General features: G+C 39.8%; 101 protein-coding genes and 1 tRNA gene (2 of these 102 only partly in view). 62 read left to right on the top strand and 40 right to left on the bottom strand.

What is annotated here, in order from left to right:
* The 4 genes in view from prmC to ACWPW6_RS10600 are tightly spaced (at most 44 nt apart) and all read left to right on the top strand, a layout consistent with a single transcriptional unit that may run on beyond the window.
* Positions 1-69, top strand: the final stretch of a protein-coding gene (gene prmC, locus ACWPW6_RS10615) for a peptide chain release factor N(5)-glutamine methyltransferase (RefSeq protein WP_249998826.1). It extends 777 nt beyond the left edge of the window; 69 of the gene's 846 nt are visible here — the last part of the coding sequence; its start codon lies beyond the left edge, outside the window; it ends in the stop codon at positions 67-69.
* A complete protein-coding gene (gene sirB1 / locus ACWPW6_RS10610; protein ID WP_154623338.1) occupies positions 69-878 on the top strand; it encodes an invasion regulator SirB1 in 810 nt (269 codons plus the stop codon). Before prmC ends, sirB1 begins: the two co-directional genes overlap by 1 nt.
* 44 nt (positions 879-922) lie before the next feature.
* Positions 923-1,777: a 3-deoxy-8-phosphooctulonate synthase gene (gene kdsA / locus ACWPW6_RS10605; RefSeq protein WP_154623337.1), complete on the top strand. Its 855-nt coding sequence runs from the start codon at positions 923-925 to the stop codon at positions 1,775-1,777.
* Positions 1,778-1,789: 12 nt separating this feature from the next.
* Positions 1,790-2,692, top strand: a complete 903-nt coding sequence (locus ACWPW6_RS10600; protein WP_154623336.1) for a TIGR01212 family radical SAM protein — start codon at positions 1,790-1,792, stop codon at positions 2,690-2,692.
* Positions 2,693-2,955: 263 nt separating this feature from the next.
* Here ACWPW6_RS10600 and dauA read toward each other — a convergent pair whose 3' ends face one another.
* From dauA to ACWPW6_RS10570, 6 genes are all read right to left on the bottom strand, one after another.
* Entirely contained in the window at positions 2,956-4,650 is a 1,695-nt protein-coding gene (gene dauA / locus ACWPW6_RS10595) for a C4-dicarboxylic acid transporter DauA (protein ID WP_154623335.1), read from the bottom strand.
* Between the two features lie 238 nt (positions 4,651-4,888).
* Complete coding sequence (locus ACWPW6_RS10590) at positions 4,889-5,296, bottom strand: hypothetical protein (protein WP_154623334.1); 408 nt, start codon at positions 5,294-5,296, stop codon at positions 4,889-4,891.
* The gene (locus ACWPW6_RS10585) at positions 5,293-6,633 is read right to left on the bottom strand and encodes a phosphatase PAP2/dual specificity phosphatase family protein (protein WP_249998824.1); all 1,341 of its coding nucleotides are present in this window, start codon (positions 6,631-6,633) and stop codon (positions 5,293-5,295) included. The genes ACWPW6_RS10590 and ACWPW6_RS10585 overlap by 4 nt, the downstream gene beginning before the upstream one ends.
* A 187-nt stretch (positions 6,634-6,820) precedes the next feature.
* Complete coding sequence (locus tag ACWPW6_RS10580) at positions 6,821-8,587, bottom strand: bifunctional alpha/beta hydrolase/class I SAM-dependent methyltransferase (RefSeq protein ID WP_163861902.1); 1,767 nt, start codon at positions 8,585-8,587, stop codon at positions 6,821-6,823.
* Positions 8,584-9,219: a CDP-alcohol phosphatidyltransferase family protein gene (locus ACWPW6_RS10575; RefSeq protein ID WP_154623331.1), complete on the bottom strand. Its 636-nt coding sequence runs from the start codon at positions 9,217-9,219 to the stop codon at positions 8,584-8,586. Before ACWPW6_RS10575 ends, ACWPW6_RS10580 begins: the two co-directional genes overlap by 4 nt.
* Before the next feature lie 547 nt (positions 9,220-9,766).
* The gene (locus ACWPW6_RS10570; RefSeq protein WP_272682964.1) at positions 9,767-10,582 is read right to left on the bottom strand and encodes a helix-turn-helix domain-containing protein; all 816 of its coding nucleotides are present in this window, start codon (positions 10,580-10,582) and stop codon (positions 9,767-9,769) included.
* A gap of 151 nt (positions 10,583-10,733) precedes the next feature.
* On the opposite strand from ACWPW6_RS10570, the gene ACWPW6_RS10565 reads away from it, so the two are divergent.
* The 5 genes from ACWPW6_RS10565 to ACWPW6_RS10545 all read left to right on the top strand — a co-directional run bounded on the left by ACWPW6_RS10565 (position 10,734) and on the right by ACWPW6_RS10545 (position 16,930).
* Positions 10,734-11,684, top strand: coding sequence for a 4-hydroxyproline epimerase (locus tag ACWPW6_RS10565; RefSeq protein WP_249998821.1), 951 nt, complete (start codon positions 10,734-10,736; stop codon positions 11,682-11,684).
* Positions 11,685-11,693: 9 nt separating this feature from the next.
* Positions 11,694-12,941 carry an NAD(P)/FAD-dependent oxidoreductase gene (locus ACWPW6_RS10560; protein ID WP_154622276.1) on the top strand — a complete coding sequence of 416 codons (1,248 nt, stop codon included), beginning with the start codon at positions 11,694-11,696 and terminating at the stop codon, positions 12,939-12,941.
* A gap of 19 nt (positions 12,942-12,960) precedes the next feature.
* Positions 12,961-13,824 carry a 4-hydroxy-tetrahydrodipicolinate synthase gene (gene dapA, locus ACWPW6_RS10555; RefSeq protein ID WP_154622277.1) on the top strand — a complete coding sequence of 288 codons (864 nt, stop codon included), beginning with the start codon at positions 12,961-12,963 and terminating at the stop codon, positions 13,822-13,824.
* A 10-nt stretch (positions 13,825-13,834) separates the two neighbouring features.
* Positions 13,835-15,319 (top strand): aldehyde dehydrogenase, encoded by a 1,485-nt coding sequence (locus ACWPW6_RS10550; RefSeq protein WP_154622278.1) that lies wholly within the window; start codon positions 13,835-13,837, stop codon positions 15,317-15,319.
* An 81-nt stretch (positions 15,320-15,400) separates the two neighbouring features.
* Positions 15,401-16,930, top strand: coding sequence for an alanine/glycine:cation symporter family protein (locus tag ACWPW6_RS10545; RefSeq protein WP_249998820.1), 1,530 nt, complete (start codon positions 15,401-15,403; stop codon positions 16,928-16,930).
* Between the two features lie 6 nt (positions 16,931-16,936).
* On the opposite strand, the gene ACWPW6_RS10540 is transcribed toward ACWPW6_RS10545, so the two are convergent.
* Positions 16,937-17,024: transfer RNA gene (locus tag ACWPW6_RS10540), tRNA-Ser, on the bottom strand.
* A 319-nt stretch (positions 17,025-17,343) separates the two neighbouring features.
* Here ACWPW6_RS10540 and ghrA point away from each other — a divergent pair.
* Both ghrA and ACWPW6_RS10530 read left to right on the top strand, forming a co-directional pair.
* A complete protein-coding gene (gene ghrA, locus ACWPW6_RS10535; protein WP_154622280.1) occupies positions 17,344-18,285 on the top strand; it encodes a glyoxylate/hydroxypyruvate reductase GhrA in 942 nt (313 codons plus the stop codon).
* A 183-nt stretch (positions 18,286-18,468) separates the two neighbouring features.
* Entirely contained in the window at positions 18,469-19,014 is a 546-nt protein-coding gene (locus tag ACWPW6_RS10530) for a TorD/DmsD family molecular chaperone (protein ID WP_249998818.1), read from the top strand.
* Positions 19,015-19,244: 230 nt separating this feature from the next.
* On the opposite strand, the gene ACWPW6_RS10525 is transcribed toward ACWPW6_RS10530, so the two are convergent.
* Positions 19,245-19,805 (bottom strand): lipoprotein, encoded by a 561-nt coding sequence (locus tag ACWPW6_RS10525; protein ID WP_154622282.1) that lies wholly within the window; start codon positions 19,803-19,805, stop codon positions 19,245-19,247.
* A 126-nt stretch (positions 19,806-19,931) separates the two neighbouring features.
* Positions 19,932-21,134 (bottom strand): multidrug efflux MFS transporter MdtH, encoded by a 1,203-nt coding sequence (mdtH, locus tag ACWPW6_RS10520; protein ID WP_154622283.1) that lies wholly within the window; start codon positions 21,132-21,134, stop codon positions 19,932-19,934.
* A 177-nt stretch (positions 21,135-21,311) separates the two neighbouring features.
* Here mdtH and rimJ point away from each other — a divergent pair, with 177 nt between their 5' ends.
* Both rimJ and murJ read left to right on the top strand, forming a co-directional pair.
* Complete coding sequence (rimJ, locus tag ACWPW6_RS10515; RefSeq protein ID WP_154622284.1) at positions 21,312-21,899, top strand: ribosomal protein S5-alanine N-acetyltransferase; 588 nt, start codon at positions 21,312-21,314, stop codon at positions 21,897-21,899.
* 172 nt (positions 21,900-22,071) lie between these two features.
* Positions 22,072-23,607, top strand: a complete 1,536-nt coding sequence (murJ, locus tag ACWPW6_RS10510) for a murein biosynthesis integral membrane protein MurJ (protein WP_154622285.1) — start codon at positions 22,072-22,074, stop codon at positions 23,605-23,607.
* Positions 23,608-23,721: 114 nt separating this feature from the next.
* On the opposite strand, the gene argS is transcribed toward murJ, so the two are convergent.
* Positions 23,722-25,452, bottom strand: a complete 1,731-nt coding sequence (gene argS / locus ACWPW6_RS10505; protein ID WP_249998817.1) for an arginine--tRNA ligase — start codon at positions 25,450-25,452, stop codon at positions 23,722-23,724.
* 228 nt (positions 25,453-25,680) lie between these two features.
* Between argS and ACWPW6_RS10500 the strand changes: the two genes are divergently transcribed.
* Entirely contained in the window at positions 25,681-26,235 is a 555-nt protein-coding gene (locus ACWPW6_RS10500) for a VOC family protein (protein ID WP_249998815.1), read from the top strand.
* A 179-nt stretch (positions 26,236-26,414) separates the two neighbouring features.
* Positions 26,415-27,176, top strand: coding sequence for a copper homeostasis protein CutC (cutC, locus tag ACWPW6_RS10495; protein ID WP_154622287.1), 762 nt, complete (start codon positions 26,415-26,417; stop codon positions 27,174-27,176).
* 349 nt (positions 27,177-27,525) lie between these two features.
* Here cutC and ACWPW6_RS10490 read toward each other — a convergent pair whose 3' ends face one another.
* From ACWPW6_RS10490 to ACWPW6_RS10465, 6 genes are all read right to left on the bottom strand, one after another.
* Positions 27,526-28,332, bottom strand: a complete 807-nt coding sequence (locus ACWPW6_RS10490; RefSeq protein ID WP_154622288.1) for a hypothetical protein — start codon at positions 28,330-28,332, stop codon at positions 27,526-27,528.
* Positions 28,333-28,557: 225 nt separating this feature from the next.
* On the bottom strand, positions 28,558-29,529 hold the full coding sequence (gene cmoB / locus ACWPW6_RS10485; protein ID WP_196713062.1) for a tRNA 5-methoxyuridine(34)/uridine 5-oxyacetic acid(34) synthase CmoB: 972 nt from the start codon (positions 29,527-29,529) through the stop codon (positions 28,558-28,560).
* A complete protein-coding gene (cmoA, locus tag ACWPW6_RS10480; RefSeq protein ID WP_163861880.1) occupies positions 29,526-30,281 on the bottom strand; it encodes a carboxy-S-adenosyl-L-methionine synthase CmoA in 756 nt (251 codons plus the stop codon). Before cmoA ends, cmoB begins: the two co-directional genes overlap by 4 nt.
* A gap of 133 nt (positions 30,282-30,414) precedes the next feature.
* Positions 30,415-30,813 (bottom strand): MAPEG family protein, encoded by a 399-nt coding sequence (locus tag ACWPW6_RS10475; RefSeq protein WP_154622884.1) that lies wholly within the window; start codon positions 30,811-30,813, stop codon positions 30,415-30,417.
* A gap of 155 nt (positions 30,814-30,968) precedes the next feature.
* Positions 30,969-31,373, bottom strand: coding sequence for an NUDIX hydrolase (locus tag ACWPW6_RS10470; protein ID WP_163861877.1), 405 nt, complete (start codon positions 31,371-31,373; stop codon positions 30,969-30,971).
* Positions 31,374-31,558: 185 nt separating this feature from the next.
* Positions 31,559-31,882 carry a DUF4377 domain-containing protein gene (locus ACWPW6_RS10465; RefSeq protein ID WP_154622885.1) on the bottom strand — a complete coding sequence of 108 codons (324 nt, stop codon included), beginning with the start codon at positions 31,880-31,882 and terminating at the stop codon, positions 31,559-31,561.
* A gap of 582 nt (positions 31,883-32,464) precedes the next feature.
* On the opposite strand from ACWPW6_RS10465, the gene aspS reads away from it, so the two are divergent.
* From aspS to ruvB, 6 genes are all read left to right on the top strand, one after another.
* Positions 32,465-34,237 carry an aspartate--tRNA ligase gene (aspS, locus tag ACWPW6_RS10460; RefSeq protein ID WP_154622886.1) on the top strand — a complete coding sequence of 591 codons (1,773 nt, stop codon included), beginning with the start codon at positions 32,465-32,467 and terminating at the stop codon, positions 34,235-34,237.
* Between the two features lie 10 nt (positions 34,238-34,247).
* On the top strand, positions 34,248-34,679 hold the full coding sequence (gene nudB / locus ACWPW6_RS10455) for a dihydroneopterin triphosphate diphosphatase (RefSeq protein ID WP_249998814.1): 432 nt from the start codon (positions 34,248-34,250) through the stop codon (positions 34,677-34,679).
* Positions 34,680-34,709: 30 nt separating this feature from the next.
* Positions 34,710-35,453 (top strand): YebC/PmpR family DNA-binding transcriptional regulator, encoded by a 744-nt coding sequence (locus tag ACWPW6_RS10450; protein ID WP_154622888.1) that lies wholly within the window; start codon positions 34,710-34,712, stop codon positions 35,451-35,453.
* Between the two features lie 322 nt (positions 35,454-35,775).
* Entirely contained in the window at positions 35,776-36,297 is a 522-nt protein-coding gene (gene ruvC / locus ACWPW6_RS10445) for a crossover junction endodeoxyribonuclease RuvC (protein WP_154622889.1), read from the top strand.
* A gap of 72 nt (positions 36,298-36,369) precedes the next feature.
* Entirely contained in the window at positions 36,370-36,987 is a 618-nt protein-coding gene (gene ruvA, locus ACWPW6_RS10440; protein ID WP_249998812.1) for a Holliday junction branch migration protein RuvA, read from the top strand.
* A 16-nt stretch (positions 36,988-37,003) separates the two neighbouring features.
* Positions 37,004-38,014, top strand: a complete 1,011-nt coding sequence (ruvB, locus tag ACWPW6_RS10435) for a Holliday junction branch migration DNA helicase RuvB (protein WP_154622890.1) — start codon at positions 37,004-37,006, stop codon at positions 38,012-38,014.
* A 110-nt stretch (positions 38,015-38,124) separates the two neighbouring features.
* Here ruvB and znuB read toward each other — a convergent pair whose 3' ends face one another.
* Positions 38,125-38,910, bottom strand: coding sequence for a zinc ABC transporter permease subunit ZnuB (gene znuB, locus ACWPW6_RS10430; protein WP_154622891.1), 786 nt, complete (start codon positions 38,908-38,910; stop codon positions 38,125-38,127).
* The gene (gene znuC / locus ACWPW6_RS10425; protein WP_154622892.1) at positions 38,903-39,670 is read right to left on the bottom strand and encodes a zinc ABC transporter ATP-binding protein ZnuC; all 768 of its coding nucleotides are present in this window, start codon (positions 39,668-39,670) and stop codon (positions 38,903-38,905) included. Before znuC ends, znuB begins: the two co-directional genes overlap by 8 nt.
* A gap of 76 nt (positions 39,671-39,746) precedes the next feature.
* Here znuC and znuA point away from each other — a divergent pair, with 76 nt between their 5' ends.
* The 9 genes from znuA (at position 39,747) to ACWPW6_RS10380 (ending at position 50,906) form a co-directional block, all read left to right on the top strand.
* Positions 39,747-40,706 carry a zinc ABC transporter substrate-binding protein ZnuA gene (gene znuA / locus ACWPW6_RS10420; RefSeq protein WP_249998810.1) on the top strand — a complete coding sequence of 320 codons (960 nt, stop codon included), beginning with the start codon at positions 39,747-39,749 and terminating at the stop codon, positions 40,704-40,706.
* Between the two features lie 18 nt (positions 40,707-40,724).
* On the top strand, positions 40,725-42,062 hold the full coding sequence (mepM, locus tag ACWPW6_RS10415) for a murein DD-endopeptidase MepM (RefSeq protein ID WP_163861866.1): 1,338 nt from the start codon (positions 40,725-40,727) through the stop codon (positions 42,060-42,062).
* Positions 42,063-42,171: 109 nt separating this feature from the next.
* Positions 42,172-43,146: a lauroyl-Kdo(2)-lipid IV(A) myristoyltransferase gene (lpxM, locus tag ACWPW6_RS10410; RefSeq protein ID WP_196713063.1), complete on the top strand. Its 975-nt coding sequence runs from the start codon at positions 42,172-42,174 to the stop codon at positions 43,144-43,146.
* A gap of 1,253 nt (positions 43,147-44,399) precedes the next feature.
* The gene (locus ACWPW6_RS10405) at positions 44,400-45,284 is read left to right on the top strand and encodes a LysR family transcriptional regulator (protein WP_249998809.1); all 885 of its coding nucleotides are present in this window, start codon (positions 44,400-44,402) and stop codon (positions 45,282-45,284) included.
* 167 nt (positions 45,285-45,451) lie between these two features.
* Positions 45,452-45,982 (top strand): fimbrial protein, encoded by a 531-nt coding sequence (locus tag ACWPW6_RS10400; RefSeq protein ID WP_154623643.1) that lies wholly within the window; start codon positions 45,452-45,454, stop codon positions 45,980-45,982.
* 179 nt (positions 45,983-46,161) lie between these two features.
* Positions 46,162-46,824 carry a fimbrial biogenesis chaperone gene (locus ACWPW6_RS10395; RefSeq protein ID WP_249998807.1) on the top strand — a complete coding sequence of 221 codons (663 nt, stop codon included), beginning with the start codon at positions 46,162-46,164 and terminating at the stop codon, positions 46,822-46,824.
* A gap of 11 nt (positions 46,825-46,835) precedes the next feature.
* Positions 46,836-49,325: a fimbria/pilus outer membrane usher protein gene (locus ACWPW6_RS10390; RefSeq protein WP_249998805.1), complete on the top strand. Its 2,490-nt coding sequence runs from the start codon at positions 46,836-46,838 to the stop codon at positions 49,323-49,325.
* Positions 49,326-49,333: 8 nt separating this feature from the next.
* Positions 49,334-50,353, top strand: a complete 1,020-nt coding sequence (locus tag ACWPW6_RS10385) for a fimbrial protein (protein WP_196713066.1) — start codon at positions 49,334-49,336, stop codon at positions 50,351-50,353.
* 118 nt (positions 50,354-50,471) lie between these two features.
* On the top strand, positions 50,472-50,906 hold the full coding sequence (locus ACWPW6_RS10380) for a DUF7832 domain-containing protein (RefSeq protein WP_154623150.1): 435 nt from the start codon (positions 50,472-50,474) through the stop codon (positions 50,904-50,906).
* 179 nt (positions 50,907-51,085) lie between these two features.
* Here the strand turns inward: ACWPW6_RS10380 and pyk are convergent, their stop codons facing one another.
* Positions 51,086-52,528 (bottom strand): pyruvate kinase, encoded by a 1,443-nt coding sequence (gene pyk, locus ACWPW6_RS10375; RefSeq protein WP_154623149.1) that lies wholly within the window; start codon positions 52,526-52,528, stop codon positions 51,086-51,088.
* 412 nt (positions 52,529-52,940) lie between these two features.
* The gene (locus tag ACWPW6_RS10370) at positions 52,941-53,786 is read right to left on the bottom strand and encodes a MurR/RpiR family transcriptional regulator (protein WP_154623147.1); all 846 of its coding nucleotides are present in this window, start codon (positions 53,784-53,786) and stop codon (positions 52,941-52,943) included.
* 406 nt (positions 53,787-54,192) lie between these two features.
* Here ACWPW6_RS10370 and zwf point away from each other — a divergent pair, with 406 nt between their 5' ends.
* A complete protein-coding gene (gene zwf, locus ACWPW6_RS10365) occupies positions 54,193-55,668 on the top strand; it encodes a glucose-6-phosphate dehydrogenase (RefSeq protein ID WP_163861864.1) in 1,476 nt (491 codons plus the stop codon).
* Between the two features lie 109 nt (positions 55,669-55,777).
* Here zwf and pdxK read toward each other — a convergent pair whose 3' ends face one another.
* On the bottom strand, positions 55,778-56,626 hold the full coding sequence (gene pdxK, locus ACWPW6_RS10360) for a pyridoxine/pyridoxal/pyridoxamine kinase (protein WP_249998803.1): 849 nt from the start codon (positions 56,624-56,626) through the stop codon (positions 55,778-55,780).
* Between the two features lie 639 nt (positions 56,627-57,265).
* Here pdxK and mdtJ point away from each other — a divergent pair.
* Positions 57,266-57,673, top strand: a complete 408-nt coding sequence (gene mdtJ / locus ACWPW6_RS10355) for a multidrug/spermidine efflux SMR transporter subunit MdtJ (RefSeq protein ID WP_154623143.1) — start codon at positions 57,266-57,268, stop codon at positions 57,671-57,673.
* A 2-nt stretch (positions 57,674-57,675) separates the two neighbouring features.
* Positions 57,676-58,008 (top strand): multidrug/spermidine efflux SMR transporter subunit MdtI, encoded by a 333-nt coding sequence (gene mdtI, locus ACWPW6_RS10350; RefSeq protein WP_154623142.1) that lies wholly within the window; start codon positions 57,676-57,678, stop codon positions 58,006-58,008.
* A 72-nt stretch (positions 58,009-58,080) separates the two neighbouring features.
* Here mdtI and ACWPW6_RS10345 read toward each other — a convergent pair whose 3' ends face one another.
* Positions 58,081-58,428, bottom strand: coding sequence for a RidA family protein (locus ACWPW6_RS10345; protein ID WP_154623141.1), 348 nt, complete (start codon positions 58,426-58,428; stop codon positions 58,081-58,083).
* Positions 58,429-58,587: 159 nt separating this feature from the next.
* On the opposite strand from ACWPW6_RS10345, the gene ACWPW6_RS10340 reads away from it, so the two are divergent.
* The 5 genes from ACWPW6_RS10340 (at position 58,588) to rnd (ending at position 65,459) form a co-directional block, all read left to right on the top strand.
* Complete coding sequence (locus ACWPW6_RS10340; RefSeq protein ID WP_163863593.1) at positions 58,588-60,513, top strand: ATP-dependent DNA helicase; 1,926 nt, start codon at positions 58,588-58,590, stop codon at positions 60,511-60,513.
* 122 nt (positions 60,514-60,635) lie between these two features.
* Positions 60,636-61,331 (top strand): tRNA (adenosine(37)-N6)-threonylcarbamoyltransferase complex dimerization subunit type 1 TsaB, encoded by a 696-nt coding sequence (gene tsaB / locus ACWPW6_RS10335; protein WP_249998801.1) that lies wholly within the window; start codon positions 60,636-60,638, stop codon positions 61,329-61,331.
* A gap of 274 nt (positions 61,332-61,605) precedes the next feature.
* A complete protein-coding gene (locus ACWPW6_RS10330; protein ID WP_154623135.1) occupies positions 61,606-62,208 on the top strand; it encodes a Slp family lipoprotein in 603 nt (200 codons plus the stop codon).
* A gap of 351 nt (positions 62,209-62,559) precedes the next feature.
* Entirely contained in the window at positions 62,560-64,248 is a 1,689-nt protein-coding gene (fadD, locus tag ACWPW6_RS10325) for a long-chain-fatty-acid--CoA ligase FadD (RefSeq protein WP_154623133.1), read from the top strand.
* Positions 64,249-64,334: 86 nt separating this feature from the next.
* Positions 64,335-65,459 carry a ribonuclease D gene (rnd, locus tag ACWPW6_RS10320; RefSeq protein WP_249998799.1) on the top strand — a complete coding sequence of 375 codons (1,125 nt, stop codon included), beginning with the start codon at positions 64,335-64,337 and terminating at the stop codon, positions 65,457-65,459.
* 609 nt (positions 65,460-66,068) lie between these two features.
* Here the strand turns inward: rnd and minE are convergent.
* From minE to minC, 3 genes are read right to left on the bottom strand one after another with little or no spacing between them, the layout of a single operon-like run.
* Complete coding sequence (gene minE, locus ACWPW6_RS10315; RefSeq protein WP_154623129.1) at positions 66,069-66,347, bottom strand: cell division topological specificity factor MinE; 279 nt, start codon at positions 66,345-66,347, stop codon at positions 66,069-66,071.
* Positions 66,348-66,350: 3 nt separating this feature from the next.
* The gene (minD, locus tag ACWPW6_RS10310) at positions 66,351-67,166 is read right to left on the bottom strand and encodes a septum site-determining protein MinD (protein WP_154623128.1); all 816 of its coding nucleotides are present in this window, start codon (positions 67,164-67,166) and stop codon (positions 66,351-66,353) included.
* 23 nt (positions 67,167-67,189) lie between these two features.
* Positions 67,190-67,909 carry a septum site-determining protein MinC gene (gene minC / locus ACWPW6_RS10305; protein ID WP_163861855.1) on the bottom strand — a complete coding sequence of 240 codons (720 nt, stop codon included), beginning with the start codon at positions 67,907-67,909 and terminating at the stop codon, positions 67,190-67,192.
* Between the two features lie 129 nt (positions 67,910-68,038).
* Here minC and ACWPW6_RS10300 point away from each other — a divergent pair, with 129 nt between their 5' ends.
* From ACWPW6_RS10300 to ACWPW6_RS10285, 4 genes are read left to right on the top strand one after another with little or no spacing between them, the layout of a single operon-like run.
* A complete protein-coding gene (locus ACWPW6_RS10300; protein ID WP_154623156.1) occupies positions 68,039-68,311 on the top strand; it encodes a YcgL domain-containing protein in 273 nt (90 codons plus the stop codon).
* A gap of 46 nt (positions 68,312-68,357) precedes the next feature.
* Entirely contained in the window at positions 68,358-69,446 is a 1,089-nt protein-coding gene (locus ACWPW6_RS10295) for a lytic murein transglycosylase (RefSeq protein ID WP_249998797.1), read from the top strand.
* Between the two features lie 20 nt (positions 69,447-69,466).
* Complete coding sequence (locus ACWPW6_RS10290; RefSeq protein ID WP_154623123.1) at positions 69,467-70,123, top strand: fumarylacetoacetate hydrolase family protein; 657 nt, start codon at positions 69,467-69,469, stop codon at positions 70,121-70,123.
* A 17-nt stretch (positions 70,124-70,140) separates the two neighbouring features.
* Entirely contained in the window at positions 70,141-70,587 is a 447-nt protein-coding gene (locus ACWPW6_RS10285) for a YcgN family cysteine cluster protein (RefSeq protein ID WP_208852771.1), read from the top strand.
* A 248-nt stretch (positions 70,588-70,835) separates the two neighbouring features.
* Here the strand turns inward: ACWPW6_RS10285 and ACWPW6_RS10280 are convergent, their stop codons facing one another.
* Together ACWPW6_RS10280 and ACWPW6_RS10275 are read right to left on the bottom strand one after the other, a co-directional pair.
* Entirely contained in the window at positions 70,836-71,669 is an 834-nt protein-coding gene (locus tag ACWPW6_RS10280; protein WP_163861852.1) for an aldo/keto reductase, read from the bottom strand.
* Between the two features lie 53 nt (positions 71,670-71,722).
* Entirely contained in the window at positions 71,723-72,670 is a 948-nt protein-coding gene (locus tag ACWPW6_RS10275; protein WP_249998796.1) for an FUSC family protein, read from the bottom strand.
* A 305-nt stretch (positions 72,671-72,975) separates the two neighbouring features.
* Between ACWPW6_RS10275 and ACWPW6_RS10270 the strand changes: the two genes are divergently transcribed.
* From ACWPW6_RS10270 to ACWPW6_RS10245, 6 genes are all read left to right on the top strand, one after another.
* Complete coding sequence (locus tag ACWPW6_RS10270; RefSeq protein WP_154623116.1) at positions 72,976-73,143, top strand: MbeCy; 168 nt, start codon at positions 72,976-72,978, stop codon at positions 73,141-73,143.
* 1,572 nt (positions 73,144-74,715) lie between these two features.
* On the top strand, positions 74,716-75,300 hold the full coding sequence (locus ACWPW6_RS10265) for a fimbrial protein (RefSeq protein WP_154623209.1): 585 nt from the start codon (positions 74,716-74,718) through the stop codon (positions 75,298-75,300).
* A 70-nt stretch (positions 75,301-75,370) separates the two neighbouring features.
* Positions 75,371-76,072 (top strand): fimbrial biogenesis chaperone, encoded by a 702-nt coding sequence (locus tag ACWPW6_RS10260; RefSeq protein ID WP_154623210.1) that lies wholly within the window; start codon positions 75,371-75,373, stop codon positions 76,070-76,072.
* 9 nt (positions 76,073-76,081) lie between these two features.
* Positions 76,082-78,571 carry a fimbria/pilus outer membrane usher protein gene (locus tag ACWPW6_RS10255; RefSeq protein ID WP_163861846.1) on the top strand — a complete coding sequence of 830 codons (2,490 nt, stop codon included), beginning with the start codon at positions 76,082-76,084 and terminating at the stop codon, positions 78,569-78,571.
* The gene (locus tag ACWPW6_RS10250; protein WP_163861843.1) at positions 78,562-79,569 is read left to right on the top strand and encodes a fimbrial protein; all 1,008 of its coding nucleotides are present in this window, start codon (positions 78,562-78,564) and stop codon (positions 79,567-79,569) included. Before ACWPW6_RS10255 ends, ACWPW6_RS10250 begins: the two co-directional genes overlap by 10 nt.
* 12 nt (positions 79,570-79,581) lie before the next feature.
* Positions 79,582-80,199 (top strand): fimbrial protein, encoded by a 618-nt coding sequence (locus tag ACWPW6_RS10245; RefSeq protein WP_154635556.1) that lies wholly within the window; start codon positions 79,582-79,584, stop codon positions 80,197-80,199.
* A gap of 151 nt (positions 80,200-80,350) precedes the next feature.
* Here ACWPW6_RS10245 and ACWPW6_RS10240 read toward each other — a convergent pair whose 3' ends face one another.
* Entirely contained in the window at positions 80,351-80,665 is a 315-nt protein-coding gene (locus ACWPW6_RS10240) for a helix-turn-helix domain-containing protein (protein ID WP_154635557.1), read from the bottom strand.
* A 1,232-nt stretch (positions 80,666-81,897) separates the two neighbouring features.
* Between ACWPW6_RS10240 and grxB the strand changes: the two genes are divergently transcribed.
* Positions 81,898-82,536 carry a glutaredoxin 2 gene (gene grxB, locus ACWPW6_RS10235; RefSeq protein WP_163861841.1) on the top strand — a complete coding sequence of 213 codons (639 nt, stop codon included), beginning with the start codon at positions 81,898-81,900 and terminating at the stop codon, positions 82,534-82,536.
* A 102-nt stretch (positions 82,537-82,638) separates the two neighbouring features.
* Here the strand turns inward: grxB and ACWPW6_RS10230 are convergent, their stop codons facing one another.
* Together ACWPW6_RS10230 and ACWPW6_RS10225 are read right to left on the bottom strand one after the other, a co-directional pair.
* On the bottom strand, positions 82,639-83,076 hold the full coding sequence (locus ACWPW6_RS10230) for an META domain-containing protein (RefSeq protein ID WP_154624111.1): 438 nt from the start codon (positions 83,074-83,076) through the stop codon (positions 82,639-82,641).
* A 15-nt stretch (positions 83,077-83,091) separates the two neighbouring features.
* The gene (locus ACWPW6_RS10225; RefSeq protein ID WP_154624110.1) at positions 83,092-84,090 is read right to left on the bottom strand and encodes a 2-hydroxyacid dehydrogenase; all 999 of its coding nucleotides are present in this window, start codon (positions 84,088-84,090) and stop codon (positions 83,092-83,094) included.
* A gap of 232 nt (positions 84,091-84,322) precedes the next feature.
* Here ACWPW6_RS10225 and ACWPW6_RS10220 point away from each other — a divergent pair, with 232 nt between their 5' ends.
* The 3 genes from ACWPW6_RS10220 to ACWPW6_RS10210 are packed head-to-tail and all read left to right on the top strand — an operon-like array spanning position 84,323 to position 87,461.
* Positions 84,323-86,914: a YdbH family protein gene (locus ACWPW6_RS10220; protein WP_249998794.1), complete on the top strand. Its 2,592-nt coding sequence runs from the start codon at positions 84,323-84,325 to the stop codon at positions 86,912-86,914.
* 50 nt (positions 86,915-86,964) lie between these two features.
* Positions 86,965-87,138 (top strand): YnbE family lipoprotein, encoded by a 174-nt coding sequence (locus tag ACWPW6_RS10215; RefSeq protein WP_154624114.1) that lies wholly within the window; start codon positions 86,965-86,967, stop codon positions 87,136-87,138.
* Positions 87,135-87,461: a YdbL family protein gene (locus tag ACWPW6_RS10210; RefSeq protein WP_154624108.1), complete on the top strand. Its 327-nt coding sequence runs from the start codon at positions 87,135-87,137 to the stop codon at positions 87,459-87,461. The genes ACWPW6_RS10215 and ACWPW6_RS10210 overlap by 4 nt, the downstream gene beginning before the upstream one ends.
* A gap of 58 nt (positions 87,462-87,519) precedes the next feature.
* On the opposite strand, the gene ACWPW6_RS10205 is transcribed toward ACWPW6_RS10210, so the two are convergent.
* Complete coding sequence (locus ACWPW6_RS10205; protein ID WP_249998792.1) at positions 87,520-88,119, bottom strand: FMN-dependent NADH-azoreductase; 600 nt, start codon at positions 88,117-88,119, stop codon at positions 87,520-87,522.
* Between the two features lie 224 nt (positions 88,120-88,343).
* Between ACWPW6_RS10205 and hrpA the strand changes: the two genes are divergently transcribed.
* Positions 88,344-92,234, top strand: coding sequence for an ATP-dependent RNA helicase HrpA (gene hrpA, locus ACWPW6_RS10200; protein WP_249998790.1), 3,891 nt, complete (start codon positions 88,344-88,346; stop codon positions 92,232-92,234).
* Positions 92,235-92,309: 75 nt separating this feature from the next.
* Here hrpA and ACWPW6_RS10195 read toward each other — a convergent pair whose 3' ends face one another.
* The 6 genes from ACWPW6_RS10195 to ydgH form a co-directional block, all read right to left on the bottom strand.
* On the bottom strand, positions 92,310-93,281 hold the full coding sequence (locus ACWPW6_RS10195) for a fimbrial protein (protein ID WP_257759852.1): 972 nt from the start codon (positions 93,279-93,281) through the stop codon (positions 92,310-92,312).
* Positions 93,278-95,713, bottom strand: coding sequence for a fimbria/pilus outer membrane usher protein (locus ACWPW6_RS10190; RefSeq protein WP_257759853.1), 2,436 nt, complete (start codon positions 95,711-95,713; stop codon positions 93,278-93,280). Before ACWPW6_RS10190 ends, ACWPW6_RS10195 begins: the two co-directional genes overlap by 4 nt.
* Before the next feature lie 25 nt (positions 95,714-95,738).
* Positions 95,739-96,410 (bottom strand): fimbrial biogenesis chaperone, encoded by a 672-nt coding sequence (locus ACWPW6_RS10185; protein ID WP_249998786.1) that lies wholly within the window; start codon positions 96,408-96,410, stop codon positions 95,739-95,741.
* A 45-nt stretch (positions 96,411-96,455) separates the two neighbouring features.
* The gene (locus tag ACWPW6_RS10180; RefSeq protein ID WP_154635546.1) at positions 96,456-96,983 is read right to left on the bottom strand and encodes a fimbrial protein; all 528 of its coding nucleotides are present in this window, start codon (positions 96,981-96,983) and stop codon (positions 96,456-96,458) included.
* 501 nt (positions 96,984-97,484) lie between these two features.
* Positions 97,485-98,873 (bottom strand): amino acid permease, encoded by a 1,389-nt coding sequence (locus ACWPW6_RS10175; protein ID WP_154622341.1) that lies wholly within the window; start codon positions 98,871-98,873, stop codon positions 97,485-97,487.
* Positions 98,874-99,154: 281 nt separating this feature from the next.
* Positions 99,155-100,105 carry a DUF1471 family protein YdgH gene (gene ydgH, locus ACWPW6_RS10170; RefSeq protein ID WP_154622340.1) on the bottom strand — a complete coding sequence of 317 codons (951 nt, stop codon included), beginning with the start codon at positions 100,103-100,105 and terminating at the stop codon, positions 99,155-99,157.
* Positions 100,106-100,489: 384 nt separating this feature from the next.
* On the opposite strand from ydgH, the gene pntA reads away from it, so the two are divergent.
* Both pntA and pntB read left to right on the top strand, forming a co-directional pair.
* Positions 100,490-102,022 carry a Re/Si-specific NAD(P)(+) transhydrogenase subunit alpha gene (gene pntA / locus ACWPW6_RS10165; RefSeq protein WP_154622339.1) on the top strand — a complete coding sequence of 511 codons (1,533 nt, stop codon included), beginning with the start codon at positions 100,490-100,492 and terminating at the stop codon, positions 102,020-102,022.
* Positions 102,023-102,035: 13 nt separating this feature from the next.
* The gene (gene pntB / locus ACWPW6_RS10160) at positions 102,036-103,424 is read left to right on the top strand and encodes a Re/Si-specific NAD(P)(+) transhydrogenase subunit beta (RefSeq protein WP_154622342.1); all 1,389 of its coding nucleotides are present in this window, start codon (positions 102,036-102,038) and stop codon (positions 103,422-103,424) included.
* 74 nt (positions 103,425-103,498) lie between these two features.
* Here the strand turns inward: pntB and uspE are convergent, their stop codons facing one another.
* Together uspE and ACWPW6_RS10150 are read right to left on the bottom strand one after the other, a co-directional pair.
* On the bottom strand, positions 103,499-104,443 hold the full coding sequence (gene uspE, locus ACWPW6_RS10155; RefSeq protein WP_154622338.1) for a universal stress protein UspE: 945 nt from the start codon (positions 104,441-104,443) through the stop codon (positions 103,499-103,501).
* Between the two features lie 128 nt (positions 104,444-104,571).
* The gene (locus tag ACWPW6_RS10150; RefSeq protein WP_154622337.1) at positions 104,572-105,330 is read right to left on the bottom strand and encodes an FNR family transcription factor; all 759 of its coding nucleotides are present in this window, start codon (positions 105,328-105,330) and stop codon (positions 104,572-104,574) included.
* A 341-nt stretch (positions 105,331-105,671) separates the two neighbouring features.
* On the opposite strand from ACWPW6_RS10150, the gene ACWPW6_RS10145 reads away from it, so the two are divergent.
* From ACWPW6_RS10145 to ACWPW6_RS10125, 5 genes are all read left to right on the top strand, one after another.
* On the top strand, positions 105,672-106,682 hold the full coding sequence (locus tag ACWPW6_RS10145; protein WP_249998784.1) for an NAD(P)H-quinone oxidoreductase: 1,011 nt from the start codon (positions 105,672-105,674) through the stop codon (positions 106,680-106,682).
* Between the two features lie 403 nt (positions 106,683-107,085).
* Positions 107,086-109,026 carry a pyridoxal phosphate-dependent decarboxylase family protein gene (locus tag ACWPW6_RS10140; RefSeq protein WP_154622329.1) on the top strand — a complete coding sequence of 647 codons (1,941 nt, stop codon included), beginning with the start codon at positions 107,086-107,088 and terminating at the stop codon, positions 109,024-109,026.
* 82 nt (positions 109,027-109,108) lie between these two features.
* Positions 109,109-110,257 carry a tyrosine transporter TyrP gene (tyrP, locus tag ACWPW6_RS10135; RefSeq protein WP_249998782.1) on the top strand — a complete coding sequence of 383 codons (1,149 nt, stop codon included), beginning with the start codon at positions 109,109-109,111 and terminating at the stop codon, positions 110,255-110,257.
* A 295-nt stretch (positions 110,258-110,552) separates the two neighbouring features.
* Positions 110,553-111,104: a PadR family transcriptional regulator gene (locus ACWPW6_RS10130; RefSeq protein ID WP_154622331.1), complete on the top strand. Its 552-nt coding sequence runs from the start codon at positions 110,553-110,555 to the stop codon at positions 111,102-111,104.
* Positions 111,097-111,294: a DEAD/DEAH box helicase gene (locus ACWPW6_RS10125; RefSeq protein WP_154622332.1), complete on the top strand. Its 198-nt coding sequence runs from the start codon at positions 111,097-111,099 to the stop codon at positions 111,292-111,294. Before ACWPW6_RS10130 ends, ACWPW6_RS10125 begins: the two co-directional genes overlap by 8 nt.
* A 219-nt stretch (positions 111,295-111,513) precedes the next feature.
* Here ACWPW6_RS10125 and ACWPW6_RS10120 read toward each other — a convergent pair whose 3' ends face one another.
* The gene (locus ACWPW6_RS10120) at positions 111,514-113,259 is read right to left on the bottom strand and encodes an ABC-F family ATP-binding cassette domain-containing protein (RefSeq protein WP_249998781.1); all 1,746 of its coding nucleotides are present in this window, start codon (positions 113,257-113,259) and stop codon (positions 111,514-111,516) included.
* Positions 113,260-113,651: 392 nt separating this feature from the next.
* On the opposite strand from ACWPW6_RS10120, the gene ACWPW6_RS10115 reads away from it, so the two are divergent.
* Together ACWPW6_RS10115 and ACWPW6_RS10110 are read left to right on the top strand one after the other, a co-directional pair.
* Positions 113,652-114,128 carry a GNAT family N-acetyltransferase gene (locus ACWPW6_RS10115; protein ID WP_154635603.1) on the top strand — a complete coding sequence of 159 codons (477 nt, stop codon included), beginning with the start codon at positions 113,652-113,654 and terminating at the stop codon, positions 114,126-114,128.
* A 375-nt stretch (positions 114,129-114,503) separates the two neighbouring features.
* A protein-coding gene (locus ACWPW6_RS10110; RefSeq protein WP_154635604.1) for an HlyD family secretion protein crosses the window boundary here: on the top strand, positions 114,504-115,343 show its 5' portion. It continues 231 nt past the right edge of the window; the window shows 840 of its 1,071 coding nt (coding positions 1-840); its start codon is at positions 114,504-114,506; the stop codon falls past the right edge of the window.

The raw sequence follows: 115,343 nt of genomic DNA, 5'->3' as shown, positions 1-115,343 counted from the left end.
ACCTGCCAAGATTATGGCGGTAGAGATAGAATTACGCTTGGGCAGTGGAATAAAGCAGTGGAAAGGTAATGAAAACCATAGCAAATATTGAATTTAACAAAATACCTTTGAGCGAAGGTATTATGATTGTCTCCCAAAGCATTCGTGTCGATTTTCCTCTTATGCAAGTACAGGCTCAGTTGGATAGTCTCGTGGAGGCCGCTAAGACTGCTATTGATGTGAAAGCGGATAATGAAAGTAAAATTAACCAATTATTGATGCTTTTTTATCGTCAATGGCAATTCGGTGGGGCAGATGGCATTTATGCACTATCTGATATGCTGTGGTTAGATAAAGTTTTATCTTCCAAACGAGGCACACCAGTTTCATTAGGCTCGATTTTCCTTTATATCGCTGAAAAACTAGAAATCGATATTGAACCAGCGGTATTTCCAACACAGCTGTTATTATCAGCTCAAAAAAATGATGGCTCACAATGGTTTATTAATCCAGTTAATGGTGAAACGCTAACTTGGCATACACTAAATTTATGGATGAAAGGAACGGTTGATCCCTATTCTGAACTAGAAGATGACCAGCTCGATGTGGCTGAAAATAGTGTGATCATCCGTAAATTATTTGACACGCTAAAAGCCTCTTTAATGGAAGAGAAGAAAATGGAATTAGCGTTAAAAGTGTGTGAAACATTATTAACGTTAGACCCTGAAGATCCTTATGAAATTCGTGACCGTGGATTAATTCTCGCACATCTAGATTGTAATCATGTAGCACTGAATGATTTAAACTATTTTATTGAGCACTGCCCAGAAGATCCTATTTCTGAAATGATTAAAATTCAGATATATTCATTAGATAATCTTCCAGTAGTGTTACATTAATTTATGCACAGACAGCAAACTGTCTCGATATGAAAGGTAACAGCATGCAACAAAAAATGGTCAGCATTGGCGATATCAAAGTCGCAAACGATCTTCCGTTTGTTCTTTTTGGTGGAATGAATGTCCTCGAGTCCCGCGATATGGCAATGCAAGTGTGCGAACATTATGTGACGGTGACACAAAAATTAGGCATTCCTTATGTCTTTAAGGCATCGTTCGATAAAGCTAACCGTTCATCAATTCATTCATATCGTGGCCCAGGCCTTGAAGAGGGAATGAAAATCTTTCAAGAATTGAAAGAAACCTTTGGTGTGAAAATCATTACTGACGTGCATGAACCATCACAAGCGCAACCAGTTGCAGAAGTTGTTGATGTGATTCAACTGCCTGCTTTTTTAGCCCGTCAAACAGACCTTGTTGCGGCAATGGCAAAAACTGACGCGGTGATCAACATTAAAAAACCACAATTCATTAGCCCTGGTCAGATGGGCAATATTGTTGAAAAGTTCATTGAAGGTGGTAATGACAAAATTATTTTATGTGACCGAGGTTCTAACTTTGGGTACGATAATTTAGTTGTTGATATGCTTGGCTTTAACGTTATGATGCAAGCATCAAATGGTTGCCCTGTCATTTTTGATGTCACGCACTCCTTACAATGCAGAGACCCGTTTGGAGCCGCGTCAGGTGGTCGCCGTGCTCAAGTTGCTGAACTCGCTAGAGCGGGTATGGCGGTTGGTCTTGCTGGGTTATTCCTTGAAGCGCATCCAGATCCAGATAATGCACGTTGTGATGGCCCATCAGCATTACCTTTGGCTAAATTAGAGCCATTCTTACAGCAAGTTCAAGCGATCGATTCGTTAGTGAAAAGTTTTCCAGAGCTAGATACTAGCCGTTAATCCTAATCTATTATGCAGCTTAACCAAGTTGTGACCATGTTCGGCGCTGATCTTCAGCGCCGTTACGGTGAAAAAATTCATAAAATAACGCTTCATGGTGGTTTTAATTGCCCGAATCGCGATGGAACGCTAGGACGCGGTGGCTGTACTTTTTGTCATGTTGCCTCTTTTTCTGATGAAAGCCAGTCAACTCAATCTATTTGCGAACAAATTCGCCATCAAGTCTCCAAGATCACCCGAGCCAATCGCTACCTTGCCTATTTTCAAGCTTATACCAGTACTTATGCTGAAGTTTGTATCTTAAAACAGTTATATGAAGAAGCGCTGAAGCAGGTTGACATCGTTGGCTTGTGCGTAGGTACACGCCCTGACTGTGTGCCTGATGAGGTTTTAGCTTTACTCAACAGTTATCGTGAGCAAGGTTATGAAATTTGGTTAGAACTAGGATTACAAACCGCGCATGATAAAACATTGCATCGTATTAACCGAGGGCATGGTTTTTCTGAATATCAACAAACAGCGGTGAAGGCACGGAAGCTGGGGCTCAAAGTCTGTACCCACCTTATTTGTGGTTTACCCAATGAAACTGCGCAAATGAATATGCAAACCTTAGAAAAGGTACTGGATTGCGGTACTGATGGTATTAAATTACACCCGTTGCATATTGTCGATGGTAGTATTATGGCAAAAAGCTGGCTTGCAGGACGTATAGAGCCGATTGCATTAGATGATTACACACACATTGCGGGAGAAATGATCCGGCATACGCCAGTCGATATTATTTATCATCGTATCTGTGCGAGTGCGCGACGACCCACGTTATTGGCTCCTCAATGGTGTGAAAACCGCTGGTTGGGAATGAATCACCTATATCAATACTTGTTGACGAATGGCGGTCAAGGTTCTGCGCTATAAGCGTCATTTTGGTATCGTCTAAGATTAAGTATGTTAATTATTGAGACTGATCATTGTGTTATCCATGATACATCGTGTGATGGGCGATTAAGGATGGCAAGTTGTTTCAAATTATATGTAGCTTATTAATAAATAAGCAAAAATGTATAGTTAATATAAATTCAGTTTAAAATTGCAGTGTCACAATGAAAGTGACTGCATGTCGTCTTAATCATGAGCAAATGACATACTCGCCATTGACCTGCAATGGCGAGTTATTAAGCCTAGTGTTGTGGATTATTTAACTCTTCTAGCGCTTTATCAATAGAGTTATGGAAACTCAGTACGCCTTCAATCGGCGTTACACGTGCACGGGCCAAAGTTTTTAATGGCTGGAATGGAATATCACAAATAACAATGTGAGTATCTTTTTTTACTAGGTCGATAAACTTCTGGAATGCTTCTAAACCACCGGCATCAAGTACAGGAACGGCATCCCATTGCATAACGATCGTTTCATAACCTTCACTTTTGACTCTTAATTCATCAAAAATACGTTCTGCCGCAGCAAAAAATAAGGGGCCATTGACGCGTACGACTAAACGACTTTTTGTTTCATCGGTTTCCGGTAGCTCACTAATTCGGGTCATATTCGCGATACGGCGCATAAACAATAAAGAGGCAAGAACAATCCCTACCGTAATAGCAATAACCATATCAAATAGAACCGTTAAAGACATACACAGAAGTAAAACGATGATGTCATCTTTAGGTGCTCTACGAATAAGGTCGATGACTTTTCGCGCCGAGCTCATATTCCAAGCGACCATCAATAATAAGGATGACATTGCAGCCAAAGGCAGGTAAGAAAGCATTGGTGCCAGTACTAATAAAGTCATTAATACTAATAGCGAATGAATGACTGAAGAGATTGGTGAAGTGGCGCCCGCGCGGACGTTGGCTGCTGAACGCGCAATCGCGGCGGTTGCTGTGATCCCACCAAAGAATGGGGCGGCAATATTACCAAAACCTTGTCCAATAAGTTCACTGTTTGAATGGTGTTTTTTACCGGTCATATTATCCAGAACCACGGCACAAAGTAGTGACTCAATCGCACCTAGCACAGCCATGGAAAAAGCGGCAGGCATCAAGGCGGTAATCATTGACCAGCTAATAGGGGCACTTCCGGGAAGCTCCCAAGGTAAAATAAATTGAGGCAAAATAGGTGGAATACCATTACCTTCAGTCCCATCAGGTAATAAGTAACTAAATTGGGAACCAATGGTCGCGACTTGTTTATCAAACAGCGATAAACCCCACATAACCAGTGTTCCAGCCACTAAAGCTGGTAAGTGACCCGGTAACTTTAAACCCAGCTTTGGCCAGTAAATCAGTACCAGTAGTGTGATTATGCCGATCAAGGTATCACTGTATTGCAATGTTGGTAAGGCATTGACCAGTGCAACTACTTTATCAACATAGTTTTCTGGTACATGGGCCATCTGCAAGCCAAAAAAATCTTTAACTTGCATAGTCGCAATAGTGATGGCGATACCAGAGGTAAAGCCTAATGTTACAGAAACAGGAATATATTCGATAAATTTACCGAAACGAGCAAATCCCATTGCCAGCAAAATAATTCCTGACATTAAAGTGGCAACCAGTAGCCCACTTAAACCGAATTGTTGGGAAACAGGATATAAGATCACCACGAAAGCAGCGGTAGGCCCAGAAACGCTATAACGTGAGCCACCAGTAATGGCGATAATAATACCTGCTATGGCCGCAGTATATAGGCCATACTGTGGTGGAACACCACTGGCAATAGCAAGCGCCATTGCTAAGGGAATAGCAATGATTCCAACCGTAATCCCTGCAATTAAATCTTTAATAAAACGAGCAAAAGTGTATTTTTCTTTCCAACATGAATCTATAAGAGCGCTAAAAGGGCGCAAACGATTAATTTTTTTTGTACTCATTGTACCCCACCAAAATAACAGGGTTAAATAACGGAAAATAGAGACCAAAGGATACGCCGAACTCACACAAAAAAGTCTGTTATGTGTCAATGAATTCGCAATTATCATAACGTTTACAGTGACAAAAGTAAAAAAACCTACGAATATTCGGCATTGAACTATCTAAAAAGGGATCCTTAAGATTTTATATTATTGTGATAACCGTTTTTAAATAACACGGCTGATGAATTAAATTTAATTATTGATTAGTCATCAATATTGAAATTAATAGCCAACCCCACGCACTAATGACAAAGACAAGGGCGTAGTTGAAGAGTTTTTTTGTTCCAATCCAACGCTGTTCCATAGACAAAGCATGTTGATTTTTCTTGAAAAGAAACTGTAGAGCTAGGTCAAAATGATGAGCATCGGGGGTTTGGTATAATACTTTAAAGAGATGGTTATCTAAACTGAGTCTAAAAATATAATAATGACTAATAATAAAAAAGACAGTTCCTAAAAAGAAATAAAGATGCTGTGTAAATGAATCGATAAATAAGATTAGTTGGCAAATAAAAGCGAGTAATGATGCGCAACATAAATAACGCCAACTTGCTGTAAAAATAATCATTACATCGCCACATTGCTTATTGGATAAATGACTCATAATTGCACCCGTTTTGAATAATATTGTTGGTACCAATAATGTAATTGCTCAAGAGTTGCAGCATTGAGGATCACTTGTGGCCTAGCCTGCATGACTTGTTCAATGGCATCTTCAATGCTAACAGCACTACGGCGATGGACTAGCCATGCAACGGCGACTGTCGCACTACGTGAGTAACCGAGTTTACAATGGACATAAACCACGCCATTTTGGGCTAGCGCATCCATTGTCGACATGGCTCGTTCAATATCAGCGGCACTCAGTGGTAACAAATCTATTTGCGGTTGGCTACAGTAAGTTAAGCCGCGACTATAAGAATTACGAGGCCATTCGCAAGTCATGTCGAAAACGGACTGAGCTGACAAATGATACAGTGGGCGTCCTCCCAAAATAAGTTGTTCATTGACTTGGCTGGGTTGCCGACATGCTTTTGCATAGTAATGATAGGTAGCAATAGCAATTAATCGGTAAGGGAGAAGCAATACCCAAGCGGAAGGGGAGATTTGGCCTTCGGGAGTCTTTTGAAATACGGAGGCACCGCACCCGAGATAACCTAATGAAACCATAAATAAGGCAATAGCAGGCCATAAAAATAGCCATGCAGCCCCTTGAATAATAAAAGCCAATAGTAGGCAGGTGACAGCACCTAAGCCATAGTTAATGGTCATCTTTAAGCTGCGGCGGCTTACTGTGTAGTTCCAATGCCACTTGCTGTCGATTGGCAAAAAATAACTGATCAGGATTCCAACAGCAAAGCCAGTGATGACATCAATAAAATGGTGCTGCCATGTTGTGAGGACAGAAACTAATATGAATAGTGACCAGCCATGCAGTAACCACCGCCATTTTGTTGGGGTATGAGCACGAAAGCGTAACCATAATAGCCATAATAAAATAATGTGTAATGAGGGCGCTTGGTTATAGGGAAGATCAAATAATTCAAGGCTCTCAAACATCCAACCGGCTATTCCACTCGTGTCCGGTCGAGAAAAGCTAAATTTTAAGGGGAATAATAGAAAACCAATACAAGCAGTTAATGATGCGACTATTAAACGGATTCCATGGATCTTTTGTTCTCTTAATGAAGTACAAATAAAAAGAGATAGGCCATAAAAAAGGTCAATACTCCAATAAGGAATAATAGTCCAAGATAAAAAAGGAATGTGCTGTTCCCAAGAATATACGTAAGAAGGGACGTTTGTTAATGTGGCAGTATAAGTATTAACTTGTCCATAGGTAAGGAAGAAAAAAGGGGCTAAAAAGAGCAACCAAATAAAAGCGTATAACCCAATTTTTCGTCGTGAAGTAGGAGGTAAAGGCTGATGTGAGGTTGTCATTAGTCTGTCCATCTATGTCCATTTTTGTCCATTTTGTTGTGTATTCTTATGGGAAATACAGGATTTATGCGTTGTGGCGGTACATAAGGCGTTATTATAGCGCCAGAAGTCTAGGACTCTTTAATTAATCAAGACATAAGGTGAACGAAGTCACCTTATTTATCAAAGAGAATCGCTGAAATAGGGATTATCGGCGTCGTGCAATAGAAACGCTAAATATTCCCCAGTTATCAATTAGCTGATTAAGTTTTTCGAAACCGGCATCCGCAACAAGTGAATCCATTTCACCTTGGCTACGGCAACGCATGACCCAAGCTTGACCACCTTGATGGCTTGGTAATACACGAGCAATCATTTCAACTTGTGGATGCCATGGTTGGCAAGTGTAGATAAGCAATCCACCGGAAGGAATGGCGCGGGATAAACCATTTAAAGAGGCACGAATTAAATGATTATCAGGGAAAAGTTCATATAAACCACTGACAATACCTAGTGTTGGGGCAGGGGTAATGGCGGCTAAGTTATCGGCATCGAAAGCATTACCTTCTTCAAAAGACGCTTTATCTTCAAGATAGCGCTCTTTGATATGTAGTCGTCCTTGTTCAACGTTAACAGGGCTGTAATCACGTAGGAGGACCGATTCTACCTTGCTATAGTCATTGATGGCATCGAAGATATAGCGCCCTTGTCCTGCTGCAATATCTAAAATACGTACGGGCTGGTGGTTATCATTGAGGTCACGGATAGCTTGTCTGATCATGTTCTCTATATTGATTTTGCGTTGGCGGATCCCTTGCCAGCCGATGCTATCAAGATATTGTCTATCGATGATGCGACCAAATAAGCCGTTACCTTGAGCCTTATCGCGATAAATGTAGTCAAGGGTAGAGCCTGAATCGAAACCTTTATCATAACCTATACGTATGCCTTCTGAAGCTTTACCTAGCGTACTCATAGACTTGCTAAGTAGTTTATAACCTAGATGTTTAGGGTTCCAGAGGGGGAGTGGTTGAGTAAGTTCGCGATAAGCGTCAGCACTCACGCTCCAAGTATCTTCATATTGATAATTATGTCGGTAATGAGGTAATGAAAAGAGTTTATCTATAAATTCACGGATTTTAGCGATAGGTATATGACGTTCTTTTTCCCCGAGCGTGTCGTGGTAAAAGTTTGCTAATACATGTTTTTCTTTGATCGGGGTGTTTAAACGTTCATAGAATTGATGCTGGGGTTTATGGTGTACAACGTGATCGCTACCGGAAATGAACAATTGTGTCGGTAGCGTAATTGCACCGGCATCGGCAACGACTCTATCAGCCGTTTTATATAATTCGAGCAAAATGTTGACAGCAATAGGGCGTGTAATTAATGGATCTCGATTAAAAGAATCAATACGTTTTTGATCATGAGTTAAAAATTTTGCTTTAACATAGGAGTTGACATAAAACAGGCCACGCATTTTTTGCATTAAAGCAAGCCCAGTACGAGCAAAAGGAACGTATAGCTTAACCTTGAACGCGGGAGATGCAAGGATCATTCCCCGAATGGGTGGCGCATAGTCATGCACCCAAGTAGACACTAATACAGCTCCAACACTTTGGCCGATAACAATAATATTTTCTAATGGAATTTGATATTGAGTGGAAATATAGCGAATAAACTCATCAACATCATGAATTGATGTACCTAAAGAGGGACTGTAACCGCGAGGGCCATCATTACGGCCGTGTCCCCGAGCATCCCAGGCAAACATGGCATAGTCGGGTAAATTTAATTCATCGACAAGATGAGCGACTCGCCCAGAGTGTTCATGCCCTCGGTGAAATAAAATAATCGCTTTATCTGTTGATTGTTCTGTTGGCCAATAGCGATAAAACAAAGAAGTGCGGTCACTGGTGATAAATTGTGATTCAACGACAGGGCGTTGAGTCGCATAGTCTTCCTGAATATTCATGGAGTTTCCTTATTATGCGCCACTTTTGTGCTGAGTTCATTCAGAGCTTTGCGGGTACGGTTATAGCAGGTATAAAGCAACAATAAAGAAAGGAGAGCAAATACCATGGTAAACCAGTTTGTGGTCATCAGTTGTGGGAATAACGCGATAACGAGTCCAAATGTCCCAAAAATAAAAGCACGGTCACTTTTACCTATAGGGCCATCATAACGTCGTGAAGCTCCTATAGCTTGAGCCACGACACCAATAAATTCAGTTAAGATAGAAAGAAAGAGGAGCAGTAATATCCACCCAAAACTATGAGGAAATAGTAGGACAAAGGGAAAATACAATGCGATATCGGAAACAACATCACCGATTTCATTTAACATTGCGCCAAGATGGCTTTTTTGATGATATTCACGAGCAAGCATACCATCAATGGCATTTAAGGCCATTCGAATGAATAATACAAAGGGTAATAGAATAAATAAGTGTGGATTTGGAAAAATAAACAGTAGTGCGCCGACTAAAATCGATAACAGCATTGCAGCAAGCGTTACCTGATTTGCTGTTACACCAGCGTCATAAAGTTTTTTAACGATAGGGCGTAGCAGGTTCTGAAATTTGGGTTTCAGATCGTAAATTGTCATCCATTCATCCTTGCTAATCACAACCATTATGTTGCAAATATACACTATATCAATACGCTATTATCTTTCTACCGCAATAAGATCTATCCTAAGTTAGTGCCTTGATGGGGGACTCAACAAGATTAAATTTCAGTGTGAGCGTTATTAATAATTTGATATTAAATGATATTTTATATCCGTTAAACAAAAGAGTTGTTTTCAAATTTGTCAAATATAATCATGTCGCTGCTTGTGAGCAAGATCATCATTCAATCTTAAATGTTATCAGAGTGTAGAATAGATTGATGCTATTTTGACAGGTAGACATAATGAAATAATAAGGTGAAGGGGGTGTTTAATTAATAATAAGTTGAAGAACACCGATAAAATCAAAATCCTCCAGCCTGTTTAATCATATTCATTATTGTGCCGATGAAGGATAGATAGGTAAGGTAGCTATTCTGCTATCTGGCATGAATAAAATGTAAGACATAAAAAAACATCTTAATAGAAGATGTTTTTTCGAAAAGATGGAAGAATAAGTTAATTTTAACCGTGACTTTATTGTTTAAATTAGCGGTTCATCAATCACATATTTATTCGCAATATTTAATCTCATTCGTTTAAATTGGCTCGGTGTCATGGTCGTCATTTCTTTAAATTTTCGACAAAAAGCACTGTGGTCTGCGTATGCACATTTGATGGATATTTCAGTAATTGAATGGTCTTCTTCAAGTAATTCTATAGCATGTTCTAGGCGTTTTTTTTGAATATATTGTTGAGGGGTAATGTTAAACACCGCTTTAAATTGACGATTAAGCTGTGATAATGATAAACCTGATATGTCGGCAAGCGTTGTTATTTTGATCGGGGTATCAAAATGGTGACTAATAAATTTTTCAACTTGATCTAACTGTTTATTTAATTTTTGGCTTACTGACTTTTCGTCTTGTAAATCAACAGAAATCCCTGCTACACCAATAACGTGGTTATGGGTATTGAAAATAGGGACTTTCGTCGTAACACACCAACCTAGCATTCCAGCTTTATAAAGATGTAACTCCAGTTTATTAATAACACTAATTTTTTTCTGCATCACAAGATAATCTTGTGAACTGTAACTGCGGCCTAATTCAGAATGAAAGATGTCTTCGGTACGTTTTCCAATGACGTCATCAACACTATTCATTTTACAACGCTTAGCGAGATTTTCATTCGCAAGAAGATATTTTGCATTTTCATCTTTAACAAAAAAAGTGACATTCGGTAATGTATTAATTAACGGCATGACGAGACCGAGGTGATTTAATAATATTTCAATATTATCAACGGGAAACAGCATATTTTCCTGACTAATTAACAGCAATTTATTTAAATTAATCATGCGGCCTCCGGCAGGTTCAACAAATGTGATTAGTTCTCTGAAATATTTTTATATTGTGCTGAATTGCGCATCAGTGTGCACGAAAGATATCAAGAATCTTTAACAATAATCAAGCATTCTGTTAACAATTAATGTGAACAGAGGATGTGATATGCACAAGCGTTATACACAAATTGAGGTAATTGACTCCCATACGGCAGGTGAACCAACGCGATTAGTCATTGACGGTTTTCCTGATCTTGGTAACGACAGTATGGCATCGCGTTTACAACGATTAAAAAACGAATATGACCCATGGCGTACGGCCACCATACTTGAGCCGCGTGGCAATGATATTTTAGTTGGCGCACTACTTTGTCAGCCGCAAAACCCACAAGCCGCTGCGGGCGTTATATTTTTTAATAACGAAGGTTATTTAGGCATGTGTGGACATGGAACGATTGGCCTTGTGGCTTCTTTAGCTTACCTCGGAAAAATAACAGTGGGTGAGCACAGGATTGAAACACCGGTTGGTGATGTGCAGGCAACATTACATGCTGACGGAAGTGTGAGTATTCAAAACGTTTACTCCTATCGCTATCGCAAAGCTGTCAGCGTGAATGTTCCGGAAGTCGGCATTGTGACAGGGGATATTGCATGGGGAGGAAATTGGTTTTTTCTTGTTGAGCAATCGCCATTAGCAATTCATCACCGTAATAGCAAAGCATTGACGGAAATTTGCCTGAAAATCAAATCAGCGTTAGCCGAGCAAAATATCTATGGAAAAGATGGTCAAGAGATTGATCACATTGAACTTTTCGCTCCTCATTCACAAGCAGATAGCCAAAGTTTTGTATTGTGCCCTGGTGGTGCGTATGACCGTTCCCCTTGCGGTACTGGTACCAGCGCTAAACTCGCTTGTTTAGCCGCAGATGGAAAACTCAATGAAGGGGCACTTTGGCATCAGGCAAGTGTGATTGGGAGCCAATTTGAAGCCAGTTATCTCTGGGCCGATGGTAATGGCATCATCCCAACGATTCGAGGGACGGCATATATTAGCGGTCGTAATACCTTGCTCATTGATGAAGAAGACCCGTTTCGCTGGGGGATCACGGCTTCGTGAGAGGTGCCTATGGACAAAAAATATTCCGTTATTGTGGTTGGTGGCGGCATTATTGGATTAAGTATCGCGCTTACGCTACAGGCCGATGATATCGATGTTTTGCTTGTGGAAAAAGATCATATTGGTGCTGGTGCTTCATTTGGTAATGCGGGGCATATCGCGACTGAACAAGTATTTCCTGTCGCCGACCCAGCGATTTTAAAAGCGATTCCGGCAATGCTATTTGATCCTCTTGGTCCTTTGCGTTTGGATTGGCGCTACCTATTGCCCTTAACACCGTGGTTATTGCGTTTGTTAGGTAATATGCGCCATAAGCCTTTCATGCATATTCATCATGCACTTTCTACGATTAATGGTGTAGCACTTGCCGCATGGCAAGAATTCAGCGCCCAATGGCAATTAACCGAGTTAGTCAAAATTCAGGGGTCTTTATTAGTCGTTGAAAAAGAAGCCTCCGGTGAAAAGTTACAAAAGCAAGGTGAATATCTCAATTCAATAGGGGTTAGTAATCAATGGTTGAGCCAAGCGCAATTGTTAGCACGTGAGCCAGGGCTTGCGAACAACCAATTGGGCGGGCTCTACTATCCGGATACTGGCCATGTTGTCGACTTAAAAGCGTTACACACTAAATTAACCGAGCATTTTGTGAGATTAGGTGGTGAAGTGCTCTCTCAATGTGAAGTGACTGCCATTCACTCTCCCTCAAGTGAGCGCGTCATTTTAACGACAACCAAAGGGCAGTTAGTTGCTAAACAGGTCGTTATTTCAGGTGGTGCCTTTTCTAAATCATTAGTGAACATGGTCAGTCGTATTCGCGTGCCACTTGAAACTGAACGTGGGTATCACTTAATGCTACCGAATGAAACGGATCGCTTGAGCATACCTGTCTCAAGTTTAGATAGACGTTTTATCATGACGCCAATGAAGGGGGGGTTACGTCTTGCTGGCACCGTTGAGTACGCAGGATTAAAACGTCCTGCCAATATGCAACGTGCCCGCCATTTTATTCCTCTTGCTAACCCCATGCTTAAAACTCCACTTAATGAAAACCAACGTACTGAGTGGATGGGGTTTCGCCCCACGCTATCCGATTCTTTACCAGTTATTGATAAAAAAGGACCTTACATTTTTGCTTTTGGCCATCAACATTTAGGGCTAACTCAATCGGCAATCACCGCCAAAATCGTGCATTGCTTGTTTAAAAAACAACCGACACCAATCGATTGTTCCCCTTATTCAATTGAGCGTTTTATTTAATATTTTAAGGAGATTTAATATGAATTTTCATGGCATCGTCGTTCCAATTGTGACACCTTTTCATGATGATTATTCTTTAAATATCAGTGGATTGGCTAAGTTAACCGAAACGTTAATCGAAAAGGGGGTATCTGGCCTAGTCGTCTGTGGTACGACTGGAGAATACTACGCATTAAGTGAAGAGGAACGTGAAACAGTTCTTAAGACAGTAAGTAAAATCGCCAAAGGACGAGTCACTCTAATTGCGGGTATTAATGACTTATCTACCGAAGGAGCGATTAAACGAGCGCATCAAGCGGAATCCTTAGGTTACGAAGGATTGATGCTGTCGCCTCCTCCCTATAGCTTGCCTGATCAACAGGGTGTGATCGCGCATTATGAAAAAGTCGCTTTAGCAACGCCATTGCCGATCATCATGTATAACTTCCCTGCTCGAATTGGTATTGAAATTGAATATGACACCGTAGTGCATTTATCTAAAGTTCAAAATATTGTCGCCATTAAAGAAAGTAGTGGGGATTTCAGTCGAGCGCTACGCTTATTGCAAACCCCGTTTGACAATTTTGAAGTGATTTGTGGGTGTGATGACCAACCCGTTGATTTTTTCTTTTGGGGAGCGAAAAGCTGGATTGCAGGTGCTGGAAATGTCTTTCCAGCAGAGCAAGTCGCTATTTATAACGCGGCACAGCAAGGTGATTGGTCAACAGCAAAACGCATCATGTCCGAGATTTATCCTGCCATTTATTCAATGGAGTCGGGAGATTATAACCAGAAAGCCAAAGCCGGTTGTATCAAGGGCACTGTTGATGTTGGCCCAGTAAGAATGCCGCTATCAAATATCTCACCACAGCAACAACGTGATTTTCTCGCTCTGATTAAATAAGGAGAACCCCATGAAAACCACTAAAGAAGAGGTGTTTAAACGTGCACGTGCAGGTCAATTATGGGCAGGGAACTTAATCGATAACTATCGTGATAGTGGCGCAAAACTGGAAAACCGCACGCCTATCGACGATAGCCTAATCGGTTTTATTGCAGATGGTAATGCTCAAGATGTTGAAGCCGCGGTATTGACCGCAAGGCGTACTTTTGTTGAGGGTTGTTGGCAAAATTTATCACCCCAAGAGCGCAAACAGGTAATGCTGCGCTGGGCTGAATTGATTGAATATCATAGTGAGGAACTGGCGGCGCTCGATTGTATCGATGCAGGTAAACCAATTACTGAATGTTTGAATACGGACATGCCAGCAACGGTGGAAACCTTTTATTGGTATGCAGAAGCGCTGGATAAAATGTTCGGCAAAGTAGCCCCAACGGGTCAGCAAGAGTTGGGATTGATTGTTCAAGAACCTATCGGGGTTGTTGGTGCTGTTTTACCGTGGAATTTTCCAGCGCAAATGTTTGCTTGGAAAGTGGCGCCAGCGTTGGCAGCCGGTAATTCGGTAATCGTCAAGCCCGCAGAATTAACCTCACTTAGCGCTTATCGAATGGTGGAACTGGCTTATGAAGCCGGTGTACCAAAGGGCGCTTTGAGTTTAGTGTGTGGGCTAGGTGAAAAAGTAGGAGAGGCGATTGGTCGGCATAACGATATTGATATTGTTTCTTTTACGGGGTCGACTGACGTGGGCCGATTATTCCTTAAATACTCCGCTGAAAGTAATTTAAAAGAGATAGTCTTAGAATGTGGGGGTAAAAGCCCACAAATCGTTTTTGCCGATGCGGATCTCGATGCCGCAGTACCACATATTATGGCCTCCGCTTTTTGGAATATGAGTGAAAATTGCAGTTGTGGTTCGCGCTTAATTGTTCATGAAAGCATTCATCGTAAACTGTTAGATAAGCTTGTTACTGCAATTGCGGATTGGAAAGTTGGCAATCCGATGGATGAATCTGTTTCAATTGGGCCAATGATCGAAAAAGCCCATTTTGAAAAAGTAAAATCCTTTATTGAATTGTCGTTACAACAGGGCGCAAAAAGGGTGGCTGGGGGCAAAATTCACAGTGAACTCGGGAGTGGTTGGTACATTGAACCGACGATATTCGACAATGTTACTCCGGAGATGTCACTGTTTCAAAATGAAGTGTTTGGTCCCTTACTTGCCGTCTCCACGTTTTCTAGCGATGAAGAGGCTATCACTCTCGCCAATAAGACTCACTATGGATTAGCGGCTTCATTTTACAGTCAGAATGTGCACCGAGTCATGAAAGTGGCCCGCCAAATTAATGCTGGCACGGTATCCATTAACGGATTTAGCGAGGGCAACATTACCACGCCGTTTGGTGGATTTAAACAATCCGGTTTTGGCGGGAAAGATAATGGACTGGAAGCTTTCGAGCAATACACACAAACAAAAGTGATTTGGATGATCCACCATTAATTCCTTGATAGACCTGAGCTTATTAAGTTCAGGTTTTTTTTTACCTTGCAAACATCATGACAATAACGAAGGAGTACTCATATGGAAGCCATCGTTAACACGCTCGTTGGATACATTTGGGGTAATGCTTTAGTGATTTTATCACTTGGCGTTGGTCTCTATTTTACATTAGCTACACGCGGTGTGCAGTTTCGCTATTTGATTAAAATGATCTGTTTACTCAAAGAAAATAAAGCATCAAAAGAGGGGATTTCGTCATTCCAAGCATTTTGTTTAGCCTTATCAGGTCGTGTTGGTGTCGGTAATATTGCTGGTGTTGCAACGGCTATTGCCGCAGGTGGGCCAGGGGCGATATTTTGGATGGTTGTCATGGGGCTCTTAGGGGGGGCGAGTGCGTTTATTGAGTCAACTCTTGCACAAATTTATAAGCAACGCTCTGATGGGCAATATCGCGGCGGTTCACCTTACTATATCGAAAAAGGGTTAAAGCTAACGCCGTTTGCTATTTTTGTTGCGGCAGTAATTTGTCTGTCTTACGGCGTATTGGTTCCGGGTATTCAAGCCAATACGATAGCTGATTCATTCCAAACATCGTTTAATATTCCGCCTGTGGTGACGGGATTAATCGTGACATTACTCATGGCATGGCTAATTTTTGGTGGTGTTAAACGTATTGCTAGCGCAGCGGACAAAATTGTTCCATTAATGGCACTCGCTTATATTGTGATGATGGTGATTATTTTATCTAGCCATTATGACAAAGTGCCCGCTATGTTTAGTTTGATTTTCCGTAGTGCGTTAGGGATGGATGCGGTATTCGGGGGGATCGTTGGGACTGCTGTCTCCTGGGGGGTTCGTCGAGCGGTATTTTCGAATGTCGCTGGAGCAGGGGAAGCCACTTTTAGTTCCGCAGCCGCAGAAGTGAGTCACCCTGCAAAGCAAGGATTGATTCAAGCTTTTTCCATCTACATTGATACGGTGTTAGTGTGCACAGCCTCAGGGCTGATGATTTTGGTCACTAATATGTATAACGTCTTTCCTGATGGGAGTTCGACTGCACTCATTGAACATATACCGGGCGTCGCGGCGGGAACGGCATGGACACAAATGGCGGTTTCAACAGTCTTTGAGTCAACGGGCTCTGGGTTTGTTTCAGTAGCGGTCTTTTTATTCGCTTTTACCACGTTGATGGCTTATTACTATATTGCGGAAACGACGATTGTTTATTTGGATCGCAAACTCAAATACCCTATTTTAAAGCTGCTGCTAAAAATTGTCTTTTTGGTCATTATATTTATCGGCAGTATTCAATCCGTTAGCATGATGTGGAGCTTGGGTGATATTGGTTTTGGCAGTATGAGCTATCTAAACTTAATTGCGATTGTGTTTTTATCTAAGCCAGCTCTTCGTGCGTTACGTGACTATGAGAGACAAGAGAAATTAGGTATCGACCCTGTATTTGACCCCAAAGTAGCCGGTATCGAAAATGCGGAAGTATGGGAAGAAATTAGTCGCGAATATCAATCACATTATCAAGACAATAAGCAGGAAGAAACAGAGAAACGACTTACAACAGAACAGGATAAATACTCAGAGGACAGGCAGTTATAAATAAAATGGCGGTGAGGGAGGGATTCGAACCCTCGATACGTTGCCGTATACACACTTTCCAGGCGTGCTCCTTCAGCCTCTCGGACACCTCACCGTATTTTAAATACCTTGTTGCAGTGCTAGATAATAACTCGTACTGCAACGGGGCGCTACTATAGGGAAAAGTGGGCCTTGCGTCAACTCCCTATTGATGCTTTTTAGCAGTTTGATGGTCTGTTTAGTTAAATAAAAAACAATTTGGTTACTATCTAATCTTTCGACGAGGATCTTTAATAATTATAAACTTCAAGTCTTAATTATTAAATTCGTTATCCGCTTAACAAAACCTCAATCACAGCGCTTATCATTCGTTGCATTCGCTTGAAAATAAAACATTTTCGACACACTCTGTGGTAAACACAAGAGGAGTTGTCATGAATATTCTATTTTATCATCCATTTTTTGATGCCAATGAGTGGATAGACGGCATGAAAGCAAGACTTCCACAAGCCAATATTCGTCAGTGGGTTAGAGGCGATAAGCAAAGTGCCGATTATGCTATGGTTTGGCTACCTCCTTATGAGTGCCTAGCAGGCCGAAAAGATCTTAAAGGCATATTTGCCCTTGGTGCGGGGGTTGATGCTATTTTAAAACAAGAGCATGAGAACCCTGGCACTTTACCCGCCGGCGTTCCATTAATGCGCTTAGAAGACACAGGTATGGCACAACAAATGGAAGAATACGCAATGGCGAAAGTGCTGTATTACTTCCGCCGCATGGATGAATACCGTCAATTTCAATCACAGCGCCAATGGAAACCTCTTCCTGCCAATCGACACGAAGAGTTTGTGGTGGGAGTCATGGGAGCAGGGGCCTTAGGGCAAGCCGTCGCCAAAAGACTGGTAGAGTTTGGTTTTCATGTGAGAACTTGGAGCCGAAGCGAAAAACAAATTCATAAAGTGAAAAGTTATTATGGGCAGGATCAATTAAGTCGCTTCTTGCAGGGCACTCGGGTAATAATCAATTTACTGCCGAGTACAGCACAAACCGTCGGTATTTTAAATCAAAGCTTATTTAGTCAGTTACAAAAAAATGCCTATATTATTAACTTGGCTCGAGGCTCTCACCTAGTTGAGCAAGATCTGCTGGCAGCACTTGACTCAGGTCAGGTTGCGGGTGCTTCTTTAGATGTATTTGCCAGTGAACCATTACCTCAGATGCACCCTTTTTGGACCCACCCACGTGTGGCGATAACCCCTCATATTGCTGCTATTACTTTACCGAAAGAAGCGATGGATATGATCAGTAGCAATATTCAACGAATTGAAAATGGACAAGAACCTGTTGGTGTTGTTGATATGCAGCGGGGGTATTAAGGTATACTTGAGAGACTTCAAACGGTAGGCGAGTGCGAGAGAACATTTTCCTGCGTTTAGGTGTGCTAGCCATAGAGTGATTGGTATGGCTAGCCGCTGATTCGTTTTTTGTCTCACTACGTTTGGAGTGATATAGAGTATACTTATGATAAGTTATCGCGTAATGCAACACAGGAAACTTAAATGAACGAATTTTCGATCGTTTGTCGTATTCTAGGAACGCTTTTTCAACGTGCTCCTGATGATAGCGTGGTTAAGCCACTACTGGATATGATCGCTCAAGATAAACTGAAAGCATCATGGCCATTAGAGCAGGATGAGTTGTGGGCACGTATGGCCAAATCGGTTGATATGAAAGCTATCGTTGCTGACTATCAAGCTTTATTTACTGGTGAAACACCGGCAGTTTCAGTATTCGCTCATGATTATGATGAAGAAATAGCAGAAGCCGAAATTCGTGAATTTCTTGTTGAAAGAGGAATGACACTCACTGCTGGCCGAGTCGATGCGTTTGGTGCGTTGCTATTGGCGGCATCGTGGTTGGAAGATCAAGCGGCAGAAGATGAAATAGCAGCCCAAATTGAGTTATTTGATAGCTTTATCTTGAGCTGGTATGGGGCATTTTTGGGAAAAATGGAAGCACATGCAACAACCGCGTTTTATCGTACATTAGCTCAAATTGCTCGTGATGCAGTTATTGCACTGCGTGACGCATTAGAATCAGAGTGACGCTGTCACTTTTGCGATTCACTTATTCAGAGGGAGCTCCATCCTATAGGTGAGCCGTTTCTCTTTATGAGGGACTATTCTGACGATAAGTTTTGTGTTTTTGAACCTGTTATAGGTTGCTCATGTGCAACATTAGCGGTGAAGTTCTTCCTAAGAAGACGAAATAGCAAAAAGGCAACGTATTATTCGTTGCCTTTTGTGCTGTTTTCAATCGAAAAAATTTATGGATGTCACTCGACTAAAGGAATAATTAACTTCCCAGGTTTAATTTCTAACCCTTTAGCGAGTTTTTTCGCGGTTGCTTCAGCTGCACCATTGTCAGGATTTAACACATAAACGGGTTGTGTTTCAAAAAAAGTTTCCAGTGAACTATTTAAATAAGGGATGACAGCGGCGATAGCGGTATCCATATTTTCTGGGGTCACTTGATATTGGCTAATATTGAGTTCTTTTAAGTAAATTGACCCTGTTTTTACATCAAAATAGGGACGGGCTGTCAATGTTAATGCAATTTTAGCCTCTGTTTTACCTAATAAAGTGTCTAAGTTGACGGTTGCATCACCTGTTAATGCTACTTTTCCGGGCTCACTACGACCAATTTCTGATTTCAAGTTAGCTAATTGAATATCTGCATCAGCCACACCGGAAATACCGACTTTATGGTTATATTTAACTTTTGTCGCAAGATATTGGTTAAGTGTGTTTTCACTGATAGAAAATTCAGTGATTTGACTACAGCCAGTCAGTATCGTCAAACAGCCAATCATTGCCGCCAAGATAAATTGTTTCATAAACACTCCTTTTACAGTAACCCCATTATCTTATCCTATAATTGGGGTTAGTTGGTCTTCTGTTCTGATTTTTATTGGTGAGCGTTACAATTTATGATTGCTTGAGTCACTTAAACATACGTTGAATTAGCCACTTAGCATGGTGGATTCAATTTTTTTGCGGTTAAACTGTTTATGCAGTGCCCACAGGGTAATAAATCCAATCGTTCCTAATAAGAACCAAGGTAGTTGTGGTACATTCCATTGATGACCGATATCGTACATCCAGCCGCCACCAGTGTAACCAACTGCGCCACCTAAGGCCAATCCCAAGCGACTAAACCCCATATAGCTGCCGCGGGCACGGGGATCAGCCAGTGAAGCACTTAGCGTTTCCCTTGCAGGATCTGCGGTCACCGTGCCTAAATAGAATAAACAAATTAACCCAAAAAGAACCTGTAATGAGCTTGTCATGCCAATCGGGAACATGCTTAAACTCATTAAAAAGAGTCCTGCCATCAAACGTTGCTCGAGTCGAAAATGCTTTTCACTCCAACGAGCGATAGGATAAAGCAACGTTAATGAAATCATCGCTTCAATCGCATACATCCATTTTACTGCGGTTGGGGTACCTGCCAGCTCATTAACAACGATGGGAAACATCAACATCACTTGTACGGATAACATAAAATAACCGGCGAGGGTAACAACATAGGTGACAAAGCGTTTATCTTTAAGAACACGCCCCATGCCTTCTTTGATTGGTGTTCGAACCGTTGAAATACGATAAGCCGGTAATAACCAAGCATTGCAGATTGCGGCAACCACGAAGACGAAGGCACCCGCCCAACAGACATAATGGAAGTCATATTGGAGTAGCCAGCTGCCAATCAGTGCGCCGATCACTGCACCAGCACTATCTTGCATCAAAAGTAGCGAATAAAAACGGCCACGCTCATAGGGACGGGTTAATTTGATAACTAATGCCGTTCTGGGAGGGTCAAATAAGGTGCCACCTAAAGCGGATAGTATGCAGGATAGCCACAGTACCCATGGGTCATGAGCGATTGCCATTAATGCAAAACCACAAGCTCTCAGTAACATGCCTATGACAATCATTGGTTTGGCACCAAAACGGTCTGCAATAGCGCCACCAAAAATGCCTAAACCCTGTTGCACAAATTGCCTAAGACCGAGTGCAAAGCCGACAATGACTGCCGCCCAACCTAATTGGTCAACAAAACGGATGGAAATTAATGGAAACACGACAAAAAAACCTAGAACAACCAACATATTGTCTAGGAGTAAAAAATATTTACCCAGACTTCTCGCCTGTGATACCTGCGCCATGACACACCATCGTAAAAAATAACAAAGAAGGAAGGATTCTTAATGTCTCCCATCAATAATATCAGTAGAATAGGCTAGGGAAGATGATATTTTTTTATCGTTAGAACGATGAGTTATTAATGTTTTATTTTTTAGCATTACGCCGTTTCTGGTGATTCAATTTTAAAAGGGTTAACGATGTTTGGTTATCGAACAAATGAGCCAAAAGTACGTCTTGTGACAGAAAGAATGGTTGTACGTTTAGCGTATGAGCGTGATAGCTATCGGTTAGCGGATTATTACAGCGAAAATAAAGAGTTTTTAAAACCATGGGAGCCGACTCGCGATAGCTCACATTTCAATCCATCAAGTTGGAACAATCGTTTACACCTAATGACCGAATTGCATCGTCAGGGTAATGCCTATCATTTTTTATTATTAGATAATCAAGAAAATGAAGTGATCGGTGTTGCTAACTTTAGTAATGTGCTGCGTGGCGCTTTTCATGCATGCTATTTAGGCTACTCGTTAGGTGAAAAATGGCAAGGGAAGGGATTGATGTATGAGGCTCTTGCTCACACTATCCGTTATATGCAAACACATCAAGGAATGCACCGGATTATGGCGAACTATATGCCACATAACCTGCGTAGTGGCAATCTATTAGCACGTCTTGGTTTTGAACGAGAAGGTTATGCAAAACAATATTTGCAAATTGATGGTCAATGGCGTGATCATGTTTTAACAGCACTTACCAATGAAAATTGGAAACAAATAAAACCTTGATTAAGTGTCTTGCTCAATATGCTGAAGAGCTGCTAAACACCAGCCACTGGCTATGCTCGCTGGGTTGTCGCTTTCAGTAGACGAGTAAAATCCGATTTTAACTTTTCAATCATAGTCAGTTATGCTCTGCGCTGATAAACTGGCACGATTGTTTTCTTTTAGTTTGCCTATCATGAATTTATTAAAATCATTAGCAGCGATAAGCTCCATGACGATGATGTCTCGAGTGCTTGGGTTTATCCGTGATGCTATCATTGCTCGAGTATTTGGTGCTGGAGCCGCGGCAGATGCTTTTTTTGTTGCATTCAAACTGCCCAATCTGTTGCGCCGAATTTTTGCCGAGGGCGCATTTTCACAAGCGTTTGTGCCAATATTAGCGGAATATAAGAATCAACAAGGCGATGAAGCAACCCGTACTTTTGTTGCTTATATTTCTGGAATGCTGACATTGGCTTTAGCCATTGTGACTGTCCTTGGGATGATCGCCGCACCATGGATAATCTATGTCACTGCACCCGGTTTTACCACAGATGCCGATAAATTTGCGTTAACCACCGATCTCTTACGTGTTACTTTCCCCTATATTTTCTTGATCTCATTAGCATCACTGGCAGGGGCAATATTGAACACTTGGAACCGCTTCTCGGTCCCCGCGTTTGCCCCGACCCTTCTGAACGTGAGTATGATTTTCTTTGCTGCATTTGCTGCCCCTTATTTTGATCCGCCAGTGATGTCATTGGCTTGGGCGGTTATTGTGGGAGGGGTTTTACAGCTGGTCTATCAGCTCCCTCATTTGAAAAAAATCGGTATGCTTGTCCTCCCGCGGATCTCTTTTCGTGATAGTGGGGTTTGGCGAGTGATGAAAATGATGGGGCCAGCTATTATTGGGGTATCGGTCAGTCAAATTTCTTTGATTATCAATACGATCTTCGCGTCATTCTTGCAGTCAGGTTCCGTATCTTGGATGTATTACGCCGATAGGTTGATGGAATTACCTTCCGGTGTTCTTGGGGTTGCGTTAGGGACTATTTTATTGCCATCACTATCAAAAAGTTTTACGAGTGGCAATCATCAAGAATACCGTCATTTAATGGACTGGGGGCTACGCCTTTGCTTATTGTTAGCCTTACCTTGCGCCATTGGATTAGCTATTTTGTCAGAAGCATTAACCGTGTCTTTATTCCAATATGATAAGTTTACGGCGCATGACTCGTTGATGACACAATATGCATTGATGGCATATTGTGTAGGGCTTACCGGCATGATTTTAGTGAAAATTTTAGCACCGGGTTTTTATTCTCGTCAGGATATTAGAACGCCAGTTAAAATCGCTATTGTTACGTTAATCTTAACGCAATTAATGAATTTAGCCTTTATTGGGCCAATGAAGCATGCAGGTTTAGCGCTGTCAATTGGTTTGGCGGCCTGTTTTAATGCTGGGGTTCTGTATTGGCAGTTACGCAAACAAGAAATTTTCAAACCACTTGCAGGTTGGAAAGTCTTTATTTTTAAACTCATCGTCGCACTTATTGTCATGGCAGCGGTTCTGTTTGGTGTATTACAGTTTATGCCAGAATGGCAAGACGGGAATATGGCCATGCGCATGTTGCGTTTAATGTTTGTCGTGATTATCGGTGCGGGGAGTTATTTTGCGGCTCTGTTTGCTTTAGGCTTCCGCCCAAGGGATTTTAAAAAGCACAGCATTTAACATTATTTGCTGATTCATATATAAAAAACGTGCTGTTTTGGGCGCGTTTTTTATTATTAAGATACCTATAAAAAACCCATATCCTAGGATATGGGTTGATGGTCAAGCGGTATATTACATGCGTTCGACAGTTTCGATGCCTAATGTATCTAAGCCCGCTTTCAAGGTTTTTTGAGTTAATAGTGCGAGTTTTAAACGGCTTTGACGTTGTGCATCGTTTTCAGCAGTTAAAATAGGGCAGTGCTCGTAGAAACTAGAGAACAGACCTGCTAAATCATACAGATAAGCACACATGACATGAGGCGTACCATCACGTGCTACCATCAATATTGTTTCTTCAAACTGCATGAGACGAGTAGCAAGTGCGAGTTCACGAGGATCTTGTAACGCCATTGGCTGAGTCAGATCAGCTTGTGTGATGTTGGCTTTTTTGAAGATTGAGGCGACACGGGTGTAGGCATATTGCATATATGGCGCGGTATTTCCCTCGAAAGCGAGCATGTTATCCCAATCAAAAATGTAGTCTGTTGTACGGCTTTTTGATAGATCCGCATATTTAACGGCACCAATACCAACAACATTAGCAACATTATTGAGCTCATTTTCGGGCATATCAGGATTTTTAGCACGGATTAGAATTTGCGCGCGTTCGATCGCTTCATCTAATAAATCAGAAAGGCGAACGGTGCCACCAGAACGTGTTTTGAAAGGTTTGCCATCTTTACCTAACATCATCCCGAACATATGGTGTTCAAGTGACATAGACTCAGGAATATAGCCAGCTTTACGAACAATGGTCCAAGCTTGCATCAAGTGTTGATGCTGACGTGAGTCAATATAGTAAAGAGCACGATCTGCATGCAGAACCTCGTGGCGATATTTAGCACAAGCAATATCGGTTGTTGTATATAAAAAACCGCCGTCTTTTTTCTGGATGATGACACCCATTGGTTCGCCTTCCTTGTTTTTAAATTCATCAAGGTAAACGACGGTGGCTCCTTCGCTTTCAACCGCTAAGCCTTTGGCTTTAAGATCCGCAACAATCCCTGGCAACATATCGTTATAGAGACTTTCACCCATCACATCATCTTCAGTCAAAGTAACATTGAGGCGATGATAGGTTTGCTGATTTTGTTGCATGGTGATATCAACCAATTTACGCCACATTTTGCGGCAATACTCATCACCTGATTGCAGTTTCACCACATAACCGCGCGCACGTTCGGCAAAAGCCTCATCTGAGTCATAATGCTGTTTCGCTTCGCGGTAAAACTCTTCGAGATCAGCCAGTGCCATGTCACTGGCATTTTCATTTTGCATCTTTTCAAGATAAGCAATGAGCATACCAAATTGGGTACCCCAGTCACCTACGTGGTTAGCGCGGATCACTTTATGACCTAAAAACTCTAAGGTACGGGCAGCAGCATCACCGATAATCGTTGAACGTAAATGGCCCACGTGCATTTGTTTAGCGACGTTCGGGGCAGAGTAGTCGATAACTATCGTTTCAGATTTCACGGGTGATAAGCCAAGGTGGTCACTGCTCAATGCGTGTTCAGCTTGGGTCGTGATCCAGTTTGGCTCAAGAAAGATATTGATGAAACCCGGCCCAGCAATGTCTATTTTGCTTGCAATACCTTCAAGATCTAAATGGCTGACAACTTGCTCGGCCAGTTGTCGGGGATTGATGCCCATTTTTTTCGCTGCGCCCATGACACCATTTGCTTGATAGTCACCAAATTGGGCTTTTGCTGATTGACGCACAAGTGCATCACTGCCTTCTGGGGCTCCCGCTGCCTGCATTGCAGCACTGATTTTATCTGAAAGAATAGCCTGAATATTCACCGGATTACCTTAAATAACGAACATAGTTAGCGCATTGTGCCATTACACGCGCAGAACTAAAAGAAAGAAGAGAAAATTCGGCAGGTTTTATACCATATTTTTGAGGAGTCGTGCTACAGTCAAGCCGTTTTATTCACTGTTTGCTGATCATTCTTCAATTTGAATGAGGATACTCACGACGAGTGATTTAACACACGAAATATTAATGTATGAAAAAGAGTATGTTGAATGACTGAATTTGTTGAAGTGCTTGAGTTGCATGATTTGTGGAATGCATTACCTGAGTTTGAGCAAAAATTAGCGAAGATGGCGACAGAGTTATCTCTTTCACTCACTGATTATCAGATTGACCACATTTCTGTTCGTTGTCATCATATCGAGACAGCACAACGTTGGCAAAAAGGTCTATTAAAATGCGCTCAGCTTTTATCTGAAAATGAAATCAACGGACGTCCTATTTGTTTATTTGAGCTTAATAGACCTTTAGTGATTGCAACTCAGGAAGTCTCTGTCGTTGAACTCCCTTTTCCAAAAGATAAAAGGTATGCCCAAGAATCATGGGAACATATTGAGCTGGTGATGAACGTCGAGCCTGAACAGTTAGAAAGTGCGGCGCTTGCCCTGTTACCTCAACCGCTACCAGAAGGTTATAGCGTGAAAATGAGCCAGCCGAAAGGGCAGAGTGAAAGCTTGCCAAATCCAACATTAGCAGTCACTAATGGGGAGATAACGGTAAAATATCACCCTTACACGCTAAAACAGGTGATAGAAAGCGAAAAATAAGTGATGCAATTAACGTTATGACTAATAATTCGGAAAAAACTGTTCATGGTGTGATATCTATCCGATAACGCTCAGAAATTAATGGCATTATTAGCTAAATATTAACGAATAACAGGCTCATATTAAGTTGATGAATTAAGTTTTAACGTCAGAGTTTGATTCTACCTTTGGAGGTGGTCATGGCAAAGCTGGAGATTTGCTGTTTTGGTATTGAATGCGCTCAAGTCGCCCAAGAATATGGCGCTGATCGCATTGAATTATGTTCTGGTGCAGCTGATGGTGGCCTAACACCGAGTTATGGGTATTTAAAGTTAGCAAACGAAAAACTGCATATTCCCGTTCACCCAATAATTCGTCCTCGCGGCGGTGATTTTTGCTATGACACAAATGAATTTGATGTGATCAGAGATGATTTGATTATGGTAAAAGAAATGGGCTTTCCTGGTGCTGTCATCGGTATCCTTGATACCGAAGGGCGTATTGATATTGATCGTATGCATATATTGATGGAAATAGCACAAGGAATGCATATTACTTTTCACCGTGCCTTTGATATGTGTATTAATCCATTGCTAGCCCTTGAACAGTTAAAAAACTTAGGTGTGGCTCGGATCCTGACCTCTGGACAACAACAAAATGCAGAGTTAGGTTTACCATTACTGAAAGAGCTAAACGAAAAAAGCCGAGAAATCAATGGCCCAATCATTATGGCTGGCGCTGGGGTACGATTAGCCAATTTAAGTAAGTTTATGGAAATCGGTTTGACGGAAGTGCACAGCTCAGCGGGTAAATCAGTTCCCTCAAGCATGAACTACCGTAAAGTTGGTGTGACGATGGCATCAAACAGTGAAAATGATGAGTTTACACATTACTGTGTTGATGGGCCAACAGTTGAGGCAATGAAAGATTTTATTTCGATTACTGAAAAAATTTCGGCATAGCGGCGACGTTATTCAACAATAGAACGATAAAAAAGAGGGATATTTATCTCTCTTTTTTTGGTCAGTTAATCTATATTTGCAATATATCATCGAATGTATTCTTTTCACGATAAATAATATACCAAGCCCATTAGGGATAATATTGCTCTAGAAATAAAGAGTAGGGCGATAATAAGAAGGTATCAACTCGACGACAATAATTTCACTCTTTAAAGGCGTCAATAATATGATTGGTTGTATCGATAAAATAGACGTAATGGCGTATAAGATAACCTTCTTTATGCGATAAATACACTTAAATTGATTGGGCAATTATAAAAAATAATGTGCCCAATTAAATGACGTTTAATTAAGACTTGGCTGGGAAAACGGCATTTGCATATGATACACCATTTTCTAGGATCTCTACGGCTAATAGGAGCAGTTCAGAGACTTTTTCACCATTATCTTCCGTCGTATAATTTCCTAACACAACGAGGTTCTTATCTTTTTCAGCCCCATGAATATATTTTACGACGGAATTTTTTATTGGTTCTAACTCATAGATCTCTTGGTTGAGTATAGAAGCAAAGTAGACATCATCACCTTTTTTATAGGCAACAACAGTGACCAAACGACCTTCAGTGGAGTCCACGACCTTGAGTGTTTCGGGGCTTAATTCATTCTCGTAGATCTCTTTTGCTCTATTAATAAGGTAAGACCTTACACGATTGCCGACGGATGAATCGTCAATATAGCTTTCTATCTGAGCTAACCCATTCATATTATCTAAAAACGCTTTATTTTGCCGATTCTGTGCTTTAACACCTTCATCATAGCTGCCATGCTGACAAACTAAGGCAGGAAAACTCTCTTTGCGAATACGATTACCAACGCGAATAGAGTTGATCTCTATATTGTCACCAATATAAATTTCACTGACAAATGGTTTAAACCCCATCAACTCATTTTGATTGTTCTTTGCATTAAACTCACCACAAACGATAGCTTCATTGGCATTTCGATGAACAACAATATCTTTATATTGTATTGAATCAGGGTCAGGGTAATATGTGGCAATCTCTTTTTTTATTGCGGTATGAATTCTATTTTCTGGAGGAGAGCAAGCGAGTAAAAGAAAAGAGAAAGGAACGATAAAAATAAGGGAAGGCTTCATAAGAATATCCAAATAAGTCTGTAATTAACAATAATTAAATTTTATTTCATATTGATATAAATATTATTATATCGATAAGCTTTGAGGAAATAAAATGTTTATACAGTTTGGTTAATTTATTATGACCTAAGTATTTAAATTAGTATTAATAACGACAGATTTAAAATGATGAATAATCGCTGGGAAAAGAATAAGCGTGGCATTAGCCACCCTTATTCTATGATTTTATGGTTTACGTGCAACAAGGATGGCGCGTAATGGCGCAGGATAGCCTTCAATAGTTTTGGTCGCATCATGAGGATCCAAAAATTCAGCCAGTGAATCTGTTTTCATCCATTCAGTACGACGTTGCTCTTCAACCGTTGTAATCGCTTGGTCAACAATGCGAACATCGACAAAACCGCATTTTTCTAACCACACTTTCAGCATTTTTGCAGAGGGAATAAAGTAAACATTGCGCATTTGTGCGTAGCGGTCGCCCGGTACTAAACACTGAAATTCATCCCCCTCGATAACTAGACTTTCTAGTACCAGTTCGCCTTCATTGACTAATTGGTTTTTCAGTTGCCACAAATGGTCGAGTGGTGAACGGCGATGATAGAGTACTCCCATTGAAAATACGGTATCAAAAGCAGCAAGCGTTGGCAGTTGCTCAATTCCTAATGGTAAGAGGTGAGCGCGCTGATCATCCCCCAATAATTTTCTTACGGCTTCAAACTGGCAAAGAAAGAGTTGCGTTGGATCTATCCCGACAACAAATGAAGCGCCTTCACCTAACATTCGCCACATGTGGTAACCACTGCCGCAACCGACATCAAGGATCATCTTATCCTTTAAAGGGGAAATGTGTGGTAAAACGCGATCCCATTTCCAATCAGAACGCCATTCAGTATCAATGTTAATCCCATAGAGCGAAAAAGGGCCTTTACGCCAAGGTTTTAGTTGCTCAAGAATATTGTTTAGGCGGCGTGTTTCACCCGCGGATAACTCAGGTTCGCGTAGTGCCGTGACGCTATTTTTTAAGTCTAGATGGGTTGGTTCCATGATAGGTAAATTATCTAGCATTTTTTCCCAAGACTTAAAACCGCCATGCAATTGGTTGCTTTTCCACTCGCTAAGTTGTGCTGGTAGCGTATCAAGCCAATGACTTAAAGGACCTGTTGCGATTTGCTGATAAAAACGGCCAAAATCGATCATAACTGAGCCTCTTTAAGGGCTAATAACGAGCCAAAATTAAAGCATTGGAACCACACTTCACAGTGAGTAAAACCCGCTTGTTTTAAACGTGATTTATGTGTGTCAACGGAATCTGTTAGCATCACATTTTCTAGCATGCTACGTTTTTGACTAATCTCTAACTCGCTATAGCCATTAGCACGTTTAAAATCATGATGCATATTGAATAATAATTCACCAATTTCGTGGTCTTCAAAATTGAATTTTTCCGATAACACAAGAATGCCACCAGGTTTGAGACCTTGATAGATTTTATTTAATAACTGTTGGCGGTCATTCGGATTAAGAAACTGCAACGTAAAATTGAGCACCACCATCGAGGCATTTTCAATATGGACATCGCGAATGTCACCTTCAATAACCTCCACAGGCGTTTCTGCCTTATAGGCATCAAGATGGCGACGGCAACGTTCAATCATGGCGGGTGAATTGTCGACAGCGATAATCTGACAATGCTGAGCTGTAATATTACGACGTATAGAGAGTGTTGCAGCGCCTAATGAGCAACCAAGGTCATAAACATGACTATTTTCGGTGACAAAACGGCCTGCTAACATGCCAATCATCGTAATGATGTTTGAATAACCCGGTACGGAACGCTGGATCATATCGGGAAAGACTTCGGCAACTTTTTCATCAAATTGCCAATCACCCAAATTAGCAATTGGGGCGCTAAAGAGGCTGTCTTTGTTATTGGATTCCTGACTTGACATAAGATCTGTATATATAAAACAAAAAGTAGTTGCGGATTGTAGCAGAAAAGGGACGTAACCTGAAAATCAATCGGTCAAAAGTGCAATAAAAGTTTTACGACACTCGTTCACAGTGCCGCATTGATAATAATAACTAAAGATTGAAAGAAAAAATTTGGATCCAAGGTAGGTAGTAAATATTGGCGATAACCATTAACGTCATTGCGATATACGTTGCCGCCATACCTGAACGACGATAAGAGCCGTCATGATTTTTCAAACCATAAGAATGTAGGACTCGTCCTGCAATCAGAATTAGTCCACAAAGGTGGATCATCCAAACTTGTGCACCGTTCATTTCCATAAACAGTAGCAAAATTAAAGCGATAGGAATATATTCAATTGCGTTACCATGAACGCGGATCGCAGTCTGTAACTCATAAAAACCCCCGTCACCATAAGATACACGGTATTGATTTCTGAGCTTTACAACATTTAACGATAGCTTAAGTAGTAACAAAGCGCCCAGTACAGCATACAGAGAGCTGACCATTTATTCACTCCATTGCTTAATCAAATTGACTGACTAACTGATTAAAACTACGCATTATATTAATAGAAACTAGTAAAATTTACTAATAGTAAAACTATTAATCATTAATATTCAAACAAAGTTTACACAAATCCCAAACACGTTCAGGTTGTTATTTAATCAATTAGGTTGTCTTGTTGTAGTTGCGAAACAACCCTTGCGGCTGTGGCGGAACAATGGCCTAAATTTGAGCTATTAAACCAAGCAAGTTCTGCAATTTCCGCGGCAGGCTGAGCGACCCCATCATAATTGGCAAAATAACAACGAATACGCACTTGCGTACCCTCTTGTTTACCATCAGCAGGGCCAATAAACTCCCCATAAAAACGTATTGAGTCTTTCTCTAACGTTAAGGTTAACTCTTCGTTAATTTCACGGCACAAGGCCTGCTCATCACTTTCATCTGGCTCACGTTTTCCACCTGGAATGTAAAACAATTCTTTATTATGGGAACGAACCATGGCAACTTTTCGGTTAGAAAGTGTAATTAAACCTAATTTATCGATAATTTTATGGTTCACGGTGAGCCATTACCTTCTGTTGAATGTTTTTTACTATGCTGTGTATAGGCGCCAGTTGTTTTACGCCATTTAAGGTAACCAATAATATTACCCAAATATAATGAAAACAATGGGGAATGTGTTTGAATGACCATGGGGTGGTTGAGTGATAAAGTCCTCATGGTCGGATTTAAAATACAATAAACTTATTTTTTGGTTTTGTTGATGATTTCAACCAACTCATAACGCAGGCTTGGCGCGTCTGCTGGCGGGTTGGCGACATCAAATTGGTTGACTTTTAAGGTATATTGATAACCCGGTTGGTAGTCAAATCCTTGGATAGTGCCATAGAACAGTTCCCAATCAGCCTGTTGGTTCTGTTTGATTTTCATACATTTCATCGGAGCAACGCCGACACAATCCGCGAGAGTTGAATCGATATAAAAAGTTTTAGTGTTATCAGTAGTTTTCACTGTTTGGCAGCCTACAAGAACAAAAAGGAGTGAAGAAACGAATACACATTTTTTCATCGAATAACCTTATACATACAGTTGAAATTAGTGTAATTATAACAAATAACAGCGGTAATGATTCTGAAATCGATGAATGTGAAATGAAACAGGTAGTTTATTGGTGCGTGGAATCTTTTTATTTATCACATTTTCTTTATGACTGATGCAATATGCCATCATCAAGTCAATGCGTCGTTTGGTTATTAAGTGGCCTAGATTGCGAATATTGATGGTTTTGTCCTTTATTGGCTAGTCAATGATAGATATTGGCGGGGGCATGGCCTGTCTATTAAGCAATCAAGAGAAAATAAACCCGAGTTGGAATATGTACATCACCGACAGAGTCACTTAAAATTACCCTCAGTCATAAATTCTGTCTCTATCAATGTACAGTACTCGTTACGTTATGTTGGCGACCTTTTAATCGATGCAAATATGATTAAAAACAAAAATATTAGGTATTGCCTCCTAATACGTAACTGTTTGTGCAACAGAATTTCCTGTATAATGTCTGCCTTTTTTGACATTCTGAATGTTCAGCAAAATGCCAAATTTCCGCAGCAAGCAAATGCACAACAAGCTGAGTAAAAAGGATATTGTATGCGTACTAACTATTGTGGGCAGTTAAATATTGCCCATGAAGGCCAAAAAGTCACTCTTTGTGGATGGGTAAACCGCCGTCGTGATTTAGGTGGTTTGATTTTTATCGATATGCGTGACCGTGAAGGGGTCGTTCAAGTCTTTTTCGATCCAGAGCGCAAAGACCTCTTTGAAAAAGCTTCGGAATTGCGTAATGAATTCTGTATACAGATTACAGGGACTGTCCGTGCTCGCCCAGATAACCAAAAAAATAAAGATATGGCGACAGGGGAAATTGAAATCTTTGCTGAAGAGCTTAATGTCTTTAATAAATCAGAGCCATTACCTCTGGATAGTAATCAAACGAATACAGAAGAGCGTCGCTTAAAGTATCGTTACCTTGACCTTCGCCGTCCTGAGATGTCAGAGCGTCTACGCACCCGAGCTAAAATCACCAGTTTTGTCCGCCGTTTTATGGATGAAGAAGGGTTTGTTGATGTTGAAACACCAATGCTCACAAAAGCAACCCCAGAAGGGGCTCGTGACTACTTGGTACCAAGCCGTGTTCATAAAGGCAAGTTTTATGCATTACCGCAGTCACCACAATTGTTTAAACAATTGCTGATGATGTCGGGTTTTGACCGTTATTACCAGATCGTGAAGTGCTTCCGTGACGAAGACTTGCGTGCAGATCGTCAACCTGAATTTACTCAGATCGATGTTGAAACGTCATTTATGACGGCGGAACAAGTGCGTGAAATCATGGAACGCATGATCCGCCAATTATGGCAAGACGTGAAGAATGTTGATTTAGGTGATTTCCCTATAATGACTTTTGCAGAAGCAATGCGTCGTTATGGTTCAGACAAGCCAGACCTGCGTAACCCAATGGAATTGGTTGATGTTGCCGATATCGTTAAAAATGTTGAATTCGCTGTTTTTGCACAGCCCGCGAATGATCCGAAAGGCCGCGTGGTCGCATTAAAAGTACCAGGCGGAGCAGCCATGACACGTAAACAAATTGACGAGTATGGTCAATTTGTCGGTATCTATGGTGCTAAAGGGCTTGCCTGGATGAAGGTTAATGAGCGCGCTAAAGGGGCAGAAGGAATTCAAAGCCCAGTCGCTAAATTCTTAAATGAAGAAATCATTAATCAATTGCTTGATATTACGGATGCGGCGGACGGTGATATCCTCTTATTCGGTGCTGGCGCGAAAAATATCGTGACGGATTCAATGGGCGCTTTACGTCTGAAGGTTGGACGCGATTTTGCCATTACAGATTTAAATAGCTGGAAGCCGCTATGGGTTATTGATTTCCCAATGTTTGAAGATGATGGGGAAGGTGGTTTAACGGCAATGCACCATCCATTCACTTCTCCACGTGATTATTCACCAGAAGATCTGGCTAAGAAACCAGAAGATGCGGTTGCTAACGCGTATGATATGGTCATCAATGGCTACGAAGTCGGTGGCGGTTCAGTACGTATCCATCGCAGTGAAATGCAACAAACCGTGTTTAATATTCTGGGTATTAATGAAGAAGAGCAAGCAGAAAAATTTGGCTTCCTGCTAGATGCATTAAAATATGGTACACCACCACATGCAGGTTTAGCATTTGGTCTTGACCGTCTCGTCATGTTGTTAACCGGTACCGATAATATCCGCGATGTTATCGCTTTCCCTAAAACAACGGCAGCGGCATGTTTAATGACGAATGCACCAAGTCACGCCAACCCTGACGCATTGACAGAATTGGCGATTTCAGTCGTTGCAAAAGACGCGGAAGACTAATTCATTCGTTATGAAGGGGTTTAAACGCCCAGAATCGGTATTGGTAATCATTACCGCTGAAAACAGCGGTAATGTTCTGATGCTGAGACGTCAGGATGATCCCGATTTCTGGCAGTCAGTGACCGGCAGTTTGGAAAATAACGAAGATCGCCTTGAAACGGCAATGCGAGAAGTTGTCGAAGAAACTGGGTTTTTTCCTCAGGAAGGGCAGTTTTTCGATTTAGCGCGCGAAGTCACTTTTGAAATCTTTGCGCATTTCAGGCATCGTTATGCTCCTAATGTTACTCACTGTAAAGAGCATTGGTTTAAAATGGTACTCAGTGAAGAACGCGTACCAATTTTGACGGAACATACTGAATTTTGTTGGCTGCCGCCAGAAAAAGCGGCGGAATTAACGAAATCATGGAGTAACCGTCAAGCTATTTTAGAATTTGCTGTTTAATTATTTTATTGACGTTTTTGGAGAGATTTCATGGCAGGTCATAGTAAATGGGCCAACACCAAGCACCGTAAAGCGGCACAAGATGCTAAGCGCGGTAAAATTTTCACTAAAATTATCCGTGAGCTGGTGACAGCAGCACGTTTAGGGGGTGGTGACCCTGCGACTAACCCACGTTTACGTGCCGCTGTGGATAAAGCATTATCCAATAACATGACACGTGATACCCTGAACCGTGCGATTGCGCGTGGTGTAGGGAATGATGAAAATGATAATATGGAAACTATCATTTATGAAGGTTATGGCCCAGGTGGTACAGCCGTGATGGTTGAATGCTTGAGCGATAATCGTAATCGTACCGTTTCCGAAGTTCGTCATGCTTTCACTAAAACTGGCGGTAACTTAGGCACTGATGGTTCAGTTTCTTACTTATTTACTAAACGTGGTGTGATTACTTACGCGCCTGGTGTGGATGAAGATGCACTGATGGAAGCGGCATTGGAAGCTGGCGCGGAAGATGTTGAAACCTACGATGACGGAGCGATCGATGTTTACACAACACCAGAGACCTTTGGTGAAGTGAAGGATGCGCTTGATGCCGCTGGTTTCACAAGTGAAGGTGCAGAAGTTTCCATGATCCCATCAACAAAAGCAGAATTAGATGTCGAAACGGCACCTAAATTACTGCGTCTGATTGATATGCTGGAAGATTCTGACGACGTACAAGAAGTTTATCACAATGGTGACATCTCAGACGAAGTCGCCGCTCAGTTGTAATCAGATGTTACTCGCGTAGAGAAAGAGGCTATACTCGCCACACTTGAAGTGCACGCTTGTTGGCTACAGACATTTTAGGTAGTCACAGAGTGATATAGGCTCCTAGCAACAGGCTTTGGTTGCTGAGCTGCACCAAGATTTATTGAGAGTATATTCCTACTTTCTCTCGCGCCTCTTTTCAATTTCCATTTCTTATCAATTACTTTGCTTATTTATGTATAATAATCGACTCAACTTATGGTTGGGAAGTCGCTATTGTAGCGTCTAAAATATATCGATAAGATGATGTTAAAAGTAATAATGAATATTAATAGGCTTTGATATGGCGATTATTTTAGGTATAGATCCCGGCTCTCGAGTCACGGGCTACGGTGTTATCCGCCAACAAGGCCGACAACTTCTGTATTTGGGGAGTGGTTGCATCCGCACTCAAGTTGATGACTTACCCAGTCGCTTGCAGCGAATTTATGCGGGAGTCTCGGAAATTATCACACAATATCAACCCGATGTATTAGCGATCGAACAAGTTTTCATGGCCAAAAATGCAGACTCGGCATTAAAACTCGGTCAAGCGCGAGGGGTTGCGATTGTCGCGAGTGTTAATCAAAACATTCCTGTATTTGAATATGCAGCACGGCAGGTAAAGCAAACGGTTGTGGGGACAGGAGCTGCTGAAAAAAGCCAAGTACAGCATATGGTTAAATCGATACTTAAACTGTCTGCAAACCCACAAGCGGATGCGGCCGATGCATTAGCCATTGCTATCACCCATTGCCACTTTAACCAGAACCTACTTCGAGTAGGAGATCCCCGCCTAATATTAACGCGCGGTCGATTAAGATAGTGACTGGATATGCATCCAGCCTTTTTTGTGGTATAAACAGCGCTATTAATAAAATAACCTGAGGGCTTCATTGTGATTGGTCGTTTACGTGGCATCGTATTAGAAAAACAACCTCCCATTGTTCTGTTAGAGTTGCAAGGTGTTGGTTATGAAGTTCATATGCCAATGACTTGTTTTTATGAACTACCTGAAATAGGCCAAGAAGCCATTGTTTTTACTCATTTTGTTGTGCGTGAAGATGCTCAATTGCTGTACGGTTTTAATGATAAGCAAGAAAGGGCACTCTTTAAAGAATTGATTAAAGTGAATGGCGTAGGGCCAAAACTTGCTTTAGCAATCTTATCGGGTATGTCAGCACAGCAATTTGTTTCTGCTATAGAGAAAGAAGCTATTTCATCGTTGGTTAAGCTACCGGGCATTGGTAAGAAAACAGCGGAACGCTTAGTTGTTGAAATGAAAGACCGTTTTAAAGGCCTTAATGGTGATTTATTTAACCAGCATACGGATATTAAGCTACCAGATGTCAACAGTCATCTACCTAATCGTGCCGATATTGAAGTAGAAGCGACAACCGCGCTGGTGGCATTAGGTTATAAGCCGCAAGAAGCCAGCCGTATGGTCAGTAAAGTCGCCAAACCAGACAGTGATTGTGAGACATTGATCCGTGATGCATTACGTGCAGCACTCTGATTGAGAGAATATAACGATGATTGAAGCTGACCGCCTAATTTCTGCTGAAGTGATCCATGATGAAGAAGAAGCGATTGACCGCGCTATTCGACCAAAATTACTCAATGAGTATATCGGTCAGCCGCAAGTCAAAGAACAAATGGAGATCTTTATTCAAGCGGCTAAGTTACGAGGTGATGCGCTTGATCATCTATTAATTTTTGGTCCGCCGGGTTTGGGGAAAACGACACTTGCCGGTATTGTGGCAAATGAGATGGGTGTAAATTTACGTACCACGTCAGGACCCGTGCTCGAAAAAGCGGGTGACCTAGCCGCAATGCTGACCAATTTAGAGCCTCATGATGTACTCTTTATTGATGAAATCCATCGTTTGTCGCCAGTCGTTGAAGAAATTCTTTATCCCGCCATGGAAGATTACCAACTCGACATTATGATTGGCGAAGGGCCAGCGGCACGCTCAATTAAAATTGACCTACCTCCTTTTACCTTAATTGGCGCAACGACACGGGCTGGGTCATTAACATCACCATTGCGTGATCGCTTTGGTATTGTACAACGTCTTGAATTCTATAACGTTGATGATCTACAGCATATCGTGAAGCGTAGCGCTCAATTTATGGGGTTAGAAATCAGTGAAGAGGGGGCGCGTCAAGTTGCGATGCGTTCACGTGGTACTCCGCGGATAACTAATCGTTTATTGCGTCGTGTGCGTGACTTTGCACAAGTAAAAGGTGATGGCTCAATCAATGAGCTCATTGCGAGTCAAGCGCTCGATATGCTGAATGTGGATGCAGCAGGCTTTGACTACTTGGATAGAAAACTGCTTGTCGCGATTATTGATAAGTTTATGGGAGGGCCAGTCGGTGTTGATAACCTTGCAGCGGCGATAGGTGAAGAGCGTGAAACAATCGAAGATGTTCTAGAACCATTTCTGATCCAACAAGGTTTTATCCAACGAACGCCACGGGGTCGCATGGCAACCGCCCATGCATACTTACACTTTGGTTTAACACCGAAAGACGTGTAAGTTGTACGACATTATCGGCTAAAAAAATCCCTTGTTAAAAACAAGGGATTTTTGATGAAAATGACGCAATACGTTAGAGAATAACACGCCTCAACATACGCGCGAAAAGATCAGTTTTTGACTTTTGCTAATAAACTAACAGCAAATAGTATCGCAGCCGTTAGTACCACGGAAGGGCCCGCAGGGGTATCGTAAAAGGCAGAGAAAGCTAAGCCCCCTGTTACAGATAACATTCCAATCAAAATTGCCACAACGGCCATCTGTTCAGGTGTGCGAGCAAAACGTCGAGCCGTTGCTGCTGGGATAATTAATAAAGATGTAATGATTAATGCCCCAACAAACTTCATCGCAATACCAATAGTTAATGCGGTGACTAACATCAATAACAGACGAAGACGTTGAATATCGACTCCATCAACAAAAGCAAGCTCTTGATTGACCGTCATAGATAACAACGAACGCCATCGCCAAAATAGTAATCCACACACGACAATCACGCCAATCAAGATAGTGATAATATCATCGTAAGTTACCGAGAGTAAGTCGCCAAACAAATAGGCCATTAAATCAACACGGACATTAGCCATTAGACTGACCACGACCAATCCCAGTGACAGAGCGCTATGGGCCATGATACCTAATAAAGTATCAACAGCGAGCTGAGGTCGGCGCTCCAGCCAGACCAAGATCAACGATAACAGTAAGGTGACAGCAATGACGGCATAGAATGGATTGATATTAAATAATAAACCGAACGCAACACCTAATAGAGACGCATGGGCAAGTGTATCACCAAAATAGGACATACGACGCCATACGACAAATGATCCGAGTGGGCCCGCGGCAATGGCGAGTAGCATGCCAGCAATCCAGCCGGGTAGAAGCAACTCAATCATGTTGACATTCCTTGTTGTGGGTATGCGTTGTTACGACATTACCTTCTAAATCATGTTGGTGATTGTGATGATGGCGGTAAACGCCGAGTTGCGAAGCGCCACGATAACCAAACATAGCGACAAATTCCGGGTGATTTGACACAACGTCAGGGGTGCCTGAGCAGCAAATATGACCATTGATGCATAACACTTTATCTGTTTTTGCCATCACCAAATGAAGGTCATGTGACACCATTAATACCGCACAACCCAGCTCAGTACGCAACTGATTGATTAAATCATAAAGAGCGACCTGGCCATTCACATCAACGCCTTGAGCGGGTTCATCGAGTACCAGAAGGTCGGGTTCATTGAGTAACGCGCGGGCAAGTAATACACGTTGTGTTTCACCACCTGACAACTTTTGCATAGGTTGACTCAGTAAGTGCGTTGCTTTGACGCGTTCGAGAGCGGGTAGTAATTGTTCTGTACGCACTTTCGGCTTTAACATCAAAAAGCGTTTAACCGTTAATGGTAATGTGGCATCTAAATGTAGTTTTTGTGGCACATAACCAATAGACAGTGCTTTTGCTCGTTCAATGGTTCCTGAGGTTGGTGCGAGAAGGCCGAGCACAACCCTAACAATCGTCGATTTACCGGCACCATTAGGGCCTAATAAGGTAATAATATCGCCTTTATTAAGTGAGAAACTCACCTCTTTCAGCACTTGCTTTTCGCCAAAGGAAACAGAAATTTTATTTAAATTCAGTAATGGTTGCATATGAAAAACATCTTGCAGAATTCATGTTGTGTTATATTATAACATTTCAAAATTAAAATCACGGAAAAAGACGTCTATGATACATAAATCTCAATTCAATGCCCGACAATTTATTATAGGAATGGCGACGGCTTCACTACTGACGACAACGATGGCAACGATCGCAAAAGCGGATGTTGTGACCTCCATCCGACCACTTGCTTTTATCGCAGCAGGCATCGCTGATGGCGTGACAGAGACGCAAGTATTACTCCCCGATGGTGCTTCACCGCATGATTATGCACTTAAACCGTCTGATTTAAAAAAAATTAAACAGGCAGACTTATTCGTTTGGATAGGTCCCGATATGGAAATGTTTTTAGATAAGCCACTCAAGACATTACCGCAGAATAAACGTCTAGCGCTGGCTGAACAGGAAAATATCATCCCATTGTTAATGAAGGATAATGAAGAAGACGAACAGGGGCATGACCATGGCGATGAAGCTAATCATGATGAGGATCACGAACATCATCATCATGGTGAGTATAATATGCATATTTGGCTGTCACCAGAGATTGCAAAACAGGCTGCATTAGATATTCACGATCGTTTGGTAGTGCTTTATCCTGACCAAAAAGAGAAGCTGGACGTAAACCTTCGTAAATTCAATGAAAAAATGACGCAAAATGATAAGAATATTGTTAATATTTTAGAGCCAGCCAAAAACAAGGGCTATTTTGTTTTTCACGATGCTTATGGCTACTTTGAAAAACACTATCGGTTAGCTCCACTGGGGCATTTTACGATAAACCCGGAAATTCAGCCTGGTGCACAGAAATTACATAAAATACGAACTCAATTGGTTGAGCATAAAGCACAATGTGTTTTTGCTGAACCTCAATTCAGGCCAGCCGTCATAGAGAGTGTTGCTAAGAATACGGGAGTCAAAATGGGAACTCTCGACCCGCTAGGTAGCGGGCTGGAAATAGGCCCAGATAGCTATATGCAGTTTTTAATGCAACTGTCGAAGCAATACGCGAGCTGCCTGAATTAAACAAGAAGGAATTGTTTAGTGCAGCAAATGGCTAAAGGACTTGCACAGGTTTACGGTAGCCTGTCCAAGTCTCACAAAATCATGTTAGGGACATTAACAATAGCAACATTGGCCGTCGCGATTTGGCGGCCAGCGCATTTACCAACAACTAACTCTGATACCGAAAATTCTGTAGATACCGTTATTCCTCTTACATTTGCACCTTTAACGGATGCAACCGATGACATTATTCAAGATAGTAGTGATCAACTACCTGATGAAGGTGTCGCGGATGGTGATGGTAGCGAAGGGGAAACCGATGGCGCACCAATCCCTCATGAATATGTCGTTGCCAGTGGTGACAACCTTTCAAGTATTTTAACCCAATTCGGTATAGAATCAGGCGATGTTGCGACGTTAGCAAACCAGCATAAGGCGTTACGCAACTTAAAAATTGGTCAAACGTTAAATTGGGACTTAACAGAACAAGGCGAACTTGCCACACTCACATGGGAAGTCTCTCGCCGTGAAACACGTGTTTATAGCCGTGTTGGCAGTACCAATAAATTTGAAGAAAAGAAAGAGATCCGTACTGGCGAATGGCAAAACAGTGTGTTACCGGGTGTCGTTAATGGTAGTTTTGCCCAAAGTGCAAGCCAAGCGGGTTTGACACGTAGTGAAGGCCGTGAAGTGATCAAGGCTCTCCAGTGGCAAATTGATTTTCGTAAACTGAAAAAAGGCGATAAGTTTACCGTTTTAATGAGCCGTGAAATGCTGAATGGCCGTAACGAACAGAGCCAGCTCGTTGGTGTGCGTTTGCGTAGTGGTGGGAAAGATTATTATGCATTCCGTGCTGAAGACGGTAAATATTACGACAGTGAGGGGAATGGTTTAGAGCGTGGCTTCCTGCGTTTCCCTACCGCCAAACAATTCCGTGTATCATCACAATTTAATCCTCGTCGTGTTAACCCTGTAACAGGCCGTGTGGCTCCCCATAAAGGGGTCGATTTTGCCATGCCAGTAGGAACACCCGTTCTGGCTGTTGGTGATGGTGAAGTTATTGTGGCTAAGTACAGCGGTGCTGCGGGGAACTTCGTTGCTATTCGTCATGGCCGCCAATATACCACGCGTTATATGCATTTGCGTCAGCTGCTTGTGAAACCAGGGCAAAAAGTTAAACGTGGTGACCGTATTGCGTTATCAGGGAATACAGGGCGTTCAACAGGTCCACATCTGCATTTCGAAATGTGGGTTAACCAGCAAGCTGTCAACCCTCTGACAGCGAAATTGCCTAGCTCAGGTGGTTTAACAGGGAAAGAGCGTAAAGAATACTTAGCTATGGTGAAAGAAACGAAACCACAGTTAAAGCTTAATTAAGCATCTCACTACTGGCAGATAATTGATATCTGCCAGTTTTTTTTGTAAAGCTTCCACTTGTTATCGTTTTAAGCTATAAAAGAGCGCAAATAGTTCTTTTAGGTACATCATGAATAAAGACAAAGATACCGATAGTAAATTAGGCTATGTGCCTACCTTTCATAAATCCTATTTACAGCCTAAATATTGGGGTGTTTGGCTAGGTGCCGGCGTGTTTGCTGCTTTAGCCTATATACCTGTTAAAATTCGGGATCCCATGTTGGCTAAAGTGGGGAAATGGGTAGGCAAATTGGCGAAAAGTGCACGTCGTCGTGCAAAGATAAATTTATTATATTGTTTTCCTGATTTGACAGAACAGGAAAGAGAGCAGCTAGTTGATAAGATGTTTGAAACTGCCCCCCAATCATTTGTGATGCTTGCAGAGCTTTGCCTTCGTGGTGCGAATAAAACACTAGCGAGAACACATTGGCACAATCAAGAGATTATCGATAATTTAAAACAGCAAGGAAGTCATGTTATTTTCATGGTGCCTCATGGATGGGCTGTAGATGCACCCGCAATGTTACTCGCTGCAAAAGGCCATAAAATGGCAGCCATGTTTCACCATCAAAAAAATCCAGTAGCAGATTATTTATGGAATAAAGCACGCTATCATTTTGGTGGTCGTTTACATTCTCGGGAAGCGGGGATTAAGCCGTTTATCGCCTCTGTACGCCAAGGTTATTGGGGGTTTTATCTACCCGATCAGGATCATGGTGAAGAGCACAGTGAATTCGTGGATTTTTTTGCGACCTATAAGGCGACATTGCCAGCGGTGGGGCGCTTAATGAAAGTTTGCAAAGCCAAGATAGTTCCTTTATTTCCAGTCTATGACCATCGTACACATCAACTGCATATTTATATTCGACAGCCGATGGATGATATTGATGGACAAGATGATCAATACATTGCCAGAAGAATGAATGAAGAACTGGAGTTCCTTGTTGGTCCAAATCCTGAACAATATACGTGGATACTTAAGTTATTAAAAACCAGAAAAGGTGATGAAATAGAACCTTATCAGCGTGATGATTTATATCGATAGTCGCGGCTCAATACTCGCTTATTTCTGACGTACTTAACGAAAAAAACACTTCAACATGTTATTAAGGTTGAAGTGTTTTTCTTTTTTAGCCGATATATTTTATTGTATAGACTTTACTTATCCTTTTTTTGTAATCGAATTACGATTAACACCGTAGGTATTGTGAGTAATAAAAAAATAAAAAATATTTATTTTTTACTATTATGGTTTTTTTCTTAACTTTTAATATGATTTATTTATGTCAAATATATTTAGATGTTATTGATAATAAATGAAATTATTATTATGCCGTCAACATGAAATGCCTTGTTTTTTATGTGGGTATACACTGTGAATAGTACAATGTTAAGTAAATTATCAAGCGAAAAGGTCAAAAATCCTTATCAATGACCAATGTAAGCCATATGATGAATAAATTACACGTGTGAGGGGATATTTAAGAAATTAATCTCTTGAAAAAGAAAGGGAGGATTATTATAAATATCAGTAAATGGGGTTGTTTAAATATGATAATCTTTAACTGAAATTTATATTGGTATAAATTTTAGGGAAATACGGAAAGATAAGAAACAAGACATCGAAATAACCTGAAGTTTTTATATCAGAATCCGATAAAGCGAATGATAGAGAATGTCTCATTTGGTGATGAATAAAAGTCTTTATATTATTTCTATTTCATCTCACATCGGGCGAGTGGGCTGTCGAGAACGTAATAATTAAAAATAATTTGTCACTTTGATATAATGAAATATTTTTAATTATCAAGGTGTGCATATCTGGCTTATTGTAGTGCCTTAAGTTGAATTTTGTTTTTAGTTTTTTATACATAATTATATATTAATCCATTTTGTTTGTAGCAATTGAAAGCTTGGAGTTGAAAACTCGCTTTTAATTTTTATGAATATTCAATAGTAATCATCCTAATGTGACTAATTTATTTTATAAACCGTATTAAGAGACTTTACTTTAATATTATATTGACATCTATTTAATAAACTTATTTTATATTTTTATTTTATAGCATCAACGCCATTATCTAAATCAGATGTCTTATTTTTCATCTTAAAATAAGCAAGATAGTTAATTTATAAAAGAACTCATTCAGTTTCATGATGTTTCTTGACTTAAATATTATTTAACTAATGATGGTAAAATATACTGTAAGTGCTTATACCTATTAACGAGTGTTAAATATGTTGATATATTTTTATTAAATAATAAAAATTGAGTCCAAAAATTGATTTGGAGATGCTATGGAAAAAACTCGAACTACATTGGACCAATGGATTACCTTGCAAGCTGTCGTAGATTGTGGCGGGTTTGCACAAGCAGCAGAAGTATTACATCGAACCCAATCAGCGATTAGCTATACAATCAGCAAACTTGAACAAACATTAGATATTGAAATATTTTCATTAGAAAAAAGGCGGGCAGTTTTAACGCCAAAAGGGGAAATATTATTAGCATTATCTCGAGAACTGACAAATAAAGCGATCTCATTAGAAAATAAGGCTAAATCGCTGAATAAAAACAATAATTCAAAAATAAATTTGGTGATTGATACTCTTTACCAAACAGATAATATTTTAAATAAAATGGGGGGATTTATTCAAACACACAGAGACTATGATATTGATATTGCTAAGCAAGCCATAGCAAAATCGGATATATTCTCCTTAAAGGATTATGATGTTTTAATTACCCATCATTATGTTGAAATTTTAAACCCTGTTTTTTTAGAGAAAGTAGAGGCTGTATTAGTTACTGAACCTGAACATATGTTACAACATGTGGAGGATGCTCAATTATTGGAAAACCTATCTAAACACGTAAAAATTGTTCTGGAGTCTTCAATAGAAGATGCTGTTAAAAGCGCTCAAACAATCAAAGCGGCATCATTAGAAACAGTCATTGGACTGGTTGAAAGTGGTATAGGTTATGCTTGGCTACCGAAAAATTTAATACAAAATCAACTGAATAAAAACGCATTAAAACAGCTCAAAATAACAACGGATAATATTTATTATAGTTTTTATTTGTATGTTAATAAAAACTCGTTAGCTCAATATGTGTTAGAAGAGTTTATTAATCAGTTTAAATATAATAGCTCAAATTTTTACCAGTCATTAAAGGATTAATCAAAATAATACATTTATTGTTTTGATATAATAACAAAAAATTCAATGTAATAGGATGTTAACTAAATAAACGTCTGGTGTTATATTTCCATCGCACACTTGTATGTAGTAAATATATTATTAATACGGTGGCATTAATATCAGAACATCTAATTATAGGAATCGATATGAGTATTCTAAAAAAATCCTTAGTAACTTTAGGGGTGGCTTTAGCTGTAACAACTTCTCCGGCTGTGTTTGCTTCAGGAACTATTGAGTTTACAGGGGAAATTACAGATTTAGCCTGTGCTGTGGATAGCAGCTCACAAAATTTAACGGTTGATCTTGGTAAGGTATCATCAAAAAGCTTAGCCACAGCAGGGCAAGTAGCAGGTTTAAAAGATTTCACAATTAAGTTGATTGATTGCCCTGCGAATGCAAAAGTGACGGTAAGATTCGGTGGTACACGCGATAATAACGATCGCGATATTTTGCAGATTGCACAAACTACAGGCCAAGCAACACAGGTAGGTATTGCTTTATTTGAAAAAGATGCCACAACGCAAATTAAATTATTTGATGATTCAAAACTGGTTGAATTTACCAATGCGGCAGGGGATTCTGTAGAACTAGACTATGTTGCTCGTTATAAAGCAACGGGTACTGCAACAGCAGGTTCAGCAAATGGTACAGCGATTTATAGTATTCAATACCAATAACTAATATATACTTTAAAATTCTAATTACATTTAATCGATAAGCCAAAACTATTCTAAGCAACATAAATAATAACGTTGTTTGGAGGGAATGAGCATGTCAGTCATATGCTAATTTGAATAATAGGTATAGAGGGTAACAAAGTTACCCTCTCATTCTAAATACAAAAAATGGCCTTATTATGAAGAAAATGATTTTTTCAGCAGTTTTTCTTTTATTTTCTATTTCACACTTAGCTTCAGCTGCGGGGGTCAGTGTCGGTGGAACGCGTTTTGTTTACCAAGAAAATAAACGTGAAATTGATATCCCTATTTATAATAGTGATAAAGAAAAACCATTTCTTATTCAAAGCTGGGTAAGCCCATTTGAAGGAGAAGGTAAAACACCTTTTGTTGCGACACCACCATTATTTCGTCTTGAGCCTGATAGTAATGGGGCGGCACGTATTTCTTATGTTGGTGAGCCGATTGGCTCAAATCAGGAAAAATTATATTTATTAAATATAAAGTCAATTCCACCTAAAGATTCGAAAATTGAAAATCAATTGCAAATAGTTATTAATTCACAGTTTAAGCTGTTTTTAAGGTCGCAAGATATTGAGCCATTTGACTTTAGCAAAGTTATTATAGAAAAGAAATCAGATGGCGTTGTCATCAATAACCAGACACCATACCACTTGTCAGTAAGGGATATATTGGTTGATGGCGAAAATATTCAAGGTGCGGATCTTATCTACCCTAATTCAAAAGCATATGTGATCAAAAAAACAATAAATAATAATCAGAAAGTGGTTGTTAAATTTATTAATGACTATGGCGCGATTATTGAAAAAACATCTAATTAAGAGTATGAAAAATGTCTGCCTTAAGTTATAACAGTAAGAATCTATACCACTCAAAAATATTTATTGCGGTCAGTATAATCTTATATTCTAACAATGCTAATACAAAAGATGTTTTTGATATAAATGCAATAAATACAGGCATAGAAAGTCAAATTGCGGACGTAAATAGTTTAGATTACTTATCCTACTCAGGAGGACAAGTACCAGGAAACTATCATGTAGACATTTATGTTAATGATAAATTTGTTGATGAACAACATTTACGTTTTATCTTTGATGAGCATAATAAAAAACTATCCCCTCTCATATCCAAAAAAATGTTATTAAGTTGGGGGGTTAAAAAAACAGCAAGTCAAGCATTTAGCAATATCAATGATGAAGATAAAGTTACGGATATTTCTGCGACAATACCAGGATCCTCTTATTCGTATGACTTTGGAAATAGTAGACTTAAAATCAGTATTCCTCAAATAGGCTTAGATAACTATAGCCGTGGTTATGTTGATCCTAATGAATGGGATGATGGGATTAATGCTGCTTTTGTTAATTATAATATTCGCCATAACCAAAATTGGTATAAAGACCGTGATGATACAAATAACACTTTTGTTGGCTTACGCAGTGGAATAAACGTGGGGGCATGGCGGTTACGTAACCACAGTAATTACAGCCGTACTTCTAATGAAAGTCACTGGAATAATTTACAAACATATATAGAAAGAGATATTCGTTCACTGAAAAGCCATTTAACAATTGGAGAAACCGCCTCTGATAATGGGGTTATGGAGAGTAATCCGTATCGTGGAATAAAATTAGCTTCAGACGAAAGTATGTTACCACAGAGTCAACGTGGCTTTGCGCCTGTTGTTCAAGGTATTGCTCAAACGAATGCTGTCGTGACGATACGCCAGAATGGCAGTGTGATTTATCAAACGACAGTGCCACCAGGGGAATTTGAAATAAATGACCTCTATCCTACATCGTATAGCGGGGATTTAGAGGTTCAAATTGAAGAGGCAAATGGAACTATTCGTTCATTTATTCAGCCTTTTTCTGCTGTCCCTATGATGCAACGTGCGGGCGCATTAAAATACAGTGTCGATATTGGTAAATATAATGCTGATAATGCTTATCGTAAGCCTAATTTTGCTCAGGCATCGGCGATATATGGTTTACCTTATAATTTGTCGATTTATGGTGGATTTATTTTATCGAAAGATTATCAGGCATATACAGCAGGAACGGGGATAAACTTAGGTAATATCGGTGCTATTTCTGCGGATATAACACAGTCAAAAACAGAATTAATTGATAAAAAAGAGGCTCAAGGCCAATCATATCGAGTGCAATACTCAAAATATTTACCTGGTACGGGAACGTCATTTTCTCTTGCATCATATCGTTATTCGACAAAAGAATATTATGATTTTTCATCATCAAATAATGATCTTTATGCGAGTGGCAGAAAAAAACAGCAGTTCCAAGCATCAATATCCCAATCACTGAAAGATATGGGCTATTTATCACTCAATGGCTATCAGCAATATTATTGGGATCGAAGCGGAGTTGATAAAAACTTAACAATAGGTTTTAACTCAAATTATAAACAGATTAATTACGGTATCTCTTATTCATACACTAAGCAAGAATACACGAATAACAACAATGAAATGTTATCAGTTAACTTTAGTATTCCGTTTACTATTGGACAGAAAAATAACTGGGTTAATTATCGCTATAATACGAGTCGAAACGGCGACTCTATCAGCTCGGTGAGTGTCAGCGGTACGCGTTTAGCGGATAATAATTTACAGTTTGATGTAACACAAAATTATAACCATAGCCGTCATGAAAATAGTGGCTCGGTCAGTGGTAATTATGTTGTTTCATCAGGGGAATATAGTGCTGGTTATAGTTATGATCCCCGTTATCAAAATGCGAACCTTGGGGCATCAGGTGCATTACTGTTGCATTCAGGTGGGGTGACGGCGGCTCGCAATATTTATGATTCAGCGATTTTAGTGAAAGCAAAAAATATTAATAATTTGCAAGTAAACAATGCGCAGGCACTTTATACCGACTCATGGGGTTATGCGGTTGTTCCCAGTGCGACCCGTTATGAAAGAAATAAAATCAGCGTTGATCCCTCTACATTAACTGGAAATAACGACGTGGGGTTAAGTACAACGACAGTTGTGCCAACTCGAGGTGCTATTGTATTAGCTGATTTTAAAGGAAAACGGGGGGCTCGTGTCATGCTCAAATTAACTCACCATCAGCAACTTATACCTTTTGGTGCACAGGTTACCGTGTTTGTCGATAAAGATGAAATAACGACAGGTATTGTGGCAAATGATGGTGAAGTGTATTTAAGCGGTGTTCCTGAACAAAGCTTAATTCGCGTTCAATGGGGAAGCCATATAGAGCAACAATGCCAATTTCCACTTACGATTGATCTCAATAACGATAAAATTCAGTTTCTGGCAAGAGACTGCCAATAGGAGCGGACATGAACAAATTATTATTACTTGGTTGTACATCGATGCTTCTATTTACACAATCAGCTGCGGCAGAGTTTAGAGCATTATTTAAAAATTTACCCTATACAGTTAACACGCCTATTTATGTCTCAAGGACAGCACCTGTAGGTACAGAACTTGCTTCGATTGAATTGGGTACCTATACCGCTTGGAGTTGGAGTGGTGTGACAGACCCTGTTCAGGTAGGTCTCTATTTTCCATCCTTACCGGGGAATTCACCAAAATATAATGGTGCCTATGTGAGAGAACTCAATAACTCCGGTGTTGGTTATGCATTATATGGTAATGTCATCAGTCCATGTACAGGGCATGCTTATGTTGATGGTTTAAATACGATTGACGGTAATGTGGATAACAGAATGATATGCCAAGTGAACTCAAGTTCTGGTGAATATATCGTATCTTTAAAAATAGTTTTTTATAAGATGCGCAATAATGTGAAGACTCAAGTGCTACCCGCGACCCAAGCTGCGATGTTAATTATTTATAATAATGGATTTAAAACTAGGGACAGTTATGGGAATACGGAACCGAAAGTGAGTTTAGGGCCCGTTAATATCATATCAACAGGCTGTGAAGTGATTAACAATAATATTGTTGTACCATTTAATAGCGTGGATAAAGGAAGTTTTTCAGGTGTAGGGAGCGTGAGTCCAAATAGCGTTAAAGATTTTAAAATAAATCTTAGTTGCGACCCAGTATCACCGATTAAGATCACGTTTACAGGTACAGCTGTTGATAATAGTTTAACACCCGGAACAATTGCGTTAAATAACCCTAGTGATATCAACACAGCTAAAGGGTATGGTATACAAGTTAAGTACAAAGACCAGCCAATTAAAATTAATCAAATGATGACAATAGAAGAGCGAAATTCAGCAACAGGCCTTTATAGTATCCCATTGCAAGCTGCCTATATTCAGACATCAAATAATACGCAAGCAGGTCAAGCAAATGGTACGCTCCAATTTAATTTGCAATATCATTAACTCCCAGAAAAATCGGACAGATTAATTCGCCATAATTCGCTATAACTCATGAGAAGCCCAACATTGATAGGGGGTTGGGCTTCTTGTTATTTTTATTGTGATGAAGCTGAGGTCTGCAATGGCATTTGATAGAATGGATTGGCACTATGGTGGGGATTATCCCGAAAATTTGTCGCATGAAAATGCGGGAACACATATTGGTTTTTATCTGGCATGGCTTATTCAAAATGGATTAGTGGGTGAATTTCATCAAGAAGAATCCGTTGATGAAATCGCGGCAGTTTGCGCCCGTAAAATGGATGGTCGCACATTTTTAATCTCAATGTGCGATGAAAAATTTATTGATGAAGATGTCAATGAAGAAGGTTTAGCATTCACCGAGTTTTATTATCAGGCTGAAGAGGGCGGCTATTTCGACGATTATGAACGCATTTTAGCGAAAGGATTGCCAACGGTATACCATGTTGAGAATACATGGGAAAATTACGATAAAATAGCAACTGTGATTGCAGCGGCTTTTAATAATTGGAAAGATCGTCAGTCTTCATTCTAATTAAGTGATAACGAGCTGACTAATTCAATCACTCTGGGTATGGAAATAGATATCCAAAATGGATTTATCCCTGTTCACTGAATAACACAACTAGAACGGATGTTTTACTCTATTTGCATTGCCCACTAAAAAGGGAGCGTTAACGCTCCCTTTTTGTTTAGGAAAATAACCGTTTGGATTTATTCCACTTCTAAAATACGGCAAGTGTTTGTACTACCAATAGTGCCCATCAAGTCGCCTTGAGTCACTAAAACCAGGTCACCAGACATTAAATAACCGTTGTCACGTAGACGAGTGACGGCTTCATTTGCTGCTGCGATCCCATCGGTGTGTGTGCTACAGAAAACCGGCGTGACACCACGGTATAGTGAAGACTGATTAAGTGTTTTTTCATGGCGAGACATCGCAAAAATAGGCAAGCCGGAACTAATGCGAGACATCATACGGGCAGTACGACCCGATTCAGTCATAGCGATGATTGCTTTTACCCCTTTAAGGTGGTTGGCAGCATACATCGTTGACATCGCAATCGCTTCTTCTGGTGAACTAAATTCCGCATCTAAACGGTGCTTAGAAACATTGAGGCCAGGCATTTTTTCTGCCCCTAAACACACTTGTGCCATGGCGGCGACAGTTTCGGCTGGATATTGCCCTGCCGCCGTTTCTGCTGATAGCATAACGGCATCTGTTCCATCAAGAACAGCGTTGGCAACGTCCATGACTTCTGCACGTGTTGGCATTGGGTTAGTGATCATTGACTCCATCATTTGTGTCGCGGTGATCACTACACGGTTAAGTTGACGTGAACGACGAATCAGTTTCTTCTGTACGGCCACTAACTCAGGATCACCAATTTCAACACCTAAGTCACCACGAGCCACCATGACAACATCAGACGCAAGGATAACCTCATCCATGACTTCGTCAGTGGCAACAGCTTCAGCACGTTCTACTTTGGCAACTATTTGACATTCACAGCCGGCATCACGGGCTAAGCGGCGCGCATAATTTAAATCTTCGCCTGAGCGTGGGAAAGAAACCGCAAGGTAATCAACACCTATTTTTGCAGCAGTGATGATATCTTCTTTGTCTTTATCGGTGAGGGCTTCAGCAGATAACCCTCCACCTAGTTTATTGATGCCTTTATTATTAGAAAGTTGACCACCAACTGTCACTTCAGTAAAAACTTGTAAACCTTGAACTTCACGAACCTTGAGTTGGACACGTCCATCATCCAGTAACAGAATATCACCAGGAACGACGTCAGCGGGTAAGCCTTTGTAGTCAATCCCGACTTTTTGTTGGTCGCCTTCACCTTTACCAAGCGTGGCATCAAGGATGAATTTATCACCAACATTTAAGAATACTTTGCCGTCTTTAAATGTAGACACACGAATTTTAGGACCTTGCAAATCACCAAGAATGGCAACATGTCGACCTAAACGAGCAGCGATTTCGCGCACTTTATTGGCGCGGAGAATATGGTCTTCTGGAGTTCCGTGAGAGAAGTTAAGGCGTACAACGTTGGCGCCGGCGTTAATAATCTTTTCGAGATTATTATCACGATCGGTAGCTGGACCTAGGGTAGTAACAATTTTCGTTCTTCTAAGCCGTCTAGTCATGTATTACTCCGTTGACCTGTAATGGTGTTAATTTATTGAATGAAATGACTTCATACTTCAATTGTATGCTTTATATCAAAAATGCTATCTTGCTCATGACAGAAACCTATCCATTCAGGATCACTTCTCGTTTCTGCTTGCACATAACTTGAACCATTTTGCGTATTTTCGAGACCTTTTTGCGACAAGTTATTGTGCTGACACGAGCACAGCTATTATATACTGCTAATTAGTTAATGCTATCAGGTCTGCAAAACTATTAAAGCGATACTCGTTATATTCCACGTTGCCACCCCCTTGGTCACCTCCATCTGTGTGGCTTCTCGTATTATTACCGTACCTAGTGGCATATTGATTTGTCACTTTGCTATAGCTTGAGTTATTTAGCATCAATAATCAAAAACAGTTATCGCTACACGCTATCAAACCGCGAATCGCGTAATGCTTCTTTGACCCGTTTCAAGTTATCTCTAAATTTTTCACCTCTTCTTAAGGTAAAACCTGTTGTTAGCACATCAATAACGGTTAGTTGCGCTAATCTAGATACCATAGGCATGTACATATCAGTATCTTCAGGTACGTCGATGATGATTGAAAGGGTGGCAACGTGAGAAAGTGGGGAGTTATCGGAAGTAATTGCGATGACAGTCGCATCGTTATCTCGGGCTAAACGTGCCATATCGACTAATGCTTTTGTTCTGCCAGTATGTGAAATCAAAACGATAACGTCTCCCTCACTACTATTTATACAACTCATCCGCTGCATAACAATATCATCGAAATAGATGACGGGAATATTAAAGCGGAAAAATTTATTCATCGCATCATGAGCGACAGCAGCAGAAGCACCAAAGCCAAAAAAGCTAATCTTGCGAGCTTGGGTGAGAAGGTCAACAGCTCGGTTAATCGCTGTAATATCTAAGGTATGTTTGACATTATCTAACCCTGCCATCGCAGACTCAAAAATCTTATGGGTGTAGGTATTTACTGTGTCGTTTTCTTCAACATTACGATTGACATAAGGGGTGCCATTGGCAAGGTTTTGAGCTAGGCGCAGTTTGAAGTCAGGAAATCCTTTGGTATCCATCTTGCGGCAAAAGCGGTTAACGGTGGGCTCACTCACATCAGCCAGTTGAGCAAGGGTTGCAATGCTAAGATGGATAGCGCGCTGTGGCATACCTAAAATAACTTCGGCAACTTTCTTTTCTGATTTACTTAAAAAATCGAGGCTGCTCTTCATTTGTTCTAAAATATTCATATAACGAAAGTGCCTATTTCATCAAAAGGAGAAATTTTTCTGCCATAAAGATACTCTGTATTTTATTAATATCGTTTTTGAAGGCAGTGTTTATAACAGGAATATACTATGGGTTATGGTTAACCTATCCGAATGTTCCAAGTTTGTGGCGTAATTTTTTACGAAACTATGAGCTGTATCTAATTTTCATCTCAGTCAGTTCACTGACGGTTTTGTTATTTTATTACAAATGCTGTCACCATTCAGTTATGATGACACGAGCCACGTTTGTTGTTTTTTTCAGCATAAAAACTGTGATCAGTATCATCAATATTTACTGAGTACCTTCAAAAGGGTACATTAGCGGAACATCTGGCTAATTTTGTAACAAAATTACAATAAATTCCGCAAATTGAGGAGAACCAATATGGCGGTAAATAATGCTGCTCAAGCCTGTGACTTGATTATTTTCGGCACCAAAGGAGACCTCGCTCGTCGTAAATTGCTTCCATCTTTGTATCAGTTGGAGAAAGCAGGCTACATTCACCCAGACACGCGTATTATCGGTGTTGGCCGTGCGCAGTGGAGCCAGAGCGATTATATTGAATTTGTTGAAAAAGCATTCAGCGAATTTTTGAAAGAAGACCTTGATCCGGTACTGTGGGAAAAACTTAGCGCACGTTTAGATTTCTGCAATCTAGATGTTAATCAAACTGAAAATTTCGATAGTTTGGCACAAATGCTTAAGCAGGATCGTCATCCCGCGATCCACTATTTTGCCATGCCGCCAAGTACGTTTGGTGCAGTTTGCCAAGGGCTGGGACATGCAGGATTAAATAAGCAACCTAACCGTGTTGTCATGGAAAAACCTTTAGGCACGGATTTAGCTTCTTCACAAGAAATTAATAATGAAGTCGCTAAGTATTTTGATGAAAGCCAAGTCTATCGTATTGACCACTATCTCGGAAAAGAAACGGTGCTTAACTTGTTGGCGCTTCGTTTTGCTAACTCGCTGTTTATCAATAACTGGGATAACCGAACCATCGATCATGTACAAATTACGGTTGCGGAAGAAGTCGGTATCGAAGGTCGTTGGGGCTACTTTGATCAGGCAGGGCAAATGCGTGATATGGTGCAAAATCACCTATTACAAATTTTAACGATGATTGCCATGTCTCCTCCCGCAGATTTGACGACCGATCGCATTCGTGATGAGAAGGTTAAAGTCTTACGTTCACTACGTCGCATTGACCATACGAATGTTAGAGAAAAAGCAGTTCGCGGCCAATATACCGCTGGTTTTGTTCAAGGTAATAAGGTGCCTGGTTATCTTGAGGAAGAAGGCGCTAATAAGCAAAGTATGACCGAAACCTTTGTGGCATTGCGTGTCGATATTGATGATTGGCGTTGGGCTGGCGTGCCTTTCTACTTACGGACAGGCAAGCGTCTGCCTGCAAAATGTTCAGAAGTTGTGGTTTACTTTAAAAAACCTGCGCTGAATATTTTTTCAGAAAGTTATCAGGAGCTTCCACAAAACAAACTCACTATCCGCCTACAGCCTGATGAAGGTATTGATATTGAGATCATGAATAAGGCACCTGGGCTCGATCATAAACATCGCTTGCAAACAACGAAGTTGGATTTGAGTTTCTCAGAAACATTCAATCAAACTCACTTAGCGGATGCTTATGAGCGTTTATTGCTCGAAGCAATGCGCGGTATTCAGGCATTATTTGTTCGTCGCGATGAAGTGGAAGAAGCATGGAAATTTGTTGATTCCATTATGGACGCATGGGCAATGGATAACGAAGCACCTAAACCATATCAAGCGGGGACTTGGGGGCCTATTGCTTCTGTCGCTATGATCACCCGTGATGGGCGTTCATGGAATGAATTTGAATAATAACGTCTAATATTGTTTTTATAAGGCCAGTTGTTGCAGAGATAAGCCAACTGGCCTTATTGATTGACGTGATATCAACGGCGATTTATCACATTCTTGTAGGTCGCCATTAAAGCACCAATTCACTGCGACCGGTTGCCGCCATATGAATAATTCCTTGCTCAATGCGTAAACAGGCCATTTTCGCGGCATCGGGCACGGATAACCCCGCTAATAATTGAGCTGTTAGCTCCGCACCAAATAAATCACCTGTGCCTTTGGGGGTGACTGGGTAACGTTTATGGCGGATAACTGACACATCTTGCTTCGTGACACAAACGACGTCGATATTCTCTTCATCGGGTTGAAATGCGCTGGTAATAATGACCCATTGAGTATGCCCCTTTAATAAACTACGGGCAGCTTTAGTTGCATCATCTAAAGTTTGTATCTCTTGGCCACTGAGCGTTGCTAACTCAAATTTATTTGGAATGATCCCTGTCGCAAGTGGAATAACGTCATTTCGATAAACGTCAGCGATTTCAGGTGGTATGTAGAAGCCGCTGTCTTCATCGCCCATAACGGGATCGACGATCACGGGGATAGAAGGGTGCGTTTTACGTATAGCAGTTAGCCACTGTGCTAAATCATGTGCTTTGTTTTTAGAGCCTAAGTAACCCGTTAAAATGGCACGTACACCCGCCATACAGCCACGTTCCACTAAGCCACTTAAGTAACCGCGAAACCACTCTGAAGGTAACTCACCACCATGGCAAGTCGCGTAATGTGGAGTATTGCTTAAAATAACCGTTGGTACAGCGGCAACGCGCAAGCCTTGTTCCATTAATGCAGGGACGGCAATGCTATTACCGACACAGCCATAAACAACCTGAGATTGGATAGAGATGACATCATAGGGGAGTGGTGTCGCATTTGTGTCGTTTTGAAAACTATTAGAGGTGAGGTTGAAGGTAGCCATTTATCTCTCTTTCGGACGAAATACATATTTTACGAATATGACTCATATAAGAAGCCTGTTTGTTGTTGAAGTCAATGATAAACAGTTGATGTGTTGTCTAATAAAAGAAAACAGTAAAAAATGTATTTTTATCAATAAAAAATAGGGTTATTTAGTGAGGGTTTTTTGGTTGTTTATTCGCTATCTTATGAACAATACTGAGGTTCTTGCGGTTATAGATGCATAATTATGCAATAAAAATTCATTATAAAAAGCTGTTTATATTCATTGACTTAATATTTTTGACATGCTAAAAATAGCATGTCTTAACAATTATATGAGGGTTCGGAGTAACTTGGGTGGATGTCCATCCGATGAAATGAATGAGATATCATGCTTAGCGTGAATAGCATTAAAATCAGTAAGTCACAAAGAAGAACAACCCACAGACTTTTCCTTTCAGCTATCCTTTCCAGTGAGCATCACTGGTGCGGTGCTTTATAGCGTCTCTCTAAAATATTCACTTTGCTGAATAAAATCAGCATTTTCTTGATATTTATTATTTTTTTATACTCGCATGAAATTTTTCGCTGACGAAAAGTGCGTTTTTTCTGTATGAAAAAAAAGCAGGCATGCGGTTGTCTGTAGAGAGATTATATAATGATATATTGGATATTTTTAGTATTATCTATTATCGCCGAAGTGACCGGTACTTTATCCATGAAACACGCCAGTGTCAGTGGTGGCTATACCGGAATGGTCGTCATGTATGTCATGATCGCACTTTCCTATATTTTATTGGCTATTGCGATTAAAAAAGTGGCGTTAGGGGTCGCGTATGCCTTATGGGAAGGCATCGGTATTTTATTCATCACCACCTTTAGCGTACTGTGGTTTGGTGAATCACTCTCACCAATGAAAATCGGTGGGTTAATCTTGCTAATCGTCGGTATTGGATTGATAAAATTTGGTACTAAAAAGGCTGTCGCCACTAAGTCATCTCAAAAAGCACACACCGCTGTTAAATCAAGCAGCTTGACACAATCGATGACGAAAACGGAGGCCTAATTATGGATATGCAATTTGAATGGTGGCACGGTGCCTTTTTGGTATTAGCAGTCGTACTTGAGATTTTAGCGAATATCTTGTTAAAAATGTCGAATGGATTTAAACGTTACTGGTTAGGTATTCTCTCATTATTAGCGGTATTAGGGGCATTTAGTTCCCTTGCTCAAGCAGTAAAAGGAATCGAGCTGTCAATCGCTTATGCACTGTGGGGGGCGTTTGGGATTATCGCGACAATTGCCGCGGGATGGATACTTTTCAACCAAAGACTCAACTACAAGGGTTGGGGCGGCATTGCGGTACTGCTACTAGGAATGGTGCTCATTAAAATGTCATAAAAACAAGCGCCGATACCGTGTGTATGCGGCGCTTTTAATATTTTATATGGATTAATCCACCCTATTGGTTAATCAATCAATCGCCGCAACGATTTTAATTTCCACTTTATACTCGGGTTTCATTAGTGCCGCTTGAACTGTACAACGAACAGGCGCGCTACCTTCAACAACCCATGCATCCCATGCTTGGTTCATGCCAGCGAAATCAGCTTTATCAGCTAAGAAAATAGTGGCATCTAAGATCTTACTCTTATCAGAACCAACACGTTGTAGAAGAATATCAATAGCGGAGAGTGTATCTGTGGTTTGCGCAATAATATCAGCATCTAAATTTTCAGGAACGCTGGTGTAGTAAACAACATTATTGTGAATAACCGCTTCAGACCAACGCTTATCTGGATCTATCCTTTCAATCGTCATTAGGGTTCCTTAGTACTTTATCTATGAGTTTTTTTAAGAATAACAGTTAGTTCTATTAATGAAAATCCCTTCTGGCATGAATACACCATTTAGCTCAGCAGGTGAGGGCAAGACATGGTAAAGTAATCCTCTTCAAATTGAATGATTAATAGGTTTGCGGTGTACGACGATTTCTCTTCTGATGGCTTTTTAGCGAAAACAATCCCTGGATTTCAACCACGTGCAGCGCAGGTGACTATGTCTAATGCTGTCTCTGAAGCCATTGCAAAACAGCAAGTGCTAGTGGCTGAGGCGGGGACAGGTACAGGTAAAACGTTTGCGTATTTAGTTCCTGCATTACGATCAGGTAAAAAAGTGATTGTTTCAACAGGCTCGAAGGCATTACAAGATCAACTTTATCATCGTGACCTACCGACGATTATTGATGCGATGCAATATACCGGTCGTACAGCATTGCTCAAAGGTCGTTCTAATTATCTGTGCTTAGAGCGTTTAGATCAGCAATCATTAGGTGGTGGCAGCCTTGAACCTGAAATTCTCTCTGCTGTTGTACGGTTGCGTAGTTGGTCAATTGAATCCGAATCAGGGGATGTGAGTACGTGCCATGATATTGCGGAAGATCACGCCGTTTGGCCGCTAGTCACCAGTACTAATGACAACTGTTTAGGCAGTGATTGCCCTCGTTATCAAGAGTGCTTTGTTTTAAAAGCGCGTCGTAAGGCATTAGATGCCGATATCATAGTGGTAAACCATCACTTATTTATGGCTGACCGCGTGGTGAAAGATACGGGGTTTGGTGAGCTGATGCCGCAAGCCGATGTGATGATTTTTGATGAAGCGCATCAAATCCCAGATATCGCTAGCCAATACTTTGGTCAACAATTAAGCAGTCGCCAATTGTTGGATCTTGCTCGTGATATGGTAATGAGTTACCGAACAGAGCTTAAGGATCTGGTTCAGCTACAAAAGAGTGCAGACAGGCTAACTCAAAGTACCTTAGATTTTCGTTTAAATTTGGGGGAAAACAGCTTTCGAGGGAATTTACGTGAATTATTAAAAACGCCCACGGTACAGCGAGCGTTAACACTACTCGAAGATTCCCTTGAGCTTTGTTATGAAGTCATTAAAACGTCACTAGGGCGCTCACAAACATTAGATTCTATTTTTGAACGAGTAACACTGTATCGCAATAGACTCAATAGGTTGAAAGAAGTCACTATTCCAGGTTACAGCTACTGGTTTGAAAGTTATGGTCGCCACTTTTTATTAGCATTAACCCCTCTGACGGTAGCAGATAAATTTAGTGAAATGATATCTAGCGCCCCAGCAAGCTGGGTATTTACCTCCGCGACATTATCAGTCAATGAGCAACTTAACTATTTTACAGATAGATTAGGAATTGATTCAGCCAAAACATTATTATTAGCAAGTCCTTTTGATTATCAAAGCCAAACGTTACTTTGTGTACCGCGTTTTCTGCCAGAAACGAATCAAAAAGGCATCGCACAAAAACTGGCTACCATGTTAAGACCCCTGATCATCAAAAACCAAGGGCGTTGTTTTTTCTTATGTACATCACATTTGATGATGCGTGAATTAGCCGAAGAGTTTAAAGTGACCTTGACTCTGCCTGTTTTTATGCAGGGGGAAACGAGTAAAAATAAATTACTGACACAGTTTATTGAGGCAGGTAATGCCGTATTGGTCGCGACGAGTAGCTTCTGGGAAGGCGTCGATGTTCGTGGAGATGATTTAACCTGCGTTATTATCGATAAATTGCCTTTTACTGCGCCAGATGACCCCCTATTACGAGCGCGTATTGAGGATTGTCAGCTAAGAGGAGGGGATCCTTTTGCTGATGTACAAATCCCTGATGCCGTGATTACGTTGAAACAAGGGGTTGGGCGCTTAATCCGTGACACTAGCGATTATGGTGTGATTGTGATTTGTGATAATCGTTTAGTAACGCGCCCATATGGTGAGGTTTTCTTGAACAGTTTACCGCCATCGCCAAGAACTCGTAGTTTAACTAAAGCGATTGAGTTTCTTGAGAAAAAAAGAACTGATATTAATAATAGTAAGTAAACCAAGGCCATAAGGGCTTTTTTGTACTCTTTCCTCTTGAGTTTATGCTACTATAAATCGCATTTTCAGGTCACTGTTGACAGGCAGTGGCATCAAACCTAATCATTTGCCGGAGTTGTGGCATGTCGAGCCGTATTCTTGCTGTTGATACAGCAACAGAAGCATGTTCAGTCGCATTATTATGCGATGGAGAAATTATTTCTCGCTTTGCAGTTTCACCACGAGAGCACACTCAGAAAGTGTTGCCCATGGTGGAAGACGTTTTATCACAAGCGGGGCTTTCGTTAAATCAACTGGATGCATTAGCATTCGGGCGGGGACCGGGCAGTTTTACGGGCGTTCGAATTGGTGTGGGGATAGCTCAGGGGCTGGCGTTAGGCGCTAATTTGCCAATGATCGGCATTTCATCGCTAATGACATTGGCTGAAGGAGCATATCGCGTTGGAGGTCATGCTCGGGTATTGGTCGCAATCGATGCTCGAATGACAGAAGTGTATTGTGCTCAATATCAACGTAATGCAGAGGGAATATGGCTTGGCGAGGACAGTGAAGCGGTCATGAGCCCAGATCTTTTCCGTGATAAAATTAGCCAACTTACTGGGGAATGGAGCCACGCAGGGACAGGTTGGCAAGCCTATCCACAATTACAAGATAACGGTATTGTCTTGAATGATAGCACTGTTGAATTGCCAACAGCACAAGATATGTTGCCTATCGCTGAGCGTTTATGGCGAGCAGGTAAGGTGGAGTCAGTGGAAAACGTGGAACCCACTTACTTACGCAATGAAGTGACGTGGAAAAAACTGCCTGGTCGTTAATGCGTTAATTTTCAGTTGTTGTATTTATTTTAGGGTTATTTAGCGTATTAAAATTATGAATCATTTCAATTTAAATAATCTAAATTGGAATGATTTTTTAATTAAATGATTAAAATAAACAAATAGAAATTGACTAAAGGTTCTGCAATACGTCTATAATTGACTTGATAGTACATTTCTCACTCAGCCCATTGAACATATCGTGTGATATACGATGATATTCATATTAATCCTTGCCGTCTGAATTTATAATTCACTTAAATGGAGGTGGTATATGGGAATAAAAATTAACTGTCGCACTACACTTAACGTTGTCTTATTTGTCGGCGTATTAGCGCTAACAGGTTGTGTGTCGATTCCTTCCTCAATTCAAGGTTCGTCACCAAATCCAGCGGTTAACTTATCATCAGTACAAAATGCGCCTGAAATGTATATTGGGCAAGAAGGCCGTTTTGGCGGAAAAGTCATCTCTGTATTTAATCAACCTAATAAAACACGTTTAGAAATCGCTGTTATTCCGTTAAATAAATATGATGCAGCTCCTGAATTAGGTGTTCCTTCTGTAGGTCGTATTTATGCTTTCGTGAATGGCTTCCTTGATCCAGCTGACTACAATGGTCGTTATATAACGGTTGTCGGTAAAATTACAGGAGAACAGCCAGGCAAGATAGGTGATATACCGTATAAATATGTCACTTTAGATGCAACGGGATATCAACGTTGGAATTTAACACAAAGTGTTATTTTACCTCCGGCTGGCCCATGGGGTTATGGCTATTATGGTAATCCTTATTACTATAATCACCCTTGGGGTTATGGATATGGTTACGGCTACCCTGGCGGGGTCGCGCCAGTACAAACGTATTTAACGGAATAAGATTAAATTGGACAATTTGTAAGAGGAGGCAATTTGGCCTCCTCTTTATTTGATTTGTGAGTTCGACTGACTTATTTTTAGGCGTATGCACGGGTAATGTGTTAATTTCTCCAAAAATTGTTCAGAAGAGTGTATTATTACGATATCTATACCGGATATCGTTCTGGTAAAACACACTAAAATGAAATAGGCGGACTGTCCCGCCTATTTTTGTTTCGAAGGAATGAAATTTATTTAGTGATAGAGCTCTCAACCTTGGCACAGGGTATTTTTCAAACTGGTACGCTGAGTTAATAATTTGTTAAAAGGGTGTTGAGTCATATTACTATACTAAAATTCAGGAGTCATACTTTGGAAAAAATCTGGCTGAAAAATTACCCAAGCGATGTTCCGGAAGAGATCGATCCTGATCGCTTTGCTTCTTTAGCGGAGTTACTTGAAAATTCGGTTTCGCAATATGCGGATCAACCTGCGTTTATTAATATGGGCGCAGTGATGACTTACCGCAAGTTGGAAGAGAGAAGCCGTGCTTTTGCGGCATACCTACAGAATGGCTTAGGGCTTAAAAAAGGCGACCGTGTGGCATTAATGATGCCCAATCTATTGCAATACCCAATAGCGCTATTTGGTATCTTACGTGCGGGCATGGTTGTTATTAATGTTAACCCACTTTATACACCAAGAGAGTTAGAGCATCAGTTAAACGACAGTGGTGCAAGCGCTATTGTGATTGTGTCAAACTTTGCGCATACCCTTGAGAAAATTGTTTTTAATACCAAAGTTAAGCATGTGATTTTGACCCGCATGGGGGATCAGCTCTCACGCCCTAAAGCGACGTTAGTTGATTTTGTGGTGAAGTATGTCAAAAAGCTCGTTCCGAAATATCATCTACCGGATGCCATTTCGTTTAGGCGTGCGATGCATTATGGCTATCGTATGCAGTACATTAAACCGAATATTACGGGCGATGACCTAGCATTTTTGCAATACACAGGAGGCACAACAGGGGTTGCGAAAGGTGCAATGTTGACACACCGCAACATGTTAGCGAATATTGAGCAAGCGAGAGCCGCTTATGGCCCAGTCTTAAAAATTGGCTCAGAGTTTGTGGTGACAGCACTGCCGCTTTATCATGTTTTTGCTCTTATGGTGAACTGCCTCCTTTTTATCAATGTTGGTGGGGTAAACCTATTAATAACCAACCCTCGCGATGTACCTGGTACCGTCAAAGAGTTAGCTCGTTATCCCATCACTTCAATTACCGGGGTCAATACCTTATTTAATGCGTGGTTGCATAATGCCGAATTCCAGAAACTTGATTTTTCCAAGTTAAGGTTGTCGGTCGGTGGCGGAATGCCTGTCCAGAAAGCCGTTGCCGAGAAATGGCAAAAACTCACCGGTAAGCACTTATTAGAAGGTTATGGCTTAACAGAATGTTCACCACTTGTGACCGGAAATCCGTATAATCTGACCGCTTATAGTGGTAGTATCGGGTTACCTGTTCCATCAACAGAAATTAAACTGGTTGATGACGACGGCAATGAGGTTGCTGCGGGAGAGCCGGGTGAAATGTGGGTCAAAGGCCCTCAGGTCATGAAGGGCTATTGGAACCGACCTGACTCAACCGCTGAAATTTTGCGTGATGGCTGGTTAGCGACGGGCGATATCGCTGAAATTGATAGTGAAGGCTATATACGTATCGTTGATCGTAAAAAAGACATGATTATTGTCTCTGGCTTTAATGTTTATCCAAATGAAGTTGAAGATGTGATTTCATCTCACCCTGATGTGGTTGAATGTGCGGCAATTGGCGTACCAAGTACCAGCACAGGGGAAGCCGTTAAAGTATTTGTGGTTAGCAGTAATCCGAAATTAACATCTGATGACTTAAAAACATTTTGTCGCCGTTCACTCACCGCGTATAAAGTCCCCAAGCTGTTTGAATTTAGAACAGAGTTGCCAAAGTCAAATGTTGGAAAAATATTGCGTAGAGAATTACGTGATGAAGAAAAACAGCAAAAAGAAAGCTCAACAGCATAATGTTAGCTTATCGGTTTGCATCCCTATGAGTAACGCCGGTTTTTACCGGCGTTACTGTGATGAGTATATAAAAAGAGAAATTTGTTTTGAATTATCGTTTAGTAACAACGGACAGTGAGCTTGCACAAGTATGTCAGCAGGCAAGTGAAGCTGATTGGCTTGCATTGGATACCGAATTTGTCCGTACTCGAACTTATTATCCACAATTAGGTTTGCTACAGCTTTATGATGGAAAACAAGTTTCATTGATCGACCCTTTATCAATCAGCGACTTTTCACCGTTTAAAGCGTTGCTGACTAATCAGACTGTCACTAAATTTTTGCATGCAGGTAGTGAAGACCTTGAAGTATTTTTGCATGACTTTCAATGTGTCCCTGAGCCGATGGTTGATACCCAAGTGATCGCCGCATTTTTAGGTTACCCAATTTCGTGTGGCTTTGCCTCTTTAGTTGCAGAATATCTAGGGGTAACGCTGGATAAAAGTGAATCTCGAACCGATTGGTTAGCGCGTCCACTCAGTGAAAAACAATGCCTATATGCGACAGCAGATGTTTTATATCTGTTGCCATTAGCGAAAATTCTCATGCAAAAAGTGGAAGAAGAGGGCTATCTTGCTGATGCCTTAGAAGAGTGTCAAAGAACCGTTGAACGGAGACAGAAAATCACGGATCCGGCGCTAGCCTATCGAAACATCACGAATGTGTGTCAGCTTAAAGATGAACAGCTTGCTTGTTTGCAAATGCTGGCTGAATGGCGTTTAAATCAGGCCAAAGCACGTGATATGGCCATTAATTTTGTTGTTAAAGAAGAACATTTATGGAAGGTGGCTCGTTACTTGCCTAGTTCGTTAGGTGAACTTGATGCTTTGGGACTCACGGGGCAAGAAATCCGATGTCACGGAAGACGATTGCTCAGTATTGTGGAAAAAGCCAAACAAATGAATGAAAGCGACTATCCGCCAATGGTTGCAAACTTGAACGAACAATCCCAGTATAAAAGTTTATTTAAAGAAATTAAGGCGGTAGTAAAAGAAATCGCTGAACATGAAAAATTTAATGCTGAATTACTGGCATCTCGTCGACAAATTAATCAGTTGTTATCGGTACATTGGGGGATTAAATCCTTGTCTAAGCAGCCTGAATTATTAGATGGTTGGCGAGGTCGCTTGCTAGCGGAACCCATTACAAAACTGCTTAATCAAACACACTAGTTTGTATCCCCGCGTTATTCGACCAAATTGTAGCCTTAAATCGAGCTCGCTGGATTTAAGGCTCTCTCAACAAAGAATAACATAGCGTTAATGAGACCTTGGGTAAAACTGCCCATATAATCCTTAGGCATATTAAAAGCATTTTATTCACTCTTTGTGAAAGGTTGTTTCTGTATTTTGAAAAATAATCAAAGAACAATATTTAGCCAAAATAGCAGGCAAGATGTGGAATGAAGTTTATCATTTTAAAGTTATTGTTAATCGCCTCTATTCCTGAAAAGATAACTGACCCGTTATTTTGTCGATCTTGTATATAAGTTTTATTGCCGATGAGTCTTTATTTTGGTGAAGAGGATTAAAATTAGCGTGAATAGATAGTGCGTTATGCTAATAGGGTAATCTAGAAGATGCGGTGTTTAACATTTGGTTATATTGCAAGCAGAGAGCTTATCTAAAAGAATCGCAAACATTATTTTAGCGATAGAAAACCCAAGCCATAAAAATATTATGGCTATTTAGCTTACTAATGATTAAGCCAATTCAATTGACTGAAAAACTGATAAAGCGAGCCGCTATTTATCACTTAAAAACAACGGCTATTTGCTATGATTATTTCTCAGTTGTTTTTAGCTCATCACCTTCAGGTAATGTCACGTTCAATTCAAGTACTGAGATATCGTCGTCTTTTTGTTCGAATTGTACAGAAAGCATCTCAGGGTCAACTTGAACATACTTACAAATAACCTGTAAAATATCTCTTTTCATATCAGCAAGATAAGGAGGTTCACTATCACCGCGGCGACGTTCTGCTACGATGATTTGCAATCGCTCTTTTGCGATATTTGCTGTCGGTTTTTTCCGCGACAGAAAGAAATCCAATAAAGCCATTATTTACCCCCCAAATAGGCGTTTCAAGAAACCTTTTTTCTCTTCTTCAATGAATCGGATAGGGCGTTCTTCACCTAAAATACGATCAACACAGTCGCTGTATGCCTGACCAGCATCAGATTCTGTGTCTAAAATCACAGGTTCACCTTGGTTTGATGAACGTAATACGGATTGATCTTCAGGGATCACACCAATTAATGGAATGCAGAGTATTTCTAAGACATCTTCCATACTCAACATATCGCCACGAGTCACTCTTCCTGGATTATAACGGGTTAATAATAAGTGCTCTTTGATAGGGTCTAAACCTTTTTCGGCGCGGCGTGATTTAGAGGCAAGAATACCTAGGATGCGGTCAGAATCGCGTACTGAAGAGACTTCTGGGTTGGTAGTGATAATCGCTTCATCTGCAAAGTAAAGTGCCATCAATGCACCACTTTCGATACCTGCTGGTGAATCACAGACAATAAAGTCGAATGCTAATTCATTACCTAATTCGTCGAGTATCTTTTCAACGCCTTCTCGAGTAAGGGCATCTTTATCACGAGTTTGTGATGCAGGTAGAATATAGAGATTCTCTGTACGTTTATCTTTAATGAGTGCCTGATTTAACGTGGCATCACCTTGAATGACGTTAACGAAGTCATACACTACTCGGCGTTCACATCCCATGATAAGGTCGAGGTTACGCAGACCGATATCAAAATCGATCACAACTGTTTTTTTCCCTCTTTGTGCTAGGCCTGTAGCTATGGCCGCGCTTGAAGTGGTTTTACCTACGCCACCTTTACCAGATGTAACAACAATTATGCGTGCCATGAATAATTCCTTGTAAATAAGGTCTAAATTAAGTTTTCAATATTTAATCTGTTGTCAACGAGACAAAGTTTCGCTGCTTTGCCGAGAAATTCAGAAGGGATCTGATCACTCAGCCAATATTCACCCGCAATAGACACCAATTCGGCTTGCAGGTGTGTACAAAAAATTTGGCTTTCAGTATCACCTGAGGCGCCCGCAAGAGCTCGACCTCTCATTATGCCATATATATGAATATTACCATCTGCAAGTAATTCTGCACCTGCGCTGATATTACTTGTGACAATAAGATCACTATTTGGGGCATAAATTCGTTGACCTGAACGAACTGGGCTATTAATAATTCGAGTTTTTCGATAACTAAACTCAGGGTCCGCTGGCGAAGCAATTTCAACGTTAGACGGCGTTGATTCAGGCTGAATGTCAACGGCTTTTTGGCTTTTGCCTTCACTCAGTACCGCTAAACCTGCATCACTGACTTTCTTCCGTAATAAAGGATCGGTGCATCCACTTATTCCGACAACCCTTAAACCAACTGATATAACAGCCTTATGGATACTGTATAAATCCGCATTCGCTGTTAAATCGGCAATATTAATAACCACAGGCGCGTTTTTAAGGAAGTCAGGTGCTTGGCTTACCTTATCTTGAAGCGCTTTTTTGATGAGTTTAGTTTCTTCACTACGTAAGTGAAGCACTGAAAGAGTAAAGCTACTGCCTTTGAGTTCTATTGGCGACTGTGACATCTATCCGGGCTCAGCAAATTAAAATATCCGAAACAAACTTCGGGAGACGATATTCTGTAAAACAATAGCATGTTATAGTTACTGCATTCCTCAAGCAAGCCAATGAACCAAGAAAAAGAGTTAAATATAATGATTTGTGCAATATATCGTAGTCCTAACCGTGATCAAACATATCTTTATATTGAGAAGAAAGATGATTTTTCTCGAGTCCCCGAAGAACTGATGAAACAATTCGGCGTTCCACAGTTTGCGATGACATTATCCCTTACAAACCGCGATAAATTGGCAAATGCTGATATTGAAAAGGTCAAAGCAGATTTAATTGAAGTCGGATATTATCTTCAATTTCCACCACCAGTTGAAAATTTACTCGCTGAATATCGTGAGTCTTGTAGCGAATAAAATTAGGATAATCCTGAAATGATAATTGACCGGTGGGAGTGATGAAATGAAACCAACTTTACTATTTACTTTAATTAGCGGCTTATTTTTAGTGAGTTGTTCAGCGAAGCCACCGGTTTCAGCTGCACCGAAACAATTGACTACTCAACAAAATGTCGCAATTGCGCAAGAAGTTGAAGCGCTAGATAAAGCATTTCCAATTGAAAATCGTGAGCCAACACAATTTCCGGCTTATGTTGAGTTATTAAAACAGCACGCGATAGCGCAAGGAATTAAACCGAGCACGGTTGAACGGGGATTCGCTAATATCCATTTTATTGAGCGTGTGGTTAAGGCCGATAAAGGGCAACCTGAAAAAAGAGCCACCGTGACTTTAGAAAGCTATTTAAAGAATGTGTTACCCGCCTCGCGCATTAACGCAGGTGCTCAAAAATATTGGGAAAACGAAGCAATCTTAAATGCGGTTAGCAAACGTTATGGTGTTCCGCCTCAATATATTGTTTCTTTGTGGGGACTAGAGAGTGGATTCGGTCGTTCCCAAGGTAAAGAAGATGTTATTTCAGCATTAGCAACACTTTCATTTGAAGGGCGTCGTGAAGCTTTATTTAGCAAACAATTGCTAGCTGCATTGGAAATTATGGACAAAGGCTATATCCCAGAAGATCAGCAATTAAAAGGATCTTGGGCTGGAGCCATGGGGCAAAGCCAATTTATGCCAACATCGTATTTGTCTTATGCGGCGGACGGTGATGGTGATGGAAAAATGGATATTTGGAATAACACGGCAGATGTTTTTGCCTCCATCGAGAATTATCTTTCGACAGAAGGCTGGCAAGCCGCTTTACCGTGGGGTTACCAAATTACATTGCCAGCTGATTTTGATAAACAGCTCGAAGGGGTTAAAGCAGAGCAGGGTAAAACCGTTGCTCAGTGGCAACAACTTGGCGTCACATTACCAGCATTCGCACAATTACCGTCCAGTGTAAAAACATGGGTTGTTATCCCTGATGATCCGCAGGGGCGCGCATACTTAGTGACAGAAAATTTCCGCACTATTATGCATTGGAATCGCTCATATTACTTTGCTTTGAGTGTATGCTTGATGGCTGACGGCGTTGCTCAAAAAATACAATAACGATAATAGGAGTTACAACTATGTACCAACATCGTGACTGGCAAGGTGCCTTATTGGATTTTCCTGCAAATAAAGTAGTTTGTGTTGGCAGTAATTACGCAAAACACATTAAAGAGATGGGCTCCGCACACCCAGAAGAACCTGTTATTTTTATTAAACCTGAAACTGCATTATGTGATGCAAACCAACCGATAGTGATCCCAAAAGATCTGGGAGCAGTGCATCATGAGATTGAATTAGCTGTCTTGATTGGTATGCCATTAAAGAATGCCGATGAAGATCGGGTTTCTCGTTCAATTGCGGGTTTTGCGGTGGCGTTAGATTTAACGCTACGAGATTTACAAGCAAAATTTAAGAAAGCGGGACAACCATGGGAAAAAAGTAAAGCATTCGATGGGTCTTGCCCAATTTCGGGTTTTATTCCTGTCAATAGCTTTGGTGACCCACAAAGTGCCCAGCTGTCCTTAGAGATTAATGGCGAAATTCGCCAGTCAGGCTCGACTCGTGATATGATCACGCCCATATTGCCATTGATTAGTTATATGTCTCGCTTTTTTACCTTACGTGCGGGGGATATTATTTTGACAGGAACCCCAGAAGGTGTGGGACCATTGACATCGGGTGATATGTTAAAGCTCTCAATTAATGATCACTCGTTAACGACCAGAGTGATATAAGTATAGGATTATTAAGTATTATGTCTCAGCCTTTCTGGCAGGTAAAAACGTTAGATGAAATGACTGACGATGAATGGGAATCACTGTGTGACGGTTGTGGGCAGTGCTGCTTGCATAAACTGATGGATGAAGACACAGATGAAATTTATTTTACTAATGTGGCTTGTAATCAATTAAATATCAAAACGTGCCAGTGTAAACATTATGAAGACCGTTTCAGCTATGAGGCAGATTGTATCAAACTTAATCGATACAATTTAGAGACGTTTGAATGGCTACCACATACTTGTGCTTATCGTCTGTTGCTTGAAGGGAAAACATTGCCTGCATGGCATCCGTTAAAGACGGGGTCAAAAGCGGCAATGCATGCGGAAAGGATTTCTGTGCGGCACATAGCCGTTAGGGAAAAAGATGTGGTTGAGTGGGAAGACCATATAATGAACCGTCCCGTAGACAGAACATAATCACGTGTTCATTGACACGGGATCATATAACAGCCCTATTCGATAGGGTTCATACTGCTGACAAACCTATTATGTTTGGCGGCAAGTCAAATGGGTTTTTGAAAATAAACGAGGAAAATCAATTTATTGATTTTCGGCTGATAACACAAAGCGGGAAAAATCACGCTTTTATCCCGCTTTGTCAACAACCTCAGCCTTATTCGATAGGGCTGTTACTGCAACCGCTTGTATCACTTCCTAAACCGTATTTAAAACTCTTCATACACTGCTGGGTCTTGGTTTCTTAGTCTTCCCTCTACTGAAGATAATGCATTTATTGCCTGCATATCTTCTGACGACAGGATAAAATCATAAACATCAATATTTTCAATCTGACGAGTTGAGTGCGCGGATTTTGGTATCGGCAATGCACCTAATTGTAAATGCCAGCGCATGATAATCTGTGACACAGTCTGATTATATTTTTTAGACAAATTGACCAGCGTTGGGTGAGAGAATAAATTTCCAGCTCGTCCTAATGGACTCCATGACTGCGTAATAATGCCTTTTGATGCATGATATTGACGCTGTGTTGCTTGGTTAAAGTTAGGGTGTAATTCTATCTGGTTAATGACAGGGAGCACGCCTGTTTCTTTTTCTAAAATCTCGATGTGCTCAGGAAGAAAATTACAGACACCAATGCTTCTTATTAAGCCAGAACGTTGTGAGTCGATTAAAGCTTGCCAAGCTTCAACGAACGTTCCTCTTTTCGGGTTTGGCCAGTGGATCAAATACAGGTCAATATAGTCTAATCCTAGACGTGTGATAGATTCTTGAATCGTCTGTATTGCGTTATTATATTGCTGGTGGCGCCCAGGTAACTTTGAAGTCACACTGATTTGATCTCTTGGAATAGAACTATTTTTTATTGCTCTACCGACGATGCCTTCATTTTCATAATTAAATGCAGTATCGAGTAAACGGTAGCCATTGTTTAAAGCGCTTTCAATGATCCGCGTGCCCTGTAAGCCTTTTAAAGCATATGTTCCAAAGCCAATTTGAGGAATTTGGAATCCATCGAGTAATTCATATGTCGGGCTCATAGTGCCTCCTGTTGATATTAGCATTACATTCAATATATCAACCTTGTCGAAACTTATTTTGTCGATTTGGGTAGTACTAACAGTATGGTTATTGCAATAATGAGTGCGCAAATTGTGAGCAATACTCGGTCGAACGCGAGGATTATAGGCCCAGCGGTAGCGGTAATATTAAAAGTCAGTGCAATGGCAGTTAAACAGAATGTCCAATAACCGTAGCGTTTAGCCCCAATTATTAACATGGCAAATAATAATAATCCCACCAGTGAGACATGTAATAGTTGATTTTCATAAAAACCAAGTAACAATCCGCCAACAGCAGCGCCCAGTAAGGTGCCTATCCCCCGTTGTTTTAATCGCGCCCACGTCGCCATACGCTCAGATTTCATCACCCTTAAACCCGCAGCCGGTAACCAACAAGGATGTGAGCTAGGCAATAGCGTCGCGAGCACACTGCCTATTAGTGCGACTAAGACCATTGCAATGGAGAAGCGTTGTACCGCTGGAGAACGTAAGTCAATATGAGTGGCAGAAGCGGGGGCTTCATTTCGAGGGAGCTGAAGATAAGAAATGATAACGCCCCAACAGGTACCGAGTGTAAATGCACAACTATAAAATAAACTCCCTTGGGAAGGTATTTGTCCTATTGAAAGAAAATAAGCCAATACGCCTAATGCGATAGGTAAACGCAAATACGTGGCTCGTAATTCAGCATAGCCTTGAATAAGGGCACCAAGAGCAGCATAAATAAAAAACAAAAGGCTACCTAAAGTGACATTAATCCCGATGATTGCAAAGACAGATAAAATCCCAGCCCCTTGTAGTAATACGGGAATTGGATTTTTTTTGGGTAATTTAGGGTATGAAACCACTAATAAATAAGCACCAAAGGACATAAGAGTGCCAAACATGGCTTGTCCATAGAATATACCGAAAATCCAAGGAGCAATAACCCATAGAGAGAGTAAAAGTGCACTACGGATTTGGTGCAAAGAAATTGACATCAGAAGTTCTCGCTTCTCATTTTATGATATAGGCCAAATTTGTTCAGTATGAATACTGTAATCAATGAGTAACTTACTGACAATATTATAATTTTTATATTCATTATTAGATTATCAAAAGGGTAAATGGCGCTGTTTTCAATTAATTCGACATGCAACTAGTCTCAAGTCTCTTTTTATCAATACATATATTGATTAATTTCAGTTGTTTGTATCGTTATCTTCTGTTTTTGTAAAATTAAGTAATTAAGACCTGTCTTTGGCTTGACTATGGCATGGTTAACCCTCTAAAGGGGGAAATTAAAATGCATCAAATGAAAACAGAGGTTGTCGTCATTAGGTTAACTAAAAAAGAGAGAGCGGAGCTTGACGCAAAAAAAACGAAGCCCATCCTTTCTGAATGGATGAAAGAACTTGCCTTTGCCGCACCAGATCATCCCGAGAATAATGATATTGAGCACAAGTCTTCATAGTGCCATTACAGCGCGGTTATTGAGCGCACTTGGTCATAACATCGGGATACGCCACTCACCAATTTGAAGGCAATTAACGCATCTTTACTGCGCTATAGCTATAGCGTGAATTGCATTCGCTTAATAGCGCATAAAGGTTAACTGCTACCTGTACTCTATGGCGCTTTTCTCTTGCGGATGGGGTGTTTTACTGTTCGTACCAATGGACATCATATGACTTTGCCAATGGCGGAAAGCGATAGAGTGATAGATTAACAAATAAGATTAATTAATGTACAGCTCATAGATTGAAAGAGATCTAACTCTCACTTTTAACGACAATAGATATTCAATATATGATGTGTGTTTTATGTTATGGCCCGAATAAGTTGTATAAAATGTGGCTATTTTAGCAATTAGCATCTACATTTTTAGTTAGATTATAGGATTCCTAATAGATAGGGGCTTTAATCGAATGTCGATTTTAGTTAGGTTTGGTTGAAATGTGAGCTATTTTTACTCTGTAGATGAGTTTTAAGAGTTTTCTGAATGCCGATTTATAGACCTATGTTACCCAGAAAACAAATTATTTTTTAATATTAATTATCAATTGGTTACAATTTTAAAATAATTTGAATAGATAAAATTTTATGTAGAAAAAACGGCTATATATCAAATTAATTGATAACATTTACTAACAGAAGACGTTGATGCTCCATTATTCATTAAAACATTTTTAGTTATTGGCAAGAAATAAAATATTAAATTAATAAAAATTATCAAAATCCAAGTAAATTTAGCTTAGATATTTCACTTGCTAGACTAATATTATCAATATCAACACTAACGATATTGGTTATACCCAGTATTTTATCACCACAATATCTCTTTGTTAGCTTAACTTCTCAGAATTACTCCAATAGTGAGTAAATAGTCCAATTATGATGTGTCATCATTATTTCATAAATATATGCTCAAATAAGAATGAATATCAACCTCTACATAACATAAAATTAATTTATATTATGCAGAGGTTAGCTATCAAATTTAGATGACTCATTCTTCAGTGGATTTTAATTTGGAATAAGTTATTACGATAATGATGGTCGTATTTAGATGTATTTTGCTGTTTTCATTTTTTACAAAAAACTATCATAAGATCATTTTTTAGAATTTATTTGTAACATAAAATTGAAAAATAAATTATCAAGTGTAATAAACTTGCATAATACGAGTAATTCAGAGAATTGGCTTAATAAAATTTTTCGATCAATAGCACTCATTTGATAGGTGTCATCTATTAAAAATTACACTATGTAATAATAAAAACGATTTAATGTAATTTAAGTTTTTATGTATCCTCTCTTCGAAATCATATAGACCACGTTATGATTATTAATTCTAAGATGGACTAATTGAGATAACACTATATTTTTAATTTAATTATTAGTAGTAGCTTAAATACACAGAAATAAATATGTGTCCGTATTAAATATATGGTGAGTACACTATGTTAATTATTTATTAAAAAACTAGGCACTTAATAAGTCCTGTTTAGTGTAATAATAAAACCCCTCATATTAGGAAATGATAATGAAAAAAGTATTACTGACAGCAGTTGCAACTGCAATTATTGGCGCATCTTCTGCTTATGCTGGAACTGAAAATGCTGGCGGTGGCCAAGTTAATTTTTACGGTAAAGTGACAGATGTTTCTTGTACCATTTCTGTTGATGGCCAAGGTAGCGATGCTAAAGTTTATTTGTCTCCTGTTTCTGTTAAAGAAGTTAAAGATGCAGGTGCAAACATTTATCTGAAACCAAAATCATTTGTGATTGATGTAACTAATTGCCAAGGCACAAATGATGACACAGTATTAAACGTTAACTGGACTGGTGGTAACGTATTGGCGGGTGCTTCTGGTGCTAACGAAGGTTATTTAGCTAACACAGATTCAACGGGTGCTAAAAATATTCAATTAGTTTTAGCAACTAACGCTGATTCTGATTTAAAAACCAAAATCAACCCAACCAGCGCTACTCAGCCTAAGCCAAAAACAATCGATATTGCTGATGGTTCACGCTTCACTTATTACGTAGGTTACGCAACTTCTACACCAGATACTGTTAGCAGCGGTATTGTAGAAAGCTACGCAACTTACGAAATTACTTACGAATAAGATTAAATTAATTTAAAAGTAATATTTATCTAAGCGGTAGGCTCACTGCCGCTTTTATTTAGAGGTTCAAATGAAAGCAATTGTTTTATTCTTCTGCTTCGTTTTCAGTGCATCTTCATTAGCGAATAATATTATTGTTAACGGCACTCGATTTATTTATCCTGGAAATGAAAAAGAAATTACAGTGCAGTTAAATAATACCGCGGATAGACCAGCCGTCGCACAAGCGTGGTTAGATACCGGTGATGCATCTGAAACACCAGATACAATAAAAACACCATTTCAAATTACGCCTCCAATATCTCGAATTGATGCGAAAGGGGGACAAACTCTCCGTATAAAATTAATGGATAAAAACCAATTAGCACAAGATCAGGAAAGTTTATGGTGGCTGAATATTTTAGATATCCCCCCCACCGTTAGAACGGCTGGAAAAGAAGATCAAAACTTTTTACAACTGGCAATTCGTTCACGTTTTAAATTTATTTATCGTCCTGTAGGTTTAGGTAGTCGTGAGTTAGCACCTGAAAAATTAATTGTCAGTGCTAATGGAAACAATTTGACCATAAATAACCCAACACCATTTTTTATTACTATTACAAAAATTTCTACAGATGGAAAAAATGGGTTAACTGATAAAGCGATTATGCTGGCACCCAAAAGCCAAAGTTCAGTGGTATTGAAAAAAGCAATTAAAGTAGGCGAAAACATTGTTTTGAACAATATCAATGATTATGGGGCGGATATAGCAGTTAAAACAACTGTTAAATAGGACAGAAAAATGAAACAGCGAGAGTTAATAAATAAATATAGTAATACACTCTCTGTGACCTGCTTTGTCACTGTATGTATGATGCCGACATTTTACGCATGGGGTGCGGAAGGTACCACCTACGAGTTTAACAGTGGATTCATAGTAGGCAGCAAAGATAATATTGATTTAGAACGCTTCAATACCGCGCCAATCAGTGAAGGTAAATATTCCGTTGATGTGTATACCAATGGCAATTGGAAAGGGCGCTATGATTTAAATGTTGTTCGACAAAAAGAAGGTCATTTAGGGATTTGTTACACGCCAATAATGTTGAGCAATTTTGGTATCGACGCAGAAAAGCTAAACCCACAACTCAATTCACAAGAGTCTACTTGTTTACCGTTAAAAGAGTGGAATGGTTTGAGCGAGGTGAATGATAAATTTCACGCATCAAATTTACGTCTAGATATCTCAGTTCCCCAAATTTACGAGCAACGTTTATCACGTGGGTATGTTGCACCACAATTCTGGGAAAAAGGTATACCCGCACTTAATGTTGCCTATATGGCCAACTACTATGATAGTCATACGAGTGGTTCTCAAGGGCAAAATGATGCCAGTGCCTATTTAGGATTAAATGCAGGGTTATCTTTTGATGGATGGCTGTTAAAGCATATTGGTAATTTAAGTTGGCAACGTTCCGGAAGCACCAGTTGGAACAGCAACCAGACATACTTGCAACGACCTATTGCAAGCATGAAGTCCAAAATGACAGCCGGTCAGTTTTACACTGATGGCGATCTGTTTGACAGTATTGGCTTGCGTGGTGCAAAAATCGCAACAGATGACAGCATGTATCCTGACGGAATGACATCTTATGCGCCTGAAATTCGTGGTGTAGCGCAAAGTAACGCATTGGTCACTGTTCGCCAAAATGGTTCTATTATATATCAAACGTCAGTACCACCTGGTCCATTTATTCTTAATGATGTTTATCCATCGGGTTATGGTAATGACTTAAATGTCACGGTAAAAGAAGCTGATGGTAGTGAAAGTAGTTTCAGTGTTCCATATTCATCATTAGCGCAACTTTTGCGTCCTGGTTTTACGCGCTATCAAGTTGCCGCGGGTAAATCGGACACAGATGGCTTGCACAATCGTCCTTATATTATGCAAGGGACTATTCAACACGGCCTAAATAACACATTTTCTCTTTATGGTGGTGTAACGGCGTTTGATGACTATCAAGCTTATTTAATTGGTACAGGTATCAATACAGGTATTGGTGCGGTTGCGCTAGATATGACGCAATCTCGAACCGCGTTAAAGCATCGAACTGATAATGGTCAGAGTTATCGCATCACTTTTAACCGATTGATATCACAAACTGATACCAATATTTCGTTGGCTGCATACCGTTATTCAACGAAAGACTATTTTAATGTTAATGATGCTCTGTATGCGATTGACTACGATAAACGTGGACTTTCGAATAATCGTTGGCGTGAAAAAAATGGCTTTAGCTACACGGTAAACCAAAACTTACCTGATGGGTTTGGCGGGCTGTATTTTACTGGTCGTATATCCAGCTATTGGGAGCGTTCTGGCACTGAAAAACAATATCAGTTTAGCTATAACAACCAATACCAACGTCTCTCTTATTCCATTAACTTTATGCGAGTCTATTCGGATAATAACAGTACCTATGGTAAGAAAGATGACCGTATTAGTTTAAACCTAAATATTCCACTCTATTTTGGTGACAACAGAAGTACCACATTAACGTCAAACACCATATTTAATAACGAGAAGTTTGGTTCAACTCAGCTTGGCGTTAATGGAACATTGGATGATGAAAATAATTGGACTTATGGACTAAACACATCAACGGCTAGCGGTGGTGAACACAGTATTGCGATGAATACAGGTTATCGTACACCTTATGTCAACACCAATGCCAACTATAGCCAAGGGCAAGGGTATCGACAGTTTGGTGTTGGTGCGAATGGCTCTGTTGTCGTCCACTCTGACGGTGTTGTGCTGACGCCAAATACGTCAACGACAATGGCACTCATTGAAGCTGAGGGAGCAGAAGGTGCTTCAGTTATCAGTGCACCAGGTGTTCGTGTTAATAAGGGGGGGTATGCGCTAGCGCCATATGTACGTCCTTATCGTATTAACAATATTGAAATTGACCCTAAAGGCAGCGCTGAAGATATCGTGTTTGAAAATACATCGAGTCAAGTTGTGCCTTATGAAGGCAGTATTGTTAAAGTGAAATTTGGAACCAAAGTTGAACGTAACCGTACTTTTAACGTTGTACGTCTTGATAAAAAACCTATGCCATTTGGTGCTGAAGTAACTAACCTTCAAGGTGAATCTATTGGTGTCGTTGGGCAGGGGGGAACAGTATTTATTAGTAACGAAGAAGCCAAAGAAGCCATTGTAAAATGGGATAATGGCCAATGTGTATTTTCTCTGGAAGCAGGAACCAGTAAGGATAGTGTATGTCGATAAATACAATTCTACGTCATGGGATAGCACTCACGGCAGTGCTATCGAGTATCTCTGCATATGCGACATGTACGCGAGACAGTCGGGTTCCAGCAGAGAATATCGATATGCAATTTGGCCGAGTTATTGTCTCACCTGATCTTCCTGTCGGTAGTGTGATACAAGAAAAAACCTGGCCGATGAAAGAAACCGGAAGCTATTGGGCAGTGTGCTATGGTGGAACTGTTTTAGATGCAATCGTCACCGCTAAAGGGGTGACGGAAGGGCCGAATAAAGTCTACAACACCAATATCCCAGGGATAGGACTACGTTTCCAACGTATGGGCGCTGTTGCAATGACTTACCCTGATACTTATAAAGTCAAAGGGGAAAGTAAAAAGAAGATCAATGTGTATTTAGCTGGCTCAACATTTAAGTTACAAATCATTAAGACAGCAGAAAATACGGGGTCAGGGAGAATTACTCAGGGTGAGTATACACGTTATGGCTATAAACCGAATTCAGTTGAACCTGCGATTATTACCTATTTATCAGCTGATGCCATTACCATCGTATCTCCGTCTTGTAAAATTACGACAGGTGCAAACCAAGACGTTCATTTAGATACCGTTAGGCGCACTGAGTTTAGAGGACGGGGAACCACAGCAGGGGAAAAACAATTTCCAATTAATCTATTATGCAATGGTGGTGTGAGTATTTCCCCGGATTCCGTTTCTGTGAATATGAATTTCTATGGCACATTAGCTCGGAATACCACCGCTAAAGATGGGGTGTTAGCGAACACCGCCAAATCATCTTCTGCGCAAGGTATTGGCGTGCAGGTTCTTACTGATAAAAGAGAAAAATTGCATTGGGGTGAAACTTATAAAGTTGGTGAGTTAGCAACCGCACGCGATAAAGCGATTAATATGAACTATATTGCCCGCTATTACCAACATGAAGATAAAATCTCTGCTGGTGAAGTGCAGGCTAAGATGCAATTCAACATAACCTATGATTAATAGGGGATCCCAATGAAAAACTGGATAATGCCGATACTTTTTTCAGTGGTAGGTTATGCAAATGCATTACCCACTTTTGAAACAAATTATGACGAAGGAAAGGTATCTTTTGCGGGGAGAGTTGTTGATGTTTCCTGTAAAGTCTCAGTGAATGATCAAGGAAGTGATGCCAATATCTATCTTGCTCCCATCTCACTGATGGAAATCAACAATAGTGCAGGTGGTGCGTATTTAAAATCTAAAATGTTCACTATCAAGTTATCGCAGTGTCAATCTGTGGAACATAATGGTGAAGTTGTTGATGCTGATCTTAATAAGCTGAGTGTCACTTGGGCTGATGGTTATTTGGTGCCGAAAACAAACTTTGAAACAGCGGGATTACTGAAAAATATGCTAGTTGATGGTGCAAAGAATATTAACTTTGCATTATCCATCAATAACAGCACCATTTTAGATGCGGATAATAAAATTATTCCTGCGGATCCTGAACAATTGAAAGTGACACCGAAAATATCAGACAATAAAGACGCCATCTTCCAATATTATATTGGTTATACTGCTGAGAATGCGAGTGAAGTGACCACTGGATTAATGGCAAGCTATGCAACGTACGAAATACAGTATAACTAACAATTTAATTTTATAAAATCAAATAAAAAAATAACATAGCAGTTAATGGGCTATGTTATTTTTTTTTGTCCTTTTTAAAAGGTTAATTTACAGTGTTACTATTATTGAGCTGTAGAGGTATCATGAGTGTAATAATAAAAATAGCAGAGTATCAGATAACATTTTTGCTATGAACAATAACACTTTCTGCGGCATATTTTAATTCTTGGTTCTTTATGTTTATATTCTTATCTTGAATTGAGTCATCCTCATCAATTATACAACCTTGAAAGAACCAGTCTATAGGGCACTTCAATACAATTGCTATGCTAACCAAATGATTTAGAGGTATTTTATTGATTCCATTCTCATAGCGAGATATTTGCTGTTGGCTTATATTTAATTTCTTGGCTAAATCAGAACCGGAAAAACCTAATTCTTTTCGCCGCGCTTTTATTTTAATTCCAATAAAATAATGAATGTCCATGTTGGCACCCTCGATTGATAAAGGGATAGTAGAATAAATGCTAAATGCATTGTAAAATTATACAATATATTAAATGGTAAACAAACAATTAATTGTCACATATTTAATATTTTTATTTTATTATTTTTAATATTGTTAACGCTAGGTACTATAGGATTAAACAGACAATAAATTAATGGCAGTATCCATATGAAGAGGGTATAGACATGTTGTTATGGTTAATATAATGAATTTTTAATAGAATAAATACATGATCTTTGTATGGGTACTAAATGTTATATATATAATAATACAGTGTTATTATTTTTCTCAAAAATAGATACTCTTAATTAGAGTGTCAAATTAAGTTGTTTTTTTATCTCAGTATGAGTTATTTAGTGTTTAAATATAAAAAATAATGATTCAATATTAAATAAATAGATATTAATTTTGAATTCCATTTTAAATTATAGTGATGGAAATATTATTTTGAGTAAATGTACTTATTATTAAGAGATGTAACAATGTAATGTTAATCGATAAAAGATTATAAAAATTAATGGGTGAGGGGAGTAAGCAGTACGGGTAAACATTTTTAACGTATCAGCGTTTCATATTTATTTTAAAATCAATTTGCTAATTACATTTTACTTATAAAGAGGTATGGAATATTACTTACATTTTAATGATAAAAAAATGTAAGATATAAAGAAGTTCATCATAAACTCCTAAAGAGATTAAAAAGATAACGAGAAATGTAAAAATGCTAGGTGAAAGCAAGTTTGTCATAATGAATTATAAAACTCTATCAATGAATATGCATTTAGACTTTTAGTATAACCGAACTGATATGCTAAAAATGGTGCAATATGTAAACATACATTTCTAATCAAGTTTGTTGATACTCTACTCTGATATTTTCCCATTCTATAGTCTAATAAACCTAACTTTAGTATAATTTCAGTTATTTATATCGATATTATTCGCATGAGAAGTGTTGATAATGGGGGAGTTGGAGCGACTCGCTATAAATTGCTGCTAATTGTAACAAAAAGCAACCTTTTAAGGATGAAGAATAAGAGTGCTTATAGCGGGCTGCTTGTAAATAAAAGAACCTCAATGAGAATTAAAACATATTTAAGGTTGATCCTATAGCTAATAACAAGTTTTATAACTTTGTCACATAGAATTCATTCACTATACTGTCGTTATAAGCGATAGGATTACACCCATCAACCAAAGAGGTTCCCATTATGAAACTCTATCTTTACGATCATTGCCCATTTTGTGTTAGAGCCCGAATGATTTTCGGTTTTAAAAAAATCAATGTTGAGCAAATCTTCCTGATGGAGGACGACAAAGCCACTCCGACCAAAATGATCGGTCGTAAGATGTTACCTATTCTAGAAAAAGATGACGGTAACTATCTACCTGAAAGTTTAGATATTGTTCATTATGTTGATCAATTATCCGAGCCTAAAATGACTCAAGTTACGGTTTCTCCCGAAATAGAGAAATGGTATCAAACAGTATCAGAAACGGTCTTTAAACTCGTTGTACCACGTTTTACGCAAGCTGATTTTCCTGAGTTAAATACGCCAGAAGCAAGGGCAGCATATATTGAACGAGAAGAGAAAGCTTTTGGCGATTTAAGCATTCTATTGAAAGAAACGCATACGTTAATTGTTGAACTTGAGCCACATATGGATGCCTTAGACGTATGGTTAGAAAATCGTAAAAATGAAAACGTTATGGATGATATTTTCATATTCCCTGTATTACGCAGTTTGTCTATCGTGAATGACATACCCTTTAGTACAGTGATATTGAACTATATGAAGAATATTTCACAGATAACGGGTGTCAGCTTGTTATTTGACCAAGCTAAATAAGAACGCTAATAATCGCGAACAGGCTTTATTAAGCATAAAAAATCCCATTATTAATAAAATAATGGGATTTATATGTATATACAATAAACAAGACGGTAGAGACTAATTCATATAGTCTTTGAGTGTATAAACAAGCTTGTATCTACCTTGCGTTAGGGTCAACTTTTTATCACTGAATGAAATGTCTGCACCATCCGTTAACATTCGGTTAATTAACGAATCCCATTTTGATAAGTCTTCGTCAACGCACTCCAGTTCTGTTTTAGATAAATGTTTTACCATGAGGGTTGATTTGTTGATTCGACCCATTCCATGAAAATCATTACACATTGTGGCTGATACAAACATTTTTTCGCCGAAAGAAAGGCTAGGAACGCTGATTTTATCAATAATAGGTTTCCCATCTATTTCTGTCAGCACGAAATTATGGTGTATTAACTGTTGCTCGGTGACATTATCATTATTATCAGCACTGACATTCTGCGTCTGGCAAGCCGCCAATAATAAACCAAGCAATGTTAAAGGAATTATCCGTTTCATTATCATTTGGCTCAATTAGGCTTTTACAATGTTAGGACAATTTTCACCATTATTAAGTTGGCGGATATTTCCTAATGTTGTTTCGCTGATACTTGTCAGCGCTTCTTCAGTTAAAAAGGCTTGATGGCCGGTAAATAGGACGTTATGACATGATGAGAGGCGGCGGAAAATATCATCCTGAATGACATCGTTAGACTTATCTTCAAAAAATAGATCTCGCTCATTTTCATAAACATCCATACCAAGAGAACCAATTTTTTGTGCTTTTAAGGCGTTAATTGCGGCAACTGAGTCAATCAGAGCACCACGACTAGTATTGATGATCATGACACCGTTTTTCATCTTACTGAAGGCATTTTCATCCAGTAGATGATGGTTTTCGGGTGTTAGCGGACAGTGTAGGGAAATGATGTCAGAATTTTTATATAGCGTATCTAAATCGACATATTCAGCACCCAAATCAAGCACAACTTGATTTGGGTAAGGGTCATAGGCGAGTAGACGCATCCCGAAACCTTTAAGAATGCGTAGAGCAGCTTGACCTATTTTGCCTGTACCTATTATGCCCGCAGTCCGGTTATGCATGTTAAAACCCGTTAAGCCCTCTAAAGAAAAGTTGGCATCTCGAGTACGTTGATAAGCACGATGGATCCTACGATTTAGGCATAACATCATGCCAACGGAATGTTCTGCAACCGCTTCTGGTGAATAAGCGGGTACCCTTACTACCTGAATGCCGAGCTCTTCGGCAGCGACTAGGTCGACATTGTTAAACCCTGCGCAACGTAGCGCAAGAATACGAATGTTAAGTGCTGCAAGTTCTTCTAACACTTCTCGGCTAGCATCATCATTAACAAAAATACATACCGCGTCGGCACCAATCGCATTTTTAGCGGTCTGTACTGTTAATGGAAAATCAAAGTATTCGATATTAAAATCAAACCCGGATCCTTGATTGACTTGATCCATATGTTTGCGATCATACTGTTTAGTACTGTAAGAAACGATTTTCATCTAAGGAACTCCGTGTACTATTTCGTTAGGAACCAAAATAAAAGGGTAGCGAAAAAGTGGCTACCAAGAACTTAGGTCAGAATAAGATAATTGTTGCTGTAAATCACCAAAAAAATACCGAAAGCAACCCTCGATTAACTTTTAATATGCCATTATAGTCGTTTATAGATAAAACGACCTTGATCAGAACCAACACTCGTCATTGATATAGGTAAAACAAGGAAGCAGTTTGATGAAAAGGGCTCTTAAAATACTACTAGTAAGCGTTATAGGCTGCTTTTTGTTCTTATCTATTTTATGGGTGACTATCACCCGCTGGCTTCCTATTGTTGCAAAAGCCTATCTACCTGAAAATGTGACTTTTTCATTAAGTCAGCCCGTATTTCAAGACGATCAATTATTGATAAATACTCTACAATTGAAAGCAGGGGACTGTTTGTGGTTTGATGCTAAAGAGAGCCGTTTTTCTATTTTTCCATTGCATTTAACAATGAATGAATTGACTGAAGATAATCAGTGTTTAAGCCAGCTACCCACAACAACGGCAAAAAAGGATGACTCCCCCATCGAAATTGTTGCGCTGTTGGAGAGTTTACCCGATTTTTCGGTAGTCATCGAAAAGGCAAAAATATCGCCATGGGAAGAATACCAAGCGAGTATTTGGTTACACCGTAACGGAGAAAAACCGTTAGCATTAAACCTCCGAGGCGATAAGTTATTGTTATCTACTTATATCACCTCAGATAGTCAATTAGTCGTTGAGCAATTCTCAATCCAATTACCCGACCAAGAACAGCGTATCGATTTAAATGGCGAGTTAAATTTACCGTTAACCACTGAAGACCTTCCTGCTAAAGGCAGCTTAGCAACGGAATTTACCTTATCTCAACCACAAAAGCAGCTGTATGCCAGGCTTCAATGGGAAGGCGCACAAGGGACGTTTTCTGTGTTTGACAAGCAGACAGGGCAAGAAATTACCCATTTGCCTTGGAGAGTTGCTCCTCAGGTTATTAATATAACGGAAGGCCGTTGGCAGTGGGAAGAAAGTGGTATTCCATTTCATGGCGCTATTTCATTACAAGTCGCCAATTGGCAGTTGGGCCTAAATGAGATGGTGATCAGTGGCCGAATGAATATGATGACCGAGGCGCAAAAAGGTAAAGCTAACTTAGTGCTCAGTTTACCTGAAAATAAAATTAACCTATTAGATGCAGATATTCATTTTAATCTTAATGGCCAATTAAAATATCACGATATGGTGCTGGATATTCATTTACCATCACGTATCTCAGGGCAATTAGTCTCCCCATCAATGTCATTTCTTCCAGGCTCGTTGTTAAGAGCTTATGGCCGAGTTTCACCTACATTGTTATTGCAAGAAGCTCGTTTGCCGCTAGCAGGGACTTCATTAAGTGCTGAGGGGATTTCCGGCAGATTACAAGCTATTTTAAAAGTCAAAGAGCAATATTGGGGAAATTTTGCCATCCATCTTGATGGTCAGGCGAATAAGTTTACGGTCGATAAAGGCAAATGGTTTTGGAACTATTGGGGAAATGCACAATTACCAGCATTGGCAGCACGTTGGGATATTAAAGGCCAAGGCAGTTGGCAGGATACGTTAATTACCTTAAATACCTTAAATACGGGCTTTGATCAGATAAGATATGGCTTGCTTTCCATGACTGCAACACGTCTTATATTAACCAAGCCGCTGTTATGGCAGCGTGATGCAAATAAAGAAAATTTGCAAGGGCAATTGCAGCTGACAAGTGATCGGATGCAATTTGGTGCAGCGAGTTATTTACCTAAAATCACGGTAAATGCCGCCATTGCAGGTAAATCACCCGCTGATTTTCAATTAAAAGCGGACCTGAGTACCAAAGACGTTGGGCCAATTGTTATCTTTAGCCGTTGGGATGGTGAACGTTTTAGAGGTCGAGCGCGTTGGCCTGAACAATCTGTGAGTGCATTTCAAACGTTAATCCCAAATGATCTTGGAATGACATTGCGAGAAGGGAAACTCTTTTCACAAGCGGCATTTTCTATTGGCTTAACAACAGGCTTTGTTTCTGGTGGGCACTGGCGCGTAGAAAACACAGGTTTGTGGCTCAAAGATGGTGAGATTAGTGGGTTAAACTTTGTTTTACCCTGGAAATTGGAAAACAGCACTTGGACATTAGGTGAGAAATCAGCAGTCAAATTGCGTATAAAACAATTAAATAATCTATTCGAACTGACTGATATTCGAGCCGATTTATCAGGAACTTATCCACCTACAGACGCTTTACCTTTAAAACTCAGCAATGTTGGATTTAATCTATTAGGTGGTGAGGTGCATCTTGATTTATTGCGTTGGCCACAAAAGCAACCAGCAACAATCAGACTACACCAAATTGAATTGAGTCGATTATTCACCATACTGAAAGTCACTCAGTTTGCCGCTTCAGGTAAGGTGAATGGTGAATTACCTTTTTATCTTAATAATCCTGAGTGGATTGTTAAAAATGGTTGGTTGGAAAACAGTGGCCCATTAGCATTGCGTCTTGATACACAATTTGTTGAATCGATAAAAGCCGATAATATTTCAGCGGGTTCAGCGATAGGATGGTTACAGTATTTAGAAATTTCTCGCAGCCGAACAGATGTCAATATTACTAATTTAGGCCTCTTAACGATGAAAACCATTATTCAAGGTTTTAACTCTCAAGAGGCGAAAAAAAGAGAAGTTCACTTAAACTACACACATGAAGAGAACATTTTTCAATTGTGGCGTAGCCTACGTTTCGGCAGTAATTTAGAAGAGTGGTTAGAAAAAAATCTCTAAAGGAATAAGGACTCACTGTGAAAATAATAAGCGCAAGTCTATTCACATTAATGTTAATGATGCTAACAGGGTGTTTGAGGGTTGAAGTTGCTACACCAGATAAACCCATTAATATCAATATGAATGTAAAAATAGAGCACGAGATACAAATCAAAGCAGATAGGCAAGTTGAAGACTTACTCAAAGAAAATAGTGACCTTTTTGGTAAGGTGGAGGCGAAATGAAAGCCATTTTCCCAGCGTTGATACTCTCTTGTGTGTTTGTTTTTTCAGCCGTGGCATTAACTGTTGAGCAAGCTAAAAAACAAGGGTTAGTGGGTGAGACATTATCGGGCTATTTAGCGGTCGTTGATACGAATAATGCGACAGCAGATAAATTGGTTGCTCAAATAAACCATGAACGAGAAATTAAATACAGTGAGATAGCTAAGAAAAATAACTTACAAACACGGGATGTCGGTAAAATTGCAGGGCAAAAGCTAGTAGAGCGTGCAGATAGTGGAGAGTATGTTCGTGGTATTAACGGTCAATGGCTAAAGAAAAAGTAGTATGCGCAAAATAAACGTTGTACGCATACTATTTTGATACACATCGAGTGCGATAAGGTTACGCAATAACCTTGTCTATGCATTGGCGGGCATGTTGTTGCGCTTTTTCAGCCGACTCGGCACCTAATGCCGTTCCTTCTGCAAAGATAAATTCGATATCTTGAATACCGATAAAATTAAGGAATAGCGTTAAAAAAGGAACCATAATGTCAGAGGGGGTATCTTTATAAATTCCGCCACGACTGGTTAGCACGATAGCTCGTTTATTTTCTAGTAATCCCACAGAGCCTTGTTCAGTGTACTTGAAGGTTTCCCCTGATCTTGCAATAAAATCAAAGTAATTTTTTAAGTGAGAAGGAACAGTAAAGTTGTACATAGGCGCAGTGATAACCACAACATCATGTTGTCTTATTTCATTAATAAGCTGGTTAGACAGTGCCAAATGTGCTTCTTGTTGTGCAGTTTTGCTGTCGCCGGGTGAGAAAGCTGCTAAAATTTCGGCATCCATTGCTGGAATTGGGTTGCTGACAAGATCACGGACAGTTATGCTATCAGCCGGATTTTTCCCTTGCCACTGTTCAATAAAGTAGTCTGCCATTTTGTTGCTGTGTGAATAGTCTGCCAGAATACTTGATTTCAACAATAATACTTTTTTCATTATTTAACCTTAGAACATAGAACGCATTGAAATTACTTCATTAATTATCATACAGATATAGATGACCTTTAAAAGAAAGAAAATCAGATAAAGTATGTCAAAAAAACTGTTGATAACTGAGCGCTAAACATTAACAAAAAATGGCCTCAGTTTTGTTGCCGTTTGAGCGTGTCTATTTTAGGTTATGCATAAACAAAATTATAAGGACTGACAAAGTGACATCCATGCTGACAGCTCTCGAAGCTGATATTGGACAAACTTCATTACGTGACCAATGGTTACTAAAAAAGCGTCTTCATAGTATCGCCAAGATTCGTGATGATAAGTCACGAATGGCGGTACTCGAGGCGATAAAAGCGGATATTGACGTTGCTAAACAAAAAATTGCGAATAAGCAGCTCAATCCACCAAAGATCGTATATCCAGAAAATTTACCGGTTAGCCAGAAAAAACAACAGATTTATGATGCGATAAAACAGCATCAAGTGGTTATTATCGCAGGTGAAACAGGCTCAGGTAAAACCACGCAGATCCCCAAAATTTGTCTAGAGTTAGGGCGAGGTGTGTTAGGGTTTATCGGTCATACTCAGCCTAGACGTTTAGCAGCGCGAGCGGTAGCAACACGTTTAGCACAAGAATTAGAGAGTGAAATCGGCACAACGGTAGGTTATAAAGTTCGTTTTAGTGACCAAGTCGGTGATAATACTCAAGTTAAATTAATGACTGATGGTATTTTACTCGCAGAATTACAGAACGATAAGCTATTACTACAATATGATACGATCATTATCGATGAAGCTCACGAACGCAGCTTAAATATTGATTTTATTTTAGGTTACCTTCGCCAATTATTGCCAAAACGTCCCGACCTCAAAGTCATCATCACTTCTGCAACTATTGATCCTGAACGTTTTTCACGTCACTTCAATCAGGCACCTATTATTGAGGTCTCAGGTAGAACCTATCCAGTTGAAGTCCGTTACCGACCTATCATAGGGAATGACAATGATAGTGACCGAGATCAACTTGATGGAATTATAGATGCGGTAAATGAACTGGGGCAGGAAAGTTCAGGGGATATCTTGATCTTTATGAGTGGCGAACGTGAGATCCGTGATACGGCCGATGCGTTGTCAAAACTACAGTTACGCCATACAGAGATTTTGCCGTTGTTCGCAAGGTTATCCAATAGTGAGCAAAATCGTATATTCCATCCACATGGTGGGCGGCGAATTATATTAGCGACCAATGTTGCCGAAACATCTTTAACAGTTCCAGGTATTAAATATGTTATTGATACTGGTTATGCACGGATAAGTCGTTACAGTTATAGAACAAAAGTACAGCGTTTACCTGTTGAGCCAATTTCTCAAGCTTCAGCGAATCAACGTAAAGGTCGTTGTGGTCGTGTATCGGATGGTATTTGTATTCGATTATATTCTGAAGAAGACTTTTTGAGTCGACCAGAATTTACTGACCCTGAAATTTTACGGACTAATTTAGCTTCGGTTATTTTACAAATGACCTCAATTGGTTTGGGGGATATTAGCGCATTTCCATTTGTTGAGCCCCCTGACAAACGTAATATTCAGGATGGCGTTAAATTATTAGAAGAACTTGGCGCTATTAAAGAGCATCAACAAACAGAACGAGGCTATACACTGACGGATATTGGTCGGCAGTTAGCGCAATTACCCGTTGATCCTCGTTTAGCGAGAATGGTGATTGAGGCTCGTAAACAAGGCGCTGTTCGAGAAGCAATGGTGATTGTTTCAGCATTGTCGATTCAAGATCCTCGCGAACGCCCATTAGATAAGCAGCAAGCTTCTGATGAAAAACATCGCCGTTTCCATGATAAGCAATCTGATTTTTTAGCCTTCCTTAATTTATGGGATTATCTAAAAGAGCAGCAAAAAACCTTATCAAATTCACAATTTAGAAAAATGTGCCGTCAAGATTTCTTGAATTATTTACGTATTCGTGAATGGCAAGATCTTTACACTCAACTGCGACAAGTCGTCAAAGAACAGGGTTTTCCTATCAATAGCGTTGCAGCAGACTATCGCGGAATTCATACGGCATTACTTTCTGGACTGTTATCTCATATTGGTCAAAAAGATGTAGAAAAAACCGAGTTTACGGGCGCAAGAAATGCACGGTTTACCCTCTTTCCTGGCTCTGGATTATTTAAAAAACCCCCTAAATGGACGATGGTCGCCGAATTGGTTGAAACCTCTAAATTATGGGGTCGAGTGGCTGCGGCGATTGAACCTGAATGGATTGAACCGTTAGCTGAACACCTTGTTAAATATCATTACAGTGAGCCTCATTGGTCTAAGTCACAAGGTGCCGTTATGGCATCGGAAAAGGTGACTTTGTATGGCTTACCAATTGTCGCTGCTCGCCAAGTGAATTATGGCAAAATCGACCCATTATTATGCCGAGAATTGTTTATTCGACACGCACTGGTTGAAGGCGATTGGGGGACACGCCATGCGTTTTTTAGAGAAAACCGTAAGTTATTGGCAGAAGTCGAAGATTTAGAACATAAATCTCGACGCCGTGACATATTGGTTGATGATGAAACCTTATTTGCATTTTATGACCAACGCATCCCAAATGATGTGATATCTGCTCGTCACTTTGATAAGTGGTGGAAAGTTGCTTCTAAACAGCAACCAGATTTACTGAATTTTGAGAAAAACATGTTGATCAAACAAGATGCGACACATGTTTCATTACTGGATTACCCGAATTACTGGCATCAAGGCGAACTTAAATTTCGCCTCAGTTATCAGTTCGAGCCAGGTACTGATGCAGATGGAGTGACAGTTCATATTCCATTAGCGATTTTAAACCAAGTACAGAACATCGGTTTTGATTGGCAAGTTCCCGGTTTACGTCAGGAATTAATTATTGCGTTGATCAAATCATTACCTAAACCAATACGTCGTAACTTTGTTCCTGCTCCTAATTATGCCGCGGCATTTTTAGAACGCGTTCCTACGCCTGATGGGAGTTTGCTCGACAAGTTAGAACGCGAATTACGTCGAATGACAGGGGTTACTGTTGAACGTGATGCTTGGCAGTTAGAACAATTACCTGTTCATTTAAAAATGACATTCCGTGTGGTTGGCGAGAAAAACAAAACGATCGCTGAAGGTCAAGACCTTGATGCACTGAAAAAGAGTTTAAAAGCGAAGGTTCAAGAAACACTTTCTGAAGTCGTTGATGATGGAATCGAGCAAAGTGGCCTGCATATCTGGAGTTTTGGGGAGCTACCGCAACGCTACGAGCAAAAACGAGGCGGTTATTCCGTAAAAGCTTACCCTGCTTTAGTGGATGAAAGGGGCAGTGTAGGGATCCGTGTTTTTGAAACTGAGTTTGAACAACAACAAGCGATGTGGTCGGGTGTGCGTCGGTTACTGCTACTGAATATCCCATCCCCCATAAAATATTTACACGAAAAACTTCCCAATAAGTCGAAGCTTGGCTTGTATTTTAATCCATATGGGAAAGTATTAGAGTTAATCGATGACTGTATTGCTTGTGGGGTTGACCAACTGATTGCAACATATGGTGGCCCAGTTTGGACCGAAAATGAGTTTAGTAAGCTGCAAGATTTTGTGCGCGCAGAACTCAATGATGCAGTTGTACAAATAGCTAAACAAGTCGAACAGATATTAACCGCCGTATTTGCGATTAACAAGCGTTTGAAGGGACGGGTCGATTTTGCCATGGCGATGGCACTTTCAGATATTAAAGGACAAATGTCGCATTTAGTCTTTAAAGGCTTTGTTACTGAGCATGGTTGGAAGCGACTTCCCGATGTATTACGTTATTTAAATGGTATTGAACGTCGACTAGAAAAATTAGCGGTTGATCCGAATAGAGATCGCGCCCAAATGAGTAAAATTGAGCATGTGACGACTATGTGGCAACAGTGGAAGGCCAAATTAACGCCAATACAGCAAAACCTACCAGAAGTACAAGAGATCCGCTGGATGATAGAAGAACTACGCATTAGTTTATTTGCTCAGCAATTGGGAACGCCATATCCAATTTCAGATAAACGGATCATTCAGTCAATGGAAAATTTAAGTCAATCATTGTGAATTGAGTGAGTAACTAAATCGAAAAACAGATAGCCCCCGTCATTTTTATGGTGGGGGCTTTTAATGTGAAAAAGTTTAGGGATATACAATCTGTAATGTTGCAGTCGCATTGGCCTTTCCGGCACGAACAGATGCTTGAGTTTGAACATATTGAGCATCAAAATACACAGCATAAGCCTCTCGGTTAAAGCTGGTACCTAACTGAAAAATTTGATTGAGGGGCAGCGCTTCTCCTTGAAAGCGAATGCGCAGGCCAATTCCTTGGGCACTGTCTGGTCTTTTATCTAAAGCAATCACTGAATTATCAGCATAGTGACTAGAACGGCCTCTAAGAATAATACCAACAGACGTTTTACCGCTACAGTTCAAAGTTAAATAAAAAGGTACGGGTGTTGAGTGACTCCCAATGCCCTGAAATTGACGTTGTTTAACTTTATTCATTTTGACTCGTTTATGTTTTTCAACGAATTCACAGCTTGGGGTCATAATTTTTGTATTAACAAAGCGGTAACTTTGCACGGGCAAATTACCGATAGAGGCTTCAATAAGCTGGTCTGTGCTTAATTCTCCTGAGCCAACGATACTTTTTGTTTTTATTAGTTGAATACGGATCCCTTTGAGCGCACTACCACAGTAACGATAACGATAGTTACTCGTATGACATGAATAGGGTGATTGATTAACTAAAGGGAGCCTATCTCGGCCAAAAGTCTGTTCTAACGGGATAAAACGAAGACCAATACCATCAATATTCGTTTGATAAAGAGTATTATCGTGTTCGGATGAAAGTGTGAATAAGCTATTTCCCCACTGAGCAGAGGCAGGTGAAGGGCATTCGACCATAATAGGGTAGTTATCGATTTCATTTACAGTGAGTTCTCGAATAACGGAACCCACAGCGAGCCGGTGGGGCACCATAATAGAACCCAAAGATAAAATAGTATGATGTGGTGTAAAATTGGCAACATATTGGCATTGAGATGCGTGGGCAGTATGAACCATTAAAATGTAGTAGAAACATAACGAACGAAAAATGAATGTCATCATAAAGCTTCCTTGCGTTGACAAACTACGGGAACATGATAAAAGCCTTGCTGTTGATATGATGCTAATAATTGATAATGAAATTCACATTGCTGTGATTGGCGTTCTCCCCATTTCAGTTTAATTGTGCCTCTTGTTTCTAATCCACTTAAATATACTTGCCCCACATCATTGATAATACCCACATTAACATCATTGTGGCTGCTATCGCCGACTTTGGTGACTTGGCTCGCGATAGCACCAAATGGCGCTAATTTTTCATCATCCAATTGAATAGTAAAAAATACGCGTTTACCACGTTTGACAGGAAAGTGTACGGCGACCAAAGCACCTTTAGTGGGTAAGGTGGATTGAAAATTGGTTTCAATTTCCGCATCTAAAGGCAAAGTAAGGGTATCAATGACGAAGTGATTACGTCGATAAGGTTGTAGTTGATTGATAATCGCATGTCCTTTGCTATCGGTGCGTACATTGAGATGCGTATCTAAACGAACATCTTTAGTGTCAGGCACGATAAGTAAAGCAGCGGTTTCACCACGACTCGGTGTGAAAGTGACACCGTAAGGATGAGCCACAATTGAACTACGAAGACCATAATGGAATTGATGATCTTGTTTGTAGCCGTACCCAGCATTTAAAAAAAACTTATTATGATGATATTGAGTGTAAAAGCGAGTTTCTGATTGATTTCCCGAAGATGAACAGCATCGTTCAGTAAATTGGTTATGTTGAAGTGTATAGGAGATCAAATCATCATTAAGAATAGCGCCTGTGAGTGTGGCTTGTCGATTCTGATAGTTGTTTGGTGAATGTTGTGCCTGATAACTAAAATATGTATTTGGCAGCCAAGCATTGATCGGAATAATCATTGATGCAGAAAATACATACTCTGGTTTATGTTCAGTCATGGAGTAATTCGACTGGCAATTCAGATTAAAATGATACTCGTTTAAATTCCCAGAATAGTTGATGTTATAGCTCCATTGTTGGGTATTATTTTGCATAACTCGCTGTTGTGATGCCGATAATAATAAATTCCCCAAAAAACCTAAGCTTTGAGATAAATGTATTTTTAATCCTCGTTGAGGATGGGAAGGCGTGGTGGCGGTTTCTTTTTCAAATATATCTGTCATTAGACGTAACTTAGGATTATTTATCCAATGAATACCGAATGTAATGTTAGTTCCTGTAGAGGATATTAAGTTGGTATATTCTAGCTGATAATTATTTGAACTATTATTTACACTCTGGTTTTGTGTCCAATTGATATTAATATTACCGAAACGACCAATAGAAAAAGAACTTCCGAGTAGAAAAGATTTAAACGGTTGTGAAAAAATAGAACCGCCATAGACAGTAATATGATTATTAAGGCCATATTTCATTTCTCCATGGAGAAAATAAGGTGATGAAGTGGATTGTTGATGGCTCACTGAACCACTATTTATCGCATACCGAAACTGACCTTGCTTAATCATGACGAGTGATGAGGAAAACGGGTACTGATATTGCCGAATAGTTCCATTACTTTCAGTAATAATCACATCTAAAATGCCTTTAGGGCTAAGTGGCTTGAGTTTATTTAGCATAAAGGGCCCCGCAGGTAAATAATCATTAAAAATAATGATATTATTTTGTTTTACGGTCACTTGGGCAGGGCTATGGTTAATCCCCTGCAAAACCGGAGAGTAATAAGCATCATATTCAGGATACATTAACTCATCATTTGAGAGAGAAAATCCTTTGAATGAAAAGGGGATAAAAAAAGAAGAAGTTAGGTAATATTCACCAAGTGTTAATTGACTTTTTAAATTTCTAATCGGGTAAGATAATGTTGTATTATAATATTCCCATTCTCTTTGTGGTGAGGAATAATTAAAGTGGTTTCTTAGTCGCCACCCTAAATAATTAAAACCATTCATAAGTGACAAGTTGAAATTATCTTCAATGTATTTGCTTGAGTTATGGCTTCCTAATAAGTGATAATCGATAAAGGCGGAGGTTATCCCATCACTCCATGAATCTTGTGAGTTCAATTCCTTTTCATCTTTGTCTAGAAAATGTTTTGGAATATTCAATTCTAGTGTCAAGTGATTGAAATCAAAATAATAAGAGTAACCGATTATGATCTTAGAGAGTTTATCGGTTAGCTCACCATTATCATTAAATTCCATTTGATTTAATGTTTGCTTGTTTAACCCAATTTTTATTAACTGTTCCTTATTGAATATGGGCGTTAATTGGTCTTCAATATATTTAAAGGCAATGTTAGATGTCAATAACCTTACATTATTGACAATCAGGTCAACCGAATATATGCCAGCTGGCTGATGATCTAAGTTTAGTATGATATTTTCAATGTCGTGAATGTTATGATAATTATCAAGTGCATCTAAATTGAAACTATCGGAGTGAGAATAAGATGAAAACAACATGAAAATAACCAGTAAATTTTTATTTTTATTCATCATTGATAGATAGCACTTGTGAAGTTAATTGTGTTTTTCCACCATAGTCATTCAATACACTCCAAAATACGGTATTGGTTTTCGATGATGGAACTTTCCAAGAAAGTTGACTAAAAGGAGCTATCATTCCAGGTTCAGGGATCTCCGTATCATTCAAGCGTAGTTCTCGAAGTGTAATATAATAGCCTGTAGGGTTTTTCGCTATGAGGCGCTGATTTTGGTAGTGAAAGTTTATTTTTTTAAATGCAGCTTCTGAGTTTTCTGTTAATGATTCCGGTCGATAAAACAGTTTAAAACTTGATTTAACAATGATTTGTAAAGTATTTTCCCTATTTTCATGTAGGGCGGGAAGAGATTTAATATGGAGCCAATATAGAGTTTCTCTATCTTCATGGTTTGATGGCTTAACGTTAATAATCCTTAGTTTATTTAAAGATAATGGCTTAAGCTTAAATAAAGGTGGTGTGATAATAAAGTCATTAGAACGTTGACTCTCTTTTTCAATCCATGATTGAATCAAATAAGTTGTTTTCTCTTCAGGATTTTCCATAGATAAAGATAACTCTCTCTCGTTTTCTTTATATATAAAACGAGTACCATTAATAATGACACCTGCATAAGCATGAAAGGATAATAACAATAATAATAGAACTATTTTTTTCATAATAGTTAGGGAGAGAGGAAATTCCGCCTCTCCCTTGTCCTCTGTCTATTGATAGATAATACTAAAATGCGCGAGTGCATCGGCTGAACCAGGAGTAACTTGTTCACTCGTGGCAATATATTTTGCAACAAAATTCATTTCAACAGTCTTACTCGATGTCACTTCTTTAAATTGGCTGCCGCCATTTAATGGTATACGACGAACGCTATTCTCTTCATAAAGTGCTATTGCGATACCGGTGGCGGGTGTTGATGTGGTGTTTGGTGATAACCCTAATAAGGTTGGATTCGCGTTATCACTTTTCCCATCAAATTTAAATTGAATCTTTTTATAATCAGTAGGGCAGTTAGACAGTGTTATTCTAAATGGTGTTGCTGCTGCAACACTATTTTTATGATTAAAGGAAGCAACTGAGATTTTCCCCATATTCACGACTTTATTAATAGAATTAGTATCAACTGAACAAGCTGTGGGTATTATGCTGCCAATAAACTTGATTTCACCATCAGCTGAAAAAGAAATTGAATGATTAAAAAATAAAATAATTAATAGAAATTTTAAGATGCTATTCATTATATAACCTTGTGAATGATGTGTTATTTAACTTTTGTCAATATTAACCGCTGTGATTGAGCGGAATATAATAAATAGATTTTTTTTGTGAAAAAGAGGTAATTTTATAGATGCCGAATATGGGATTTTTTTATCTGTTTTGAGGTTTTTAACAGCTATTTTTTGCTATCAAAATATATAACTAACGTAGCTAGTAGTTTTATCTACTAGTGTTTAGCTTATGGCAATCAACAAAAGAGTATGAATGTTATGTATATCAATAATAACTTGGTTATCTTTTCAATCGATTTAGTTACAACATACTGTGTGAAAAATACTGACCTAATGCGACAACAGTGCATGTACAACCGTTTCATAAAACAGTCTAAAGGTGTTTGATCAAAAATTGAGGCGTTGAGGGGTGAGATGTTGATAAGAACGAGAAGTTAACCCGTAAGACAATAGCAAATGCCACTACATTGGCGTCAATTACACATCCAATGTAGTGATTGATAAACAGCGCTAGAATAGGTAATACGTTGCTGGAATCGCAGCTGCAACGATGGCGAGGGCAAGGAGTTTTTCGATCTTATTCAGTGGGGCTTGTTTTGATTGTTGTGCTCGGGCATACCAAAAAACAAATATACCTGGAGCATATAACACAACCGATAACATAAGGTTGATAAGACCCGATGCATACAATAACCAAAGACCGTAAACACTGGCAATAAATCCAACCATTAATAGGGCTTTGCTATGGCGTTGTATCGCGACTTTTATTAAAAAAGCCCCCACTAAAAAATAAGGAACTAGGATCATCTCAGAAGCAATCGTCAATAATGTATTGTAATTGCTACCACTTAGCCAAATGAGTATCAATGAGAGTTGTACAGCACCATTCGTTAGCCACAAAGAAGAAGAAGGGGCATCATTCTTATTAAGCTTATTAAATATTTTTGGAAACGATTGGTACTGTGCCGCAATATAAGGGACTTCGGCGGCCATAATTGTCCAACTGAGATATGCTCCACAAACAGAAATAATTAGCCCCGCAGCAATAATAATTTCACCACTCGAACCGATTAAACTCACCATTAAACTGGCCATGGACGGGTTTTTGATTTCGGCTAGCTCAGCTCTAGGCATAATGCCCAGTGAGAGCAGGGTAACCAATATGTAGATGATAAGTGCGGAACTAACTGCAAACACGGTTGCTAAACCAACATCGCGACGATTTTTAGCGCGAGCAGAAACGACGACAGCTCCTTCGATACCAATAAAGACCCATAATGTGATGAGCATAGTATCTTTAACTTGTTGCCAAACAGGTAATTCAAGCGAAATACCCGTAAAGTCAGCATCAAAAATATCAAGTTTAAATGCGATAAAGGCTAAAATAATAAATAGCCCCAATGGGATAAGTTTAGCCATCGTAGCAAGTTTATTGATACCCGCTGCTGTTTGCACTCCACGCAATACTAAGTAGTGAACCACCCATAGTAGGATAGATTCTCCAATTAAGGCTTGCCAAGTATTACCATCACCGAAAATGATGTTATCAGGAGTGTCGGTAAAAAAGCTAATAGCGGCAAAAACAATAACTAAGTAGGATACGTTAGCAACAACAGCACAAAGCCAATATCCCCATGCAGAACAAAAACCAATCAGCTCACCGAATCCCTCTTTTGCATAGGTAAAAATACCACCATCCAAATCAGGGCGTATACGAGAAAGTAGTAGCAATGAGAACGCTAAAAATAAAATACCAATGCCCGTGATAGACCATCCAATGATCAGGGCTAACGGGCTAGCAACTTCAGCCATATTTTGAGGAAGGCTAAAGACACCAGCACCCACCATTGAGCTGAGCACCAAGGCAGTGAGTGCAGTAAGACTGAGTGTATGTTTCAATGTATGTCCTAGTTATTCTACAATCAAAAGTTAAAATAACGTTAAATCTACAATTTGCATATTCATTTAAGCTGGCATAATTTTAAATTGCAGATTGTTTATCTGTTACTTTGATAAAGTGAGGGGGATTCTACGAATGAAATGATTGTTATGCAATGGAAAACTATGCAGATTTGTAAGATTTTTATTCAATGATGCCATAACAGAAAATGGGCTGGTTCAAATAAAAAAAGCCAGCTTAATTAAAGCTGGCTTTCGGTTAACTAATTTAACTTAGTTAATTATTTAAATAGGTCAGCACTGATTGTTACGCTACCGCCATTCGACTGCCATTCACGAGTGATATGGAAGTATTTTGCGCCTTTGGCTTCAGCACGTTTTGCTATTTGATAACGAACCTCTGGTGTGTTGGTGTAATAGCCAGAGAAAGTGATCGAATCAAAAGGCACCATTTGTGCAGCGGCAACCTTGTTAACTTCTTCAATAACGTAACCACTAGGTAATGTAACGCTTGTTTTACCTGGTGCACTGCTTGACGTTTCAAAGAATCGACCTACAGCTACGGTAGGCTCCTCTGAAGAAGCCACGCCTGGAATGCGTACTTTTTTAGCCGCTTCTCCACCTTCAGCTAAAAGAGCTTTACCCGCTTCTGAGTCAGCAGGTACAACGGCTTCTTCCAGTTGAACTTGACGTTTAGGCGCATCTTTTTTGTAAATATAAGCAGTAGCGAGCGTATTGCCACCATCGTTAACGGCGATATTACGTACTACGTAGAACGAAGCGGCACCTTTTTCTGACGCTTTTTTAGCAATCGCTTCATAAAGGTCAGGTTGAGAAGGGTAAAAACCACTGACGGTAACGGCATCAAATGGCTCATACTGTGCAGCATCGGTTTTAGACATTTCTTCAATGCCACCAAATACACGACGTTTACTTTCTTCTACTGCTTTGGCATCTTTTTGGTAAAGGTCTGCGACAACGCGCATATTACCGCTATCACCCACATCATCAAGGCTTTGGATATAAAAAGCATAAGCGCCTAATTTATCAGCCCTACGTGAGACGGCATCGGATGCTTCATAAATAGCATTAAAGCGCCCAGTCACTGTTATGCGCTCATAAGGTTTTAACTCTTCAGCCTGTTTAGGCGTCAGCTCAACAGCTGCCTGTGTAGCAGTAATACTAGTTAATGATAACACCGCGGCTGCGATGGCCGTAGTTTTCAGCTTCATACAAAATCCTTCCGACTTGCGCAATTTATTTTAAAAGTGCTGAATCTTAGTTGTATCACATGACCGTGATTATTACACGTAACCAATCAAGTTGTCTCATTATTTTATTTTTTGTAAGAAATAAATATTCATTGACTAGTCATAATTACCAGATTTTTTGTGCTATCCAGTATTTTATTGACCTAAAACTAAGATTTTCACTGTGAATTCCATTTACTGTCTAAGAATAGCGATCAATTATGGATCAAGAAGGTTATTTTCAGTAGGTTATTAGAACAAGACAAAACCGTTTTAGCTAAAAATCGGACTATTCCATTAAAGAATGAACAATTTTTAGTAAGCTTAATAAATACAACATAACTTTAGCTTTAAAAAGGGAACATTATGCGTATTGGTATACCAAGAGAACGACTTGCCAATGAAGCTCGTGTTGCTGCTACACCTTCGACTGTAACTCAGCTACTTAAGTTAGGTTTCAGTGTTTGTATCGAAAAGGATGCAGGGCATTTAGCGAGTTTTGATGATGTGGCTTATGAACAAGCTGGTGCAGAGATTGTTGATCGTGACACCGCATTCTCTGCTGACATTGTTTTTAAAGTAAATGCGCCATTAGACGATGAGATTCCTTTATTTAAAGAAGGTACAACGCTCGTCAGTTTTATTTGGCCAGCTCAAAATGCTGAGTTGATGGATGCCTTAAAGGCAAAAAATATCAATGTGTTAGCAATGGATGCGGTACCGCGTATTTCCCGCGCACAGTCACTCGATGCGTTGAGCTCAATGGCAAATATTGCCGGTTATCGTGCAATTGTAGAAGCCGCGCATGAATTTGGGCGCTTTTTTACAGGGCAAATTACTGCCGCTGGTAAGGTCCCTCCAGCAAAAGTCATGATTATCGGTGCGGGTGTCGCTGGTTTAGCCGCAATTGGTGCTGCTGGTAGTTTGGGAGCGATCGTACGGGCATTCGATACTCGACCAGAAGTAAAAGAGCAAGTGCAAAGTATGGGGGCTGAATTTCTTGAGTTAGATTTCAAGGAAGAGGCCGGAAGTGGTGATGGCTATGCAAAAGTGATGTCGGAAGCTTTTATTAAAGCTGAAATGGCGTTATTTGCTGCACAAGCTCGAGAAGTTGACATTATTGTTACAACAGCCTTAATCCCAGGACGTCCTGCTCCAAAATTGATCACTAAAGAAATGGTTGAATCCATGAAGCCGGGCAGTGTGATTGTTGATTTAGCCGCGCAAACCGGTGGGAACTGTGAGCTAACCCAAGCTGATCAGCTGGTTGTAACGGATAATGGCGTCAAAATCATTGGTTATACTGATTTACCTAGCCGCCTACCGACTCAATCGTCGCAATTGTACGGTACTAACCTTGTTAATTTAATGAAGTTATTGTGCAAAGAAAAGAACGGTGAAATCAACATTGATTTTGATGATGTCGTGATCCGTGGCGTGACGGTGATTAAACAGGGTGAAATTACTTGGCCGGCTCCTCCCATTCAAGTATCTGCTCAGCCGCAGGCGAAACCTAAGACGCCAGAAAAACAAAAGGCGCCAGAGAAGAAGAAAATGTCGCCGGCAGTGAAATACGGCTTAATGGCATTAGCCATTATTTTGTTTGGTTGGTTTGCTAATTCTGCACCGAAAGAGTTTTTATCACACTTTACGGTTTTTGCTCTCGCGTGTGTGGTGGGGTATTACGTTGTTTGGAATGTTACACATGCGCTGCATACTCCGTTAATGTCTGTAACTAATGCGATTTCGGGCATTATTGTTGTTGGCGCGGTACTACAGATAGGCTCTGGGGGATGGGTTGGCTTTTTATCCTTCATTGCAATATTGATTGCCAGTATCAACATTTTCGGTGGGTTTACTGTTACCCAACGCATGTTAAAAATGTTTCGTAAAGGATAAGGGGTAACTTATGTTGTCAAGTGGAATTGTGACAGCGGCTTACATTGTTGCTGCTATCCTATTTATATTTAGCCTTGCGGGTTTATCGCGGCACGAAAGTTCTCAGCGTGGTAATACCTATGGTATTGCGGGTATGGCAATCGCGTTACTTGCCACCATTTTGGGGCCAGATAGCGCCAATATCGGTTGGATGATTGTTGCAATGGTGATCGGTGCTGTAATTGGCATCCGCTTAGCCAAAAAAGTTGAAATGACTGAAATGCCAGAGCTAGTGGCTATCTTGCATAGTTTTGTGGGCTTAGCGGCGGTGTTAGTTGGTTTCAATAGTTTCATTGCGAGCGAAGGTCATATGGATGCCGTTATGGAAAACATTCATTTGACAGAAGTTTTCCTGGGTATTTTTATCGGTGCAGTGACATTCACAGGTTCCATCGTCGCGTATGGTAAGCTTTCAGGTAAGATCTCATCAAAACCAATGATGTTGCCAAATCGCCATAAATTGAACTTAGCAGCTCTTGTTGTTTCATTTATTTTGTTAGTGATCTTTGTTAAGACAAGCAGTGTTGGCCTGCAAGTATTTACCATGCTAATTATGACTGTCATTGCATTAGCATTTGGTTGGCATTTAGTCGCTTCCATTGGTGGCGCTGATATGCCGGTGGTTGTCTCAATGTTGAACTCTTATTCAGGTTGGGCAGCGGCAGCGGCTGGATTTATGCTAAGCAATGACTTGCTGATTGTGACGGGTGCTTTAGTTGGTTCATCAGGGGCAATTCTGTCTTATATTATGTGTAAAGCAATGAACCGTTCTTTCTTTAGCGTGATAGCCGGCGGCTTTGGCACAGATGGCTCTTCAACGGGTAGTGAAGAGGAAATGGGAGAATACCGTGAAACAACCGCGGAAGAAGTGGCTGAGTTACTGAAGAATTCTACCTCAGTCATTATCACCCCAGGCTATGGCTTAGCGGTGGCTCAAGCACAATATCCCGTTCACGATATTACTGCTAAGTTACGTGAGCGTGGTATTAATGTACGCTTTGGGATTCACCCCGTGGCTGGACGCTTACCGGGCCATATGAACGTTCTATTAGCTGAAGCTAAAGTTCCTTATGATATCGTGTTGGAAATGGATGAAATCAATGATGATTTCTCTGATACCGATACTGTATTGGTTATTGGCGCTAATGATACGGTAAACCCAGCAGCACAAGAGGATCCAAATAGTCCAATCGCAGGTATGCCTGTATTGGAAGTTTGGAAGGCAAATAATGTGATTGTTTTTAAACGTTCGATGAATACAGGTTATGCCGGTGTGCAAAACCCATTATTCTTCAAAGACAATACACAAATGCTATTCGGTGATGCAAAAGCCAGCGTTGATGCTATTTTAAAAGCACTATAATCTATAAAACAAAAAGCTCTGTCATATGACAGAGCTTTTTATATTCACTAAAAAACACAAAACAAGTTATTGAATTAATCGTCATCAACGGTGATTGGGCAAACAAAGCCATCGGGTTTAATGGCTAATAAATCGCATTTTAACTTATCAATCACATGTTCCGCTGTATTGCCAAGAAAAGCCGCGGAAATTCCTGTTCTGCCTAATATTCCAAGAACGACGACGCCAGCATGTAATTCTTCACATATCTCAGGAATAATTTTTTCAGGTAACCCCTCACGAACATGAGTATATTTTTCATCAATCGCGAATTTTTGACGTAGCTCTTTCATTGCGATGAGGTGCTGTCCACGCAATGCATTGTTATAAAGGCTAGGGTCAAAGTCGGGTAACTCTATTGCAATATTCATGGGGGCGATAGGATAGGCACTCACTAGGTGAATTTCCTGCTCTTTCACAATACGGGCGGCTAAATCTTTGGTTTTCTCGACAAGCTTGATATTAAGGTCATCATGATAAGATTCTTCATTCGATAAATTGACGGCAACCACAACAGAGCCATGATCAGGCCAAACTTTATCCTTGACCATCCAAACAGGGGAAGGGCATTTTCTTAATAAATGCCAATCGAGCGGGGTAAAAATTATCGATTCAAAATTATCTGTCTGGTGAGCCATTTTTAGCAACAGGTCATGTTCACCGCTGATCACTTCCTGAATAATTGCTTCGTAAGGCTTGTTATGCCAAATAACTTTAATTTCTATCTCAATGCCCGCTTCGAGATAAAAATGGGCTTGCTGTTTAATCCAAGCCGCTTTTTGATTGATGACTCCTTTACGCATCGCATCACGTTCTTCAGGTGATAACAAGGTAGTCATATCATAGGAAAGATCATAGATAGGTAAGAATGCTTTAATCCGTCCACCATTACGTTGCACTATGTAGACAGCACGTCGTAATGCTGGTTGATCATCCTGATTTGGGTCAATTGCAACTAGGAGATTTCTATAGTTTGCCATATTAAAATCCTCATAACGGCTGGACATTCCTTACTAAAGATAAACTAAGGTATTGAGGAGAAATAGGCAAGATTTGATGAAAAATAATCATGGTGGGTCACAAAATAGATATTGTGACCCAGCTAGAATTATGAGCAGGAGACAGTGGAAATTTTACCAGCTATATCAGTCAGTTTTTCCATATCTTCGATAGTAATATATTTACCTTTAACACTTAACATACCGCTTTTTTGGAAACGTCCTAAAAGTCGGCTAATGGTCTCGACGGTAAGGCCTAAATAGTTACCAATATCACCGCGTGTCATTGTGAGGCGGAATTCTCTAGGTGAAAAACCGCGCTCTGCAAAGCGATGCGATAAGTTAAGAATAAATGCAGCTAAACGCTCTTCTGCATTTTTCTTAGATAATAAAAGGATCATTTCCTGATCACCTTTTATTTCTCCACTCATTAAACGCATGATTTGTTGACGCAGGTTTGGCATTTTACCTGACAGGTCATCAAGTGTTTCAAACGGAATTTCACAAACCATTGATGTTTCAAGTGCTTGTGCAAAACTTGGGTGCTGTGTATGAATGATAGCATCAAAACCTACAAGGTCACCGGCAAGATGGAAACCGGTAATTTGCTCATCACCTTCTTCAGTGATGGTATAGCTTTTGATTGTGCCTGAGCGAATAGCATATAAAGAACGTAACTCATCACCTGCTTTAAAAAGTGCTTGGCCTTTTTGAATTGGTTTTTTACGTTCAATGATATTATCAAGTTGATCCAGTTCATGTTCATTCAGCGTGAAGGGAATGCACAGTTGGCTAATACTGCAATCCTGACAATGAATAGCACAACCACCAGACTGGATGCGACGAACAACTCTTTTTTCTGGGATCATATTAAATGCTCAATACAAGTTAAAATTATTGATATGAGTCAATTTTAACATAAGATAACGCGACTGGTAAGTAGAAATATAAAACAGAGTCATCGTAAATAGAAACTCTTACAAAAACAAGGTGTTCAGCTAGGTTTGCATAAATAGCAATAACGTGATGAAATCATTTATTTAACTTAAATAAAAATGAAGTGAAATATTTTTTATAGATAAAATAGGTTATCTATTTAATATCTATTTAAAAGTTATATTTAGGGACTTTTAAAAATTAACATTATTTATAATATTTAAACAAGAGTGCAATATTCGGTTTTAACATTGAAATATCATAGGAGCTGTAGATGGCAAATAGCCCATTAAATATTCCCACTTCCATGAAAGTGATAAATATTACAGAACATGGTGGCGCAGAAAAATTGCAGCTTATTGACCAACCGCTGCCAACCTTATCTGAAGACTATTTGTTGGTTAAGGTTGAGGCGGCGGGAGTTAACCGGCCTGATATATTTCAACGTATGGGATCTTATCCTCCACCGCCAGATGCATCCCCTATTTTGGGGCTTGAAATAGCCGGAACGATTGTTGCAAAAGCAAATAATGTTGAACAATGGCAGGTGGGTGACAATATTTGCGCGCTAGTCGCGGGTGGCGGCTACGCAGAGTATTGTTTGGTTCATAAAGATATTGCATTGCCGCTAGGAAACTTATCCTTTATTGAAGGGGCGGCTATCCCTGAAAACTTTTTTACTGTTTGGGCTAATGTTTTTCAAATCGGTCAATTGAAGAAAGGTGAAACCGTGTTAATTCATGGTGGAACATCTGGAATTGGCTCCGTCACAATCATGTTAGCAAAAGCTTTTGGCGCAACGGTCATTACAACCGTAGGTTCATCTGAAAAGGTGGAGGTTGCTAAAGGATTAGGTGCCGATTGCGTGGTGAATTATCGACACGATGATTTTGTACAACAAACACTTGATTATACAAATCTTCGCGGGGTTGATATGGTCGTTGATATAGTTGGTGGCGACTATGTCAGCAAAAATTATCAAGTTGCCGCAAAATTCGGGCGCATTATACAAATTGGTATGATGCAAGGTAGCCCAAAAAACCTTAACTTAATGCCTTTAATGGTTAAACGTTTAATTCATACTGGCTCGACAATGCGCTCACGTACAATCGCTGAAAAAATCAGCATAGCGACTGACTTAAAGCAGCAGGTGTGGGGGATGTTGCAAAAAGGTGAATTAAAACCTTTTATTAACAAAGTGTATTCGTTAGACCACGTGGCGGATGCTCATCGCTATATGGAGTCTGGTGATCTCTATGGGAAAATAGTTTTAATTAATAAGTAGTTATATTTATTGTGGCATATTCAAGTCATGAGATTATGCCTTTCTCATGACTTGTCATCAGACCTCGTCTATAACAAATATTTTACATTTTCAAGCTGTTTTAGCGTAAATATCTCTTTACAGCTGATAAAATTTCGAAATTTTGTTCCCGCGCACAAATCCGATTGAAATAAAGACGAGTTTGTTAATATTTTAATAATTATCGATTATATCTATACCTAAGTTGGCACATTAACGGTTTGTCTATCAAATAAAATTCCTAAATGATAATGAAGATAACAAAGTCATTAATACATTGTTGTCTTCATGAGACATGCATTCCGTTATATCACTTTCCAATGATAGTAGTTACCTAAATTAAATATGCTTCTCAATGAGGGCATGATTTAAAGGTGTAGTGATAATGACAAATTTTAATAACTCAAAAATGAATGTGGATGCTTTATTTCTTGGGCCTAAATCTGAAAACGCGGTCTTTTTCAGAGAAATGATGGAATATGCAGTAACAGAACACATGCACTGGCGCTCAGGATACCATCCCGAAGACCCTGAATATGTCACAACCGTCGAACGATATGCACCAGAATATAGAGATACGCTATATCGGACTGAAGGGATTTTAAATCAACTCTCTTCTAAATTAAAAACAACATCAATTCCTTGGTTTTCTCCTCGTTATCTTGGCCATATGAATGCGGATACGCTGATGATCTCTAATCTCGCGTATGTCATGGCGATGATGTATAACCCAAATAACTGCGCACAAGAGTCGTCGCCGACCACAACCGTGCTAGAGCTAGAAGCTGGGGCAGATCTGTGTGCAATGTTCGGTTATGACCCTAATCGTGCATGGGGGCATATTACCTCTGGCGGTACTGTCGCTAACTATGAAGGTTTATGGGTAGCGAGAAATATTAAAACGTTACCGTTAGCAATAGCTAAGCACCCTCAAGCCAAACAGCTGCTTAAAGATAGCTCTGAAAAAGCGTTATTAAATATGCAGACTTCAGCTGTTTTAGACCTAATTGATGAATTAAAAAAACGTGGTTTATTCGAAGACGTCAGGGAAATGACGTGCCGTGGTGAAGGCGTAGAACAAGGCAGACTCGGTAAGTTATTAGTACCACAATCTAAACATTATTCATGGCTTAAAGCGATGGATATTTTAGGATTAGGGCAACAAAATATTGTGCAATTGCCTGTGGATGGAAGTTATCGCACAGATACCGACCAGATGAGGCAGATAGTGTTTTCATTGATAGAGCGAGGCGAACCTATTTTAGCGATTGTTGCCGTTGTCGGAACGACTGAAACCGGCGCTATCGATAATGTCGCTGAACTCATTGAGTTACGTCGTGAGTGTGAAGCTCGATTTGGTGTTTCGTTTTATATCCATATTGATGCCGCCTATGCAGGATATGCATGCGCGATGTTCCGTGATGAAAATAATCAATTTATTGAATATGACACACTGATTAAACGCTATCACAGCGAAGGTATTTTTCCTTCAGATGTCATTTGGCCTAAGCCAGATGTCTATCAAAGTTTCAAAGCACTACAAGAAGCCGACTCTATTACTGTTGATCCCCATAAGGTCGGGTTTATCCCTTATGCAGCAGGTGCTATCTGCATGAAAGATAAACGTATTGTTGACCTTATTTCTTACCATGCCGCCTATGTTTTTGAAGAGGTCGCTGAAAAAGGACGTAAAGCAGACAAACAACAAAATGTGTTATTAGGCTCTTCAATTATGGAAGGTTCAAAAGCGGGGGCAACAGCAGCCGCGGTTTGGGCTGCACATCGTTTAGTACCACTCAATATTCTCGGTTACGGAAAGGTCATCGCCGCGGGGCTAACAACGGCGAATTGGATGATTGAGAGTATGAATCATTGTGACGTATTCAAAATAGAAGATAGGGAATTTCAGATCGTCGCTATGCCATCGCCTGATTTTCATATGGTTAATTTTATGTTTAAGGAAGTTGGGAATAGCTCGTTAGAAAGGCAAAATCAGCTCAATAAACGGTTATATGAGTTATGTTCTTATGCGGCGGGTCGCTCTTATACCAATAACTTTTTAACCTCCTCAACATCTTTAACTTCAGAAGAATATGGTAATAATCCCCGAAACTTTTGCCGTGAAATGGGGTTCAGTGACCAAGAATGGGATAAAACGCAATCATTATATGTACTAAGAGCTGCGATTATGACCCATTGCCTACGTGACAAGCAGCATTTTACTGCCTTTTGGGAAGAACTAAGAAATATCTTTGAGGGTAAGTTACAGCAGCTTATAGATGAAGAAAATAAACTCACACATTCAAAACAAAAAATAGCTCTATAAAACTCTTAGCTAGGATCTCAATATGAAAAATCGCACACTTGGTAGTGTTTTTATTGTTGCAGGTACTACGATTGGTGCTGGTATGCTGGCAATGCCGATAGCGGCAGCTGGCAACGGCTCAATGGTAAGCTTAGTGATGTTATTCGCTCTTTGGGCATTAATGTGCTACACCGCGTTATTGTTAGTTGAAGTATATCAGCATGAGTCGTCGGAAACAGGTATAGGCTCCGTAGCTCAACGCTATTTAGGTTCTGGTGGTAAGTTTATTACCGGCTTTAGTATGATGTTCCTCATGTATGCGCTGACAGCTGCCTATGTGAGTGGAGCAGGGGAAATCATCACATCGAACTTAAAAAGCAGTTTATCCATTGAAATGGCGGACTGGATGGGAATTGTGATTTTTACCATCATCGGTGGAGGCGTAGTGTGTTTTGGTACATCCTCTGTTGATTTTATTAACCGCATTTTGTTTGCTGCTAAAATTGTCTTTTTAGTCATTATACTCGCATTGATGTTGCCGCATGTTGAACAGCAAAATTTATTGTCGGCACCCACAGAGCAAGTATTAATTCTCTCTGCAATTCCTGTATTTTTTACTTCATTTGGCTTTCATGGCAGTGTACCTAGTATTGTGAAATACATGGGTGGGGATGTGAAAAAGCTCCGGATAATTTTTATTATCGGTAGCGCGATCCCATTGATTGCCTATATTTTATGGCAAATTGCCACTCTGGGTAGTATTAGCACAACGACATTTGTCGGAATACTTGCAGAAAATTCAGGACTAAATGGCCTATTAGATGCGATCCGTAATGTTGTGATGTCAGCGAGAACAGAATTTATTGCTCAGATGTTTATGAGTCTAGCGCTTGCGACTTCGTTCCTCGGTGTTGCATTAGGCTTGTTTGATTTCTTAGCTGATTTATTTAAACGCCAAGATAATATGTCGGGCCGTATTCAAACTGGGCTATTAACTTTCTTGCCTCCTTTAGTCTTTGCACTCTTTTATCCAAAAGGGTTTATTATGGCATTAGGCTTTGCGGCAATTGCTTTATCCATCCTAGCCTTGTTACTACCAAGTGCCTTAGCATTTAAATCAAGATTAAGAAATGAGCGCAAATATCAAGTTACAGGTGGAGCATTAGCATTAGTGATTGTCTTCTTGTGTGGAATTGTCGTCATAGGTGTTCAATTCGCTATTGCATTTAACATCATTCCAAATGTGGGCTAACTTCGATTTTCATTAAAACAAACAAAGCCAATCAAGTTATTCGTGATTGGCTTTGCTTCATACGTCAACCCGCCTATCACTGAGTGACGAATATAACCTTTCAAAATAGCGCCACTGAGGCATCAACAAGAAATTCATTTATTAATCCCTCTTTTTCGATCATTCAAAATAAGAATGGTTATCATTAGCATTTTATGCAAAAAAACAGATATATCTAAACTGGAAATCTTTGAAAAATACACTATGATATTAGATATATCGGTTTTTAATTTAGAGAGTCTCTCTGAGAATATGAATGAACAGTGAACAGCAATCAGAGTCGTGTGCTTGTGATGGCAAAAGTTTAAGCCGTATGTTTAACCCAAAGCAGCTACGTATTTATATTCTCCATTTATTGGCTGACGGGGCAAATTATGGTTATGAGCTGATTAAGAAAATAGGAAATGAAACCGCAGGGTTTTATTGCCCTAGTCCAGGTGTTATATATCCAACACTGACGTTATTGGAAGAGCTAGGGTTTATCACAGCACAAAAAGAACAGGGCAAAGGGCGGAAGTGCTATTCACTGACACCGGAAGGCAAATGTTTCTTGTTACTGAAAACCGAAATTTTAGCTGAGGTAAAGCTGAAATTGAATTATGCGCAAGAGCTTAAAGCGGGCAATCAATTTGCCAAAGAAATTGAGCTCGCTGTAGATAAGTTTAAATCCTTGTTGCGGCATAAAATTGTTTTGCAGGAGTTGACTAAAGAACAATCAACTCGTGTTGTTGAAATTATTAATAGTGCTGTTGAACGTATTGAGCAAGTGAACTCAGTATTGACAACAGAGGAAAATGAACATGGCTAAAACGAATAATATTATTCAAGCAAAAGAGTCTTCATATATGAAAGATAATGTAAAGACACCATCGAGCGAAAGTGTCGAAGGCGCTGAAGTAAAAACGGAAGTTGTACAAGATAAAAAATTTAAAGAGGTTGTGTGCCCAAAAGTGCCGACATCCTATTTTAAACGAGCTAAACGTCAACGTACCAAATAAGAAAATAGTTAGGTAGGGGGAGTTTAGCAATTTATTGTTCATGGCATAACTTTTTGCGTTTAATGACGACAATCAGCGTTAAGTCGCCTGTTTTTTTAAACAGAAAAGGCCATGAAAATAAAAAACAGCCTACCTTAAACTATAAGGTATTCGGTGATAAGGGGATGTTTCCCTCGTATTCTCAATCCCCCAATAAACCCGTTATTGGGGGATTTTTAATTACAAGTTGAGTCGTGCCTGTATTTTTTCTATTTCATCCATCCATTGTTGCTGGAGCTGTGGCTTTTGATGGGCCAACTTACGTTGTTTGTCAGCTTGCAGCTTTTCCTCAAGTAACAGTAACTTTTCCAACAATTCATCTTCATAAGCGGTCGATTGGGAGACTGTCTCATTTATCGCGGGTGAAACAGCTCTTTGGTTCATCGTGTCGTTATGTTGCAAATGTGATTGTTGTTCGATTTGTTGGTAAACCTCCTCGACGTCAAGATACTCTTCTAATCGATGATTATTGATATACCAAAAACGCTGGCAGCTTGTTTCAATTAACCATTTATCATGGCTAACCACGAGCAATGCGCCTGCAAATTGTGCAATTTGCTCACTCAGTGCTTCCTTACCTTCAAGATCAAGGTGGTTCGTGGGTTCATCTAGCATCACCAGCTCATATTGAGCCAAACTCAAGCCAATAAATAGCAACCGTGCTCGTTCACCCCCACTCAGTGTGGCTACTTTTTGTTGATGGCGCGTATAAGGAAAACCTGCACCAATTAATGCCATTTTGCGTTGTTCATCAACTAAGCTAGCAAAAGGTCGTAAGGCATCAGATAAACTGTCATTATCATTGAGTTGCTCAAGCTGTTGGTCGTAATAACCTGCATTGATAGATGGATGAAACGTTAATTGGTCACTGTATCGCTCATCCGCTTTAAAACGTTGCCATAATAAACGTAATAAAGTGGATTTACCGCAACCATTCGCACCAATAATGGCAATACGATCACCACTCTTGACCTGATGAAAACCTGTAGTGAAAAGCAACTTCTCATCAGGAGTCTTAATGTTGGCATGATCTAATTCCAGCACTCTATCCGCAGGGATTGATTTACCATTTAGCGCCAATGTCCATTGATAGCCCTCAGTTAGCTCGGTTTGGGCGTCTTTAAGCCTATCAATATGTTTTTCCATCTGCTTTGCTTTACGAGAAAGGTCTTCGTTATCATAAACTTGACCCCATATAGCCAAACGCTTGGCACTCACTGCAATGCGATCGATCTCTTTTTGTTCTGCTTGGTGACGTTTTTCATCAGCAAGGTCTTTTTGATTCAGTGCCTGGCGTGCAGATGAGCATGGAAGCCGGAAGAAATGTAACGTTTTATCTCGCAATATCCATGTGCAGTTAGTCACTTTATCAAGTAGATCCTGGTCGTGAGAGACTAAAACAAAGCTACCTTTCCACTGTTGCAAAAAGTTACCTAACCAAATCAGTGTGGGGAGATCAAGGTGGTTACTTGGCTCATCCAACAGCATGAGATCCGGTTGCTGAATTAATGCTCTACCTAACAGTAATCGAGTATGCTGCCCGCCACTAATTTGATTGGCTTTTTGTGTCCATTGCATCTCAGTGAATCCTAAATCAGCTAGCAAAACTTCTGCTCGCCAACGTTCGGATAGGCGCTCTGCAACTGGGAGTTGTTGCATGATTGCATCGATTAAACACAATTGTGCGACTTCTTCAGGCAGATGCTGTTCAATATAAGCGGTAATACACTGATTAGCATAAGTAATGCTGCCACTGTTAGGCGATAACTGGCCGGTCAAAAGCTTCAATAATGTACTTTTGCCACTGCCGTTATGGCCAATAAGACCAATGCGATCGCCGCGTTGTAGCGTAAAGGTAATGTCACTCAATAAAGAGGTTGTAGAAGTATCATAGTTTAATGATTTTACAGATAATAATGTGCTCATAGCTTACTCAAATTTTAGGCATAGCAATGCCAGGGTATAGTCAGGACGACAACCCAGTAAGCTGAGGAAGATATCTTTTGGGAGCTTCGCTCAGGCAGGGTTATCGCAGTATTTCACTGTGAAAGCCTGAGCTTTGGCGATTACCAAAGAAGTGTGAATAATCAATAAGATCACACAACGTCATAATAAGCCTCCTTTTTTCTAGTGTTGAACAATGTCGTCATCATAACAAGCCTAGCCATTATCAATCAATCACAATGATGCATTATGTTTAGGTATTGTTATAAATGATTCTAATGGCATTAAAAGTGTCATGAATAAAACTGTTAGTGGCTGTGGTGAGTAATAATTTTAGAGTAAAATCAAGGCGTAAACATATAGGAAACACCAAAATGAATGTAGAAATAAAACCAGCCACAATGAAAGATGCTAATTTGATTTTGGAAATGATCATCGAACTAGCAGAATATGAAAAAGCACGTCATGAAGTTAAAGCCTCAGTTACCGATATAGAAAACTCATTATTTGGTGAAAATTCAAATACAGAGGCTTTAATTTGCTATGTAGATGGTAAACCAGCGGGTTATGCGGTCTTTTTTTCCAGTTATTCGACTTGGTTAGGGAATAATGGTATCTACTTAGAAGATTTATATGTCTCTCCGGATTATCGCGGGGCAGGTGCAGGTAAAAAATTATTAAAACATATCGCAATGATTGCCAGTGAAAGAAAATGCCAGCGTTTAGAATGGAGTGTTTTAGATTGGAATCAACCTGCAATTGATTTTTATAAAAGTATTGGAGCGGAACCACAAGATGAATGGGTACGCTATCGACTGGATGAAAAAGCGATTGCTAAATTTATAAATTAATTACATCAAAAGTTAATTTTATAACAAAACAATGCTAGCAAGATTTATTGTTAGCATTGTTTTTTTGTTGCTAAATAAATTTTAAGCAATAAGTGCCAAGAAAGTCTTTTTAATTTTTGAATATGGTATTTTGTGATATATGTGCTATTTTACTTAAGGCGAATAAGGATAAAATAGAATTAAATTAAAGGGATAGCGAATGTACAAATAAGTAAGTCCAAAAAGGAGTGTTGCGTCAATATGTTAAAATAAAAATAGCCATCAACATTTTTATTTTCTTGGTTTTACTATTTTTTGCTGTGATTAGACAACATGGGTAATACTGAAATTTAAATTAGCTATTTTCTTTCACATAAAGAAAAAAGAAGGGATGGTATGAAAATAAATAAACAAAAGATCATATTTTATGTTGTTATTATTTTAATTATTGCTGCCGGTGGTTTTTATTATTGGAGCGTGAATTCGAATAATCTACCTGCTGGATTCGCGGAAAGTAACGGTCGTATTGAAGCAACAGAAATTGATATCGCGACGAAAACGGCTGGGCGTATAGATTCTATTACTGTGAGAGAAGGGGATTTTGTCAAGGAAGGCCAAGTTCTTGCCAAAATGGATACTCGGGCGCTACAAGAGCAGCTTCATGAAGTGCAAGCGCAATTGCGCCAAGCAATTAGTAATGTATCAACTGCTGAGTCGGGCTTAGTTCAGAGGGAAAGTGAAAAATTAGCCGCGCAGGCTGTTGTTCGTCAACGAGAAGCAGAACTTGATGCGGCCCAAAAACGGCTTAATCGCTCTCGTGCATTAGTAAAAACGAAAGCCGTTTCTCAGCAACAAGTGGATGATGATACCGCTCAGGTTCAGGGGGCAAGAGCAGCACTACAAGCCGCTAAAGCACAAGTTGCCGCCTCAATAGCCGCTATTGATTCAGCAAAAGCGGGTGTTGTACAGGCTAAAACGCGTGTTGATGCAGCGACAGCAACGGAAAGACGTATTATTGCTGACTTAGATGATAGTGTACTTAAAGCACCACGAAATGGACGTATTCAATATCGCGTAGCTGAGCCGGGAGAAGTATTAGGGGCTGGTGGTAGAGTATTGAATATGGTTGACCTCAGTGATGTCTATATGACCTTCTTCTTACCGACTGAAGATGCCGGAAAAGTTGCATTAGGTAGTGATGTTCATATTGTATTAGACGCGGCTCCCAATATTGTT

The organism is Providencia sp. Marseille-Q8014 (assembly GCF_965112055.1).
Note: the sequence above shows the minus strand (reverse complement) of the source record. Positions and strands in the feature narration are given on the sequence as shown.

What these genes read in the sequence shown, in the direction of transcription:
- cutC (WP_154622287.1), top strand. Translation starts at nt 26,415, where the DNA reads ATGGCAAAGCTGGAGATTTGCTGTTTTGGTATTGAATGCGCTCAAGTC.
- ACWPW6_RS10130 (WP_154622331.1), top strand. Translation starts at nt 110,553, where the DNA reads ATGAACAGTGAACAGCAATCAGAGTCGTGTGCTTGTGATGGCAAAAGT.
- ACWPW6_RS10195 (WP_257759852.1), bottom strand. Translation starts at nt 93,281, where the DNA reads ATGATGACATTCATTTTTCGTTCGTTATGTTTCTACTACATTTTAATG.
- ACWPW6_RS10120 (WP_249998781.1), bottom strand. Translation starts at nt 113,259, where the DNA reads ATGAGCACATTATTATCTGTAAAATCATTAAACTATGATACTTCTACA.
- ACWPW6_RS10345 (WP_154623141.1), bottom strand. Translation starts at nt 58,428, where the DNA reads ATGACGATTGAAAGGATAGATCCAGATAAGCGTTGGTCTGAAGCGGTT.
- ACWPW6_RS10380 (WP_154623150.1), top strand. Translation starts at nt 50,472, where the DNA reads ATGGCATTTGATAGAATGGATTGGCACTATGGTGGGGATTATCCCGAA.
- ACWPW6_RS10260 (WP_154623210.1), top strand. Translation starts at nt 75,371, where the DNA reads ATGAAAGCAATTGTTTTATTCTTCTGCTTCGTTTTCAGTGCATCTTCA.
- ACWPW6_RS10230 (WP_154624111.1), bottom strand. Translation starts at nt 83,076, where the DNA reads ATGAAACGGATAATTCCTTTAACATTGCTTGGTTTATTATTGGCGGCT.
- ACWPW6_RS10475 (WP_154622884.1), bottom strand. Translation starts at nt 30,813, where the DNA reads ATGGTCAGCTCTCTGTATGCTGTACTGGGCGCTTTGTTACTACTTAAG.
- ruvB (WP_154622890.1), top strand. Translation starts at nt 37,004, where the DNA reads ATGATTGAAGCTGACCGCCTAATTTCTGCTGAAGTGATCCATGATGAA.
- ACWPW6_RS10275 (WP_249998796.1), bottom strand. Translation starts at nt 72,670, where the DNA reads ATGTCAATTTCTTTGCACCAAATCCGTAGTGCACTTTTACTCTCTCTA.
- ACWPW6_RS10575 (WP_154623331.1), bottom strand. Translation starts at nt 9,219, where the DNA reads ATGACAATTTACGATCTGAAACCCAAATTTCAGAACCTGCTACGCCCT.
- ACWPW6_RS10225 (WP_154624110.1), bottom strand. Translation starts at nt 84,090, where the DNA reads ATGAAAATCGTTTCTTACAGTACTAAACAGTATGATCGCAAACATATG.
- ACWPW6_RS10465 (WP_154622885.1), bottom strand. Translation starts at nt 31,882, where the DNA reads ATGAAAAAATGTGTATTCGTTTCTTCACTCCTTTTTGTTCTTGTAGGC.
- pdxK (WP_249998803.1), bottom strand. Translation starts at nt 56,626, where the DNA reads ATGGCTACCTTCAACCTCACCTCTAATAGTTTTCAAAACGACACAAAT.
- tyrP (WP_249998782.1), top strand. Translation starts at nt 109,109, where the DNA reads ATGCTGGCAATGCCGATAGCGGCAGCTGGCAACGGCTCAATGGTAAGC.
- pyk (WP_154623149.1), bottom strand. Translation starts at nt 52,528, where the DNA reads ATGACTAGACGGCTTAGAAGAACGAAAATTGTTACTACCCTAGGTCCA.
- hrpA (WP_249998790.1), top strand. Translation starts at nt 88,344, where the DNA reads ATGCTGACAGCTCTCGAAGCTGATATTGGACAAACTTCATTACGTGAC.
- ACWPW6_RS10525 (WP_154622282.1), bottom strand. Translation starts at nt 19,805, where the DNA reads ATGAAACAATTTATCTTGGCGGCAATGATTGGCTGTTTGACGATACTG.
- sirB1 (WP_154623338.1), top strand. Translation starts at nt 69, where the DNA reads ATGAAAACCATAGCAAATATTGAATTTAACAAAATACCTTTGAGCGAA.
- ACWPW6_RS10590 (WP_154623334.1), bottom strand. Translation starts at nt 5,296, where the DNA reads ATGAGTCATTTATCCAATAAGCAATGTGGCGATGTAATGATTATTTTT.
- zwf (WP_163861864.1), top strand. Translation starts at nt 54,193, where the DNA reads ATGGCGGTAAATAATGCTGCTCAAGCCTGTGACTTGATTATTTTCGGC.
- dapA (WP_154622277.1), top strand. Translation starts at nt 12,961, where the DNA reads ATGAATTTTCATGGCATCGTCGTTCCAATTGTGACACCTTTTCATGAT.
- ACWPW6_RS10290 (WP_154623123.1), top strand. Translation starts at nt 69,467, where the DNA reads ATGTACCAACATCGTGACTGGCAAGGTGCCTTATTGGATTTTCCTGCA.
- ACWPW6_RS10390 (WP_249998805.1), top strand. Translation starts at nt 46,836, where the DNA reads ATGTCTGCCTTAAGTTATAACAGTAAGAATCTATACCACTCAAAAATA.
- ACWPW6_RS10300 (WP_154623156.1), top strand. Translation starts at nt 68,039, where the DNA reads ATGATTTGTGCAATATATCGTAGTCCTAACCGTGATCAAACATATCTT.
- ghrA (WP_154622280.1), top strand. Translation starts at nt 17,344, where the DNA reads ATGAATATTCTATTTTATCATCCATTTTTTGATGCCAATGAGTGGATA.
- ACWPW6_RS10280 (WP_163861852.1), bottom strand. Translation starts at nt 71,669, where the DNA reads ATGAGCCCGACATATGAATTACTCGATGGATTCCAAATTCCTCAAATT.
- lpxM (WP_196713063.1), top strand. Translation starts at nt 42,172, where the DNA reads ATGAATAAAGACAAAGATACCGATAGTAAATTAGGCTATGTGCCTACC.
- ACWPW6_RS10140 (WP_154622329.1), top strand. Translation starts at nt 107,086, where the DNA reads ATGACAAATTTTAATAACTCAAAAATGAATGTGGATGCTTTATTTCTT.
- ACWPW6_RS10560 (WP_154622276.1), top strand. Translation starts at nt 11,694, where the DNA reads ATGGACAAAAAATATTCCGTTATTGTGGTTGGTGGCGGCATTATTGGA.
- ACWPW6_RS10180 (WP_154635546.1), bottom strand. Translation starts at nt 96,983, where the DNA reads ATGAATAGCATCTTAAAATTTCTATTAATTATTTTATTTTTTAATCAT.
- ACWPW6_RS10395 (WP_249998807.1), top strand. Translation starts at nt 46,162, where the DNA reads ATGAAGAAAATGATTTTTTCAGCAGTTTTTCTTTTATTTTCTATTTCA.
- murJ (WP_154622285.1), top strand. Translation starts at nt 22,072, where the DNA reads ATGAATTTATTAAAATCATTAGCAGCGATAAGCTCCATGACGATGATG.
- ACWPW6_RS10580 (WP_163861902.1), bottom strand. Translation starts at nt 8,587, where the DNA reads ATGAATATTCAGGAAGACTATGCGACTCAACGCCCTGTCGTTGAATCA.
- cmoA (WP_163861880.1), bottom strand. Translation starts at nt 30,281, where the DNA reads ATGTCAAGTCAGGAATCCAATAACAAAGACAGCCTCTTTAGCGCCCCA.
- cmoB (WP_196713062.1), bottom strand. Translation starts at nt 29,529, where the DNA reads ATGATCGATTTTGGCCGTTTTTATCAGCAAATCGCAACAGGTCCTTTA.
- rimJ (WP_154622284.1), top strand. Translation starts at nt 21,312, where the DNA reads ATGTTTGGTTATCGAACAAATGAGCCAAAAGTACGTCTTGTGACAGAA.
- mdtJ (WP_154623143.1), top strand. Translation starts at nt 57,266, where the DNA reads ATGATATATTGGATATTTTTAGTATTATCTATTATCGCCGAAGTGACC.
- ACWPW6_RS10550 (WP_154622278.1), top strand. Translation starts at nt 13,835, where the DNA reads ATGAAAACCACTAAAGAAGAGGTGTTTAAACGTGCACGTGCAGGTCAA.
- ACWPW6_RS10585 (WP_249998824.1), bottom strand. Translation starts at nt 6,633, where the DNA reads ATGACAACCTCACATCAGCCTTTACCTCCTACTTCACGACGAAAAATT.
- uspE (WP_154622338.1), bottom strand. Translation starts at nt 104,443, where the DNA reads ATGGCAAACTATAGAAATCTCCTAGTTGCAATTGACCCAAATCAGGAT.
- ACWPW6_RS10295 (WP_249998797.1), top strand. Translation starts at nt 68,358, where the DNA reads ATGAAACCAACTTTACTATTTACTTTAATTAGCGGCTTATTTTTAGTG.
- znuA (WP_249998810.1), top strand. Translation starts at nt 39,747, where the DNA reads ATGATACATAAATCTCAATTCAATGCCCGACAATTTATTATAGGAATG.
- ACWPW6_RS10215 (WP_154624114.1), top strand. Translation starts at nt 86,965, where the DNA reads ATGTTAATGATGCTAACAGGGTGTTTGAGGGTTGAAGTTGCTACACCA.
- ACWPW6_RS10565 (WP_249998821.1), top strand. Translation starts at nt 10,734, where the DNA reads ATGCACAAGCGTTATACACAAATTGAGGTAATTGACTCCCATACGGCA.
- ACWPW6_RS10145 (WP_249998784.1), top strand. Translation starts at nt 105,672, where the DNA reads ATGGCAAATAGCCCATTAAATATTCCCACTTCCATGAAAGTGATAAAT.
- ACWPW6_RS10530 (WP_249998818.1), top strand. Translation starts at nt 18,469, where the DNA reads ATGAACGAATTTTCGATCGTTTGTCGTATTCTAGGAACGCTTTTTCAA.
- grxB (WP_163861841.1), top strand. Translation starts at nt 81,898, where the DNA reads ATGAAACTCTATCTTTACGATCATTGCCCATTTTGTGTTAGAGCCCGA.
- ACWPW6_RS10250 (WP_163861843.1), top strand. Translation starts at nt 78,562, where the DNA reads ATGTCGATAAATACAATTCTACGTCATGGGATAGCACTCACGGCAGTG.
- dauA (WP_154623335.1), bottom strand. Translation starts at nt 4,650, where the DNA reads ATGAGTACAAAAAAAATTAATCGTTTGCGCCCTTTTAGCGCTCTTATA.
- ACWPW6_RS10270 (WP_154623116.1), top strand. Translation starts at nt 72,976, where the DNA reads ATGCATCAAATGAAAACAGAGGTTGTCGTCATTAGGTTAACTAAAAAA.
- ACWPW6_RS10205 (WP_249998792.1), bottom strand. Translation starts at nt 88,119, where the DNA reads ATGAAAAAAGTATTATTGTTGAAATCAAGTATTCTGGCAGACTATTCA.
- ACWPW6_RS10405 (WP_249998809.1), top strand. Translation starts at nt 44,400, where the DNA reads ATGGAAAAAACTCGAACTACATTGGACCAATGGATTACCTTGCAAGCT.
- ACWPW6_RS10190 (WP_257759853.1), bottom strand. Translation starts at nt 95,713, where the DNA reads ATGTTGTTTTCATCTTATTCTCACTCCGATAGTTTCAATTTAGATGCA.
- ACWPW6_RS10240 (WP_154635557.1), bottom strand. Translation starts at nt 80,665, where the DNA reads ATGGACATTCATTATTTTATTGGAATTAAAATAAAAGCGCGGCGAAAA.
- ACWPW6_RS10265 (WP_154623209.1), top strand. Translation starts at nt 74,716, where the DNA reads ATGAAAAAAGTATTACTGACAGCAGTTGCAACTGCAATTATTGGCGCA.
- mdtI (WP_154623142.1), top strand. Translation starts at nt 57,676, where the DNA reads ATGGATATGCAATTTGAATGGTGGCACGGTGCCTTTTTGGTATTAGCA.
- ACWPW6_RS10330 (WP_154623135.1), top strand. Translation starts at nt 61,606, where the DNA reads ATGGGAATAAAAATTAACTGTCGCACTACACTTAACGTTGTCTTATTT.
- ACWPW6_RS10600 (WP_154623336.1), top strand. Translation starts at nt 1,790, where the DNA reads ATGCAGCTTAACCAAGTTGTGACCATGTTCGGCGCTGATCTTCAGCGC.
- ACWPW6_RS10450 (WP_154622888.1), top strand. Translation starts at nt 34,710, where the DNA reads ATGGCAGGTCATAGTAAATGGGCCAACACCAAGCACCGTAAAGCGGCA.
- ACWPW6_RS10500 (WP_249998815.1), top strand. Translation starts at nt 25,681, where the DNA reads ATGACTGAATTTGTTGAAGTGCTTGAGTTGCATGATTTGTGGAATGCA.
- ACWPW6_RS10245 (WP_154635556.1), top strand. Translation starts at nt 79,582, where the DNA reads ATGAAAAACTGGATAATGCCGATACTTTTTTCAGTGGTAGGTTATGCA.
- aspS (WP_154622886.1), top strand. Translation starts at nt 32,465, where the DNA reads ATGCGTACTAACTATTGTGGGCAGTTAAATATTGCCCATGAAGGCCAA.
- ACWPW6_RS10255 (WP_163861846.1), top strand. Translation starts at nt 76,082, where the DNA reads ATGAAACAGCGAGAGTTAATAAATAAATATAGTAATACACTCTCTGTG.
- ACWPW6_RS10545 (WP_249998820.1), top strand. Translation starts at nt 15,401, where the DNA reads ATGGAAGCCATCGTTAACACGCTCGTTGGATACATTTGGGGTAATGCT.
- znuB (WP_154622891.1), bottom strand. Translation starts at nt 38,910, where the DNA reads ATGATTGAGTTGCTTCTACCCGGCTGGATTGCTGGCATGCTACTCGCC.
- ruvC (WP_154622889.1), top strand. Translation starts at nt 35,776, where the DNA reads ATGGCGATTATTTTAGGTATAGATCCCGGCTCTCGAGTCACGGGCTAC.
- ACWPW6_RS10210 (WP_154624108.1), top strand. Translation starts at nt 87,135, where the DNA reads ATGAAAGCCATTTTCCCAGCGTTGATACTCTCTTGTGTGTTTGTTTTT.
- tsaB (WP_249998801.1), top strand. Translation starts at nt 60,636, where the DNA reads ATGTCGAGCCGTATTCTTGCTGTTGATACAGCAACAGAAGCATGTTCA.
- ACWPW6_RS10115 (WP_154635603.1), top strand. Translation starts at nt 113,652, where the DNA reads ATGAATGTAGAAATAAAACCAGCCACAATGAAAGATGCTAATTTGATT.
- ACWPW6_RS10570 (WP_272682964.1), bottom strand. Translation starts at nt 10,582, where the DNA reads ATGATTAATTTAAATAAATTGCTGTTAATTAGTCAGGAAAATATGCTG.
- minC (WP_163861855.1), bottom strand. Translation starts at nt 67,909, where the DNA reads ATGTCACAGTCGCCAATAGAACTCAAAGGCAGTAGCTTTACTCTTTCA.
- ACWPW6_RS10150 (WP_154622337.1), bottom strand. Translation starts at nt 105,330, where the DNA reads ATGATCCCAGAAAAAAGAGTTGTTCGTCGCATCCAGTCTGGTGGTTGT.
- mdtH (WP_154622283.1), bottom strand. Translation starts at nt 21,134, where the DNA reads ATGGCGCAGGTATCACAGGCGAGAAGTCTGGGTAAATATTTTTTACTC.
- ACWPW6_RS10490 (WP_154622288.1), bottom strand. Translation starts at nt 28,332, where the DNA reads ATGAAGCCTTCCCTTATTTTTATCGTTCCTTTCTCTTTTCTTTTACTC.
- pntA (WP_154622339.1), top strand. Translation starts at nt 100,490, where the DNA reads ATGCGTATTGGTATACCAAGAGAACGACTTGCCAATGAAGCTCGTGTT.
- ACWPW6_RS10125 (WP_154622332.1), top strand. Translation starts at nt 111,097, where the DNA reads ATGGCTAAAACGAATAATATTATTCAAGCAAAAGAGTCTTCATATATG.
- minD (WP_154623128.1), bottom strand. Translation starts at nt 67,166, where the DNA reads ATGGCACGCATAATTGTTGTTACATCTGGTAAAGGTGGCGTAGGTAAA.
- kdsA (WP_154623337.1), top strand. Translation starts at nt 923, where the DNA reads ATGCAACAAAAAATGGTCAGCATTGGCGATATCAAAGTCGCAAACGAT.
- ACWPW6_RS10185 (WP_249998786.1), bottom strand. Translation starts at nt 96,410, where the DNA reads ATGAAAAAAATAGTTCTATTATTATTGTTATTATCCTTTCATGCTTAT.
- minE (WP_154623129.1), bottom strand. Translation starts at nt 66,347, where the DNA reads ATGGCTTTATTGGATTTCTTTCTGTCGCGGAAAAAACCGACAGCAAAT.
- ACWPW6_RS10400 (WP_154623643.1), top strand. Translation starts at nt 45,452, where the DNA reads ATGAGTATTCTAAAAAAATCCTTAGTAACTTTAGGGGTGGCTTTAGCT.
- znuC (WP_154622892.1), bottom strand. Translation starts at nt 39,670, where the DNA reads ATGCAACCATTACTGAATTTAAATAAAATTTCTGTTTCCTTTGGCGAA.
- ydgH (WP_154622340.1), bottom strand. Translation starts at nt 100,105, where the DNA reads ATGAAGCTGAAAACTACGGCCATCGCAGCCGCGGTGTTATCATTAACT.
- ACWPW6_RS10385 (WP_196713066.1), top strand. Translation starts at nt 49,334, where the DNA reads ATGAACAAATTATTATTACTTGGTTGTACATCGATGCTTCTATTTACA.
- ACWPW6_RS10220 (WP_249998794.1), top strand. Translation starts at nt 84,323, where the DNA reads ATGAAAAGGGCTCTTAAAATACTACTAGTAAGCGTTATAGGCTGCTTT.
- nudB (WP_249998814.1), top strand. Translation starts at nt 34,248, where the DNA reads ATGAAGGGGTTTAAACGCCCAGAATCGGTATTGGTAATCATTACCGCT.
- ACWPW6_RS10370 (WP_154623147.1), bottom strand. Translation starts at nt 53,786, where the DNA reads ATGAATATTTTAGAACAAATGAAGAGCAGCCTCGATTTTTTAAGTAAA.